The 115,343-nt window shown below is 28.6% G+C and carries 95 protein-coding genes, 3 tRNA genes and 1 other RNA gene (2 of these 99 cut by a window edge); 44 read left to right on the forward strand and 55 right to left on the reverse strand.

The features are described from left to right. Positions 1 to 1,508 carry the 3' portion of a propionyl-CoA synthetase gene (locus tag ACTTA6_RS04605; protein WP_440613894.1) on the forward strand. The gene continues 388 nt to the left of window position 1, outside the view, so only the last 1,508 of its 1,896 coding nucleotides appear in the window; the start codon falls outside the window, past its left edge; it ends in the stop codon at positions 1,506 to 1,508. After that, positions 1,508 to 1,843, forward strand: a complete 336-nt coding sequence (locus tag ACTTA6_RS04610; RefSeq protein ID WP_262589656.1) for a DMT family transporter — start codon at positions 1,508 to 1,510, stop codon at positions 1,841 to 1,843. The genes ACTTA6_RS04605 and ACTTA6_RS04610 overlap by 1 nt, the downstream gene beginning before the upstream one ends. On the opposite strand, the gene ACTTA6_RS04615 is transcribed toward ACTTA6_RS04610, so the two are convergent. Further along, the gene (locus ACTTA6_RS04615; RefSeq protein WP_440613893.1) at positions 1,836 to 3,143 is read right to left on the reverse strand and encodes a dihydroorotase; all 1,308 of its coding nucleotides are present in this window, start codon (positions 3,141 to 3,143) and stop codon (positions 1,836 to 1,838) included. The two genes, ACTTA6_RS04610 and ACTTA6_RS04615, sit on opposite strands and share 8 nt — an antisense overlap. A gap of 43 nt (positions 3,144 to 3,186) precedes the next feature. On the opposite strand from ACTTA6_RS04615, the gene ygfZ reads away from it, so the two are divergent. After that, complete coding sequence (ygfZ, locus tag ACTTA6_RS04620) at positions 3,187 to 4,074, forward strand: CAF17-like 4Fe-4S cluster assembly/insertion protein YgfZ (protein WP_440613892.1); 888 nt, start codon at positions 3,187 to 3,189, stop codon at positions 4,072 to 4,074. A gap of 9 nt (positions 4,075 to 4,083) precedes the next feature. Here the strand turns inward: ygfZ and ACTTA6_RS04625 are convergent. Beyond that, positions 4,084 to 4,169, reverse strand: a tRNA-Leu gene (locus ACTTA6_RS04625). 55 nt (positions 4,170 to 4,224) lie between these two features. Between ACTTA6_RS04625 and nadA the strand changes: the two genes are divergently transcribed. Together nadA and nadC are read left to right on the forward strand one after the other, a co-directional pair. After that, positions 4,225 to 5,214 (forward strand): quinolinate synthase NadA, encoded by a 990-nt coding sequence (gene nadA / locus ACTTA6_RS04630; protein ID WP_440613891.1) that lies wholly within the window; start codon positions 4,225 to 4,227, stop codon positions 5,212 to 5,214. A gap of 4 nt (positions 5,215 to 5,218) precedes the next feature. Continuing rightward, positions 5,219 to 6,052, forward strand: a complete 834-nt coding sequence (gene nadC, locus ACTTA6_RS04635; protein WP_440613890.1) for a carboxylating nicotinate-nucleotide diphosphorylase — start codon at positions 5,219 to 5,221, stop codon at positions 6,050 to 6,052. On the opposite strand, the gene ACTTA6_RS04640 is transcribed toward nadC, so the two are convergent. Further along, positions 6,049 to 6,420: a phosphoribosyl-ATP diphosphatase gene (locus ACTTA6_RS04640; RefSeq protein ID WP_440613889.1), complete on the reverse strand. Its 372-nt coding sequence runs from the start codon at positions 6,418 to 6,420 to the stop codon at positions 6,049 to 6,051. The two genes, nadC and ACTTA6_RS04640, sit on opposite strands and share 4 nt — an antisense overlap. A gap of 67 nt (positions 6,421 to 6,487) precedes the next feature. On the opposite strand from ACTTA6_RS04640, the gene fumC reads away from it, so the two are divergent. Continuing rightward, positions 6,488 to 7,876 (forward strand): class II fumarate hydratase, encoded by a 1,389-nt coding sequence (gene fumC / locus ACTTA6_RS04645; protein ID WP_440613888.1) that lies wholly within the window; start codon positions 6,488 to 6,490, stop codon positions 7,874 to 7,876. Here fumC and ACTTA6_RS04650 read toward each other — a convergent pair. Further along, on the reverse strand, positions 7,864 to 9,354 hold the full coding sequence (locus tag ACTTA6_RS04650) for a hypothetical protein (RefSeq protein ID WP_440613887.1): 1,491 nt from the start codon (positions 9,352 to 9,354) through the stop codon (positions 7,864 to 7,866). The genes fumC and ACTTA6_RS04650 overlap by 13 nt on opposite strands. 33 nt (positions 9,355 to 9,387) lie before the next feature. Here ACTTA6_RS04650 and ACTTA6_RS04655 point away from each other — a divergent pair, with 33 nt between their 5' ends. Then, on the forward strand, positions 9,388 to 11,424 hold the full coding sequence (locus ACTTA6_RS04655; RefSeq protein WP_440613886.1) for an ATP-dependent helicase: 2,037 nt from the start codon (positions 9,388 to 9,390) through the stop codon (positions 11,422 to 11,424). Next, positions 11,421 to 13,115: a M24 family metallopeptidase gene (locus ACTTA6_RS04660; protein ID WP_440613885.1), complete on the forward strand. Its 1,695-nt coding sequence runs from the start codon at positions 11,421 to 11,423 to the stop codon at positions 13,113 to 13,115. The genes ACTTA6_RS04655 and ACTTA6_RS04660 overlap by 4 nt, the downstream gene beginning before the upstream one ends. Here ACTTA6_RS04660 and ligA read toward each other — a convergent pair. From ligA to ACTTA6_RS04760, 20 genes are all read right to left on the reverse strand, one after another. Then, positions 13,098 to 15,125 carry an NAD-dependent DNA ligase LigA gene (gene ligA, locus ACTTA6_RS04665; RefSeq protein WP_440613884.1) on the reverse strand — a complete coding sequence of 676 codons (2,028 nt, stop codon included), beginning with the start codon at positions 15,123 to 15,125 and terminating at the stop codon, positions 13,098 to 13,100. The two genes, ACTTA6_RS04660 and ligA, sit on opposite strands and share 18 nt — an antisense overlap. After that, complete coding sequence (locus tag ACTTA6_RS04670; protein ID WP_440613883.1) at positions 15,118 to 15,957, reverse strand: outer membrane protein assembly factor BamD; 840 nt, start codon at positions 15,955 to 15,957, stop codon at positions 15,118 to 15,120. Before ACTTA6_RS04670 ends, ligA begins: the two co-directional genes overlap by 8 nt. A 46-nt stretch (positions 15,958 to 16,003) precedes the next feature. Beyond that, entirely contained in the window at positions 16,004 to 16,924 is a 921-nt protein-coding gene (gene lpxC, locus ACTTA6_RS04675) for a UDP-3-O-acyl-N-acetylglucosamine deacetylase (RefSeq protein WP_440613882.1), read from the reverse strand. Positions 16,925 to 16,989: 65 nt separating this feature from the next. Further along, complete coding sequence (locus ACTTA6_RS04680) at positions 16,990 to 17,694, reverse strand: hypothetical protein (RefSeq protein WP_440613881.1); 705 nt, start codon at positions 17,692 to 17,694, stop codon at positions 16,990 to 16,992. Further along, entirely contained in the window at positions 17,687 to 18,361 is a 675-nt protein-coding gene (locus tag ACTTA6_RS04685) for a cell division protein FtsQ/DivIB (RefSeq protein WP_440680386.1), read from the reverse strand. The genes ACTTA6_RS04680 and ACTTA6_RS04685 overlap by 8 nt, the downstream gene beginning before the upstream one ends. Then, on the reverse strand, positions 18,342 to 19,256 hold the full coding sequence (locus ACTTA6_RS04690; RefSeq protein WP_440613880.1) for a D-alanine--D-alanine ligase: 915 nt from the start codon (positions 19,254 to 19,256) through the stop codon (positions 18,342 to 18,344). The genes ACTTA6_RS04685 and ACTTA6_RS04690 overlap by 20 nt, the downstream gene beginning before the upstream one ends. A 1-nt stretch (position 19,257) precedes the next feature. Continuing rightward, positions 19,258 to 20,163, reverse strand: coding sequence for a UDP-N-acetylmuramate dehydrogenase (gene murB, locus ACTTA6_RS04695; protein ID WP_440613879.1), 906 nt, complete (start codon positions 20,161 to 20,163; stop codon positions 19,258 to 19,260). Then, positions 20,163 to 21,557 carry a UDP-N-acetylmuramate--L-alanine ligase gene (gene murC, locus ACTTA6_RS04700; protein ID WP_440613878.1) on the reverse strand — a complete coding sequence of 465 codons (1,395 nt, stop codon included), beginning with the start codon at positions 21,555 to 21,557 and terminating at the stop codon, positions 20,163 to 20,165. Before murC ends, murB begins: the two co-directional genes overlap by 1 nt. Beyond that, on the reverse strand, positions 21,547 to 22,614 hold the full coding sequence (locus ACTTA6_RS04705; RefSeq protein WP_440613877.1) for a UDP-N-acetylglucosamine--N-acetylmuramyl-(pentapeptide) pyrophosphoryl-undecaprenol N-acetylglucosamine transferase: 1,068 nt from the start codon (positions 22,612 to 22,614) through the stop codon (positions 21,547 to 21,549). The genes murC and ACTTA6_RS04705 overlap by 11 nt, the downstream gene beginning before the upstream one ends. Before the next feature lie 3 nt (positions 22,615 to 22,617). Further along, on the reverse strand, positions 22,618 to 23,736 hold the full coding sequence (locus tag ACTTA6_RS04710; protein ID WP_440613876.1) for an FtsW/RodA/SpoVE family cell cycle protein: 1,119 nt from the start codon (positions 23,734 to 23,736) through the stop codon (positions 22,618 to 22,620). Next, complete coding sequence (gene murD, locus ACTTA6_RS04715; protein ID WP_440613875.1) at positions 23,726 to 25,009, reverse strand: UDP-N-acetylmuramoyl-L-alanine--D-glutamate ligase; 1,284 nt, start codon at positions 25,007 to 25,009, stop codon at positions 23,726 to 23,728. The genes ACTTA6_RS04710 and murD overlap by 11 nt, the downstream gene beginning before the upstream one ends. Then, positions 25,009 to 26,094, reverse strand: coding sequence for a phospho-N-acetylmuramoyl-pentapeptide-transferase (gene mraY, locus ACTTA6_RS04720; RefSeq protein ID WP_440613874.1), 1,086 nt, complete (start codon positions 26,092 to 26,094; stop codon positions 25,009 to 25,011). Before mraY ends, murD begins: the two co-directional genes overlap by 1 nt. Beyond that, positions 26,095 to 28,938, reverse strand: coding sequence for a UDP-N-acetylmuramoyl-L-alanyl-D-glutamate--2,6-diaminopimelate ligase (locus ACTTA6_RS04725; protein ID WP_440613873.1), 2,844 nt, complete (start codon positions 28,936 to 28,938; stop codon positions 26,095 to 26,097). 2 nt (positions 28,939 to 28,940) lie between these two features. Then, positions 28,941 to 30,632 carry a peptidoglycan D,D-transpeptidase FtsI family protein gene (locus ACTTA6_RS04730; protein ID WP_440613872.1) on the reverse strand — a complete coding sequence of 564 codons (1,692 nt, stop codon included), beginning with the start codon at positions 30,630 to 30,632 and terminating at the stop codon, positions 28,941 to 28,943. After that, the gene (locus ACTTA6_RS04735) at positions 30,629 to 30,937 is read right to left on the reverse strand and encodes a cell division protein FtsL (RefSeq protein WP_440613871.1); all 309 of its coding nucleotides are present in this window, start codon (positions 30,935 to 30,937) and stop codon (positions 30,629 to 30,631) included. Before ACTTA6_RS04735 ends, ACTTA6_RS04730 begins: the two co-directional genes overlap by 4 nt. Beyond that, the gene (rsmH, locus tag ACTTA6_RS04740) at positions 30,934 to 31,944 is read right to left on the reverse strand and encodes a 16S rRNA (cytosine(1402)-N(4))-methyltransferase RsmH (RefSeq protein ID WP_440613870.1); all 1,011 of its coding nucleotides are present in this window, start codon (positions 31,942 to 31,944) and stop codon (positions 30,934 to 30,936) included. The genes ACTTA6_RS04735 and rsmH overlap by 4 nt, the downstream gene beginning before the upstream one ends. An 18-nt stretch (positions 31,945 to 31,962) precedes the next feature. Beyond that, positions 31,963 to 33,438, reverse strand: a complete 1,476-nt coding sequence (gene ftsZ / locus ACTTA6_RS04745; protein WP_440613869.1) for a cell division protein FtsZ — start codon at positions 33,436 to 33,438, stop codon at positions 31,963 to 31,965. A 1-nt stretch (position 33,439) separates the two neighbouring features. Then, on the reverse strand, positions 33,440 to 33,907 hold the full coding sequence (mraZ, locus tag ACTTA6_RS04750) for a division/cell wall cluster transcriptional repressor MraZ (RefSeq protein WP_440613868.1): 468 nt from the start codon (positions 33,905 to 33,907) through the stop codon (positions 33,440 to 33,442). 262 nt (positions 33,908 to 34,169) lie between these two features. Further along, positions 34,170 to 34,526, reverse strand: an RNA gene (rnpB, locus tag ACTTA6_RS04755) — RNase P RNA component class A. Between the two features lie 41 nt (positions 34,527 to 34,567). Beyond that, positions 34,568 to 35,299 carry an N-acetylmuramoyl-L-alanine amidase gene (locus ACTTA6_RS04760; protein ID WP_440613867.1) on the reverse strand — a complete coding sequence of 244 codons (732 nt, stop codon included), beginning with the start codon at positions 35,297 to 35,299 and terminating at the stop codon, positions 34,568 to 34,570. Between the two features lie 104 nt (positions 35,300 to 35,403). Between ACTTA6_RS04760 and ACTTA6_RS04765 the strand changes: the two genes are divergently transcribed. Genes ACTTA6_RS04765 through ACTTA6_RS04775 form a run of 3 tightly spaced genes read left to right on the forward strand, consistent with a single transcriptional unit; the run spans position 35,404 to position 37,288 of the window. Further along, the gene (locus ACTTA6_RS04765) at positions 35,404 to 36,210 is read left to right on the forward strand and encodes an MlaA family lipoprotein (RefSeq protein ID WP_440613866.1); all 807 of its coding nucleotides are present in this window, start codon (positions 35,404 to 35,406) and stop codon (positions 36,208 to 36,210) included. Positions 36,211 to 36,227: 17 nt separating this feature from the next. Next, positions 36,228 to 36,812, forward strand: a complete 585-nt coding sequence (locus ACTTA6_RS04770) for an MlaC/ttg2D family ABC transporter substrate-binding protein (RefSeq protein WP_440613865.1) — start codon at positions 36,228 to 36,230, stop codon at positions 36,810 to 36,812. A 5-nt stretch (positions 36,813 to 36,817) separates the two neighbouring features. Then, positions 36,818 to 37,288 (forward strand): hypothetical protein, encoded by a 471-nt coding sequence (locus ACTTA6_RS04775; protein WP_440613864.1) that lies wholly within the window; start codon positions 36,818 to 36,820, stop codon positions 37,286 to 37,288. 3 nt (positions 37,289 to 37,291) lie between these two features. Here the strand turns inward: ACTTA6_RS04775 and ACTTA6_RS04780 are convergent. The 7 genes from ACTTA6_RS04780 to ACTTA6_RS04810 form a co-directional block, all read right to left on the reverse strand. Then, positions 37,292 to 37,368, reverse strand: a tRNA-Ile gene (locus ACTTA6_RS04780). Positions 37,369 to 37,436: 68 nt separating this feature from the next. Continuing rightward, positions 37,437 to 38,042 (reverse strand): 2OG-Fe(II) oxygenase, encoded by a 606-nt coding sequence (locus ACTTA6_RS04785; protein ID WP_440613863.1) that lies wholly within the window; start codon positions 38,040 to 38,042, stop codon positions 37,437 to 37,439. After that, a complete protein-coding gene (locus ACTTA6_RS04790) occupies positions 38,039 to 38,587 on the reverse strand; it encodes a tetratricopeptide repeat protein (protein WP_440613862.1) in 549 nt (182 codons plus the stop codon). The genes ACTTA6_RS04785 and ACTTA6_RS04790 overlap by 4 nt, the downstream gene beginning before the upstream one ends. A gap of 70 nt (positions 38,588 to 38,657) precedes the next feature. After that, positions 38,658 to 38,732: transfer RNA gene (locus tag ACTTA6_RS04795), tRNA-Val, on the reverse strand. Between the two features lie 4 nt (positions 38,733 to 38,736). After that, positions 38,737 to 40,560, reverse strand: a complete 1,824-nt coding sequence (rpoD, locus tag ACTTA6_RS04800) for an RNA polymerase sigma factor RpoD (protein WP_440613861.1) — start codon at positions 40,558 to 40,560, stop codon at positions 38,737 to 38,739. A 65-nt stretch (positions 40,561 to 40,625) separates the two neighbouring features. Beyond that, entirely contained in the window at positions 40,626 to 42,401 is a 1,776-nt protein-coding gene (gene dnaG, locus ACTTA6_RS04805) for a DNA primase (RefSeq protein WP_440613860.1), read from the reverse strand. Beyond that, on the reverse strand, positions 42,401 to 42,862 hold the full coding sequence (locus ACTTA6_RS04810) for a GatB/YqeY domain-containing protein (RefSeq protein ID WP_440613859.1): 462 nt from the start codon (positions 42,860 to 42,862) through the stop codon (positions 42,401 to 42,403). Before ACTTA6_RS04810 ends, dnaG begins: the two co-directional genes overlap by 1 nt. A gap of 127 nt (positions 42,863 to 42,989) precedes the next feature. Between ACTTA6_RS04810 and carA the strand changes: the two genes are divergently transcribed. From carA to ACTTA6_RS04835, 5 genes are all read left to right on the forward strand, one after another. Beyond that, positions 42,990 to 44,186 carry a glutamine-hydrolyzing carbamoyl-phosphate synthase small subunit gene (carA, locus tag ACTTA6_RS04815; RefSeq protein ID WP_440613858.1) on the forward strand — a complete coding sequence of 399 codons (1,197 nt, stop codon included), beginning with the start codon at positions 42,990 to 42,992 and terminating at the stop codon, positions 44,184 to 44,186. Next, positions 44,164 to 47,382 carry a carbamoyl-phosphate synthase large subunit gene (gene carB, locus ACTTA6_RS04820; RefSeq protein WP_440613857.1) on the forward strand — a complete coding sequence of 1,073 codons (3,219 nt, stop codon included), beginning with the start codon at positions 44,164 to 44,166 and terminating at the stop codon, positions 47,380 to 47,382. The genes carA and carB overlap by 23 nt, the downstream gene beginning before the upstream one ends. Positions 47,383 to 47,469: 87 nt before the next feature. Next, positions 47,470 to 47,856 (forward strand): hypothetical protein, encoded by a 387-nt coding sequence (locus ACTTA6_RS04825; protein ID WP_440613856.1) that lies wholly within the window; start codon positions 47,470 to 47,472, stop codon positions 47,854 to 47,856. A 3-nt stretch (positions 47,857 to 47,859) separates the two neighbouring features. Then, positions 47,860 to 48,072 (forward strand): hypothetical protein, encoded by a 213-nt coding sequence (locus ACTTA6_RS04830; protein ID WP_440613855.1) that lies wholly within the window; start codon positions 47,860 to 47,862, stop codon positions 48,070 to 48,072. Positions 48,073 to 48,171: 99 nt separating this feature from the next. Then, positions 48,172 to 48,474, forward strand: a complete 303-nt coding sequence (locus ACTTA6_RS04835) for an STAS domain-containing protein (protein ID WP_440613854.1) — start codon at positions 48,172 to 48,174, stop codon at positions 48,472 to 48,474. Positions 48,475 to 48,507: 33 nt separating this feature from the next. Here the strand turns inward: ACTTA6_RS04835 and ACTTA6_RS04840 are convergent, their stop codons facing one another. Then, positions 48,508 to 49,155, reverse strand: a complete 648-nt coding sequence (locus tag ACTTA6_RS04840) for a type IV pilin protein (protein WP_440680387.1) — start codon at positions 49,153 to 49,155, stop codon at positions 48,508 to 48,510. 152 nt (positions 49,156 to 49,307) lie between these two features. Further along, positions 49,308 to 50,006: a glycosyltransferase gene (locus ACTTA6_RS04845; protein ID WP_440613852.1), complete on the reverse strand. Its 699-nt coding sequence runs from the start codon at positions 50,004 to 50,006 to the stop codon at positions 49,308 to 49,310. A 20-nt stretch (positions 50,007 to 50,026) separates the two neighbouring features. Here ACTTA6_RS04845 and ACTTA6_RS04850 point away from each other — a divergent pair, with 20 nt between their 5' ends. From ACTTA6_RS04850 to ACTTA6_RS04870, 5 genes are read left to right on the forward strand one after another with little or no spacing between them, the layout of a single operon-like run. After that, positions 50,027 to 50,632 carry a class I SAM-dependent methyltransferase gene (locus ACTTA6_RS04850; protein WP_440613851.1) on the forward strand — a complete coding sequence of 202 codons (606 nt, stop codon included), beginning with the start codon at positions 50,027 to 50,029 and terminating at the stop codon, positions 50,630 to 50,632. After that, positions 50,632 to 51,516: an AAA family ATPase gene (locus ACTTA6_RS04855; protein WP_440613850.1), complete on the forward strand. Its 885-nt coding sequence runs from the start codon at positions 50,632 to 50,634 to the stop codon at positions 51,514 to 51,516. The genes ACTTA6_RS04850 and ACTTA6_RS04855 overlap by 1 nt, the downstream gene beginning before the upstream one ends. Then, positions 51,506 to 52,417, forward strand: a complete 912-nt coding sequence (locus ACTTA6_RS04860) for a hypothetical protein (RefSeq protein WP_440613849.1) — start codon at positions 51,506 to 51,508, stop codon at positions 52,415 to 52,417. The genes ACTTA6_RS04855 and ACTTA6_RS04860 overlap by 11 nt, the downstream gene beginning before the upstream one ends. 31 nt (positions 52,418 to 52,448) lie before the next feature. Further along, on the forward strand, positions 52,449 to 54,344 hold the full coding sequence (locus ACTTA6_RS04865) for a transglutaminase family protein (protein ID WP_440680388.1): 1,896 nt from the start codon (positions 52,449 to 52,451) through the stop codon (positions 54,342 to 54,344). Beyond that, positions 54,325 to 56,181 (forward strand): hypothetical protein, encoded by a 1,857-nt coding sequence (locus ACTTA6_RS04870; RefSeq protein ID WP_440613847.1) that lies wholly within the window; start codon positions 54,325 to 54,327, stop codon positions 56,179 to 56,181. The genes ACTTA6_RS04865 and ACTTA6_RS04870 overlap by 20 nt, the downstream gene beginning before the upstream one ends. Positions 56,182 to 56,220: 39 nt before the next feature. Here ACTTA6_RS04870 and ACTTA6_RS04875 read toward each other — a convergent pair whose 3' ends face one another. Beyond that, entirely contained in the window at positions 56,221 to 56,808 is a 588-nt protein-coding gene (locus tag ACTTA6_RS04875) for a pilin (protein ID WP_440613846.1), read from the reverse strand. Between the two features lie 244 nt (positions 56,809 to 57,052). On the opposite strand from ACTTA6_RS04875, the gene ACTTA6_RS04880 reads away from it, so the two are divergent. Next, entirely contained in the window at positions 57,053 to 58,942 is a 1,890-nt protein-coding gene (locus ACTTA6_RS04880; protein WP_440613845.1) for a tetratricopeptide repeat protein, read from the forward strand. Continuing rightward, positions 58,935 to 59,642, forward strand: coding sequence for a glycosyltransferase (locus ACTTA6_RS04885; protein ID WP_440613844.1), 708 nt, complete (start codon positions 58,935 to 58,937; stop codon positions 59,640 to 59,642). The genes ACTTA6_RS04880 and ACTTA6_RS04885 overlap by 8 nt, the downstream gene beginning before the upstream one ends. On the opposite strand, the gene ACTTA6_RS04890 is transcribed toward ACTTA6_RS04885, so the two are convergent. Beyond that, positions 59,631 to 61,256 carry a hypothetical protein gene (locus tag ACTTA6_RS04890; RefSeq protein ID WP_440613843.1) on the reverse strand — a complete coding sequence of 542 codons (1,626 nt, stop codon included), beginning with the start codon at positions 61,254 to 61,256 and terminating at the stop codon, positions 59,631 to 59,633. The genes ACTTA6_RS04885 and ACTTA6_RS04890 overlap by 12 nt on opposite strands. Before the next feature lie 68 nt (positions 61,257 to 61,324). Here ACTTA6_RS04890 and ACTTA6_RS04895 point away from each other — a divergent pair, with 68 nt between their 5' ends. Next, positions 61,325 to 62,002, forward strand: a complete 678-nt coding sequence (locus ACTTA6_RS04895; protein WP_440613842.1) for a hypothetical protein — start codon at positions 61,325 to 61,327, stop codon at positions 62,000 to 62,002. A 9-nt stretch (positions 62,003 to 62,011) separates the two neighbouring features. Here the strand turns inward: ACTTA6_RS04895 and ACTTA6_RS04900 are convergent, their stop codons facing one another. Beyond that, positions 62,012 to 62,785, reverse strand: a complete 774-nt coding sequence (locus tag ACTTA6_RS04900) for a hypothetical protein (RefSeq protein ID WP_440613841.1) — start codon at positions 62,783 to 62,785, stop codon at positions 62,012 to 62,014. Between the two features lie 38 nt (positions 62,786 to 62,823). Here ACTTA6_RS04900 and ACTTA6_RS04905 point away from each other — a divergent pair, with 38 nt between their 5' ends. Genes ACTTA6_RS04905 through ACTTA6_RS04915 form a run of 3 tightly spaced genes read left to right on the forward strand, consistent with a single transcriptional unit; the run spans position 62,824 to position 65,823 of the window. Beyond that, on the forward strand, positions 62,824 to 63,336 hold the full coding sequence (locus tag ACTTA6_RS04905) for an STAS domain-containing protein (protein WP_440613840.1): 513 nt from the start codon (positions 62,824 to 62,826) through the stop codon (positions 63,334 to 63,336). Next, positions 63,337 to 64,092 carry a prepilin peptidase gene (locus tag ACTTA6_RS04910; protein WP_440613839.1) on the forward strand — a complete coding sequence of 252 codons (756 nt, stop codon included), beginning with the start codon at positions 63,337 to 63,339 and terminating at the stop codon, positions 64,090 to 64,092. 33 nt (positions 64,093 to 64,125) lie between these two features. Further along, positions 64,126 to 65,823, forward strand: a complete 1,698-nt coding sequence (locus tag ACTTA6_RS04915; RefSeq protein ID WP_440613838.1) for a tetratricopeptide repeat protein — start codon at positions 64,126 to 64,128, stop codon at positions 65,821 to 65,823. On the opposite strand, the gene ACTTA6_RS04920 is transcribed toward ACTTA6_RS04915, so the two are convergent. Both ACTTA6_RS04920 and ACTTA6_RS04925 read right to left on the reverse strand, forming a co-directional pair. Further along, entirely contained in the window at positions 65,820 to 66,884 is a 1,065-nt protein-coding gene (locus tag ACTTA6_RS04920) for a putative zinc-binding metallopeptidase (RefSeq protein ID WP_440613837.1), read from the reverse strand. The two genes, ACTTA6_RS04915 and ACTTA6_RS04920, sit on opposite strands and share 4 nt — an antisense overlap. After that, positions 66,884 to 67,516, reverse strand: a complete 633-nt coding sequence (locus tag ACTTA6_RS04925) for a hypothetical protein (protein ID WP_440613836.1) — start codon at positions 67,514 to 67,516, stop codon at positions 66,884 to 66,886. The genes ACTTA6_RS04920 and ACTTA6_RS04925 overlap by 1 nt, the downstream gene beginning before the upstream one ends. Before the next feature lie 51 nt (positions 67,517 to 67,567). Between ACTTA6_RS04925 and ACTTA6_RS04930 the strand changes: the two genes are divergently transcribed. Beyond that, positions 67,568 to 68,404, forward strand: a complete 837-nt coding sequence (locus ACTTA6_RS04930) for an AAA family ATPase (RefSeq protein ID WP_440613835.1) — start codon at positions 67,568 to 67,570, stop codon at positions 68,402 to 68,404. On the opposite strand, the gene ACTTA6_RS04935 is transcribed toward ACTTA6_RS04930, so the two are convergent. After that, positions 68,401 to 75,531, reverse strand: coding sequence for an autotransporter-associated beta strand repeat-containing protein (locus ACTTA6_RS04935; RefSeq protein WP_440613834.1), 7,131 nt, complete (start codon positions 75,529 to 75,531; stop codon positions 68,401 to 68,403). The genes ACTTA6_RS04930 and ACTTA6_RS04935 overlap by 4 nt on opposite strands. 113 nt (positions 75,532 to 75,644) lie before the next feature. On the opposite strand from ACTTA6_RS04935, the gene ACTTA6_RS04940 reads away from it, so the two are divergent. From ACTTA6_RS04940 to ACTTA6_RS04960, 5 genes are read left to right on the forward strand one after another with little or no spacing between them, the layout of a single operon-like run. Next, entirely contained in the window at positions 75,645 to 76,592 is a 948-nt protein-coding gene (locus ACTTA6_RS04940; protein ID WP_440613833.1) for a LysR family transcriptional regulator, read from the forward strand. A gap of 17 nt (positions 76,593 to 76,609) precedes the next feature. Continuing rightward, positions 76,610 to 77,161: an invasion associated locus B family protein gene (locus ACTTA6_RS04945; RefSeq protein WP_262589719.1), complete on the forward strand. Its 552-nt coding sequence runs from the start codon at positions 76,610 to 76,612 to the stop codon at positions 77,159 to 77,161. A gap of 54 nt (positions 77,162 to 77,215) precedes the next feature. Beyond that, a complete protein-coding gene (locus tag ACTTA6_RS04950; protein ID WP_440613832.1) occupies positions 77,216 to 79,162 on the forward strand; it encodes a CHASE2 domain-containing protein in 1,947 nt (648 codons plus the stop codon). Between the two features lie 8 nt (positions 79,163 to 79,170). Continuing rightward, positions 79,171 to 80,787 carry a hypothetical protein gene (locus tag ACTTA6_RS04955; RefSeq protein ID WP_440613831.1) on the forward strand — a complete coding sequence of 539 codons (1,617 nt, stop codon included), beginning with the start codon at positions 79,171 to 79,173 and terminating at the stop codon, positions 80,785 to 80,787. Then, a complete protein-coding gene (locus ACTTA6_RS04960) occupies positions 80,784 to 82,265 on the forward strand; it encodes a FecR domain-containing protein (RefSeq protein ID WP_440613830.1) in 1,482 nt (493 codons plus the stop codon). Before ACTTA6_RS04955 ends, ACTTA6_RS04960 begins: the two co-directional genes overlap by 4 nt. A gap of 2 nt (positions 82,266 to 82,267) precedes the next feature. On the opposite strand, the gene ACTTA6_RS04965 is transcribed toward ACTTA6_RS04960, so the two are convergent. Genes ACTTA6_RS04965 through ACTTA6_RS05005 form a run of 9 tightly spaced genes read right to left on the reverse strand, consistent with a single transcriptional unit; the run spans position 82,268 to position 100,684 of the window. Next, positions 82,268 to 87,952, reverse strand: coding sequence for a LamG-like jellyroll fold domain-containing protein (locus ACTTA6_RS04965; protein ID WP_440613829.1), 5,685 nt, complete (start codon positions 87,950 to 87,952; stop codon positions 82,268 to 82,270). After that, entirely contained in the window at positions 87,952 to 91,620 is a 3,669-nt protein-coding gene (locus ACTTA6_RS04970) for a PilW family protein (RefSeq protein WP_440613828.1), read from the reverse strand. The genes ACTTA6_RS04965 and ACTTA6_RS04970 overlap by 1 nt, the downstream gene beginning before the upstream one ends. Before the next feature lies 1 nt (position 91,621). Next, positions 91,622 to 92,437: a type IV pilus modification PilV family protein gene (locus tag ACTTA6_RS04975; RefSeq protein WP_440613827.1), complete on the reverse strand. Its 816-nt coding sequence runs from the start codon at positions 92,435 to 92,437 to the stop codon at positions 91,622 to 91,624. After that, positions 92,437 to 93,012, reverse strand: coding sequence for a pilus assembly FimT family protein (locus ACTTA6_RS04980; protein WP_440613826.1), 576 nt, complete (start codon positions 93,010 to 93,012; stop codon positions 92,437 to 92,439). Before ACTTA6_RS04980 ends, ACTTA6_RS04975 begins: the two co-directional genes overlap by 1 nt. A gap of 6 nt (positions 93,013 to 93,018) precedes the next feature. After that, positions 93,019 to 94,308, reverse strand: coding sequence for a type II secretion system F family protein (locus ACTTA6_RS04985; RefSeq protein ID WP_440613825.1), 1,290 nt, complete (start codon positions 94,306 to 94,308; stop codon positions 93,019 to 93,021). Between the two features lie 3 nt (positions 94,309 to 94,311). Continuing rightward, positions 94,312 to 96,054: a GspE/PulE family protein gene (locus ACTTA6_RS04990; RefSeq protein WP_440613824.1), complete on the reverse strand. Its 1,743-nt coding sequence runs from the start codon at positions 96,052 to 96,054 to the stop codon at positions 94,312 to 94,314. 27 nt (positions 96,055 to 96,081) lie between these two features. Next, complete coding sequence (locus ACTTA6_RS04995; RefSeq protein ID WP_440613823.1) at positions 96,082 to 97,698, reverse strand: secretin N-terminal domain-containing protein; 1,617 nt, start codon at positions 97,696 to 97,698, stop codon at positions 96,082 to 96,084. Then, positions 97,698 to 98,918, reverse strand: coding sequence for a LysM peptidoglycan-binding domain-containing protein (locus ACTTA6_RS05000; RefSeq protein WP_440613822.1), 1,221 nt, complete (start codon positions 98,916 to 98,918; stop codon positions 97,698 to 97,700). The genes ACTTA6_RS04995 and ACTTA6_RS05000 overlap by 1 nt, the downstream gene beginning before the upstream one ends. Then, positions 98,918 to 100,684, reverse strand: a complete 1,767-nt coding sequence (locus ACTTA6_RS05005; RefSeq protein ID WP_440613821.1) for a fimbrial assembly protein — start codon at positions 100,682 to 100,684, stop codon at positions 98,918 to 98,920. Before ACTTA6_RS05005 ends, ACTTA6_RS05000 begins: the two co-directional genes overlap by 1 nt. A gap of 137 nt (positions 100,685 to 100,821) precedes the next feature. On the opposite strand from ACTTA6_RS05005, the gene ACTTA6_RS05010 reads away from it, so the two are divergent. Next, positions 100,822 to 101,814, forward strand: coding sequence for a type IV pilus twitching motility protein PilT (locus tag ACTTA6_RS05010; RefSeq protein ID WP_075506362.1), 993 nt, complete (start codon positions 100,822 to 100,824; stop codon positions 101,812 to 101,814). A gap of 1 nt (position 101,815) precedes the next feature. Here the strand turns inward: ACTTA6_RS05010 and ACTTA6_RS05015 are convergent, their stop codons facing one another. Further along, positions 101,816 to 102,124 carry a hypothetical protein gene (locus ACTTA6_RS05015; RefSeq protein WP_440680389.1) on the reverse strand — a complete coding sequence of 103 codons (309 nt, stop codon included), beginning with the start codon at positions 102,122 to 102,124 and terminating at the stop codon, positions 101,816 to 101,818. On the opposite strand from ACTTA6_RS05015, the gene ACTTA6_RS05020 reads away from it, so the two are divergent. Further along, positions 102,093 to 102,458 (forward strand): hypothetical protein, encoded by a 366-nt coding sequence (locus ACTTA6_RS05020; RefSeq protein WP_440613819.1) that lies wholly within the window; start codon positions 102,093 to 102,095, stop codon positions 102,456 to 102,458. The genes ACTTA6_RS05015 and ACTTA6_RS05020 overlap by 32 nt on opposite strands. Here the strand turns inward: ACTTA6_RS05020 and ACTTA6_RS05025 are convergent, their stop codons facing one another. Then, positions 102,459 to 102,836 (reverse strand): ATP-binding protein, encoded by a 378-nt coding sequence (locus ACTTA6_RS05025; RefSeq protein ID WP_440680390.1) that lies wholly within the window; start codon positions 102,834 to 102,836, stop codon positions 102,459 to 102,461. Between the two features lie 80 nt (positions 102,837 to 102,916). Here ACTTA6_RS05025 and ACTTA6_RS05030 point away from each other — a divergent pair, with 80 nt between their 5' ends. Continuing rightward, positions 102,917 to 103,255, forward strand: coding sequence for a heavy-metal-associated domain-containing protein (locus ACTTA6_RS05030; protein ID WP_262589738.1), 339 nt, complete (start codon positions 102,917 to 102,919; stop codon positions 103,253 to 103,255). Here the strand turns inward: ACTTA6_RS05030 and ACTTA6_RS05035 are convergent. Together ACTTA6_RS05035 and ACTTA6_RS05040 are read right to left on the reverse strand one after the other, a co-directional pair. Then, complete coding sequence (locus ACTTA6_RS05035; protein WP_440613817.1) at positions 103,252 to 103,917, reverse strand: hypothetical protein; 666 nt, start codon at positions 103,915 to 103,917, stop codon at positions 103,252 to 103,254. The genes ACTTA6_RS05030 and ACTTA6_RS05035 overlap by 4 nt on opposite strands. Further along, positions 103,917 to 104,861 (reverse strand): mitochondrial fission ELM1 family protein, encoded by a 945-nt coding sequence (locus tag ACTTA6_RS05040; RefSeq protein WP_440613816.1) that lies wholly within the window; start codon positions 104,859 to 104,861, stop codon positions 103,917 to 103,919. The genes ACTTA6_RS05035 and ACTTA6_RS05040 overlap by 1 nt, the downstream gene beginning before the upstream one ends. A gap of 21 nt (positions 104,862 to 104,882) precedes the next feature. Here ACTTA6_RS05040 and trxB point away from each other — a divergent pair, with 21 nt between their 5' ends. The 3 genes from trxB to ACTTA6_RS05055 are packed head-to-tail and all read left to right on the forward strand — an operon-like array spanning position 104,883 to position 107,573. Next, positions 104,883 to 105,827 (forward strand): thioredoxin-disulfide reductase, encoded by a 945-nt coding sequence (gene trxB, locus ACTTA6_RS05045; RefSeq protein WP_075506369.1) that lies wholly within the window; start codon positions 104,883 to 104,885, stop codon positions 105,825 to 105,827. Positions 105,828 to 105,868: 41 nt separating this feature from the next. After that, a complete protein-coding gene (locus ACTTA6_RS05050; RefSeq protein WP_440613815.1) occupies positions 105,869 to 106,891 on the forward strand; it encodes an NAD-dependent epimerase/dehydratase family protein in 1,023 nt (340 codons plus the stop codon). 49 nt (positions 106,892 to 106,940) lie between these two features. Next, positions 106,941 to 107,573, forward strand: coding sequence for a hypothetical protein (locus ACTTA6_RS05055; RefSeq protein WP_440613814.1), 633 nt, complete (start codon positions 106,941 to 106,943; stop codon positions 107,571 to 107,573). Between the two features lie 2 nt (positions 107,574 to 107,575). Here ACTTA6_RS05055 and ACTTA6_RS05060 read toward each other — a convergent pair whose 3' ends face one another. Next, entirely contained in the window at positions 107,576 to 108,229 is a 654-nt protein-coding gene (locus tag ACTTA6_RS05060) for an NAD(P)H-binding protein (RefSeq protein ID WP_440613813.1), read from the reverse strand. 3 nt (positions 108,230 to 108,232) lie between these two features. Beyond that, positions 108,233 to 109,420, reverse strand: a complete 1,188-nt coding sequence (locus tag ACTTA6_RS05065) for a pyridoxal phosphate-dependent aminotransferase (protein WP_440613812.1) — start codon at positions 109,418 to 109,420, stop codon at positions 108,233 to 108,235. Positions 109,421 to 109,456: 36 nt separating this feature from the next. On the opposite strand from ACTTA6_RS05065, the gene uvrB reads away from it, so the two are divergent. The 5 genes from uvrB to pgsA are packed head-to-tail and all read left to right on the forward strand — an operon-like array spanning position 109,457 to position 115,196. Continuing rightward, positions 109,457 to 111,631, forward strand: coding sequence for an excinuclease ABC subunit UvrB (uvrB, locus tag ACTTA6_RS05070; protein WP_440613811.1), 2,175 nt, complete (start codon positions 109,457 to 109,459; stop codon positions 111,629 to 111,631). Continuing rightward, positions 111,613 to 112,365 carry an SDR family oxidoreductase gene (locus tag ACTTA6_RS05075; RefSeq protein WP_440613810.1) on the forward strand — a complete coding sequence of 251 codons (753 nt, stop codon included), beginning with the start codon at positions 111,613 to 111,615 and terminating at the stop codon, positions 112,363 to 112,365. Before uvrB ends, ACTTA6_RS05075 begins: the two co-directional genes overlap by 19 nt. Beyond that, positions 112,362 to 112,787, forward strand: a complete 426-nt coding sequence (locus ACTTA6_RS05080; RefSeq protein WP_440613809.1) for a dihydroneopterin aldolase — start codon at positions 112,362 to 112,364, stop codon at positions 112,785 to 112,787. Before ACTTA6_RS05075 ends, ACTTA6_RS05080 begins: the two co-directional genes overlap by 4 nt. Further along, positions 112,774 to 114,609 carry an excinuclease ABC subunit UvrC gene (uvrC, locus tag ACTTA6_RS05085; RefSeq protein ID WP_440613808.1) on the forward strand — a complete coding sequence of 612 codons (1,836 nt, stop codon included), beginning with the start codon at positions 112,774 to 112,776 and terminating at the stop codon, positions 114,607 to 114,609. The genes ACTTA6_RS05080 and uvrC overlap by 14 nt, the downstream gene beginning before the upstream one ends. Positions 114,610 to 114,611: 2 nt before the next feature. After that, the gene (gene pgsA, locus ACTTA6_RS05090) at positions 114,612 to 115,196 is read left to right on the forward strand and encodes a CDP-diacylglycerol--glycerol-3-phosphate 3-phosphatidyltransferase (RefSeq protein ID WP_440613807.1); all 585 of its coding nucleotides are present in this window, start codon (positions 114,612 to 114,614) and stop codon (positions 115,194 to 115,196) included. On the opposite strand, the gene ACTTA6_RS05095 is transcribed toward pgsA, so the two are convergent. Beyond that, positions 115,193 to 115,343, reverse strand: the end of a protein-coding gene (locus ACTTA6_RS05095) for a branched-chain amino acid aminotransferase (protein WP_075506379.1). Its footprint extends 731 nt past the window's final position; only the last 151 of its 882 coding nucleotides appear in the window; its start codon lies off the right edge, out of view; the stop codon is at positions 115,193 to 115,195. The genes pgsA and ACTTA6_RS05095 overlap by 4 nt on opposite strands.

Here is a 115,343-nt window from a genome sequence, read left to right on the forward strand (position 1 = left end):
GGTGTGCAAGAATTGGGGCCATACACTCTGTTGTTTTTGGTGGATTTGCCTCAAATGAACTTGCAAGCAGAATAGATGACAGTAAAGCAAAGTTATTAGTAACGGCTTCATGCGGTTTTGAGCCTGGAAGGACAGTTGAATACAAGCCTCTAGTAGAGGAGGCTATAAAAATAGCTAATCATAAAATTGAAAAGATGATTTTGTTCCAAAGACCAGGAAATGAAGTCAAATTAAATGCTTCAACAGAGATAAGTTGGGAAGAAGCAGTCTCAAATGCAAAAGATGCTGATTGTGTTGAGATGAATTCAAATGAGTTTGCTTACATTCTTTATACATCTGGAACAACAGGGACACCAAAAGGAATTGTAAGAGACACTGGTGGCCATATCGTTGCTCTTAAATGGACTATGAAGAATATCTACAATATTGATATTGATGATATTTGGTGGTCCGCAAGTGATATTGGTTGGATTGTTGGACACTCTTATATTGTTTATGCTCCATTGTTCAAAGGGTGCACTACAGTTTTATTTGAAGGAAAGCCTGTTGGAACTCCAGATGCAGGTGCTTTTTGGAAAATCATTTCTGATTATAAAGTAAAATCATTATTCACTGCACCAACTGCATTTAGAGCTATCAAGAAGGAAGATCCTGAAGGTAAATATTTCTCAAAATATGATTTATCTAGTTTTGAGAGCTTGTTCCTTGCTGGAGAAAGAGCTGACCCAGATACAATCAAGTGGGCTGAAAATTTATTGAAGGTTCCTGTCATTGATCACTGGTGGCAAACTGAGACAAGTTGGGCAATCAGCTCAAATTGCACTGGTATTGAAATGATGGAGACCAAATATGGCTCAGCTTGCAAGGCTGTTCCTGGATATGATGTTAAAATCATTAAACCAGATCAATCTTTAGCTAAACCAAATGAAATGGGAGATATAGTTGTAAAACTACCTTTGCCTCCTGGAACATTCCCTACCCTTTGGAATGCAAATCAAAGATATAAAGAAAACTATATGACTAATTATGAGGGTTATTATCAAACATATGATGCGGGACATATTGATGATGATGGTTATATTTGGATCATGTCTAGAACAGATGATATTATTAATGTTGCTGGTCACAGATTATCAACTGGTGCAATTGAAGAAGTATTGTCTGAAAATCAGTCAGTTGCAGAATGTGCTGTTCTTGGAATTGCAGACAAATTAAAAGGTCAATTACCAATTGGTTTAGTAGTTTTAAAATCTGGTGTTGAAAAAGATAATGAAACTATCTCAAAAGAATGTGTGCAAATGGTAAGAGATAAAATTGGCCCTGTTGCTGCATTTAAGACTGTTATTGTTATAAAAAGATTACCAAAAACTAGATCAGGAAAAATTTTAAGAGGAACAATAAGAAAAATTGCAGATGGTGTTGAATATAAAATTCCACCAACAATAGATGATCCAGCAATTTTAGATGAAATTAAAGAAAACTTAGTTCAAAATGGAATTATAAAATAATGCTTAAAACTTATTTGATCTTAATTGCTGCAACTATATTTGAAGTTTCAGGAACAATGCTATTACCTGTTACAAAAGGTTTTACTAAACCAGTTCCAACAGGTGCTTTAATATTTTTTTATGTTTGTGCATTTTTTTGTCTCTCAATAGTGGTTACTAAACTTCCGTTAGCTGTAGTTTATGCAACATGGTGTGGTTTGGGAATATTTACAATTGCTATACTTGGATATATTTTTTACGGACAGTCTTTAAGCTGGCAGGTTGTTTTGGGTATGTTCTTAATCGTATTGGGATTAACTCTTGTAAATATTTATTCCTCTAAAACAATCAACTAAAAACTAAAGGGGTGCCTTCTGGGTCTCCTAAAATTTTCCCATCTTGCATTTTAATTTTTCCTGCAATGATAGTATGGGTAGGTGTTCCTTTAAATTTAAATCCATTAAATGGAGACCATTTACATTTACTTTCAATATTTTCATTTTTAATTTCAATTGTTTTATTCATATCGACAATTGTAAAGTCAGCATCATATCCTTCTTTGATAAACCCTTTATTTTTTATACCAAAAATTTTAATTGGATTTTCACAAACAAAGTTAACCAACTGATTTAAACTAAGCTTTCCATCATTGATATGATTTAACATTACTGGCATTAAAGTTTGAACACCTGGCATCCCTGAAGGAGTATTAGGGTAAACTTTATCTTTATTTTCTTTTAAATGAGGTGCGTGATCTGATCCAATAGTATCATTGAAATTATTTCTAACACCATACCACAGTCTATCATAATGAGATTTGTCTCTTAATGGCGGGTTCATCTGAGCATATGTTCCAAGTTTGTCATAACAATCTGGAGCATAAAGAGTTAAATGCTGTGGAGTTATCTCAAAAGTAATGTTTCCTTTATGCTGAGAAAGAAAATCAATTTCTTCTTTGGTTGTTATATGAAGAACGTGAGCTTTTTTCTTATGTTTTTCTGCAATTCTTACAATTCTTCTTGTAGATGCTATAGCACACTCAGCACTTCTCCATACTGGATGTGTGTGAACATCTCCTTCTTTAATTAGTTTTTTATTAATTTTTAATATCGCTTCATCTTCAGAATGAACTGCAACAACTTTTGAAGCGTTTTGAAAAACTTTGTCTATATCATCTTCTTCAGCAACTAATAAATTTCCCGTGGAAGATCCAGCAAAAAGTTTAATTCCACAACATCCCTCTAACTCCTTTAAGCTTGCTAAATCATCTGCATTATCAGCAGTAGCACCAAAGTAAAAAGCGTAATTGCAATACATTCTATTTTTAGCGAGATCTAGTTTTCTTTGAAACTCTTTCATGTTTGAAGTTGGAGGATTAGTATTAGGCATTTCAAATACACTAGTAATCCCTCCAGCTATTGCCGCCCTACTTCCTGAATGAAGATCCTCAGTATCAGTTGATCCAGGTTCTCTAAAATGTGTTTGGGTATCTATACAGCCAGGTAGAACCGTTTGACCTTTAGCATTAATTGTTTCTTTTGCTTGATCTGAAATTTGACCAATCTTTTGAATTTTCCCATCTTTTATTGCAACATCAACGTTTTTTAATTCACCATCGATGTAACATTCTCCATTTTTGATTAAAAGATCTAACATTCTGAGAAATTGTTATTATATTACAATCTATAATTAATCAATTATGAATATTAAAAATGTTTATATTTTAGAAGACAGATCAATTCTTTACATAAGTGGAGAAGATGCAAAAAGTTTTTTACAAAATCTTATCAGTAACGACGTAGATAAAGTAAATGAACATAATAGTTGTTTTACATCTTTATTAACTCCACAAGGGAAATTTTTATACGAATTTATAATTGTAAAACATAAATCAGGTTATCTTTTAGATTGTGAAAAGTATCAAGCAGATGGATTGTTTAAGCAGTTATCTCTATATAAGCTAAGATCTAAAGTTGAAATACTTAACCTAAGTAATGAATTCGTTGTGGCAGCTTTTTCTCATGAAAAATTTTTGAAATTTGATGATGCAAAAGATCAATCAGGATTTACTATTAAATATAGAGAAGATCCTATTTTTTTAGATCCAAGAAATAAACAATTAGGAGCAAGATTAATCATTAATTTAGAAAAACTTTACTTATCTTTAAAAAAGCTAGATCTTCATGATGCAAATATAAATGAATACTATTATCATAGCCATAGTCTTGGAATAGTTCCAAAAGATTTAAACAAATTACAAGACAAATTATTTGGTATTGAATGTAATTTTGAAGAACTAAATGGAATTGATTTTAAAAAAGGCTGTTATGTTGGCCAAGAAAACACAGCTAGAATTAAATTAAAAAATAAACTTTCAAAAAGATTAATGCCTATAAAGATAATTTATGGAAAATTAAATGAAGGAGAAATTATTTTTAATAATGAAAATGAAATCGGTAAAGTACTAATAAATAATGATTACCCTTTCGCTTTAATCAAATTTTTAGATGAAAACTTTGATGAAAAACTTGAATTTAAAACTAAAGAAGCTTCAATAAGCATAAAAAAACCTAATTGGATTAGTTAAATAGAAATTTGGTGCGGTCGGAGAGACTCGAACTCTCATGGACTAGGTCCACACGGCCCTCAACCGTGCCTGTCTACCAATTTCAGCACGACCGCAATATGTCCCATAATAAATGAATGACAATTATGTTTCAAATTGGTAAAAAACTTCATGGAATTTACACAGGAAGTACGTAAAGCAACAGATCCTATTTACCAAAAAATTTCAAAGGTAATGCCTGAGATTGAATGGTCAGTGCATGCACCATACATACATAAAATCAATAAATTAAAAAAAGAAAAGAATGCAGTAATTTTAGCTCACAACTATCAAACACCAGAGATTTATCATGGTGTTGCTGATTTCTCTGCAGACTCACTTGCACTAGCTATAGAGGCCTCAAAAACTTCAGCAGATATAATTTTAATGGCAGGAGTTCATTTTATGGCTGAAACTGCAAAATTAATGAGCCCTAATAAAAAAGTAATTTTACCTGATATGGATGCGGGCTGTTCTTTATCATCTTCAATCACTGGTAAAGATGTGAGATTACTAAAAGAGAAGTACCCAGGTGTTCCAGTAGTATCATATGTAAATACCTCGGCTGAAGTAAAAGCTGAAACAGATGTTTGTTGTACATCAGCAAACGCAGTTAAAATTGTTAAATCACTTGGAGTAAAAAAGGTAATATTTTTACCTGACGATTATTTAGCTAAATATGTTGCTTCTCAAACAGATGTTGAAATTATTTCTTGGAAAGGAATTTGTATAGTACACGACCAGTTTAATAAAAAAGAAATTGAAGATATTAGAAAAAATAATCCTGGAATAAAAATTATTGCTCATCCAGAGTGTCCACCAGATGTAATCGAGGCAAGTGATTTTGCAGGATCGACTTCTGGAATGATTAAATATGTAAAAGATAATCAACCAAAAAAAGTAATGATGGTTACTGAATGTTCAATGAGCGATAACATTCAAGTTGAAAATCCAAACGTAGATTTTGTTAAACCATGCAATATGTGTCCACATATGAAAAAGATCACTTTACCTAAAATTTTAGATTGTTTGGAAAACGAAACTGGCGAAATTATAATGGATAAAGAAACAATTGAAAAAGCAAGAATTTCTGTAGAGAGAATGGCAGCTATTGGCAGATAATTAAGTGTCAAAAATAAAATTAAGCAATGAATTTATTAAAAGTACTGTTAAGTTAGCTCTAAACGAAGATCTTTATCCTTCAGGTGATATCACTTCAGCACTAATTAATAACGATAAAATTGTTACCGTTAAATTAATATCAAATCAAAATGCAATTGTTGCTGGATTATTATTTGTTAAACAAACTTTTTCCTTAATTGATAATAAAATAAAATTTATTGTTAAAAAAAAAGATGGCTCAAAGATTAAAAAAGGTTCTTTAGTTGCTTTGATAAAAGGTAAGGCAAAAAATATTTTGATTGCTGAAAGAGTTGCTCTAAATTTTTTGTCACATATTTCTGGTATAGCAACAAAGACGAATGAATTTGTAAGATTAGCTGGAAAAAAAACTAAAATTTGTTGCACTAGAAAAACAATTCCAAATCTTAGAGTAATTCAAAAGTATGCTGTGAAATTAGGAGGGGGTACGAACCATAGATTTAATTTAAGTGATGAATATCTAATAAAAGACAATCATATCGCAAGTTCAGATTTAAAAAATTTAGTTATAAAAGCAATTAAAAATAAAAGAGGAAAAAAAATTACAGTAGAGGTTGATACAATTGATCAACTTAGATCAATTTTAGGGTTAAAATTTAATACTGTTCTACTAGATAATATGAATTTAAAAAATTTAAAAATTGCAGTTAAAATTGCTAAAAAATATTACGAAACAGAAGCCTCTGGAAATGTTGATTTGAAAACTGTCAAAGCAATTGCCTCAACAGGAGTAAATAGAATTTCTATAGGAAGCATTACTCATAGTGCTAGTGCTGTTGACTTTAAGTTAGAAATTTAACTTACAAACTTAGATAGATCAGGTTTAAAATAGTTAGGACCTTTCATAACTTTCCCAGCTTCATTATAAATAGGTTTTCCATTTTCATCTAATTTGCTCATATTTGAGTTTTGAACTTCCTCAAAACATTTATCTAAATCAATTCCAAAGGCATGACCTGCTCCATAAGTAACATATAGAATATCAGTCAAAGCATCAGCAACTTCTAGTAAATCTTTATTATTCATAGCTTCAGTAAGCTCATCTAACTCCTCTTTGATTAGATCTAATCTTAATTTATTTATCTTATCAGTGCTAAAAGATGGCTTAGTTTTAACATCTTGACCAAAGGTTTTCATAAAAGTTCCAACTTTACTAAAATTCGACATATTGCTCCTGTATGTTTTTAAAAATTTATTGTATTAATATAATTATTTGTACTTAAAAAATTAATCAATGAAATTAAGAAAAGAATTTGACAGTATTGGAAGTATAAGTGTACCCAATGACAAATACTGGGGTGCCTCAACGCAGAGATCAAATAAATTTTTTAACATTGGTAAAATTTTAGTAAATATCTCAATAATAAAATCTATTGCTATTATTAAAAGATCAGCAGCTATAGTTCATGCTAAAGATAAATTAATTAGTGGTAAGATTTCAAAAGCAATTATTAAAGCTTCAGACGAAGTTATTAATGGAAAATTAGATGAAAATTTTCCTTTAAAAGTTTGGCAAACAGGCTCTGGAACTCAAACAAACATGAATGTAAACGAGGTAATTGCCAATAGAGCTATAGAAATTTTAGGGGGAAAGAAAGGAACTAAAAAACCTGTACATCCAAATGATCATGTAAACAAATCTCAATCTACTAATGATGTTTTTCCAACTGCAATGCACATTTCTGTAGCGACACAAACTTTTTCTAAAATGTTGCCAAGTTTGAAAATCTTAGAAAAAGAATTAAAGAAAAAATCTATAGAATTTAAAAAAATAGTTAAAATTGGTAGAACTCATCTTCAAGATGCAACTCCCTTGTCTCTTGGTCAAGAGTTTTCTGGATATCATGCTCAATTAAAAAAATGTATTGAAAGAATCGAATACGCATTAAAAGAAATTCTATTTTTAGCTCAAGGGGGAACAGCTGTTGGAACAGGAATAAACTCAAAAAAAAATTTTGATAAAAAAATTGTTAAAGAAATTTCAAAATTTACTAAAATAAAATTTAAACCTGCACCAAATAAATTTGCTGAACTTGCAGCACACGATGCAATAGTAAATTTTTCAGGAACATTGAACACATGTGCTGTTGCATTAATGAAAATTTCAAATGATATCAGATTTTTAGGATCTGGACCTCGAGCTGGATACGGAGAACTAATATTACCTGAAAATGAACCTGGCTCATCAATAATGCCTGGAAAAGTAAATCCAACTCAGTGTGAAGCAGTTACGATGGTATGTGCAAACGTAATTGGAAATCACAATGGAATTACAATGGCGGGATCACATGGTCATTTTCAATTGAATGTATTTAAACCATTAATTGCCCATAACATTTTACAATCTATTGACTTATTAGCTGACAGTACAAAAAATTTTGCTCTTTATTGTGTTAAAGGAATTAAAGCTAACAAAAAGAGAATAAAGGAGCATTTAGATAATTCTTTAATGTTAGTAACAGCTTTAGCTCCGCATATTGGCTATGATAATGCTGCAAAAATTGCGAAGACAGCTTTGAAGAACAATACAACACTTAAATATGAAACATTAAAAACAGGATTAATTAGTGAAAAAGACTATGAGCGAATTGTTGATCCTAAGAAAATGATTTATCCTACATAGTTTTTTATTACTTCATTCAATAAATTTTTTAAATAAATTTTATTTTGTAGATTATTTTCTTTTAGTAAAATTTCTTCAAAAGTATAATTAGATTTTTCAAGTGTTTTTCCATCAACCTTGATATTGTTAACTTTTATATTTTTTTCATCAAACAAATAAGTGAAATTAACATTGACTTTACTAATTTTTTTTCTCAATTTTTTTGGAGTAAGCAAGAACTTATAAAGTTCATTTATATTATTTATATTAATTTCAACGTTTGAATCTAAAATTAATTTTCCTTCTTTAACAAATATTAAGCTATCTAAAAACTCAAAATCAATATTGTTTTTCCATGTCATTTTAGATTGATCAATATCCACTAAACCTTCTTGAATTTTTGATTTTATTAAAATATTTTTAAAATCATCAAATTGTTTAATGCTGTTTCCAGAAATGATTAAATAAAAATCAATATTTTTATTGTTTAAAATTTCAGTCTTTAAAAGCTCTTTAATTATTGCATTTGATGAAAACAAAGGGGAGAAATTTAGTTTATTCGTATTGCCTGTTATGTTTGAGTAAAAGGGTTTAAAATTAAATTTACCTGTGTAAGAAAACTCTGGATTTTGTAATTTATCAAAAAATTTAAACTCAAACAAATTATCATTTAATTTATACTCAAATAAACTTTTTGTGTTTATTAAATTTATTTCAGAAAAACCTAAATAATTTGTATCATCATATGAAGTTTGATTGTTTATTTCGAGTCTTAAAGTTTCTATATTTATTTTAGAATGTATTGTTTTTTCAATTTTATCATCAAAAACTTTGATTGAATAAGGTAAATTAAATATCTCATTATTTGCATCAAGTATATTTTTAGTTTCCCTAGGATCAAAAAAAAATTTTGCATTTTTGATATTATTAATAAATAAAACTTCATTTTCTAAACTTCTATAAAAAACATTACTTTTTAATATTTCAAATTTGAAATCATTAAAATTACCATCTAGTAGATTATAAAAAAAATTATAATTTTCTTTATTTAAATTAAAATTTGCTTCTTCCAAGATGACGTGATTTAATTTGATGTTTTTTAAAGAAAACAAGTTTTCCAAAGAGACATAAACTTTAAATTTTTTTATTTCTGTAATTTCATCATCTTTAAAATTTATTGAGGAATTATATGAAGTAAAATGAGGTCTTGGTAAAAATTTATAATCTAATTCTTCTTGAAAATTAAACTCTAGGTTTAATTTGTTTTTTAAATTTTTTTTAATTTCTGAAGCTACTTCTTCTTTATTGTGAATATTTGGGAATGAAAGATATGATAAAAATAAAATAATTAGTGCGACAATAGATAAAAATATTTTGTTATTAATTAATAAACTTTTAAAATTATAAACATTTAACTTGTTTAAATTTTTCTCTAATAGATTATTAATAAATTTACTGAATTTTTTAAAAAAACTAGCAATAAATTTAAGATTATTCATTTTGGATGATAATCTTATAAAACATTATTTTGAATGATAAATAGAGAATATTTAAATAATTTGAATGAAGCACAAAAAGAGGCTGTAATGCATCTTGACGGTCCTCTTTTAATAGTAGCTGGTGCTGGTTCGGGAAAAACTAAAGTTCTAACATCAAGAATAGCAAATATAATTAAGGAAAAAAAAGCTTTTCCAAATCAAATTCTAGCGGTCACATTTACAAATAAAGCAGCTAAAGAAATGCAAAATAGAGTTAGTAAAATTTTAGGATCTGCTGATATTGGTCTGTCTTGGTTGGGAACTTTTCACTCAATATGTGCTAAATTATTAAGAAAACATGCTTCTGCCGCACAACTAAACTCAAATTTCACTATTATAGACACTGATGATCAGATTAGATTGATAAAAAATATATGCAAAGCAGAAAATATTGATATCAAACAATTATCTCCAAAATTTATACTTGCAATAATTGATAGATGGAAGAATAAAGGTTTTTATCCTGGAGAAGTAGTCATAAACAAAAAAGATATTTATGAGAAAACTGTCCTTCCATTATACAAAATATATCAACAAAAATTAACTGATTTAAATTCCTGTGATTTTGGTGATTTGATTTTACATACAGTAAAAATTTTAGAATTTAACCCTGATATTAGAGAAATATATTCTAAAAATTTCAAATATATTTTAGTTGATGAGTACCAAGATACAAATTTTATTCAAAGTAGATGGCTTAATCTTTTATCTGAAAAAAATAAAAATATTTGCTGTGTTGGTGATGATGATCAATCAATATATAGCTGGAGAGGTGCAGAGATCAAAAACTTTTTAGAATTTGATCAAGTTTATGAGAATACAAAAGTAATAAGATTAGAACAAAATTATAGATCTTCACAGAATATTTTATCAGTTGCTTCAAACCTAATTTCTAATAATCAAAATAGAGTTGGAAAAACATTAATTACAACAATGGAAGAAGGTGATTTGGTTCAATTAAACTGTTTTAAAAATGGTAAAGATGAAGCAGTTGGAGTTTCAGACGAAATTGAAAAAAAAATAAAAAAAAAATTTTCTTACAACAACATTGCAATTTTAGTTAGAGCCATTTTTCAAACACGTGAATTTGAAGAGCGATTTTTGAAAATTGGTATGCCCTACAGAATATTAGGTGGTACAAAATTTTATGAAAGAGCTGAGATTAAAGATTGTGTTGCATACTTAAGATTAATTCATCAAGAGAAAGATGACTTAGCTTTTGAGAGAATTGTTAACAATCCAAAAAGATCGATAGGTGATAGTACTTTAAAAAATATTCACGAGTTTGCTAAGGAAAATAATTTAAATTTAGAAAGAGCATCAATCAAAATGCTTGAGCAAAATTTAATTAAACCAAAAGCTAAAATTGGACTTAGCTTGTTTATTAATTCTCTAAACAAATGGAGAGATGATTTAATGATAAAGAAATCAAATCATATTAAGTTATTACAGATTGTTTTAGATGAGTCTGGTTATTCAGCAATGCTAAAAAATAAAAAAGATTTAGATAATGAAAATAGACTAGAAAATATCAAAGAGTTGTTAAGTGCTATGAAAGAATTTGATAATCTAGAAAGTTTTTTAGAACACGTATCTTTAGCAACCTCGGTAGATCAAGAATGGGATGGTGAAAAAATTAATATGATGACCATGCATGCAGCAAAAGGTTTAGAATTTGATGTTGTATTTTTACCTGGATGGGAAGAAGGATTGTTTCCACATCAAAAATCTATTGAAGAAAAAGGTCAAAATGGCCTAGAAGAAGAAAGACGTTTAGCGTATGTAGGAATTACAAGAGCAAAGAAGAAAGCTATAATTTCTTTCTCAATGAATAGATTTTACCAAGGGGATTGGATAGACAGTATGGCTTCGCGATTTATTGATGAATTACCAGAAAAACATTTAGAAAAAAATTCTTTTTTTGAAGAGGAAATTAACAATGATGATGATTTTGAGTTTAATCAGGATTTTGAAATTGATGAAGGGACAAGAAGTCCTGGGTGGATAAGATATCAAAAGAGAATTAAATGAGTAATCACATAAAAAAATTAAGAAGTAAATTTAAAAAATATGGAATTGATGGTTACATAATTCCAAAAAATGACGATTTTTTCACTGAATATTCAAAATTAAACCGATTAGAGGTTATTTCAAATTTTAGTGGGTCTGCTGGTTTAGCCATAATTCTTAAAAATAAAAATTATTTGTTTACAGATGGTAGATATACAATTCAAAGTAAAATTGAGAGTGGTAAAAATTTTAAAATTTATGGATTTGAAAAATTAATAAATTGTAATTTATTTAAAAATCTTACACTTGGTATAGATCCAAAGTTATTTACCAATACTCAAGTTAAAAATTATTTTTTAAAACATAACAAAATCAAATCTATTGAAAAAAATCTAATTGATGAAATTAAAAAACAGAAAAAACATACCTCTAAACCATTTTTTTCTTTAGATAAAAATATTGTAGGTGAAAGTATTTGTTCAAAATTAAATAAGATAGCTAAATATTTAAAAAAAAATAATTCCGATTATATTTTTATTAGTGCTCCAGAAAATGTAGCTTGGACTTTAAATATAAGAGGTAGAGATGGTCCTAACAGTCCAGTGCCCAATTCGAGATTAATAGTAAGTAAATCAAAAAAAATACTACTTATAAGTAATTTTAAAAAATGTAAGCAATTATTAAAACATAAAATTATTAATAAAGATGAATTATCAGATACAAACTCTCTACCAAGTAAAATACAACATCTTAAGGGAAAAAACTTTATTATTGATGATAAATCTTGTTCAATATTTTATGAAAATTTAATTAAGTCTAAATTTAAGATCATAAAAAGAGAAGATCCAGTTTATCTTTTAAAGGCAATCAAAAATAAATCTGAAATTAAAAATATGATTAATGCTCATATCTTAGATGGAATAGCATTAACTAAATTTTTATTTTGGATAAAAAAAATTAATAAAAAAAAAATTACAGAAGTAGAAGCAGCTAAAAAACTTGAAAATTTTAGAAAATTAAATAAAAATTTTCTCTATCCTAGTTTTGATACAATAGCAGGATCTGGCAAAAATGGTGCCATTGTCCATTATCGTGCAAAGAAGCAAAATTGCCGTGTTATAAATAAGAGGGATATTTTCCTTTGTGATTCTGGAGGCCAATACAAATATGGAACAACTGATGTAACAAGAACAATTTGTTTTTCAAAACAAAAACAAAACATCAAAAATATTTTTACCAAAGTTTTAAAAGGTCATATTGCTGTAGCTACGACCAATATTAATAAAGATAACACAGGAAAAAAAATCGACAAAAGAGCCAGAAAATTTCTTAATAGAAGTAACTTAGATTATGCGCATGGTACAGGACACGGTGTTGGTTTCTTTCTTAATGTTCATGAAGGGCCTCAATCGATTACAAAAATAAATACAGTAAAAATAAGAGAAGGTATGATTTTAAGTAATGAACCTGGGTATTATAAAACCAATGAATATGGAATTAGGATTGAAAATTTAGTTTATGTAAAAAAAACAAATAAAAATTTATCATTTTATAATTTAACACTGGCACCTATTGAGAAAGATTTAATAAATTTTGATCTACTAACAAATAATGAAAAAAACTATCTATTTAAATATCATTTAGAAGTTTATTCAAAGATATCTAAATATTTAAATCCAAATGAGAGAAAGTGGTTAGCTAGTTTTATTTAGCATTTTTAAAAATTCAACTTGGTCAATAACTTTTATTTTTAATTCTTTAGCATAATCCACTTTCTTCTTAGTTGGTTTTTCACCAATAATTAAGAAATTTAGTTTTTTAGATACACTGCTAATTGTTTTTCCTGAATTTTCCTCAATAAGAGATTTAACCTCAGCTCTACTAATTCCATCTAATTTCCCAGTAACTAAAAAAGTCATATTTTTTAATAAACCTTCGGTGGAAATTAAATTAGCATCTTTAATTAACAGAACTTTTTCTAATTCATTCAAAACTTTTTTGTTAGCTTCATTTGAAAAAAAACCCTTGATTGAATTAACTTGTGTTTCACCTATTCCATCAATATTTAGCAAATCTTCATAATTAGTTTTTTTGGATAAATTTTTAAACTCTGAAAATGAAACAAAATTTTTAGATAACAATTTTGCATTTTCTAAACCTATATGTCGTATTCCCAGAGAATATATAAATCTTTCTAAAGAAATAATTTTTTTTTGATCGATTGAATATTTTAAATTTTGAACAGAAAGTTTTCCCCAACCATCTAAATTTTCAATTTTTGTAAAATCTAAATTAAAAATATCTTGAGGATATTTTATGAATTTTAATTTCCAAAAATTTTCAACTATTTTTTTACCAAAACCATCTATATTAAAGGCTTCTTTTGAAACAAAGTGTTTTAATTTTTCAATTGATATTTTATCACAATAATAACCCTCACTAGAACATCTCCTGACAGCATCAATTTTTTTGGTTACCGTATTATATTCTTTTATTGTTTCAGATCCACATGATGGGCAATTTTTTGGAAAAATGAATTTTTGTGAATTTTGTGATCTTTTTTTTTTATCTACTGAAAGTATATGCGGTATTACATCGCCAGCTCTCTCAATAACTGCCTCATCACCTATCCTAATATCTTTTCGGATAATTTCATCTTCATTGTGTAAGGTTGCGTTTGAAACTACAACACCCCCTATATTAATTGGTTTAATTTTAGCAACTGGAGTTAATGCACCAGTTCTACCTATTTGAATTTCTATATCTAAAATTTTAGAAACTGCTTTGTTAGATGAAAATTTATGTGCAATAGCCCATCTAGGTGCATTTGCAACATTACCTAGTCTTTTTTGCATTGCAAAATCGTTAATTTTGTAAACTATTCCATCTATGTCTAAATCTATATTAGCTCTTTTTTTTTGAATTTCTTGATAATTTGTCATTAAATTTTTAACACCTGAAATTAACTTATTCATTGGATTTGTTTGAAATCCCCATTTATTTAATTTTTTAATAAAATCAGATTGATTATTAACGGTTAGTCCTTTTTCATAACCAAAAGTATAAGCAATAAATTTTAAGGGTATTTTTTTTGTCTCCTCTGGATTTTTTTGTCTAAGAGAACCAGATGCTGCATTTCTAGGATTGGCAAATTTTTCATTTAAACTTTTAAAATCACTATTTTGAATAAATACTTCACCCCTGATATCAATTTCCTCTGGAAAATCTTTGTGAACAACTTCTTTTGGTATATCTTTTAATGTCTTAAGGTTTTCAGTTATATCCTCGCCTTCTTTTCCATCTCCTCTTGAAAGACCTTTATAAAATTTACCATTCTTAAAAGTTAATGAAGCAGATATTCCATCAATTTTTGGCTCAGCACTATAAAAAATTTCAAAATCATTTTTTAATGACAAATAATTTTTAATTTTTTTTTCAAAATTAATTAAATCTTCTTCTGAAAAAGCGTTTCCTAAAGATAACATTGGCACTTTATGTGGTGCTTTTTTAAAATTTTTTGAAGGTTTAAAGCCTACTATTTTTGAAGGAGATAAATCTGATGTTAAAAAACTGTATTTCTTCTCTAATGATAAAATTTCATTTTTCAAAGTATCGAACTCTTGATCTGAAACTAATGGTTTATTTTTATCATAATAAAATTTATTGTATTTTTTTAATACACTTAGTTTTTTATTATATTCTTGGATTATTTCTTTATTCATTCAACTCTAATAAAGATTTAAATTTTTTAATAATTATACTTTTTTCTTTTTTTTCAGATTTATTTTTTTTATATCTTTTATTAAATACTGCATAAGAATTTTCATACCATTCAGAGGATTTATAGTTATACCCCAAAACTTTTGCATACTTTTTAGACTCGTCTGCAAGACCTATTGTATAATAAACTTCTACAAGCCTATGTAGAGCCTCTTCTACATATATAGTTGTATCATATTCATCTATTACAGTTCTAAAACGATTAATAGCTGGTATCCACTTTTTTTTATTAAAATAGTATCTTCCTAGATATATTTCTTTAGATGCTAGAATATCATTGATAAAGTCAACTTTAAATTCAGAGTCTAAAGCATAATCAGAGTTAGGAAATTTCTTTATAACGTAACTGAAAAATTCTTTTGACTTAACGATTGACTGTAAATCTTTCTTTTCATCTACGATTTGTTCGTAATAACAAATTCCTAACATGTAATACACATAATCAATATGTTTGTATTTTGGATATATTTTTAAAAATCTTTCCAATTCCCCTATCGCATCACCATAATAATCCTGAATATAATACGCATAAGATGCCATAAGAGCTGATTTTGGAGCCCATTCAGATTGAGGAAATAGGATCTCTGCTTCATTAAATTTTTTTGCAGCATACAAAACATCTCCTTTATTTAATGAATCTCTTCCTTCTCTATAAGCTTCCAGAACTTGAAGTTCTAAATTTTTCTCTGTTATTACTGACTCTTTAATATCTTCTTTGGAACAAGATAAAATCAGTAATAGGAAAATGATTGATAAATATCTATTAATTTTCATTATTAAATTATACTTCAATTAAATTAATTTGAAATTTATAAAAATCTTAAGCGATTTGTTTTAGGATATTTCTATTGATTAATGAATGTGGCAAGTTTTTTTCTTTAATTTCTATTATTGAAAAATTTTCTTTTTTTAGAAATACTTTTCTTAATAACTGGTTAGTAAGGTAGTGACCACCTTGTGAACATGTAATGCTTGCAACCATTCTATATCCAGATGTATATAAATCTCCAATACAATCCAAAATTTTATGGTTCACAAATTCTTTTTTATTTCTAAGTCCCTCAGGATTTAAAATTACTTTATCTTTTACTACCACAGCATTTTCAAGACTTCCGCCTTTAGCTAAGCCATTTTTTTTTATTATTTCAATATCTTCAAATAGACAAAAAGTTCTTGAATTGTAAACGTCAGTTAAATCATCCTCATATACTTTAAATTTATTTCTTTGAATTCCAATAAGAGGGTTTTTGTATCTAAGTTCAAAATCAATATCCAAACTCAAAGTTGATGGTTTGATATTTATAAATCGATCACCTTCCGAATAACTTATTTCTTTATTTATCTTAATTATTTTTATTGGAGATTGTGAAATTTCAATACCAGCTGAAATAATTTTTTCTATAAATATTTTTGCAGATCCATCTAATATAGGAACTTCCTCATTATCAATTTCGATTAAGGCATTATCTATCCCTAAACCAAATAATGCACACATTAAATGTTCAATAGTTGACACTTTAACACCAAATTCATTTTCAATTGTAGTGTTTAAAGATGTATTAGTAACATTCATAAAATTTGGATAAACTAAGTTGTTACTTTTTAAATCTATTCTTTTAAAAACTATACCATGGTTAGGTGGCGCAGGTTTAATGCTAACTTTCACATCTATACCACTGTGAAGAGATATTCCACTAAATGAAGTATTATCTTTAATAGTTTTTTGAGTTAAATAAGACACAGGATGATTTCTAATTTGAATGTTGAATTATTTAAAAACAACTATTGTTACAAGAAAAAACAAAATTAACTAAAAAATTGAAAAAATTTTTCGAAAAAGCCTTTCTTTTGAGAGGTTTTTGAAATTATACGAACTTCATTGATATTTGAACCACTTAACAATTTGTACGCTTTGTGTGAAATATCTAATTTTTCATCTTTATAAAAATCTTTTACATATGCTTTGTCTAAATAATTATTAACCTGAATTTGGTATCTTTTTAAAATGTTTTCAATCTCTAAAATAATTGTATTTGAAATAGAAATTAATTTAATTTCTAAAAATATTTCATCACAATTAATTTTATCTTTGAGAGATGAATAGCCAACACCATCTAGTATGTATTTATTTATTAACATATGCATTAGTTTGTATTGACTATAATTTTCTTGAAATAAATCTTTTGCATCTGAAAGTGTGTTTTCTAAAAATAAATTTGTAATATTTCCAGAATAATTTTTTGTTTTCAAACTTAAATCAAAGTTAAGGATTGAATTGTTTTCAATTATAACATTTATATTATTTACGAAGTTTCTTGCTACTTTTTCGATCTTAAAAATATTTTTTTCTAAAAACTCACTTAAAAGATTTAAATCTATTTTTTCTAAGTCAGTTTCATAATCAAATTCTCTCTTATATAAATTTTTAAAATTTTTTATATCTAACAAGTGTATTTCAAATTTTTTATGAGAAATAATTAAATAAGTTTCAAAGTCTATTACATCATTCATTTAAAATTATTATTTGATTTTTTATTCTAGCATCCAATATTTTTTTATTCTCTAATTCAATATTTTCTAAAAAAAATGATATTTTATCTAAAATTTCTTTATCAATTTTTTCAGGTAATTTAATTAATAAATTGTTAGTAAATTTTAAATCCCATCTATTAGATTTAAAGTAAAATAGAGATTCTATTTGTGAATAAACAATATTTGATTGATCAATAATTTTCTTTAATTCGAGTACCTCATTTAACTCTGGACTCCCAAATATGTACGGTAGTTGTATATTTGAAATATAATTGTTTGATAGTTTACCATTATTACCAACTAAAAAAAACTTTCCATTTTTATTGATCCGAGCAATAAAATTTGTCTTCTTTATATTAATATCAATTGAATGAGGATATTTTTTTATAACGTTATAATCTTCAACTAATGAATTGGACTCGATTATACTTTGAATTTTTTTTTTATTAATAAAAAAAATATTTTTTAAATCTAAATTATTTAAATTATAAAGTATTATTTTTCGATCACTTTCATCTAAACCAAAAATATTTATATTTTTAATTTTTTCAAATTTTAGATTGTTTATTGAATTATTATTTATAGAGCCCACTAAAACCAACAAAAAAAAGTAAATTAAGATTTTTTTACTTTTTCTTTGAGGCATCTTTCAAAATCCATTCAATTAATTTCAAAAAGCTTATTCCTTCATAAGAAGCTATTTCGGGTACGAGAGATAATTTTGTCATACCAGGTTGTGTGTTAATTTCTAATAGATAAAATCTACCCTTAAAATATTTAAAATCTGAACGTGTTACACCAGAACAACCAATAATCTGGTGTGCTTTAAAAGCAATATTCAATACTTGATTTAATTTTTTATTTGGTAAATCAACAGGTATTATATGTTTAGTTTTTGCATTTGTATTGTACTTTGCTTGATAATCATAAAAAGCTCTTTTGGGTTTTAATTCAATTGCTCCAAGTTTTTTATTACCCATAATTGCTACCTGAATTTCTCTTCCTCCAATAAATTCCTCAATCATAATTTTTTTGTAATCTTTTAATGATTTAATTTTTTGCGTTAGATTAGATTTGTTGCATATAAAAACATTAACACTTGAACCTTCATTTAAAGGTTTTATGACAACAGGAAATTTTAATTTTGACTGAATTTTTTTTATTAAGGTAGATGATTTATAACCATAATTATAAACAAAAAATTTTGGTGTATTAATTTTATTTTTTATAAAAATTTTTTTTGAAATTTCTTTATCCATAGCTAAAGATGAAGCAACAACACCAGAATGGGTATATGGAATTTTAAATTTCTCTAAAATACTTTGGATATATCCATCCTCTCCAAATTGACCATGCAATGCATTAAAAATTATATCAGGTTTAAATTTTTTGATATTTAAAGATAAAGATCTATCTGGTTCAGAAATCTGAATTTTATAACCATTTTTTTTCAGCTCTTTGGCAACCTGTTTACCTGTATCAAGACTTATTAATCTCTCCTTTGATATTCCACCTGAAAGTATTAGTATTTTTTTTTTCAATTTATTCTAAAATTTTAATTTCAGTTTCTAACTTTACACCTGTTTTCTCAAAAACATTTTTTGACACATATTCAATCAAACTCCTCATATCTTTAAATTTAGCATTACCTTTATTTACAAAAAAATTACAGTGTTTTTCTGAAATATATGCATCACCAAAAGAAATATCTAATGGAACAGACTCTTTTATTAGTTCCCAAACCTTTTTTTTAGATTGATCTAAAGGGTTTTTAAAAGTACTTCCGCTGGTTTTAATTCTTGTTGGTTGTGCTTTTTCTTTTTTTTCTTTTAAAAAATTCATTTCATTTTGGATTAATTCTTTTTCTTTCTTAAACCCTTTAAAGGAGGCGCTTAAAAAAATAAGGTCATCAGATAAACCGCTATCTCTGTATTTAAAATCTATATCTTTTGCAGGTATAGTTACTACCTGGCCAGATTTAGTAACTGCTTGAATCGAAATTAGAATATCTTTAAATTCTCTATTAAAACAGCCAGCATTCATTTTAATTCCACCACCAACTGTACCTGGTATACAAGACAAAAATTCAAAACCACCTAAACTATTTTCTAATGCAAATTCTGATAATGCTTTGTCACTAACAATACTTCCTGCAATAATTATATCATCTGACAGAACTGATAAATTATTAAAATTATTTGCAAGCTTGATTACTACACCGTCATATTTATCGTCAGTTATTAATGTGTTGGATCCTCCACCTAAGACAAAAATATTTTCTTTATTTTCTATAATTTTTAAAAATTTGATTAAATCTTTTAAATTATCTGCTTTAAAATAAATTTTAGTTTTACCACCAATATTAAACCAATTTTTTTTTTTTAAATCATAGTCTAGCTTAAGGTTTTGACCAAACTCTTCTGTTAGTTCTTTCAAATTAGTTTTCATTATAAATATTTAGGTAATTCTCTCATCCAGCTTGAAATTGAACCAGCACCCATACCAATGACAATTTTTTTTCCATAAATATTACTTTTTACATATTTTGCTAATTGCAATTGATCCTCGATCATCAATAATTCAACACTAGAATTTTTAATAATTTGTTTTGCGAAACTAAGATAACTAAATCCAAGTTTCATTTTTTCACCAGCATTATAAATCGGAAATAAAATTACTTTATCAGCATCTCTAAAAGCGTAAGTAAACTCTTTTTTTAAATCTTTTACTCTTGATATTCTATGGGGTTGAAAAATACATATCTTCTCATAACCTTTATAAACTTTCATTACCCCATTAAGTACTTCTCTTATCTCGGTTGGGTGATGTGCATAGTCATCAAAAAAATCAACATTATTAAAAGAAAAAATCTTATTAAATCTTCTTTGAACACCTTTAAAATTTTTAAGTCCTTTTTTTATATCAAATATTGATATTCCAACAGTCAACGATACCGCAAGAGCCGCAACTGCATTTTTAATATTATGATTTCCAAGTAGAGGGATTGTGATATTTTTTAAATATCGATTTTTTTTATTTGGTAATTTTATTAATAAATCAAATTTTGAAAATTCTTTAAATTGATTTATATTTTTTATAGAAAAGTTTGATTTAGGGTCTTCACCGTATGTATAGAAATTTTTCTTTTTAATATTTTTTATTAGATTTTTGTTATTCTTATCATCTAAACAGATAAATGATTTTCCAAAAGATGGAACCTTCTCAACAAAATCAATAAAATATTTATTTAATTTTTTCATCGAATTATAAAAATCCATGTGCTCTCTATCAATGTTAGTGATAATTGAGTAAGTTGGAGGAATAAATATAAAGCTACCATCAGACTCGTCAGCTTCTAATATAGACCAATCACTTTTACCTAATTTTGCTGTATTATTTATCGAATTTATAATTCCTCCATTAATAATAGTTGGGTCTATTTTTGTATTCTGAAAAATTGATGCAATTAAAGAAGTAGTTGTTGTTTTACCGTGAGATCCAACGACAACAATATTTTTAGAAAGAGACACAATGTTTGCTAGCATTTCTCCTCTTTTGTATATTGGTAGACCTTTTGATTTTGCCTCAATTAATTCTGGGTTATTTTTTTTAATTGCAGAAGATACAACCAGAATTGTAGCCTTATTTATATTCTGTTTTTTATGTCCAACATAAACTTTGATTTTTTCTTTTCTAATTCTATTAATATTTTTATTATTTGAAATATCACTTCCTTGAACTTTAAAACCCTTTCTTTTCATTATCATTGAAAGGCCACTCATCCCTATCCCACCTATACCAACAAAATGAATGACCTCTGATTTAGCTAATTCAATTTTCATTTAAAATTTCCAATAAATTTTGATTAACATTATTCCAAGTATTTTGATAATTTAATTTTTTTAAATTTTCTTTTTTTGCAACATAATCCTCATCTTTCTTTGATATTTTCAACAATAATTCTTCAAATTTATTTTTATCAAATTTTTTTTGATCAATTATCCAACAACAATTTTTATCATAATAATATTTAGCATTTTCATATTGATGATTATCCTTGGAACTAGGAAGTGGCACAGCTATAAAAGGAATATTCATTAATGACATTTCAGCTAAGCTTGAAGCACCTGACCTTGATATACATAAATCAGACTGTTTCATGAGTTCATTTAAATTTTGATCAAAACTAAAAACATTGCTTTCTATATTATTAATTTTATAAAAATTTTTTAAATAGTTTATATTTTTTTGACTAGTTTGATGGATTACATTAATTAAGCAAGATTTTGAGACACTCAAAATTGATTCATTGACAAGTGTATCAAAAATTTTAGCTCCTTGACTACCTCCAATAATCATAATGGTAAACAAATTTACATCTTTTTTATATAAATTTGATTCATAATATTTTTTTCTTATAAAAGGTTTTGAAATTTTTTTCTGTTTTTCAAATTTTTTTGGATAATTTTTTAAGTTTTTTGAATAACAAATTAATTTTTTAGAAAAATTTAAAAAAAATTTATTCGCTCTTCCTAAAACCATATTTGGTTCAATTAAAAAAATTTTAATATTTAGAATTTTTGCTGCTAAACATAAAGGTAAGGACATGTACCCACCCGTTGAAATTAAGTAAGAAATTTTTTCTTTTTTTAATATTTTTAGAGAATAAATTATTAATATTAAGACTTTAAATAATTTAAAAGGAAAAAGTATTAAACGATTAAACTGAGGTGTATCTATTAAAATAGATCTATAATCATTTTTTTCTAAATATTTTAATCCTCTAGAATCTGTTGAGATTATTGTGTCATATTTTTCTTTTAAATGGTCATGAATTGTAATTGCAGGAATAACATGTCCTCCAGAACCTCCAGTGGAAATTAATACTTTTTCTCTCACTTATTATATTTTTCTTTTTGTTAAGTTTAAAATTATACCTGTCAATATTGAGGTACTTACAATTGAAGAGCCTCCATAACTCAAAAAAGGTAATGTCATTCCAGTTGTTGGAAATAATCTTATATTAACTCCAATATGAATTGTTGCCTGCATAAGAATTAAACTTACTGATCCAATTAGAATAAGTTTATTTTGCTCCTCAGTTTCAAAACTGATTTTTTTAAAAACCATATAAATTAGGACTAAAAACAAAATTAAGATTAAAATTATGGCAATCACACCAAACTCTTCGGAAATTACTGAAATAATATAATCAGTATGCGCTTCTGGTACTCTATTTTTGAGCGTTCCTTCTCCTATACCTTTTCCAAAAAAACCTCCACTTGTTATTGACTCTATTGCTTTATCTGATTGAAAATTATGAGTACCTGTTTCTTTATCAAAAAATGAAAAAATTCTAGCTTTAATATAATTAAATTTTGGTATGTAAATAATCATATAAGACAACAAAATTAATCCAATAGAAGAGATTGTGAGCAAAAAATATAAATTAATACCTGAGCAAAATATCAAAACAGCCCATGAAAAAACTATTAATAATGTTTGGCCAATGTCTGGCTGAATTATCAGTAGCAAAGAAACTAAAGTCATTAAAATTGTTGATACTAAATATTTGAATAAAATATTGGTTTCACTTTTACATAAAATAATTGAAAGAATTACAATCAAGAAAGGTTTCACTATTTCTATGGGTTGAAATCTTGGTAAAAAAAATAAATCGATCCATCTTCTTGATCCTTTAACTTCTATGCCAATTATAGGTACTAAAAACAAAGAGAGCAATGAAACAAAAAAGAGAATTATTGAAAATTTATAAAATTTATCTTGATTTAAAGATGAAAAAATAAAAATAAGAATTACTCCAATAATTACATAAATTAAATGTTTAAAAAAAAAGAAATAATTGTTGGTATCTAATTTGTCTGAAGCTATGAGTGATGTTGATACCAAAGAAAAAAAAAGTCCAATAGTGAATAGAATGCTAACTAAAAACAATATAGGTTTGTCAATATTTTTCCACCACTGGTAATAAAATTTATGAATTATGCTATTATTTTGCATATATTAATTTTTTAACTAGTTTATTGAAGTAATTGCCTCTATCTTCAAAATTTTTAAAATTATCAAATGATGCACCGGCAGGACTAAAAAAAATTATATTTTTTTTAATTTCTTGATCTTTTATCTCTAAGAAAATTGCACGTAAGGTGTCATTTAAAGTTTTATATTTTTTAACCTTTAATTTATTTCTTAAAACTTTGTGAAACTTATTTCGATATGAACCAAAAATAAACGCTTTTATATTTTTGCATTTTATTTTAGATAATTTGAACTTATCATTTTTTTTTGGTATTCCTCCCAAAATCCAATAAACATCATTCAAATTATTTAATATATTTTCTGAAGAAGCGAAGCTTGTTGATTTGGAGTCGTTTATTATTGTTAAATTTTTTTTATCAAAAACAATTTGTTGTCTATAATTAAGACCTTTAAAATTATTAATCGTTTGGATTAATCTGTTTTTAGATAGTTTCAATTTAGGTGCAATTTCAAAAATAAATGAGAGATTTTCTCTATTACCGTCGGAAGCAAAGTATTTATTGCTAATCTTATCAATTATGTTTTTCAAATTTGAGATATCAACTTTATAAATTTTTGACTTAAATTTATTTTTTTTAATTTTTTTTGAAATTAATGAATCATTTTTTTTAACGTATGCAAAATTACCCTTAACTTGAGATTCTATTAATTTAAATTTTGCATTAACGTAATTTTTAAGGTTCTTATGTCTTTCAATGTGATCTGCTGAAATATTTAGAATTAAGCTATATTTTGATCTAAAAATCTTTGAATAATCTAGCTGATATGACGAGGCTTCAATCACAAAAATCGTTTTTTTTGTTATTTTTTTCTCTGCAAGCGCTGGGTTTCCTATGTTACCAATCAATCGAGCATCTTTTTTTTGATCAACTAAAGCATCATGTAGTATTTTTGCTGTAGTTGATTTCCCATTAGTACCTGTGATTGTTATGCTCAAATTATCATAAAAAGAGTACAAAACATCAAGATCTGTATAAATTTTTTGTAAATTTTTTTTCAAGAACGTCGATAATTTACATTTTGAAATATCTATTCCTGGACTAATAATAATTACATCAAAACTTATTTTTGAAATTTTACTTAAACTAACTAATTTTTTATTTATTTTTGGATTGTCATCGAAAAGATAAACATCTGCTTTTTTTTTTAAAAATTTATATGAAGATATTCCACTTTTGCCTAATCCATATATTAATATTTTTTTTCTTAAAAAAATATTTTTTTTATTTTTCATTATCTTAATTTTAACGTAGCAAGTCCTATCATTGCTAAAATTATTGAGATAATCCAAAATCTAATAACTACAGTAGATTCAGGCCAACCTTTTTTCTCGAAATGATGGTGTATGGGTGCCATTCTAAAAATTCTTTTTCCTGTAAGTTTAAATGAAATTACCTGAACCATTACGGAGACTGCTTCTAAAACGAAAAGACCTCCCGTAATCGCTAAAACAATCTCATGTTTTGTTATAATACCTACTGTTCCTAAAGAACCACCTAAAGATAAAGAGCCTGTGTCTCCCATAAAAATTTTAGCTGGAGGAGCATTAAACCATAAAAATCCTAAGCAAGCTCCAATAATTGCTCCACAAAAAATTGCAACTTCACCTGTTCCTTCAATGTAAGGAATTTGTAAATAATTTGAAAAAACAATATTTCCAGTTACATAGCTTATAAATGCAAAACAAGCTGCCACCAATATTACTGGTACCGTTGCTAAACCATCTAGACCATCTGTAAGATTTACAGCATTAGAAGAACCTATTATTACAAATACAGCAAAAGGTATAAAAAACCATCCAAGATTAATTATTAAATTTTTAAAAAAAGGAAAATATAAATTATTTAAATCTTGATAATCATTCAAATAGACAAACAAACCCACTCCTATTAGCGCTAATATAATTTGTACAGTTATTTTAAACTTTGATGAAATACCAGAAGAATTACTTTGCTTAATTTTTTTATAATCATCGAATGCACCAAGTAATCCAAATGAAATAGCAATGTATAAACAAAATAAAATATTATTATTTGATAAATCTGCCCATAAAATAACTGAAATTATTAGGCCAAGTAAAATAATAATTCCACCCATTGTTGGAGTTCCAATTTTTTTAACTATGTGATCTTCAGGTCCATCATCTCTAATTGGATTGAAAATCTTTTGATTTGAAAAAAATTTTATAAAAGGTCCACCAACAAATAGAACTATCATTAATGATGTAAAAAAAGATAAACCAGTTCTGAAAGTTAAATATTTAAAGACGTTTAAAAAGCCAAAATTATCAACAAAATTTAATAGAAACTGATATAGCATTTAATTTAAACCTTTTATTTCATTAACTATCTTATTGAAACCTGTCGCAAGTGAGGCTTTAATCATTAAATAATCATTGTTTTTAATATCATTTCTAATCAATTCATCGATCTGAGAATTGTTACTTAATATTTTACCTTTTTTACTATTAGAAATTTTTTTATATATCAAAGAAGCCATTTTTCCTTTTACAAAAACCTTATCAATTTTAGTTTGATTTATTAGTGGAGCAATAGATTCATGAAGTTTTTTGGAATAACTACCAAGCTCCAACATATCTCCAAGTAGCAAATATTTTTTAGACTTGTTTGACTTTATTTTATCAAAATTTTTAATAGCTGAACTTAATGATAGTGGGTTTGAGTTATAACTTTGATCAATTAAATTTATTTTTTTATTATTTATTTTTATTGTTGAATGGTCCCCTCTTCCATCAGGAATTTTGAAATTTAAAAAAATATTTTTATTTAAATTAAATATATTTAAATTCACACTAATAACAGCTAATGCAGATAGAATATTATAAATATTGTTTTGATAGTCATCAGAGATTATAAAATGTTTAATTTTATTCATAAATCTAATTTTAATTTTAAAATTTTTTCCAAACGATTTAACATCTATTAACTTAATAGATGCTCTTTTACTTTTGATGCCAAATGAAATTAATTTAAGTTTTTTCTTTTTAGAAATTTGTCTATGAAGTTTAAAAAATTTATCATCTGCATTTAAGATAATAGAACCATTTGATTTAATATTATTTATAATCTCTGATTTTGCTAAGGCAATCTCTTTTATATTTTTGAAATTTTTTACATGTGCATAATTTATATTTGTAATAACTCCAACATTAGGCTCAATTATTTTTGTTAGATAATCAATCTCACCTTTTTTGTCCATTCCTACTTCTAAAACTCCATATTGATCATTTTCTTTAATATTAAGAAGACTTAAAGGAACTCCAAATTTATTGTTATAAGACTTTGGTGATATACTTGTAATTGAAATTTTTCCCAACACACTTCCTAATAATTCTTTGAGTGTAGTCTTCCCACAACTACCTGTGATAGCTATAATGTTAGTGCTTATATTTTTTCTATATACTTTTGAAACATTCGTTAAAAATTTTAAGGTGTTTTTAACTTTTATCTGTCTTTTAATATCAAGATTATTTTGAATTTTATTTACAATTGCTAATGATGCTTTCATCTTAAATGATTGTGAAATAAAATTATTTCCATCATTTACTTTTCCTTTGATGGCAAAAAATACATCATTTTTACTTACTTCATTAGAATTAATCCTAGCATTATTTATAGAAATAGACTTTGATAATTTTTGAGTTTTGGAAAGTTCTTTAATTATATTTATCTTTAATTGATCAGACAAATTTTCGTTTTTCAATTTGATTTCAGTTAGAATTTTTTTTCTATCAGAAAATTTAATTTCCTTTTTACCAATTTCCTGTGTGCTTTCGTGCCCTTTTCCTGCAACTACTAAAACGTCTCCACTTTTCAAATTTTTAATAGCTTCTGATATTGCTTTTCCTCTATTAGAAATTTCTTTAATTTTCTTGCCATTGATGCCCTTTTTAATATCTTTTCTTATTTTTATTGGGTTTTCGTAACGAGGGTTATCATCAGTTAGGTAGATATTATCTGCATAGATACTTGCTATTTTACCCATTTTCATTCTTTTGTTTTGGTCTCTATTCCCCCCACAACCAAATAAAAGGTTTAACTTTTTATCAGGAAATTGCTCCTTAATATTTAAAAGACAAACTTTTAAAGCATCAGGCGTATGTGCATAATCAAGAATAACAATTGAATTATTTTTAATTTTTCCAATTTTTTCCAATCTACCTTCAACTGGTTTTAATTTTGGTAAGGCTTTTAAAATATTTTCAAAATTTAAATTACTTTTTTGTGCTGCCATTGCAGCCATCAAAATATTCTTGATTTGAATTTTACCTATTAAATTTAAATTAATTTCCTTAATTAAATTTTTATGTTTAAATTTGATTAGTTGATTTTCATTATCATATCTATGAGATAATATTTCAAAATTACTTTGTTTTTCATTTATTGCTGATAATTTTAATTTTTTCTTTAAAGAGATTTTCTTGATTGTTTTATACTGAGGTATATTTTTATCTGTAATTATATTTCCTTTTTTTTCAATTAAATTCTCAAATAAATAAAGTTTTGCTTTTAAATAATTTTTTAAATTTTTGTGATAATCAAGATGATCTTGTGATAAATTTGTAAAAATTCCAGTTTTAAAGTTTAATCCATCTAATCTAAATTGTTTTAATCCATGACTGGAAGCTTCCATGATAACGTTTTCAACTTTTTCTTTTTTTAATTTTTGTAAGATCTGGCCTAATCTAATAGGATCAATTGTTGTATTAAGTAAATTTAAATTAATATTTTTTGATTTAACTCCTAATGTTCCAATTGAAGCTACTTTTTTTTTATTTAATTTCATTATTTGAAGATAAAATTCAGCAACTGAAGATTTTCCATTAGTTCCTGTAACAGCTACTAAATTTTTTGGTATTTTGTTGTAAATTTTAAATGAGACTTCTGCTAATAATTTTCTTATATTTTTTGTTCTTATAAACAAAATTCCATTACGAAAATCTTTTATTTTTTGTTCTGTAACAATTATTTTAGAACCTTTTTCTATAGCTTCGGAAATGAATTTATTTCCATCAATATCACTTCCTTTGATTGCGAAAAAAATATTATTTTTTTTTATAGATCTCGTATCAAAAGAAATACCTGAAAAAAATAATTTTTTATAATTTTTGTGGATACCATCAAAATAATTTCCAAGTAACATCACTATTTAACCTGTATATATTTTGTGGCTAAAATAGGCCCAATTTTATCAATTACTTTTCCTGCTACCTCTACTGATGTCCACCCAGCTGTATTATAAAGTGTTCCCTTCCATCCACCTTTTCTATGTCTATACTTATAATAATAATCTTTTGATTTTTTAGGTGTATCTAACATCACAACAAATACAAATTGAGGATTTGATGTTGGAAATACCGAACTAAAAGTATTTATTTTTGCCTCTGAATATTTTCCTCCTTCTGGTTGGTCAGCTGTGCCTGTTTTGCCTCCAATTTCATAATTTTGAACATCTGCAAATCTAGCAGTACCCTCCTCTGTATTAACAATTTTTCTTAAAGCATTAACAACTTGTTCTGAAATTCCTTTATTAATTATTCTTTTGTTGTTATTTTTTTTGTTATCTTTCTTAAAAACCAATGTTGGTTTTACATCATAGCCACCATTGGCCAAAATAGCATATCCTTTTGCTAGTTGAAGAATGGTTGTTGCTACTCCATGACCAAAAGAAGCTGTTGCTAATCTACATTTTCCAAAATCATAGTCAATTTGGGGTGCAACCTCTTCAATGTCAAAATCAATTTGTCTTAATACTCCAATATCCTCTAAAAAAGATTTAAATTTTTCTGGACCAACTTTTTGAGCAATTCGTACTGAGCCTATGTTTCCAGATCTAACTAAAATTTGCTCAGCAGTTAAATCTGAAGGTATTTCATTATCATATTCTCCAATTCTGTATCGGTCACACTTAATTGATTTTGGTAAATCTAAAAATTCAGTATCTGGTTCAATTAATTTTTCATTTAAAGCGCTTGCAAAAGTAAAAACTTTAAAAACTGAACCAAGTTCGTATGTTCCTTTTGTTACTCTATTGATATAATTTACATCTGATATATTTTTTCTCTCATTTGGATTAAAATCAGGTAATGAAACTAAAGAGAGTATATTACCATTATTAACATCCATTAAAATTGCTGCACTTCCTTTGCTTTTAAAAATTTCCTGATATTTTAATAATTCTTTTCTAATTAAAAATTGAATGTCTTTATCAACAGTTAATTTAATTGAGTCTCTAGATGATCTAAGATTTTCATTTAACGATTTTTCCAAACCTGAAATACCATTATTGTCATTATCTATTTGTCCTAAAATATGACTAAAAAGATTTTTCTGTGGATACATTCTAAGCACTTTTTCTTCAGGGATAAGAGATTTATCTCCCAACTTCATAATTTGCTCATATTTTTCCTCTGAAATTTTTTTTTCTAAATAAAAAAACTTTTTGTTTTCTATTTTTTTTTCAATTTCATTAAAATCTTTGTCTGGGAAAATAATTTTTAGACTTAACAGTAATTTTTCTTTACTAATTATGTCTGAAGTTTTGAGACCAACATCAATAGACTTAACTGTTTTTGCTAAATAATTTCCATTAATATCTAAAATATCTGCTCTGTAAAGATCACTACTAAAAGCAAGTGTGTTGCTTGTATTTTCAATTTTTGCCTCTCGAGATCCTAAATGAATTAAATGTATTGTGTATATTGAATAAATAACAAAAAACACAAAAAAAATAAAAGCAACTCGATTAAATTGAATATTTAATCCAGTATTGCTTTTTTTATAATCAAAATCATTTTTGTGATCTTCAATTGTTAATCTTTCATTAAAATTACTCATTTTTCCTTAGTTATTTTATAATCCTCTAATTTATTTACATTTTCTGAAATATTATAAATTTTAATATCTTCTATTTTTTTTTGAACTAATTGATCTTCAAAATATAAAGATTGATATTCTAATAATTTTTCAGCAGAACTTAAATAATCATATTCCAACTGAATATTTTCTAAATCTGATTTTAAAAGTCTTACACTTTCTTTATAAGCAAATATTTTATCTTCAATTTTTTTTGTAGTATTTTTGATAATTGCTGTAGTTAAAACTAAAATTATAATTGTTAATGCTAGTAATAATTTTTTCAAAGTTTATCTCCAAACTTTTCAATTTCTAAAAAATTTTTAAATTTTTCCTCTATATCTGTTTCAAAATTAAAGAAATCACTTTTCTTAATTGCATATCTTAGTTTTGCAGATCTCGAAGGTGGGTTTTCTTTTATCTCAAGATCAGATGGAACAATTGGTTTTTTTTGACTTAAATTAAAAAGAGTTTCTTTTTGTTTAGTTTGAGGTGTGTATCTTGAAATACTTTTATTTTGAGAAAGGCTTTTTAAAAAATATTTTACAATTTTATCTTCTAAAGAATGAAACGTAACAACTGCTAAAACACCTCCCTTTTTTAGTACTTTTGTAGCATTTATTAGTCCATAAATTAATTCACTAATTTCTTTATTTACAAAAATTCTGAGAGCTTGAAAAACTTTAGTTGAATTATGTACTTTAAAATTTTTTCTTATTTTTGATTTATCAACAATTTTAATTAAACCCTGTGTATCAATTTTCTTATTTAATCTTTCTTTTACAATATTTTTAGAAATATATTTTGCATCTTTTTCATCTCCAAAGTATTTAAAAATTTTCTCTAACTCTTTTGCATCAAGTTTATTTATAGCATCGGCAGCTGAATAGTTATTTAAACCCAATTGCATATTTAAATCTGTTGTTGAGTTGAATGACAATCCTTTTTTAGGATCTTTCATTTGTGTTAATGAATATCCTAGATCAAAAATAACACCTTTGATATTTTCGTTTTTAATTTTTAAATTCGTTAATTGACTAAATTTTAAATTTTTGAAAATAAATCTATCCTCAAAATTTTCTAAAATTGAGTTTGCAACTTTTTGACTTTCAATATCCCTATCAAGTCCTATTACGTTTGTATTTTCAAACTCTAATATTTTTTTTGAATATCCACCTTGACCAAATGTACAGTCTATAAATGTGCCACCATGTTGAGGGGTAATAACGCTAATAATTTCTTCTAGCAGTACTGGATAATGTTTTTGTACATCCGGTACTATGGTGGCTTCCATTTATTTCTTTGAAGACCATTAATTTTTTTGTCTTCTTAGGAAAGCAGGAATTTCAAGATCGTCTTCATCTTCTTGATCCTCAGAATTCAACAAATCTGAAGGTGAAGAGTTTTCACTTTCTGAGCTAAATAAATCTGGTGAATCTGAACTTACACCAAATTCCTTGAGATCATTTAATGGTTCTTCTTGAACATTTTCATCATAATTTTTTTCTTCAAATGTTTCTACTGCTTCTTGAGTAAACGATTTTTCCATTTCATTTACAGTGCTGTCTTCGACAATGTTTTCTGTTACTACACTATTTTCTTTAGCAAAATTTTCATTCATCATGTTATTTTCAACACTTACTTGCTCTTGTTCTTGAACCATTTCATTTTCAACCTTAAGAGCGTTAGCACCGTGAGTGATTGGACTTGATGAATTTGAAAAATTAAACGCTGGAGAGCCCATATTTGAGAAATCAGAGTAACCAGGATTACGATTTTGTATTCTGTGCACCATATTTACCACTGATTTAGACTCTGGTTGTTGACCATCTAATGAGGTTGCAACAATTGAAACTCTCATTTTTCCGTCTAAGTCAGCATCTGTTATTGCTCCTATAATTAACTCTGCCTCTGGATCAACTTCTGCTCTTACTTTGTTAACTGCTTCATCAACTTCAAAAAGTTTAAGATCTTTACCACCAGTGATATTTACTAGTAATCCTTTAGCGCCCTTTAAAGTATAATCATCAATTAATGGATTGCTTATTGCCATCTCTGCCGCTTTAAGTGCTCTACCTTCACCTTCAGCTTCTCCTGTTCCCATCATTGCTTTGCCCATTGAAGCCATTACTGTTTCAACATCTGCAAAATCTAAATTGATTAATCCAGGTCTTACCATTAAATCTGTAATACTCTGAACCCCATGCATCAAAACATTATTTGAAAGATTAAAAGACTCTTCAAAAGTTGTTTGCTCATTTGCAATTTTAAATAAGTTTTGGTTTGGAATAACAATTATTGTATCAACATGTTTTCTTAATTCTTCCAGTCCTTGTTGTGCTCTTCTCATTCTAGAGGGGCCTTCATATAAAAATGGAAGAGTCACAACACCTACCGTTAATATATTTAATTCTTTAGCAGCTCTAGCGATGACATGAGCAGCACCAGTACCCGTTCCACCACCCATACCTGCTGCAATAAAAACCATATTTGCACCTTGAAGTGTATTTACAATTTCATTTAAAGATTCATCAGCAGCCGCTTGTCCTATATCTAATTTTGCACCAGCACCTAAACCCTTTGTTAAATTTAAACCAATTTGAATTCTTGTTTTTGCTTTACTTAACTTTAAATCTTGAGCATCAGTATTAACTGCAATAAATTCTACACCCTGAAGTTTATTATCAATCATTTCATTTATTGCATTTCCTCCAGCTCCACCTACTCCTAAAACTAAAAGTCGTGGCTGTAGTTCTTTTATCTCTGGTGCTTTAAAGTTAATTGTCATCTTATTTCCCCTCGTTGTTGTTTAAATGTTTTTCCCATTTAAGACTTGCTCGATTTAAATTTGCTTTTTTTCTTGCTGATGTCTTAAATTTTTCAAATGCTGTTGGTTCCCATATTTGAAAGGTTTGACCTTGACCAACAAACAACATGCTATTTTTTATTTTTGCATGTTTTAGTAATTTTGATGAAAGAGAAATTCTACCTTCACTATCAAACTGTAAATTAGTACTTTCTGCCAATATTGATGTTGCAAAATAATCTCTTTTTTCCTCAAAAGGATTTAAAGAGTCTATTGCAGAGGAAATTTTTTCAATTCTGTCTTGGGAGCATGCTTCTATCGAAGAATTATTAAAAGATGGATAACAAATAACACCATTATAACCTAAATTAGACAAATAAGATCTGAAGCTAGCAGGCACAGACACTCTCCCTTTTTTGTCCAATCTGTTCTCGTAAGTAGATAAAAACATGTTTTTTTAATTTTATAAATTCCATAAATGGGAATATATGGGAATATATGGGTATTTAAAAAGATAGTCAAATGTTGTTTCTCTAGTTAATTAAATTCATTTTATGAGGAAAATTTTAAATAATGATTTAAAATTACTGATTTCTTTCATTTGTTTGGTTTCTGAGATAATGAAGATGCTTATTTAAGCTCTATTTAAATTAATGCTTCTAGCTATGAAAATAATTTTATAGATATTTTATTTTTTCATTTTTAAACTGTGAAGTGCCAGATAAACTATAAGCCGGGTTCTGTCATTTAAACTTATCATTTGTCTAGGCTTAAGATCACTCTTAAGCTCAAGCAACTAACCCTGATGACTAGCCAAGGACGGCTTTTAGTTTTGCAACAATGTCATCTCTACTTAGTCTTGCTCCCAGTGGGGTTTTCCAGCGTTCATTGTTACCAATAGAACCGGTGTGCTCTTACCACACCTTTTCACCCTTGCCATGTTATGGCGGTTTATTTTCTGTGGCACTGTCCCTAGGGTCTCCCCCGCCAGGTATTACCTGGCACTGTGTCCTTGTAGAGCCCGGACTTTCCTCTTTAAAATAAATTAAAGCGATAAGTCATTTATCTGGCAGAGTTAACTTATTATCAAACTTAAAAATTACAAGACAATTTAATTAAGCTTTTTTATTAAGTTTTCACTTATTAACAAACATTCTTTATCAATTTTCCCGTCTATCAATTCTTGTCTAAATCTCCTTTGAAACGCAACAGTAATATTTTTGATGAATTTATTTTTATTTATTTTTGAGTTCTTAGGATATCCAATTTTATAAAGATTATTTATAAATTTTATTTTTAATATGTTGCTTAATTTTAATTTTCTATAAACTTTAATTTCATTTGATTTTAACTCATGCCAGATACCTATCTTTTTTTTTGACAAAAATTCCCACGGAAATTTTTCACCTGGATCTTTTTTTCTATCTGGTGCAATATCCGAATGACCTAATATTGATTTTGGATTAATTTTATATTTTTTAATAATAAATTTAGTCAATTTAATTACAGAATAAATTTGTTTTTTTGAAAATTTTTTATACTTAAACTCATGACCAGGATTATTTATTTCAATTCCAATAGAATTTTTATTTAAAGATTTAAACTTTTTCCAACTAGAAACTCCTGCATGCCAAGCAGTATATGAGTCAGGAACCATTCTTAAAATTTCACCATTATTTTTTATAAAGTAATGACAACTTACTTTGGACTTAATATCTAATAATTTATCAATAGCTTTTTTCTCATTTTTCATTCCTGTATAATGAAAAATAATGAAATTAATTTTATCTAAACTCCTTTTTTTTGAATCAAAATTAGGTGAATAATTTGAATTAATTTTCATGCTCAATTTGGGGTCTATTTTCAACAATTAATAAACACTTTATCGACATTTTTCTAATTTAAAAATTTCTTTATTATAAGAATTTATATAATATAAGGTGTGCTATGCTTAAAAAATTATTAATAATCTCAGTTCTAATTTTCCTACAAGGATTTAATGCCTATGCTGGATCAGATGGAGAAAACACTTTAAACAAAAATAAAACTGAGCAAATAAAAAAAACTAGAGACTGCTTCGAAAAGTTAAATAGAGCAACTTTTTCATTTAACCAAGGTCTTGATAAAACATTGCTAAAACCTATAGCAAAAGGATATAGAAAATTACCAGAGGGAGTACAAACAGGTACAAGTAACGCTGTAAGAAACTTATCTAACTTAATAACAATACCAAATAATGTTTTACAAGGTGATGTTAAAACTGCATTTGTTAATACTGGAAGATTATTAGTCAATAGCACTGTTGGAATTTTAGGATTTGTTGATGTTGCTAATAAAATAGGATTTCCAAAATATGAAAGAGAAGATTACGGTCAGACGTTAGGTAAATGGGGATTTGGACCAGGTTGTTACCTTGTCCTTCCAGTACTAGGTCCATCTACCGTTAGGGATACTGCAGGATCTTTTGCTAATGTACTAGGTGGAGACCCTTGGTATAATGCCTCTACACATGGTAACAATGAATTTTTGAGTGAGAGAATTTATTTGGCATCTAAAGGTATAAGTGGTATCGAATTTAGAGCAAATAACATAGAGTCACTTGAAAACCTTGAAAAAAATTCAATAGATTTTTATGCTTCTATAAGAAGTTTATATTTACAAGACAGAGAAAATAAAATTAAAAATCTTCAAAGAGGAAACTTAGAAATAATTTTTGAAGATGATAATGGCTGGGAAGAAATCGAAAATAAATAGTTAATTATCTCATTAAAATGAAAAAAATACTTATATTATTGGTCTTGTTTAATCTTAATTTAACAAACAGTTTCTCGATTGAAGCTGATGTTTTTGTTCAATCCACTGTAAATAGAGCTGCTGAAACTCTAAGTAGTGGTTTAACAAAAGAAGAAAGAATGGATGAATTGAAATCAATAGCTTTAGATACAGTTGATATAAGAGGTATAGGTTTCTATTCACTTGGAGCACATAGGAAAAGTGCATCTGATGAACAAAAAAATGAATATGAAAAAGTTTTTACTGAATACTTTTTGCAAAGTTTCTCAAGTAGATTGGCAGAATATTCAAATCCAATTATAAACGTTGATACAAAAAAAAAAATAAATGAAAACTACACTATAGTCTCAAGTACTCTTGTGGCGACTGATAAGAGACCGGCTGTAAAAATAGATTGGAGAATCTATACAAAAAATAAGGAACAACCACTTATTAGAGATCTTATTATTGAAGGATTAAGTTTAGCAAGAACTCAGAAAGAGGAATTTAATTCAATTATCCTTAGTGCTGATGGTGATATCAATGCATTGATTTCAAAATTAAGGGATTTTTCAAACAGCTAATAATTTTGAAGATTTCAACTAAATCAATACTTTTAATTTCAGCTTTAACTTCTTCATTTTTTTTAATCTATTCATCATATAAAGGGATAATTTTATACTTTATTAACGAAGCATTGGAGGATACTTTTGTAGGTGGAAGTACATCTGATATTTCAATTTACCTGTGGTTTACAATTTCTGGGATTTTAATACTCTTAACTCTCATGTTTCTATTTTTTTTAAAAATTAAAGATTTAAAAAGTCAAAAGATAATTGTTACGGGTTTAACAGTTTTTTGGATTGCAATTTCAATATTTTTAATACTTATAAATATATCAAATTTTTGGATTTCGTTGGTTACTTTAGCTGTTGGTGTTCTTTCATTTTTAGCTATGAAAAATATCAAAAAAGAAATAATTGCTGAATTAAATAAAAAAGGGTTAACAGATAAAGAAATATACCTCTTACAGAAACTAGCAGGTATATCAAAAGATTAGGTATGGTGGGCCCGCCAGGACTCGAACCTGGGACCAATACATTATGAGTGTACTGCTCTAACCAACTGAGCTACAGGCCCAAAAATGAAACTTGTTATACTATATTTTAGCACTTATCAATCTAAGATAAATTAATTTTCAAAAATATTTATATAAATGGGAAACACATCCATCCAGTAATTATATATTTTTTATCTTTTATCAATTTTTCTCCTAAATGAGCATGAGTCCATTCTGCTGGCCAAATTAAAGTTTTTCCTTTTTCTGGTTTAATTTTTATATTGTAATGCGAAAAATAAGTAGCTCCATTAGCCTCCTCTTCAACATTGTTTAGATAAGTCATCCAGGCAAAAATTCTATGCATGTTTGATGTTGTACTTCTTTCTGTATGTATTTTTGAAAAATGATCACCTGGTAAATATCTTTGTAGATTAAAGCTAGGTATATCAACAGATTGAAATTTTTCAGCTACAAAAGGCCACTGTTTTTTATAATCATTATAACATTCAAATAATAATTCAAAATACTCCCTAAAAATGAAATTTTTTTTATTTTCTAAATCAATTGGATCAATTGTAATATCAGTAGTTTTTTTATTATTATGATTTAATTTACCTCCACCTACTAGTCCTGGTCTATGAAGATCTGAATTCTTCTCGAAATATTCCACAAGACGATCAAACAGTTTTTCTTTGTCAGAACTCCAACAGCCAATGAAGTTTATTTTATTTGAATTATTTTCTAATCTTTTCATTTTATTATTTCAAAACTAGTTTGATTAAATCTTATTAAACCTTGCGATTTTCTTATATGTTTTAATCCATCTCTATGAAATCCTAAATTTATTAACATTCTACCTATAAGACCATTTGCAATTTTATTATTTGGATTTAATTTTAATACTTTTTGATATTTTTCTTTTGCTTCAGAAAATTTATTCATTAATTCATAATTTCTTCCTAACTCAATTAAACTTTCTAAATTACAAGGCTCTAATTCTAATGCTTTTTCAAAAAAAAGTTGAGCTTCTGAAAATTTTTTTTTTAAATTTAATACAACTGCCAAGTTATGAAATGAATTAAAAAAGTTTTCATTAAGTTCTAATGATTTTCTTAAGTTTATTTCTGCTAAGTCAAGTTTATTAAATTTTATATACAAAGTTCCAAGCAAGAAATAGGCTCTATAATCAAAATTGCCTTCTTTAATTGCATTATTCAGTAAACTTTCAGCCTCAACAAAAGACGAATTTTTGATTGAAAAATTTGCTTTTTGAATTATTTCATCAGTGATTTTGTCCATAATTTTAATATTTAACAAGTATAATTAAACGACTTAAAAGTATTTTAAAATAGTATTTTATATTATTATATGGTGGGCCGTGTTGGTTACGCTCCAACTACCCCTGCAATGTCAATGCAGTACTCTACTATTGAGCTAACGGCCCTAATTTAGCTTTCTAAGAAACTTTTTAATTGTTTAGATCTGCTTGGATGTTTTAATTTTCTAAGAGCTTTGGCCTCTATCTGCCTAATTCTTTCCCTAGTTACAGAAAACTGTAAACCTACTTCCTCTAAAGTGTGATCAGTGTTCATTCCTACACCAAATCTCATTCTTAAAACTCTTTCTTCTCTAGGAGTTAATGTAGATAAAATTTTTGTAGTTGCTTCTCCGAGGTTAGATTTTATAGCTTGCTCTAATGGGGCTAAAGCTTTTGTATCTTCAATAAAATCTCCTAAACTACTATCTTCTTCATCACCAACAGGTTTTTCAAGTGAAACTGGTTCTTTTGAAATTTTTAAAACTTTTCTAACTTTATCTAGAGGCATTCTTAATTTTTGAGCCAGTTCTTCAGGTGTTGCCTCTCTACCAAATTCACTTAAGATTAATCTTTGAGTTCTCACTATTTTATTAATTGTCTCTATCATGTGAACAGGAATACGTATTGTTCTCGCCTGGTCTGCAATTGATCTTGTAATTGCTTGTCTAATCCACCAAGTTGCATATGTAGAAAACTTATATCCTCTTCTATACTCAAACTTATCAACTGCTTTCATCAAACCAATATTGCCCTCTTGAATTAAATCTAAAAATTGCAATCCTCTATTTGTGTATTTTTTAGCTATTGAAATTACTAATCTTAGATTAGCTTCAACCATTTCCTTTTTGGCTATTCTTGATTCTTTTTCACCTTTTTGAATTCTACTTACTAATTTTTTAAAATCAGTAACTGAAATTCCAAGTTTGTGACTTATCTCAATAAGTCTTTCTCTGATGTTTTTAAATTCTTCTTTATTTTTTGCAAAGAATTGTTTCCACACAATATTTGTATCCAAAAACTTTTTAAGATTTGGGTTTATTTCATTACCAACATAAAATTTTATGAATTCATTTCGTGGAATTTTTTGATCCATCGCAAGTCTTAAAAGATTGCCCTCTAAAGAAACTATTTTTTTATTCTCAAGATAGTGCTTTTGAACAAGTTCTTCTAAAACAGAAGGAGAAAGTTGAAGTGATTTGATATTTTCTAAAATGTCATTTACAATTTTTTCATATCCTTTTTCTTTTGCTGAAGTAAAGCTTTTTAAATTTAGAACGCAATCTAATTTTTCTTTTTGATATTTAATGAGTTTGGAATATTCTTTGGTTAATACATTTACTGTTTTTAAAACTTTAGGTTTAATTTCTGTCTCCATTGCTGCAAGAGTAGGATTGAAATCATCATCTTCGTCTGAAGAGCCTTCCTCTTTGTCTGTCTCACCAGCGTTCTTTTGTTTAGCACTTGGTCCAGTTGTTTCATCTTCCATATAGTTAGTATCAATATCTATAATTTCTCTAACTAAGATTTCATCATTTTGAAGTTTTTCATTCCACTCAAAAAATTGTTGTGCTGTTATAGGGCTTTGTGATAGAGCAATTAACATTACATCTTTTCCAGCCTCTATTCTTTTTGCAATTGCAATTTCTCCTTCTCTTGAAAGTAACTCAACACCTCCCATTTCACGCAAATACATTCTGATAGGATCATCACTTTTTTCAATTGTCTTTCCTTCTTCCTTATTTGAATTTTCTTTTTTTCTAAGAACTTTAAAATCTGATTTTTTTTCAACTAATGAAATATTTTCATCTAAGATATGGATAAAAGCTTGAGCAAGATTTTCATCTGATAAATTTCTTTTACCTAATGATTTGCTAAGTTCTTCATATGTTATAAAACCTCTATGGGTTCCACGACCCATTAATCTAGCAAACGATTTTGTAATAATTCTTTCCACAGCGATAAAATTGAAAGTCTTATATAATGTCAAATCTGTAAAAATCCATTACAAATTTGTCCAGATTAATTGAGATTCTGCTTTTTTTTGAGCTCTTTTAGCTCATTAAATGTGCTCTCGCTCATATCCACTGAGAACTTCGATTCTAATTCTTGAATTCTAAACTCAAGATCATAATTCATTAAATCTCGTGAAATATCTTCAAGCAATTCAATAATTTTCTGTTCATCTTCAGTATTATTTTTTAAAATATATTTTATTGGCGCAAATTTATTTATTTTTTCAATTATCTGACTATCTAAATTTAAGTCTTGTACAGCTATTTGATTTTCAGATTTTAAAATTTCAATTATTTGATTAAAGATTTTTTTATTAACTTCAGTAAAAAATTTAATATTTTCAATTAAATGAATATTTGATTGCATTAAATTTAAATTATTAATTATCAAATAAATTAAAGAAAACTCTTTAAGTTCAACTCCAGATAAAGATTGGCTTTCATTGTAATACTTCTTGGTAGCATCTAAAGATTTAGTTGGTTTTTTATAATTTTTTTTATTTTTTTGATTTGAATGAGGCGTTAATTCTGCAATTTTCTCTAAAAAATATTCTAATACATATTTTTTAATATAATCATCCTTGATAGTGTTTGCTACCTCTCTTAATCTTTTTTCAAAAATAGCCATGGAAGAAGGGTTATTTTCAGTTTGTTTTTTATAGTGACTAAAAATAAATTGATGAATTGATAACTTAGATTGTTTTGTAAATTCTATGAAATTAGCTTTACCATTTTTATTAACATAACTGTCAGGGTCTTCCTTGTTTGGTAAAAATAAGAATGAAATTTGTTTTTCTGGTTTTAATTCTCTAATTGAATTTTCCGCAGCTCTTAATGCTGCTTTATAACCACTTTCATCACCATCAAAGCATATAATTATATCATCAAAAAATTGATTAAGAATTTGAATTTGTTTATCAGTTAATGAGGTACCAAGATTTGCAACAGCATTATCAATTCTATTTTTACTTAACCCAACAACATCCATATAACCTTCGACCAAATAAATATGATCTACTTTGTTTGATAATTTTCTAGCTAAATCTAGGTTATATAAGTTTGATCCTTTTTTAAAAAATAAAGTTTCAGGTGAGTTAATATATTTTGCAAGATAATCTAGATTTTCTATTATTCTTCCACCTAAACCAATTGGTTGACCAGTTATATTGTTAATTGGAAAAATTAATCTTCCTCTAAATCTTTCTACACAAGTATTCTTTTTTTCATCTAAATAAAATAATCCAGTTTCAATTAAAGTTTGTTGATTATATTTATTTTTTAGTTGTTCATAAATATTTGGATTTTTTTCAACATATCCCATTTTAAATTTTTTTACATCTTCTTTAGTTAATGATCGATTTTTTAAATACTCTCTAGCATTTGAATGTTGTTCGTTTTTAATTAATTCCTTATGGTAAAAATCAACATACTCACTATAAATTGATTTATATTCATTCCATTTTCTTTCTCTTTCTTCATCTTTTTTTGAAAACAAATATGGTTGCATACCTGCTAATTGAGCTAAATACTTAACAGCTTCTCCAAACTTTAAATTCTGAGTTTTCATCACAAAATCAAAAATATTCCCATGTTCTGAGGTAGCAAAACAATGATAAAATTCTTTTTCATCATTAACAGTAAATGAAGGTGTTTTTTCATTTTTAAATGGAGATAAACCCACAAATTCTTTACCTCTTTTTTTTAATAAAACTGTTTTTGAAACAACCATTGATACTTTCAACTGTGTCTTAATTTCATCTAAGTACTCTTTGGGGTATTTCATTAACTATTCAATAATCCCTTAATTATTGATCCAGCTTTAGAGAAATCAATTTCATCAGAATGAGATTTCTTTAGCTCACCCATTATTTTGCCCATATCTTTAACGGAGCTAGCACCTAACCTAGCTATTAATTCAGCACATAATTTTTTGGTATCTTCTTCGCTCATCTGTTTGGGTAAAAAACTTGTTAAAATATCATACTCATTCTGTTCAACTTCTAATAAATCCACTCTGTTATTTTTTTTATAAATTTCAATAGATTCGGCTCTTTGTTTAACCATTTTTTTAATTAGTTTTTTTATATCTTCATCATCTGTGTCTTTTTTGTTGGGGCCAGAACGGTTCGAAATATCGAGATCCTTAATAGAAGATAAAATTAACCTGTAGGTTGATATTTTATTTTTATCTTTCGATTTTAGAGCATTTTTATATTCGTTTTCGATAGTGTGCTTTAATGACATAATTTTTTTAATCTACTTAAAAGAAAAAATTCTTCAAAAGAAAAATTGTTTTTTTACAATTTTATAATACATCTCTGTTGCGATAATAAAGCAATTATTGTATTAACCTTTAACTCATGAGTTGTAATTGATCAAAAATTCAAAAAAAATTAACTCAAAAAATATTTATCAAATTAATACTGGCGTTTTAGTTCTTGAAAATAAGAGGGTATTTAAAGGAATTGGTATTGGCTACGAAGGAGAGGCAACTGGAGAAGTGTGCTTTAATACCTCTTTAACAGGTTACCAAGAAATAATCTCGGATCCATCATATGCAGGTCAAATTATTAATTTTACCTTTCCACATATTGGAAACGTTGGAACTAATAAAGAAGATATAGAGTCTGATAAGATATGGACCAAAGGAGTGATTTTTAATTCAGAAATAACTGATCCATCAAATTACAGAGCTTTCTTACATCTAGATTCATGGCTAAAGAAAAATAAAATTGTTGGTCTCACCGGTCTAGATACTAGAAGTTTAACTAATTTTATTCGAGATAAAGGAGCACCAAAAGGAACGATTGCTTTCTCAAGAAAACAAAAATTCAATTTAAGCAAACTAACAAATACCACTCTAAAATGGAGTGGATTAAAAAACCTTGATCTTGCTAAAGAAGTATCAACTCCAAAAAATTATATTTGGAAAGGTTTTAAGACTTGGAAAAAGAAAGATGGATTTATCAAAAATAAAAAAAATGAATTTCACGTTGTTGCAATTGATTACGGTATAAAAAAAAATATTTTAAGATATTTTTCTGATTTTAATTGCAAAGTGACAGTTGTGTCATGTGACACCTCTGCAGAAAATATAATTAAACTTAAGCCTAATGGAATATTTCTATCAAATGGACCTGGTGATCCTGCTGCAACTGGAAAATATGCAATAAATATAATCAAAGAACTTATTAAAAGAAATTTACCAATATTTGGAATTTGTTTAGGACATCAGATTTTAGCTTTGACCCTAGGCGGTAAAACAAAAAAAATGAAACTAGGTCATAGAGGAGCTAACCATCCTGTAAAAAATTTAGTTCATGGCAATGTTGAAATAACAAGTCAAAATCATGGTTTTGAAGTGGTTGAAGAAACTTTACCAAAAAATATTGAGGTAACTCATCAATCTCTTTTTGATAATAGTGTTGAAGGAATTAAATTAAAAAACAAACCTATATTTTCAGTGCAGTATCACCCCGAGTCTAATCCAGGACCTCAAGACAGCGTTTATTTATTTAAAGAATTTATTAACAATATGAAAAAAAATGCCAAAAAGAAAAGATCTTAAAAAAATATTAGTAGTAGGTGCTGGTCCAATTATTATTGGCCAAGCATGTGAGTTTGATTATTCAGGAACTCAAGCTTGTAAAGCTTTAAAAGATGAAGGTTATAAAGTTGTTTTAATTAATTCTAACCCTGCAACAATCATGACCGATCCTGATGTTGCAGATAAAACTTACATAGAACCCATCACATTAGAGGTTCTAGAAAAAATTCTTATAAAAGAAAAACCAGATGCAATTCTTCCAACAATGGGAGGCCAAACTGCTCTTAACCTTGCAATGGAGGCAGAGAAAAAAGGGATATTAAAAAAATACAAAATAGAACTTATTGGGGCAAATTCTAAAGCAATTTCTAATGCTGAAGATCGAAAGAAATTTAGAAAAAATATGATTGATATTGGTTTAGATTTACCAAAATCTGAGATAGTTAATAATATCAATCAAGCTTCTAAAGTTCTAAATAAAATTGGTTTGCCTGCAATTATTAGACCTGCATTTACCCTAGGTGGTCTAGGTGGTGGAATAGCAAAGAATAAAAAAGAATATCTTAAAATAATAAAAAATGGTTTACACGAGTCCCCTGTAAGCCAAGTTCTTGTAGAAGAATGTCTAGAAGGTTGGAAAGAATTTGAGATGGAAGTTGTGAGGGATAAAAAAGACAACTGTATCATTATTTGCTCGATAGAAAATATTGATCCAATGGGAATTCATACAGGAGATTCTGTTACTGTTGCTCCAGCCTTAACTCTTACTGATAAAGAATATCAAGTTATGAGAAACGCCTCTATTGCATGTTTAAGAAAAATTGGAGTTGAGACAGGCGGGTCTAATGTTCAATTTGCTATCAATCCAAAAGATGGACGAATGGTTGTTATTGAAATGAACCCTAGAGTATCTAGATCATCAGCACTTGCATCTAAAGCAACTGGGTTTCCAATTGCAAAAGTAGCAGCTAAGCTCGCAGTTGGTTATACTTTAGACGAACTTAAAAATGAGATTACAAAAGTAACACCTGCTTCTTTTGAACCAAGTATTGACTATGTAGTAACTAAAATACCTAGGTTTACTTTTGAAAAATTTTCTACCTCACCAGCGACTTTAGGTACTTCAATGAAATCTGTTGGAGAGGCAATGGCAATTGGAAGAAATTTCAAAGAATCTGTTCAAAAAGCATTGGTCTCCTTAGAAACTGGTTTGTCTGGTTTAGACCAAATATTTAATCTTAATAAAAAACAAATAGAAAAAAAACTGAAAGATCATATTCCAAATAAAATGCTTCTTGTTGCCGAAGCTTTAAGAAAAAAAATTAGCTTAAAAAGAATATATAGTTTATCTAAAATTGATCCTTGGTTCTTAGGACAAATTAAAGAAATTGTTGATAACGAGTTAGCCATTAAAAAAAGAGGTCTTCCAAAAAATTATAATGAATTTAATAGAATAAAATCTATAGGTTTTTCAGACAAAAAGTTAGCTGAACTTACAAATTCCTCAGAAGATAAAGTAAGAAGAAAACGAACAGCTCTAAAAGTGCTGCCAGTATACAAAAAAGTTGATACGTGTGCTGCTGAATTTAAATCATTTACGCCTTACATGTACTCAACTTATCAAAGAAATTTTTCAATAAGTTCTGAGTGCGAAGCAGATCCATCAAATAAAAAAAAAATAATAATTTTAGGTGGTGGACCAAACAGAATAGGCCAAGGAATTGAATTTGATTATTGCTGTTGTCAGGCAAGTTTTTCATTAAAAGATGCAGGTTTTGAAACCATCATGGTTAATTGCAACCCTGAAACTGTATCTACTGATTATGATACGAGTGATCGGTTATATTTTGAACCTTTGAAAGAAGAGTATGTATTTAACATAATTAAAAAGGAGCAAGAAAAAGGAAATCTAATTGGAGTTATTGCTCAGTTTGGAGGACAGACTCCAATTAAGCTTGCTAAATTTTTAAATGATAACAAACTTCCAATTTTAGGGACACAATATAACTCAATAGATTTAGCAGAAGATAGAGATCAATTTAGAAATTTATTAATTAAATTAAATTTAAAACAAGCAGATAGTGGAATTGCAAAAACATTCAAAGAGGCAATTAAGATATCTGAAAAAATTGGTTTACCGCTAGTGGTTAGACCTTCATATGTTTTAGGTGGAAGAGCAATGGAAATTGTCCATGAAAAAAGTCAGTTAAAAAACTTTGTTGAAGAAGCGTTTAAAGCTGCAGAAGAAAATCCAATTCTAATTGATAAATTTCTAGATCACGCAATGGAAGTTGATGTAGACGCTATTTCTGATGGTAAAGATGTTTATGTGGCAGGTATCATGCAACACATTGAAGAGGCAGGAATTCATTCTGGAGACTCAGCTTGCAGTTTACCACCAGTATCTATTAAACCATATCTTATAAAAGAAATTGAAAACCAAACAAAGAAACTGGCTCTAGCTTTAAAAGTAAAAGGTTTTATGAATATTCAATATGCAATTAAGAAAGATGAAATTTATATTATTGAAGTAAATCCTCGTGCTAGTCGAACTGTACCTTTTGTATCAAAAGCAAAAGGAATTCCCCTTGCAAAGATTGCATCAAGAATAATGGCTGGTGAAAAGCTTTCTAAATTTGATCTTAAAGATAAATCAAAAGGAATGTATGCAGTAAAAGAAGCTGTATTTCCTTTTAATAAGTTTCCAAATAGCGATTTACTGTTAGGCCCTGAGATGAAGTCCACAGGTGAAGTAATGGGATTTGATAAAGATTTTGGAATGGCTTTTGCCAAAAGTCAAATTGCTGCAGCCAATTCACTTCCAAAAGAAGGTCTAGCATTTATATCTTTAAAAGACTCTCATAAAGATGAAGGTATTGATTTAGCAAGACAGCTAATAAAGCTTAATTTCAAATTATGTGCAACAAAAGGTACTGCTGAATATATTCAAAAACATGGGATGAAATGCAAAATTATTAACAAAGTGAGCAGTGGTAGTCCTCACATTGTAGATGTTTTAGACTCAAATAAAATTGCACTTGTAATTAATACTGGTGGTGGAAACAGTGAGCACAGATTAAATGATGCTATTGCACTTCGTAGAGCAACTCTTAAAAATAAAGTTCCATATTGCACAAACATGTCTACTGCTCTAGCATGTTTGGAAGCAATTAAATCTTTGAAAACTAAGAAGCTAGAAGTTCAAGCTATTCAATAAATATCTATAGAAAAATTATATATTAAGCATAGATAATAATATAAATTTTATTTTAAAAAAAACCCAATTTGGGTAAAAGGTCATCTTATGCATTTACAAAATTACAAAATAATCGAAGATTTAATCGCTTCAATATATACAAAAGATATATCAGACTTTGGTGACAGATCTTATTACCCTCAAATATTAAAATTAGTAAGCAGAATTAATTTAAAAAATTTCACAAATGAAAATCTAATTTGTGAAAATGAGGTTTTTTGCTCTACTTCAAATGGAGCAAGTATTAATTTAATTTCAAGAAGTCTTGGTCTTCCAAGAGAAACTGTTAGAAGAAAAGTTTCAGAATTAATCAAGTTAAATTGGTTAATTAGAGACAATTCAAAAATTTATGTTTCTCAAGAGTGGAGAAAAAAAAATTTAGAAAATAATGAAATAATTCTCAAAGAATTAATTGAGCTTTCTGCGAAAATTTAAATTATGAACAATATTCAACATATAATTTTAAAAAATAAAAAAATAAATGATGTGGTGGTACCTAAGGCTTATTTAGAAAAAAATGAATATAACGCTAAATTAAGCTATGAAGAAATGATGGATAAGATTAACGGGCAAGAGAAGAAAAGGAAAAAACTAATCTATTTTGTGTCTACCGTTTCTGCAATTGCATTAATTGCTGCAAGCTACTCTTAGCCTTAATTATTTAGATAAAATTAAATATTTATTGTCAGCAACAAGATTTAAGTTTAATGATTTTGTTGACTACGTATTTACTCTGATTATATTCAAACCATGAGTTATCCAGAAAAAACTGAAAATGATGTGCTGATAATAACAGTCAGTGGTGAAATAGATCTAGAAAATTCAGGAAACTTAAGACAACAAGTACACGGAGCTTTAGATGACAATAAAGCTGTATCAGTAGATATGAGTGCAGTAAATTATATTGATAGTTCAGGAATTGCAGTACTGATTGAAAGCAAACAAAGAGCTGGTGAAGGAAGTAAAGAATTTAAAATTATAAAACCTAGTGAAGCTGTAACTTCGGTTTTAAAACTTGCAAAACTAACAAGTTTTTTTGACATCGAGAATTAATATTAAATATTTTTAAATTTAAACTTTGTTCTATTAATCGTAATCTGCGTCAGTATCAATAGCATCTGCACCTGTATGCCATGCACCATGATCTGATAAATTCCAACCACAATCTGCTTGACCATCTGCAGCACTACTTCCAAAATATTTACCACCAATTGATTTATGAGAATAATCTCCTGTATCTCTATGAATGATCACTCTAAATCTAGCTTTTGCCATTGGACAACCACCACCTGAGCCATATCCTCCTGTAGATTTATAACAGAACATTTGGATTTGACCTCGTTTATGATTGCCCCAAGCTTCATTATCAATTGTAATACTTGTTTTATTAGGTTTCCATGGATTCTTAAATTTAGAATTATCTGTTCCACCACCTAAGAAATAATTTTTCATTGAAATTAAGAATTGTTTACAAGTGGTGTCAGAATTAACCATGTCACCTGTTAAATTACCACCATCATCATATTCAGGAGTTGCACTTCCAAGGTCATTTTGAATAATAATAGTTTCTGTGTCCATATATTTTGTAATTGTTGTATAGTTTTGCTCTAATACTTTTAATCTAGTTGAATCTACATAACTTTGATAGCCAACAATACCTACACCTGCTAATACACCAATAATTGCAACTACAACTAAAAGTTCGACTAGAGAAAAACCTTCTTGTATTTTCATTTTAAAACTAATTTGTTTCATATATTTTATTTTATTATTGTATTTACGAGACTAATGATTCAACCAATTTCTTTGTTTTTTAAAGTTAAACCGAATTGTAGATCATATATATATATAGATAAATATTCTGAATTTAAAGATACATTTATTTTTTATTTATTTAATAAACATCTTAATATTGAAATAAAATAGTATAAACCATTAATTAAAAATTTTGAAAAACTTAGCGCTGATTTGCTGTTTTGTTCAGTATTTTTTTCTTGAATAAATGAAACTTCTTTTAATATTTTATTATTTTTTTTCATTTCAAAAATAAAGTCAATTATGAAATTCGCATAGAAAGTATTTTTTGGAAAAACATCAGTTAAAATACTTCTCTTAAATATAATTATACAGCCTGTATAATCTTTGATTTCTGAATAAAGCATCAACTGACATATTTTATTAAGAAACAAACTTGTTAATCTTCTATAATTACTTCTTTTATCTAAGCCATTTTCAACATATCTTGAAAAAATTACACAATCGTCCTCTTTTTTCATATTTTCAAATGTTTTAATAAAATGGTTAATGCTGTAGCACATATCAAGATCAAATCTTAAAATATAATCTCCATTACAGAGTTTAATGCCATCAATAAAAGCGCTAGCAAAACCTCTGATATTTTTTCTAACTATAAATTTTATTTTTGAATGATGATATTTTTCTAAAACATCAATTGTTCCATCAGTTGAATTATCATCAATCACTATTATTTCTTTAACAACAGAAAAACCAACTAATGCATCAAGAGTAAATTTAATATTTTCTACTTCGTTGTAAGTACATAATACTATTGATAGATTTCTCATATAGATATATTTAATTTAAAATGTTAAAAAACATAAGAGCTTTGTATCACATAATATTGAATTATCATTTTTTTTCTGTTCAAATAGTTGCTAATGAAATTTATTTTAATTTTAAATACGATAAAAATCTAAATAGATTTAAATATCTAAAAAGTAACTTTTTATCAGATTCTATTCCATGCCCATTTACTTTTTTAAAAAAAATAAAATCATTCATTGAAAAAAAAAACGTTTATTTAATTTGTGATCTTGGATCAGGTTATGGGAAAGTTCTATACTTTTTTGGTAAAATAAATCATCACAAAATTGATGGTATTGAATTAGAAAAAGATATCTATCAAACATCTAAATCTTTAGAAAATGAAAGAATAAATGTTTTAAATCAAAATATTTTAGACTTTGATTTAAATTCAAAAAACTACGATTTATTTATTCTTAATGATCCTCTAAAAAAAACAGGTGATTTGGAAAAAATGGTTAAAAAACTAAAATTAATTAATAGAAATTGTTATTTTGTTTTCATTAATCTAACACCAGACAAAATAAAAATAGTAAATTCAAATCTTGAAGTAATTGATAGTTATATTATATCGAAAAGCAAAAATATCTATTTCACAAAATCATAATGATTAAAGAATTAACAGACACTATTTCAACCAATATAATTGGAAATGAATTCAAGATTAAAATTTCTATAGCTACAATTTTAAGTGGAGGACATATATTAATTGAGGATCTTCCAGGAACAGGAAAAACTACTTTTGCAAAATCTTTAACAAATGCAATGAATTTAAAATTTAAAAGAATTCAATTTACATCTGATTTATTACCAAGTGATATAATTGGATACACATTTTTAAAAAATAACGAATTTGTTGTTAACAAAGGTCCAATATTTACAAATATAGTTCTTGCAGACGAGTTAAATCGTGCAAGTCCAAAAACACAAAGTGCTTTTCTAGAATCTATGGAGGAAAAAACAGTAACAATTGATAAGGACACCTTTAATCTTCCAATTCCTTTTTCGGTTATTGCAACACAAAATCCATCAGATTTGTCTGGTACTTCTTTATTACCAGAATCACAATTAGATCGTTTTACTATTTCATTTTCTTTAGAGGAACTAAGTAAAGATCAAAGAATAGAATTACTAAAAAACGAGACAACCAATAATTCAATTAAATCAAATTTTTCATATGATCAAACTATCAAAGATATTAGCCAGATAAATATCAATGATAGTGTAATTGAATATTTAGATAACGTCTCTCAATTCATGAAGAATAATTTTAATAATATTCATATTTCTCCAAGATGCTTAAAACAAACAATCAGTCTTTCAAAATCATTAAGTTACTTAAACTCAAATAAGTATGTAACATATCAAGAAATTAAGGATGTGCTTCCTTATATACTTCGTCATCGATTGAATATTGTTGAAAAAAACGAATTTATTGAATTTATGAAAAATGAAGTTCTAAAGAAAGTTCCTCTACCTGATGAAAAATAGTTTTTGGAAAAAGTTTTTTTTAAAAAAATCTCTAAAATATCTTAACACTATTAGTAGAAAAAATTTATATATCTTTCCAAATTTAAGAGGGTTTCAAATTGCAGCTTTAATATTTTTTTGTTTTTCGGTAGCTATTTTTTATCAAAATAATTTTGCACTGCTCTTATCAATTATTTTATTTTTTATTTATTTCATCTCAATTCTAATCTCTTTTCAAAACTTACTTAATTTAGATTTATCTATTAATGATAAACTTCACCCAGCTAATAAAATTGTAAATTTAAGATACCTAATTAGTGACAAACATAAAAGAGAAAGACTTAATATTAATTTTGATTTAGGAAAAGATAGTGTCAAAGCAGATATCAAAAATAAAATTAATATAAATTTAAAGCATAAATTTAATAAAAGAGGTAATGTTAAAGCCCCAACTTTGGATATTCACTCTCAATTCCCTTTTGGTATTATAAAAACTTTCACAAATGTTTCTTTTAGCGAATATCTAACTATTTACCCAGAACCAATTAAACCCTCAAATGAAATTTTTGAACAACTATATCAGCTGAATACTGATGAAGGTTTTGACTATGAATTTGATAAAATTGAAGAAAATAAAGAAAATACTAATTTATCTAAAATTTCATGGAAACACTCATCAATTAAAAAAAAGCTTTACGAAAAAAAATTCAAGTTTTCTAATAATTTACAGCATGTAACTATAGACCTACAAAAATTGAATAATGATAGCTTTGAAAAAAAACTTTCTTATGCCAGCTATTTGATTGAATATTTTTATAATTTAAAAAAACCATTTTTATTAAAAAATAAAGATTTTATTTCTACGATCGCTTGCTCTTTAGAACATAGAAACAAACTCTTAACTTACCTTGCAAATGTTTAGACTAAATTTATTAAATTATAATTTTAATTCTTTGATTATATTAACATCAAGCTATTTACTTTTAATTGATGAAGTTGACCTAATAACAAATCTTTTTTTTATTATCTTATATGTTTTTGCTATTCTTCAAAAAAGCTTAAACTATAAATATAAAAAGGTATTCAGTTCTATTTTAGCTATATCAACGGTTTGCATCTTATTTATTCTAAATGATCAAACATTATCTAAAGAATATTTTATAAATTTGATTTTGGGTTTAGCCTTTCTAAAATATTCTGAAATTGAAAATAAAGAAAATCATTATTTTTTTGGATTTACTTGTGTATTTTTAGCTGTAAGCTCACTTGTCTATGGTCAAGACTTAATAAGCTCACTGCTCTCTCTTGGGATAATTATATTATCAATCATTCATCTTTATTCACTAAATCAAACTAAGATATTAAAACTAAATTTAAATAATCTTGTTAAATATTTTATATTTGCAATTAGTATTATTCCCATCATTGCAATTGTGTACTTTATTTTTCCAAGGGCAGAATTGAATATAAAACTATTTGAAACTAAGAAAAATCAGTTAGGTATACCTGATGAAATCAGTCTAGGTTCATTTCACAATATATCAGGTAGTGAAGAAAATGTTTTTATATTTAAGATTAATAATCAAGATAATAATCAAAAGTACTACTTTAGGGTTAAGGTATTTGATAAGTTAAATAACAATAAAGATTGGTTAAATTCAGAATATAAAATATTACTCTCACAATTTAAGAATAGTTTTAAAGTCTCTAATCATATCAGAAACGAAAGTGTTTATGGTTCATTAATAATGTTTCCACACGAAAGAAACTGGCTACCTAAATTAGAAAACTATAATTTTAATAATTCAAATTTAGATTTAAATTTAATTAATAATACACTCACTTCTAAAGAAATTGTAAGTAATAAAAAATCATACAAATTAGTCTATGATAAAAAAGATGTAACATTTCAAAATAATATTTTGAAGTATTATACACTGTTGCCTAAAAATATTTCTCCTAAATTGATTCAATGGGCAAACATAAACTATGAAGAGTCAAAAGATGCTAATGAGTATTTAGATAAAATTTTGAATGAATTTAAAACTAACAATTTTTATTATAGTTTAACCCCTGGCACTCAAGGCAATGATTATGCAAACTTTTTTTTCAACACTAAAAATGGATACTGTGAATATTATGCTGGAACTTTTGCAATACTTGCAAGACTAGCAGGCATACCATCTAGAATAGTCACTGGTTATTATGGTGGATCTTATAATGAAATTGGGGATTTCTATACATTCAAACAACAAGATGCTCACTCTTGGGTGGAAATATTTATAAATGATGATTGGGTGTTGTATGATCCGACATTATCTGTTCCTAGTAATAATATTTTAAATTCAAACAACAACAATTTTGATAGTTTCAATACATCAACAACAAACGATTTTGAAACTGGACAAATGAATATTAATAAAATTGGAATTTATTTTGAATACATAAACTATATATGGACTAATAGTTTTATTAGATATGACGAAAAATCGAGATCAAATTTTATCAAAGAAAAATTAACAAAAGCGAATAACTATAAATATTTCCTAACTCTTATTTTTTTTTCAATTTTTATTATTTACGCTTTCAAAGTTCTTACTTTCATTAATTCAAAAAAAATTTTGTTTACATTATTTTTTAAAAAACTCAGAAAAGAAAATAAAAACATTTCAGAATTTATGACACATCAAGAAATATTTAGTTCATTAAACATAATTGATCAGCATAAATATAAAATTTTATTTGATTTTTATGAAAGGCTTAAGTTTAGTAAAGATTTCAAAGTTTCAATAAAGAATTTTTATGAGATAAATATAAAAATATTAAAATATGCTTATTTTAAAAAATAAAACAAAACTAATATTATTTTTATCAGGAGTTTTAATCTTTTTAATTCATCAGATTATTTTCCTATCCTATTTAGATTTTGAAAAACATCATTTTGATTTTCAATCTGCATTATCAAGGTTAATATTTGGTAAAATCTGGTTTTTTAAAAATGGATTGGATGTTCCTTGGTTTACTCCTCATGTTTGCTGTGGATTGCCCTTGTATTCAAACCCAGAATCAGAATTTTATTCACCAGTGCAATTTTTATTTTTGTTTTTAAAACCACTAACTACATTCAAAGTAATATTCTTTTTATATTCATTAATTGGTTTTTGTGGTTTTTTCTTAGTTTTAAGAAATATTTTTAAACTATCTAATAATGCGTCTTTAATTGGATCAACAATATTTTTATTTAACCATTGTTTTGCTTTTCATTATTTGTCTGGTCATATTGCATGGGGTTTATATTATATAGTTCCATTTTTTTTCTTCTTATGTGCTTTATCTTTAAATAATCAAAATAAAATATCTTCATTATTTTTAATCTCATGTGCCGGGTTAATCTTTGCAACTATCATGCACAGCGGTGGAACAAGAATTGTTATTGAAATTTTAATTTTTGTTTTTTTTCTAACAGTATTACACCTAATCAATTTCAAAAATTTTAAAATTATATTCCATGTATCTGTAGCTGTTTTAATTGGCCTAATGATTTCATCCTCAAAAATTTATGCTGGATGGTCATTTGTTGGTGAATTAGAACGAGATGTATCAGTTCTATACTTTAAGAGCATTCGACATTTTATTTCTGTTTTTTTTGATTTTTTTTTCTTATCACCTAAAGAAGCTATTGGAAATGATGTTGCTAAATTTGATGTTCTTTTATCAATTGAAGAATTGTCATTTAACTTATCGATTGTTCCTTTGATAATCCTAGTTATTTACTTAAGAAGTGTTCCAGAAATTACAAAGGATAAATTTAAATTATTGTTTAGTTCTGTATTATTAATTGCAGTTTTTGTACTAATTTTATTAAATTTCTCTAATACATTTCTTGGTTCTTTAGTTGGAAAAATTCCTTTTATGACCACAGACTGGTTGTCACTTAGAAAGCTTACTCCATTTATTCTGTTATTTTCAATCCTTACAGCAATGATGTTTGATAAGATTTCTTTTAAAAAATACAATTTGATAACATTTTTATTTATATCAATTATTATTATTCAAAATATTTCATTTGATAGGAATAAATTAAATAAAATTTTTAGATATTCAGAATTGGATATACTGCTTAATTATAATGTTACAAAAGATAACGTTGATGATTTTAAAATCGAAAAAGTTCTTTCAATTGTTAATGATGAAACTAGTTATTCTCGTCCATATGAGCATCATTACTTTTTAAATAATCGGTCTATTCAATACTGTTATTTTCCTATTTTGGGCTATGATTTAAAATTACTGAAACCTATAGTTTCAAAAATAAAATTTAATGAATACAAAATATACGATGGTACTGAAGAAAATAACACCACGACATTAAATACTGAAAAAAAACTTAAGTTAAGATTTTATCAAGGCGATCCTTTACTTGTAATAAATGAAAATTTAAATTTTATTAATCCCTCATGTTATTTAAATCCAGAAGGAAATAATTGTGAAAAAAACTTCTTATTTAAAGTTGATCAAAAAGACGAACTAATAAAGTTTTTAAATTATGAACCTTTTGAATTTAAACATTTAAAACTTCAAATATTTTTTAATTATTTAAGTATATTTACGTTAATTTTTATTTTTACTATCTTCTTTTTTTGGACAATTTACAGAATAAAAAAAAACCCCTCTAATAAATATTAGAGGGGTTTTTTTAAATTTTAATTTTAACTTATTTTAAAATTATTTAAGTTGAAATTCTTTAGCTTTATATTCTCCTTCACTTCCTGCTGCACCATCTGCAGTGTAATATTCCACGTAAAAATATCCTGAAGTTCCAGCAGATGAGAACAATCCGCCTGAAGGAATTACCGCACCATTTTGCGTATAATCTTCAGCTGTAAAATGGGCTATGTTAATCTGACCCTTTTTCACATCAGCAGCAGCAGAATTGTAAACAATTTGATTTCCACCTGCAGCATCATACGGGTTTTTAAATGCATTCCCATATCCATCAGTGCCAAAGTAACAAGTTAGTCCCTTAATAAAGTCTCCTAGATTATCACTGTAAACAGTGTATGCCTGAAGAGAGGAACAGTCAGATCCAGCGCTTATTGCTCCGGATACTGTTTGGATATTGTTGTTAAGCAGAGTTAGCTCTGTTTCAACAAATCTTTTTACTGAGTTAAAGTTAGCTACCGCAACTCTACTTTTTGCAGAGTCAGTGTAACTTTGATAACCCACAATTCCAACACCTGCTAAAACTCCAATAATTGCAACAACAACTAGAAGCTCTACAAGTGAGAAACCTTTTTGTAGTGTTTTTTTCATAATTATGTTTTTCCTATATTCTAGAATTATATATATATATGAGGTTCTTCTACCAATATTCTTTACTATGTAAACTATAAAAAATAGCTTACTTAAATAGCTATTTAAATTTTTTATACACCCAATTTGGGGGTATTATACAAGAAATATTGAGGAAAACTAAGTGGCAGAATCAAAAATTGTTAAATTAATAATTAAATTTATTCCGGTTTAAATTATTTAAAACTTAATTATTAAGAAAAATATGAAGCTAACAAACTCTCAAAATAAAATATTTGAGTATTGTATTTATCTAATTGCATTTGGACTTTTTATATTTTTTTTTAAACACACATTAGATTACGGGAGAACCTATGATGATGATGCTTTACTAGATCAATTCACAAGATCCCCTGGAGATGCAAAACTTATATCTAGTTTTTTATATGCAAAATTTCATTTTTATCCTGTGTATTTTTTAACACATGAATTAGATAATTTTTTAACCTTTTTATTTAACTTTAGTGGGATTGAAATATTAAATACAAAAATAGCTAAATTTACAAATATTTTTTTGCACGTAACAAATAGTTTTTTAGTTTATTTGTTTATAAAGAAAATTTTAAGAATTGAGAGTAATTTAAGAGATAATATTTTAATTTTTCTAAGTTCTTTAATATTTTTATTTCACCCTATTACTTCACAAATTATTTTTAATATAACTACCCGTAATGAAAGTTTAGCATTATTCTTTGGACTTTTAACTTTTATTTATTGTCTAAACAATGCCTATGATAAAAAATTTATTAATTATTTATTTATAGCATTATTATTTTTTCTGTCATTGTGTTCAAAACTAATGACCATCTATTTAGCTGGTTTAATTCCACTAACAATCTTTTTGCTCAATTTTCATCAAATAAATTTAAAAGAAAATTTTAAAAAAAATTTTGATATTTTTATTCTACTATGTGTAACATTTTTTGTTTACTATTATTTAAGAAGTGTTTTCACTGAGAAAAATGATATTTTTTTCTACGACAGTTTTAATGATTTATTATTTTATTTTTTTACTTCATCAAAATTTTATTTAATTGGATTATTTTATCCTTTTGAACATATTTATGTTTATGCAACAAACTATGACTTAAATTTATCCTTTATTTTATTTACTCTCTTTATAATTTATTCAATTTTTGCGACATATTTATTTTTTAATAAGAAAGATCCAATTCTATTAATTAGTGTTTTTTGGATCATTGCAAGTTTAACATTGCCTGTTATTTTTGGAATGGTTGATAAAGGTTTTCCGCTAATTTCAAATTTAGCTGAGAGATATCAATATTCATCAGTTGTTGCAATTTCAATAATATTTTTTTGGATTTTAAAAAATTTATCTAATCATCTTTACAAAAAAACATTAGCTCTGAGTTTTTACTGTTTAATACTATTTTCTTGTATTTTTATTTTGTATGACAGAAGCAAAGTTTATATTGATAACTATACTTTTATGACTGAAACAGATGAGAAAAGTCCTAAAAATGTTCATAGATATTCATTTTCGGTTCCAATGAGAAATGCTGTAAAAAATAATGACTGGACGGCTTATAAATTTAATCTTTATCAGTTTTATCAATTAAATACTAAATTTGACGAAGTTATATTAGAATTTTTAAGATATTTCATTCACGAAGAAAACGAGGTGGGCATTAAATTTTTTGAAGACGAATTTGAAAAACAATTTAAAGATAAACCTTATGGAATTTTTAAATTAGCAAGATTTTATGTTTTTAATGAAGAATATCAAAAAGCTGAAAATGAAATAAAAAAAATTTTTAAACAATATGATAAAATTAAGAAGCAATTAGAAGCTTCAGGGAAAAAAGTTACATTTTTAGATCCACCAATTGATGACTTATATTTTGAACTTGGAAAAATTAATTTTTATCAAAAAAACTATGACAAAGCCTTAGAAAATTTTAAAACAGCAAATGTAATTAACCCCCTGCACGCAACAGCACTTTACAATGCAGCTATAACGCTTAAAAAACTTGGACTAAATAAAGAGGCTACACAATTATATAAGGATGCTATTGAAATAAATCCTTTTTTAAGAGAAACAGCTAATAATTTAATTGCTAATACAAATGAATAATGAATTAAGCATAATTGCTCCTGCACTTAATGAAGAAAAAAATATTGAACCTTTAACTTTAAAAATCATTGAGCATACAAAAAAAACTAAATTTGAAATTATTTTCGTTAATGATAATTCAACTGATCAAAGTAAAAAAATACTCTTAAATTTAGCTAAAAAATACAAATTTTTTAATCCAATCTTAAGAAGAAAAAAAAGAGATCTTACCCAATCTTGTTTTGATGGAATTGAAAAAGCTAAATTTAAAAATATTCTTATTTTAGACGCTGATTTACAACATGATCCAAAATATATTCCTCAGATGCTTAAGGAATTTAACAAAGGACAGGATATTGTTATAGGAGCTCGAAAACTAACATCGGGAAAAAATAAAGGTTTATCTGAGACAAGAAGATTTGCTTCAATATTTTTAATATTTTTTTTTAAAATTTTTAATATTCAAACAAAAGATCCAATGAGTGGTTTTTTTCTATTTAAAAAGGATATTTATCTAAAAAACAAGAAAAGATTTTTTGGTAAGGGATTTAAAATCCTAGCTGATATATTAATTAACTCAAAAACAAAATTAAAAACTAAAGATGTTCCAATAAATTTTAACAGACGTTATGAGAGTGAAAGTAAAATGAATACTAAAATTTTGCTGATATTAATTAATTTTTATATAATTAGTTTGATAAAAAAATTTCTAACCTATTAATTTTTTTGCAATTTCATCAATCATAAACTCATTATGTTTTATCCATTCTCTTGATTTTTTTGAAATTGAATTTTTAACATATTTTTTTGCATCAACTAAATTTGAAAACTTTTTAATTGGTTTTTTAAATTCTTTATTCAAATCTGTTGAGCCAATTTTATCTAAAATACTTTTTATTTCATACTCAGATAATTGTTCTTTTAACAAGTTGAATTGTTTATCCATTTCTTTTTGAATTTTTGGGAAAAACTCTTTTTTTATTTCCTCTGAAATTAATTCGGGATTAAAAGATTTTTGGTCTGGTACTGTATTTCTGGCTTCCATGTTTTTTTGCAATATAGAGTGACTATGTTGCAACTCAGATGAATGATACATCTGCAACATTCTCATATTTTGCATATCCATAATTTTTGACATTTGATCAAATTTATCTTGAAGCTTTTCAGACTCGCTTTTATTTTTTTGTTTTTCTTCAATTTTATTAAACAACTCCGGCTCTATATTTTGAACTTTTTGATTTAACTCTTCAATTTTTTGAGTGGCTTCGTTTCTATAATTTGAGATGTTGTCTAAAGTCTCATCAATTTTATTATTTAGACTATTTAATGAATTTTCGATTTTTAAATTGTAATCTTTTAAATCATTTATTTTATCTTCAAATCGTTTTTCTAAATTTACATTTTCATTTAATTTTTGAGGATCATTCAATTGTCTAATGCTATCATCTATTTTAGTTGAAATAGAATTGATATTATTTTGGATGTCATCAAATTGATTATTTAAATTACCAATTTGATCCTCTAAATTTGCAAAATTTTTGTTTGCTTCATCCTCATATTTTTCAAACTCTTGGTGGTAACTTTCGTTAATGTTATTAAGTTTATTTTCAATGCTTTCTTCTGATCTGGTAAGTGCCTCAGTTAGTTTTGTATCAAGTTCATCATTAAATTTTTCAGAGAATAGGTTTTTCTGATTTAATAACTCATCTAATTTTTCTGTAAGTTCAGAACTACCTAGATCTAAATCGTTTATTTTGGCATTTAACATCTCCAACTGTTCGTTAGAGAATATTTGAGAACTTTTTACTTCTTCTTTAATTACCTCACCATTTGCAGATTTTTCATAATCAGCTTCTTGAGCATTCACAACAGTTTCTGCAACTTCATCAGTTAGATTAATGATATCATCTACTTCTTCAATTAAATCTATTATTTTTTGATTATTAATGTCAGCAACTTCATCTTTGAGTTCAATAATATTTTCATCAACATTTCCAAAATTAGACAAATCATTATTAGCTTCATCTACTTCGCTTAAATTTTGATCAACAATTTCATTATTAAGAAAAATAATTTTTTCACTATTATTACTTCTTGGAGTTGATTTTGGTTTTGCGGTTGTATCTTGAGACGATGAAACTACAACGGTTTTATCTGTTCCTGTTGATGACATCTTTGCTTCCATGCCATCCTTAAGATCAATTACTTGATCGTTGAAAATTTCCTTGAGTTTTTGCACATAAAGCTGTCTTGATAGTTTAAGTTTTTTATCTTTTAGTAACTCAAGCCTAATTTCATCAAGAGTTTTTTTGATGTAAATTGGAGTTTTTTTCATATAATAAATTTATACGTACGAATCATTTACAGTTTATCAAATCTATAAATGATAGTAAAAAATTTATAATGTTTGGATTAGGAAAAAATAAATCAAAAACAGTCGAAGACGAATCTATTAAAGATAAATCAAAATTTGTTGTCGTAGGTTTTACCGTAATGATTTTTGCTTTATTGGCATTTTTAATAGGTGAAATTTACACTTCACTTCAACTTTCTAAGCAAAGCAAACTTTTAGCTAATACGGGGAGTATTCAAGAGGAGTCTGACAAAATCATTATTGAAATGGCTAAAGTTGGTAAGGATGTGAATAAAAGTGAATACGAATATATTAAAGAAATAATGATGTTTATGTCTCCAACCGAATTTCAAAATTTCAAAAATTCTATTTCAGGAATTGCAAGCGAATTTAATGTGCAAATTAATAGTTTAAATGAAAGTCAAGCTGACCCATTAGGCGAAAAATATTCAATTAATTACATTGAGTATCAGTTCTTAAGCACTTTTCAAAACTTAACTTATTTAAAAAACAAAATTGCAGAGAGTGAATTTAAAATAAATATTATCGAGGAAAAAATTTCTAGAGAAAATGCTAACTCTGATAAAGTACTAGCTAGTGGAAAAATCGGAGTTTATGTTTTTCCTGGTAAAGAAAAATTATTAAAAGATAAGTCAAAAATAATTGAAATATTTAAGGCTGAAGAAGAAAAATTAGCTGAAAAGGAAAAGCAAGAAACTGAAAATTAAAGTATCTATCTAACTTAGAGCCAAAGGTCCTTTAATATAATCATACATAGGAATTAAAAATTCTAGATAGCTCTCCATAAATGGAAATGCCATTCCTACCTGGTCTCTAAATGGGACAATTAGAATAGAAAAAACTATCAACAATAATAAAAGAAGATAAGTAAGCAATCTAGCTCTTCTTCCTTTGTTTAGCTTTTGTTCAGTTTGTTCTTGTTGTTGCTGTTTTTTTTCTAAAGATCTTTTTGCTTCTTTAATTCTATCCTTTCTAAATAATTTTTGAAAAAAATTAAGATTTTTATCTCTATCAACTTTGTATTCATCTAAATTTTTATCCATTTCCTCTTTTGATGGAAGATCATTTTCATCTTCATCTGTAAATATTTTAAAATTTGAAACGCTTTCTGGGTTTTCTTTTTTTATTTCGTCAAGATTTTCATTTCCAACTTCCTCTTCTAAAAAATTTTCTTCTGGAGTGGATAATAAATCTTCTGCGTCTTCTGGGCTGGTTGTTTGATTTACATTTTCAGTTTCGTGTACTTCAGGTTGACTTGCTGTAGCGAAATCATTAATTTCTTTATTTTCTCCAATATCATTCTCATTTTCTATTAAAGAATTTTGTTCTTCATTAGCCGTGTTATCTTGAGCGATTGGATTGTTACCTTGATCTGGATGATAAAACCATACCTCAGAACATGAGCCACATCTAACTTTTGAGCCCTGTTGTGGCATAACTCCGTCAGCTAACTTAAATTTTTTTTTTCCGCAAATACAGTCGATAATCATATGTTGTAATTTAAAACTAATAATATAAAAAAATACATATGTCTATCGAACAAAAAATTAATGGAAATGTAGGAAAATTGTTTGTTACTGGTGAAGTTGATTTAGATAGTTCACCCGAATTAAGAGATAATATAAAAGATTTAATTGATAATGTTAAGACAATTGAAGTTCAGCTGTCAAAGGTGAATTACATAGACTCTTCAGGTATAGCTGCATTAGTTGAAGGTATGCAACTTTCAAAAAGTAAATCAAAAGAATTTTTTCTAACTGATGTGAGCAATGAGGTCATGAAAGTAATTAAATTAGCTCACTTAGATAAAATATTTAAAATTAAAAATGTAACTGGTACAAATGCAGCTGAAGTAAGTTCAGAGCCAGAAACAGTTCAAGAACCTGAGCCTCAAGCAAGTGAGAACGTGGATCTTGCTCCAAACGAAGAACCTCAGCAACAATCTGAGAATGTAGAAACAGAAAACAAAGAAACTGAGGAAACAAACCCTAGCATCAAAAGAGATGATGACGATGGAGATAAAATAAAATTTAAAAGGTAAGTGCTTACCCTTTCTCTGTTTATTATTGGATCAATCTTTGGTAGTTTTTATAATGTCTGTATATATAGACTTCCTAATGATTTAGATATTGTCACAAAACGATCATTTTGCACAACTTGTAAATATAAAATACCTTTTTATCTCAATGTTCCAATCATCTCATACATAGCTAATCTTGGTGAATGCAAGAATTGCAAAAGTAAAATAAGTGTAAGTTATCTTATAGTAGAGATTTTAACAGCATGCTTATTTGTCTACGCTTATAGTTTACACGGAATTAGTTTTAAAACTTTAGCTTATATTATTTTTTATTCAGGATTGTTAATAATTTTTTTTACTGATTTAAAATATTATTTAATTTTAGATAAAATCACAATTCCACTTTCTGTTCTTGGGTTAGTTTTTACCTTTTTCAAGTTTAATCCTTTTGATGTGAGTATATTAGGCTCTATCATCGGTGGGATAATTGGTTATTTAATTATTTATATTATTAGATTTTTATTCTTTAAAATTAGAAAAGTTGAAGGCATGGGGTTAGGAGATGCAAAATTATTTTTAATGGTTGGTATTTGGCTTGGAATAAAATCAATTTATTTAATTTTAGCAAGCTCAGCAATTACTGGTGCTATTGTTGGTCTAATGATTATTTATATTTACAAAAAAGATAAAGATTTTCAAATTCCATACGGGTGTTTTATTGTCATAGCTTCAGCACTATATCCATATCTAGGATCAGTCTTTTATAATTGGATTTAAAGATATATTGTTAGATAACTGATTCGTTTAAAAATGAATAAATCTCTTGTTGCTCAAAACATAAAAAAAAATTATCAATTATTAGACAATAGACAATATGGTCTTGCTGAACAGAATGCATGTAATTTATTAAAGCATGATCCTAACAATCATGAAATTTATAATTTAATAGGAGATATTCATTATAAACAAAACAATTTTGATAAATCTATTTGGTATTATCTATCTTCACTAGATAGAAACTTTGATCGTAAAGCTCTTAATAGATTAGGTACAAATATTTTTTTATTAAACAATAACTCTGCTGCCGAAAAAGTTTTGACAAATCTTTTAGCTCACGACCCTACTTATGTCGATGGTTACTTAAGTTTAGGTCTAGTATATGAACAAAGTAAAAAGTTAGAAAAAGCAATAGAATGTTATAAGGCTGTAATCAAAATAGATCCTAAAGAAATAAAGGCATATTTAAGTCTTGCAACTTTATACAAACAAGATCAAAAATATGATGAAGCGATAAAAGTTTATCAACAAGGACTTATAAATAATCCAAGTAATCATTTCATTTTAAGTAACCTTGGGAACTTATTCTATCTTCAGCATAAATACGAAGATGCAATAATCTGTCATCAAAGAGCGATTAAGGCTAAACCAGATTCACATGTAGTACATTTTAATTTTGCAAATACTTTACTAAATGCTGGAAAGTACTCTGAGGCAATTGAAATGTATAGAAAAACAATTGAACTTAATCCTAATTTTAACAAATCAAAAATTAATTTAGGAACTACTCTTTTATCAATGTCAAATTTTGAAGAAGGTTTTAAAGAATATCATCATAGAATATATGAAGATAAAAATTTTAAATCAGTACTTCATAAAAAAAATTTAATTTGGAATGGTCAAAATATTGAGAATAAAAAAATTCTTATTATCGCAGAAAATGGATTAGGTAATACTTTACAATTTTCGAGATATCTTGAAACATTAAGCCAACTAAATTGTAAAATTATATTCCAGTGCCAAGAAGAACTGCATCATTTTTTTGAGGATATGGTTTTTATAGAAGAAATTATTTCTAATGAAAGTGAATATGATGATTATGATTATTGGATACCCTTACAAAATTTAATCTATTTACTTACACCAGATCTTAATAGCAATTGTCCTTTTCCATCACCTCTAAAAATAAATGATAATAAACTTCTGGAATGGGAAACTCTTATCGAAGTAAATGATAATGTGAAAATTGGTTTAAATTGGCAAGGTAGCAGTTTAAATCCTAGAGTTGCTAATAACTCAGTTTCTTTAAATGGTTTTAAGAGCATTGTTAAGAATCCATTAGCTACATTCATAAATTTACAAAAAGGCAACGCTGTTTCAGAAATTGAAAAATTTCAGTTGGAAGAACACATTGTAAATTATGATTTACTGATGGATACAGGATCAAAAAAATTTGTAGATACAGCTGCAATTATAAAATATTTAGATCTAGTTATTACAACTGACACCTCAATTGCTCATTTGGCTGGAACACTTGGTACTCAAACTTGGTTATTACTTCCAAAAGTTTCTGATTGGCGATGGTTAAATTCTAAAGATGAAACTATTTGGTATGACAATTTTAGAATTTATCGCCAAAAAATACAGGGAGACTGGTCGGATGTATTTTCAAGGGTGGAAAAAGATTGCCAAGAGCTAATTAAAAATATCAGTGATTTAAGAAAATCTTAATTTAATTTTTTCCAAAACTTTTTATCTATTTCTTTAGAAATTCCTTTAAGCCTTGAAATCATTAGTTTTGATTTCTTTAATAATATTTCATCCTTAGCAATGGCTTTTTTAAATTCTTTATGTTGAGCTACCATAAAAGCAAATAATTCTGCTTTATCTTCTGCAGAATTATTTCTAGCATAACCTGAAATAAAACCTTCAACAGATGTATCTATTCCAATACCCCCTGTTATTAAATCATTAGAATAATCCACTTTGTTTATTTTTTCCCAAGCTTCATCTAATTGCATTAAAGACAATTTAGAATCGATTATGTGATAAAATTCGTGATGGAACAAAATTCTAATATAATCTTTTTTTGCTTTTGAATTTTTAATTTTATTAACCGCTGACAAGTTCAAATAAAAAACTCCAGGTGATTGATCGACATGTCCTGGTGCCAATCCACCTGGCTCAAATCCTAATGATTTGTCAGTAATTTTTTCACAAATCATGACATATTTTAGTCCTGAATTTTGTAAGAAAGATACTGGATAGACATTTATTTCTTTTACAAGATTATTAATAACATCTTTATAATTCGACTTTGTTTGACCACAAAAAAAATCATTTTTGTTTTTAAAGTTTTCAGTACTAATTAAGATATCTATCCCCTTTGAAGAAAATTTTTTTTTTGATCTAATATGTTCACCCAAAACTTTTAAACTTGATTTTGAATTAATATATTTTGCATATCTATTATATTTAAGATTTTTCTTAAGTGTTCTAAATCGCACAAGACATTCAATTTCACCATCACTTTTACAATTTTTTAAAGCTTTTTGATCTAATTCATATTGAGATAAAGTCCCCCAGCTAGTGTACAATCTCCCAGAAACAGCTTCAACTATGCTTCCCTTAAATTTTTTATTTGTTTTTCTATTCTCTTTTATCGTGGATATATATTTTTTTACAAATTCTGTTCTTTCCTTGTAAGCTTGTCTTACCTCAGGAGTAATATTACCAGCGTATAATTGATTATGAATAAAGACACTTAGTATGAGAATAGCAAAAATTCTCATTAAACATTTTTGAAAAATTTAATACTAAAACTAGATGATATATCTCTAAATTGTTCATCATAACAAGAAGCAAAGATTTCAATACTATTTTTTTGAGGAGCATCAGTTAATACGAAATTTAATGAATTATCTATAGGTTCTTTCTCGATTAAATCATAACTATTAAAATAATCTTTCCATAGCGAAATTTTCTCTTTGCACTTATTTAGGTCACCTTGTCTTTTATTATTAAATGCAATTATTGAATAAACTTGATTTTGAGAATTTGTGTAAAAGTAATAGTTGTTAAAATGATTTGATAATTTATTTGGCTTTACTTTAAAACATTTTCCCTCTGCGAGATTGTTTTCACACTCACCAATTATATTTAATTGATCCCTATTAAGTTCAGCTAAAAAAAACTGATTGAATATTTTCTCTAGTCTATTTTTAGGAAGTACAACTTCTGTATTTTTTGGTTTCAATAATTCAGTAATATTTGAAACATCCAAACCCTCTTTTTCAATGGGTTTTTCATCAAACATTTCCTCTGGCTTTTTTTGTTCTTCTCCAGGTAAATCTCCAGGCTCGCCAGAATACAAAAAAGAAGATGAAAAAAATAAAATTAAAATTGTTTGAATTATTAGTTTCATTTAAATAAAAACATCTTAAATTAATTTTTAACTATAATTCAATAGAAATCAATGAGTGAAGATCTCGAAAAAAACCTGAATGAAATAAAAAGATTACCTGGACTAAAAAAAGTAAAGGAAGAAGTTGAAAACTTATTGGCTTTTCTTCAAAATTCTAAGGATAGAAAAGAACAAGGTTTAGGTGATGCAATGCCACTTACTTACCATTTAATTTTTTCTGGTAATCCAGGAACAGGAAAAACTACAGTGGCTAGAATTTTGGCAAATATTTATAGAGATTTAGGCATTATTGCTGGAGGGAAACTGATAGAAGTAACCAGAAGTGATTTAGTTGTAGCAGAGAAAGGTAAAACAGCAGAAAGAGCAGCAGAAAAGTTTAATCAAGCAATAGACAATGTATTATTTATTGATGAAGCATATACTTTATCAAATAAGAAAGATCCAAATGACAACGGTCAAGAAGCAATTGATGAATTACTGAAGTTTATGGAGGATTACAGGGATAGATTGATAGTTATTGTGGCGGGTTATGAAACTAATATGAAAGAATTTATTTCTTCAAATGCCGGTCTAGCTTCTAGGTTTAAAAGAAATATAGTTTTCGAAAATTATAATGACTTAGAATTATACCAGATCTTCTTTAAACTTTGTCGAGACAACAAATATATGATTGCAAATGATGCAAGTGCTTCAATTAAAAATTCATGCAATAAAATTATAGAAATAACTGGTGACCGGTATTCTAATGCAAGAGATTTAAGAAGATTTTTTGAAAACTGTATTCAAATTCAATCCGTAAGATTGAATAAGAAAGAAAATAAAACAAAATTAGATCTAATGATGATTAAAAAAGAAGATATTGAAAATACCATCAGCAATTTTTCTTAATTTATAATTCTTGAATTATATCTATAAGTAATAAATCTTCTAATAACTTCATAAAACAGAATAATTAATGCTATGAAAGTTACTATTGGAATGTAACTTAAAATTTTAAGATATCTTGAATATAAAATCTCGATAGCAGATCTTTCGTCCATTTGAATATCGTGCAACCTATTTGCAATTAAATGTATTTTAGGATCTTTTAATTGAGAACATTTATCTAATATTTGATATAATTGTAATTTATCATAGTAATTTATTAGATCCTTTAAATTTTTCTCGACTGCATAACAATTTGCAAACAAATTATTATAAACATCATCTAAAGTTAGATCTCTTTTAGATGAATTTTTCATTTCATTGTTTAAACTGATATAAATTTCCTCAACTTCCTCTTTTGTTGGATTTTCTTTTAAAACTATTTCAATTTTTTTCTCAAAATTTTTAATTTTTTCTTTAACGTCTTTTTTAATATCATTGTTTAAATTTTGATCTGGAAAAGTTGCTATTATAGTTTCATCCTTTCCTATTTCATTATCGCTAGATATAACTTCATTACTCTGTTCTAAATCTTTATCAGATTTTATAGGAGGATCTTTCTTTAAAACTACTTTAGTTTGTTCTTCATTATCATTTTGATCTTTATCAGATTTTACTGGGACATCTTTTTTTGCAATCACGCTTGGTATTCTACCTTTTGCAAATTCACCAAAGAATTTTCTAAATGTTATTGAAAAAATATTAGAGCTAATGTCTTCTTTTGTATTTTCTAACAAAAATGCATTGGCCATTAGGCTTGTGTTATTCTCTTTATTAAGAAAATTATACCCTACCCCTAAAGAGTAGTAGTCTTCTTTGTCTCTTGGTAAATCGTGGTTAAAAGTAGAGCCAGATGCAAATCTTGCTTTATTTTCTGTCCCTTCAACAAAATAGTCTCTAGATACAAATGCTGCTAATTCCAATTGGCTTAATTTATTATCTTTCTCTGAAAAGTTTTTTGATACTGAAATTCCAACCTCAGGTTTGATGATAAAAAGATCTTCATTATCAACTGACAATGCCAAATCACCACCTGTTTCTTTTGTGTCTCCCTTAAATATATAGCTATAATTTATTTTAGCAGATGGAGATATTTTATAACCATTAAAATCATACTTTGCTATATGCTGAGCTTCTAAATTTAAACCAACATCATAAAAGTCAGATTTATACTTATCATCTACTGAAGTTCCAAATACAGATACATTTCTATTGCTGTTAGTCTTAGATACAAAAGCGCTACCTAATAAATTAAATGCATAATCTTCATCATCTATTTGCTTAAACATTGATGCATGCATTGAATAAATTTCTGCATCACCATAACTATCATTGTAAGTTGTGTCTGTTTTTGAAATTCCTATTGAGTAACCATCAAAATTTATATCGTCTTTTTTAAATTGTTCTCCAAATAATATTCCTGTCGTATCAGAATTATATCCCGTGTAGCCTTCACCAATGTTGTCTCTTTTAGTATTTGTTCCAAAAGTTCTCAAAAATGAAGCACTATCATCTGACTCGAATCTTTCAAAAAATGATTTATTTTTATTATTTTTTATAAAACCTAAAACAGATACATCACTATAATCATAGTATTCACTGTATCTTTTTTTATCTCCATATAAACCTTGATCTTGTAATGATGCTAAAGTGAGCTCATTAGCTGTTGAAGTAAAATTTGTTACAAAGGTTGTATTTGAAAGAGACGTAGTATTAGCAACAGCTCTATTAAAATAATTATGATTAGTATTTGATTGAATAGATGATGTTGCAATAACAGTACCTTTTAATTTATCTAATTCTGTATTTACTGAAGAAACTGTTGCGCTATCCAAAACATCTTTCACGTCTTTTAATGTTCCGCTAGTTGCATTGTCAAAAACTTTTGCAATGTCTTTTGATGATGAAACTGTTGTTGTGCAGTTTATGTTGCATGTGCTAGCTGCTTCAGTAATTTGTAAAGAAACAGTTTTTGCAGATGTATCATAGACAATATCCCATGTAGCATCATTAAGATTACTCTCGTTGTTCATTGTCTCTGTTGAAAAAGTTCCATTAAATGTTCCACCGCCAGAAGCATCTACAATTGTATGTGTTATGTCTGAGTAAGTGGTATCTTCAGGGTATAAAGAAATAGTTCCAGCAAGTTCAGTATTTCCATTAATTACTATCTTGTCTGCTGTTGTTGAATTAAATTCTATGTTTGTAGTATCGTCTGCGGATAGCGTTAGGTTGTCATTTATAGTAAGAGTGCCTATACTATTTCCTGGAGCTAAAGTACCAGCTGTTGATGAAAATGTAACATTACCATCTATAATACCACTACCACTTAGTGTACCTCCTTTAACAATAATATTTCCTTCAGTAATTTTATTTGAGCCGTCACTACTTCCTCCTGCAAATAATGTTCCTCCAGCAATATTAATCGTTCCATCAAATGTATTAGCACCTGTAAGGGTTAATTCTCCAGAACCCGATTTATTAATGGTACCTGATCCTGAAATAACTCCAGATAATGTCTGGTTATTTGAAGAGTTAATACCTAAATCTCCAGCATTCGAAATATCACCTGCATAAGATCCTCCGCCCAATTGACTTGTAACCAATAATGTACCTGCTGAAATAGTGGTATCTCCACTATAAGAATTTGTACCTGATAAGGTTAAAATACCATTTCCTACTTTAGTTATAGATCCAGAACCTGAAATAGTACCGCTTAATTCTTGGTCATTTGCATCACCGGTAGTCAAAGTTACAGCATTTGCAATTTCTATTGTTCCTGCTCCATCTACAGAAGCAATAGTATCACTTACATCAACATCATAAGTTGCACCTGAAGCAACGATTACTGCTGTACTATCTGATAAAGTCCCTGAAACAGTTAAAGTTCCTGAATTAATATTTGTATTACCTGTATAAGTATTTGTTCCACTTAAAGTATAAGCGCTTGATCCAGCTTTAGTAAAACCACCTGAACCGCTTATCACACCTGATAAAGTTTTATCATTGCTATCTCCAGCCGTAAGTGTTTGAGAGCTCGCGATTTCAATGTTTCCAGCACCACTTACAGATGCAATAGTGTCACTCGCATCTACGTCATAAACCGCACCAGAAGCAACGGAAACAGCGGTACTATCTGATAAAGTTCCTGAGACAGTTAAAGTTCCAGCATTTATAGTTGTTGAGCCAGAAAATGTGTTATTGCCACTTAAAGTTTGAGTTCCTGAGCCAGCTTTAGTCAATCCACCAGAGCCTGATATTACACCAGATAAAGTTTTATTATTTCCATCACCAAAAGTTAATGTTTGAGAACTTGCTATTTCAATATTTCCAGCACCAGTAATTGAAGCTACTGTGTCGCTTGCATCAACATCATAAACTGCACCTGATGCAACAGAAACAGCAGTAGTATTTGACAGTGATCCTGTAACAGTTAGAGTTCCAGCACTAACTGTCGTAGCGCCTGTGTAAGTATTTGTGCCACTTAAAGTTTGAGTTCCTGATCCCGCTTTTGTTAAACCTCCAGAACCTGATATTACACCTGACAAAGTTTTATCATTACCATCTCCAGCAGTTAATGTTTGAGAACTTGCTATTTCGATATTTCCAGCTCCTTCTATTGAAGCCACAGTATCACTTGCATCTACATCATAAGTGGCACCACTTGAAACCGTTACTGCTGTGTTATTGTCAAGAGTTCCTGTTACAGTTAAAGTTCCAGCACTGATGGTAGTAGTACCATCGTAACCATTTGAGCCTGTTAAAGTTAAGGTTCCATTTCCAGATTTAATTAAATTATAAGTGTTAGACCCATCATCAATTGCTGCCATTGATACAGCACTATCAATGCTAGCAGTGGTATTTCCAGTTAGAGTATTAGTTCCTGAAAAAGTAATTGTATTGCTATCTCCACTATTTCCTAAAGTTATTGAACCCTGTAAATTTAAATTTTCATCAATTGTAAAATCACCTGCATCTGATGTATAAAATTTACCTCCAGTCATTGTAATATCACCTGTACCAAAAGCATCATTATTTCCATACTGAATAGCACCGGCAGTAACTGTAGTTCCTCCAGAATAAGTACTGCTGTTCTCTGCAAAAAAAGTACCAGTTGCTGACATTGTCAAAGTTCCAGAATTCAACACTAAACCACCTGATGGTCTAATTGTTCCATCACCACCTGTAATAGTTAAATCATAATTGTTGGCTCCTGCTGTTAAACGACCACCAAATGTTAAATTTCCGTCATCAATATTTATTGTAGTATCAGAACCAAGAGTAGTAGCACTCCCTGATAATGTTATTGTTCCAGAAGTATTTGCAGCTTGTAAAGCACCACCATTACTTACACCATTTCCATTTAATGTTAAGCTCTCATTAGTAATCGTAATTGCATCAGTTATTTTTAAACTTGCACCATCTGCAACAACTGTTCCTCCACTTGATGACCCTAAAGAATACTGATCAGATATTTCTAGAATACCTGCATTTACTGTAATTGTTCCATCATTTTGATTAGCTCCACCCAAGACTAAAGTACCACTTCCAGATTTAGTTAAATTACCAGAATCTGTAATGATACCATCAAAGGTCATTGTATTGGATGATGTTACTTCAATTGTACCATTACCAGTTAACGTAATTCCTTTATTAGCACCTAAAGTAAAATCATTTGTAGCACTTAAAGTTCCACCGTTAAAAATTATGTTGTCTCCATCTGCGCTGCCTGGTGTTGCTCCTAAATTAGCTGAACTTGAAACACTAATTGTTCCATTTGTAATAGTTGTTGAACCAGAATAAGTATTTGTACCTGAAAGAGTTAAAGTTCCACTACCTGATTTATTTAAAGCACCTGTTCCTGAAATCACACCTGCTAAAGTTTGGTTAGATGATGAGTTTATTGTAAAAGTTCCTGAATTTGCAATTGCACCATCATAATTTCCACTTTCTAACTGACCTTGAACGTCTAATGTTCCAGCTGAAATTGTAATATCTCCAGTATTAGTATTTGTTGCACTTAAGGTTAAAGTTCCATCACCTGATTTAGTTAAAGCACCTGAGCCAGTGATTACACCCTGAATATTTGATGTAGTTGATGATGCTGTATTTATTGTTCCAGCACCTGTCATGGTAACCCCTCTATTAGAGTCAAAGGTAACTCCTGAGGTTATTATTAGACCTCCACCATTAAAAATTATATTATCAGCATCAGCAGAACCAGGTGCAGACCCAAGATTATTATCTGCTGAAACGCTTAAGTTTCCAGCGTTAATGGTAGTATTACCGCTATAAGAGTTTGTTCCGCTTAAAGTTAATGTTCCTGTTCCTGACTTAACAACAGAACTTGTTCCTGTGCTATCTGTAATTACACCAGCATAAGTAGTATTAGTATCTTGGTCTATTGTTAGAGTTGTATTTTGTAGATCTATTGAACCTGTAGAAGTACCTGTAAGTGAAGCTATAGTGTCACTTGAGCTCATATTTAGAGTTCCCTGAACATCTAAATTTACTGTATCTGCAAATCCTCCTTCTCCACTAGTAAAATCTGCTGTTGTATATCTGTCAATATCTAAAGTTCCAGTTCCTGTAACTAGATCTAAAAACTGATATTCTCTTGCGTTAGTTCCTTCGGCAAGCAATGTGAAGGTGTTGCTACCTAAATTAATTGCAGTAGTAGCAGAACCATTTGAATTACCAAATATAAACTTATTACTCGCATCTGAATTTAAATTAGGTTTATGCAATACATTTGAGTCTGCAGTTAAAGTTACTGTTCCAGTTAAAGTAGTATTTCTATCATAACTAGATGTTAATGTTGCTGCTGTACCACTGTTAAAATTATTATTCCCAGAACCTGCTAAACTTATGTCCATGCTATAGGTTCTTCCCGAACCTGTCCCTGGATAAAAATTTAAAGAGCCTCCACTTTGAACAGTAATTGAATTTCCTGAAGCAAAAGTATCATTATTTACAGACGCATTAGCTCCATTTGCAACTATAACATCAAAGGAATATGCATCTGAAGTTCCACTGACAAACATCATTTGACCAGCACTTACTGTTACATCTCCTGATAAATCATGAGTATTAGCAGCACCTAAAGCTAAAATACCTGAACCAGTTTTTGTTAAATTATAATTACCCGTTATATCACCATAATAATTTACCCTAGCACCTGAATTAGTTACTTCAATCGTTGCATTATTATTTGCTAAAGTAATACCTCTATTAGCATGTAGAGTAATTGTACCTGTGTTAGAAAATTTTAAAGTTGCATCAACAATTCTAATATTATCAGAAACTAAACTACCAGGTTCACTTCCTAAACCTCTATCAGTTGCAACCTCTAATATTCCTCCATTTAAAACTGTTTGGGATTGAGTGTTTGTTCCAGTTAACTTTAAAGTACCACTTCCAGATTTAACTACATTACCATTACTAACTACTCCAGATATAGTTGAAGTAACTCCACTTGAAGTATCAAATGTTATATTCTGACCTCCAAGATTTACAGCTCCAGATAAAGTATTATTACTATTTGATGTAACAGTATGTTTGCCTCCAGAAATTGAAACATCGCCTGACAAAGTTAAGGCACCATTATTTGTTGCATTACCAATAGTTGTTGATGATGTTATGTTTATATCATTACTAATCGAACGAGATGATGTGTTTGAGGATGATATTCCTCCACCCTCTAAACTAATTGTGTTGTTTGCGCTTCCAAACGATCCATTGTTTCCAATTCCAACCAAACCACCTTCTATGGTGAAAGTATTAGAAATAACATTACCAAAATTTGAACTATTTGCGTTTAGAATTAAAGTTCCATTCCCTTGTTTTGTCAAATCATAGCCGTTACTAAGTATTTCTCCGTTAAGAGTATAAACAGCATTATTTGTAATATTGTAAGTTGTGCTTGCTTTTATATCGCCATCTAAATCAAGATTATTATTTTCTACAGTGTCGGTATTTTCATTTATAGTGTTAGCTAAACTTTTGCCGTTAAATGAAAAAATAAATATCAAAAATAAACAGCAAATAAACTTTTTCAAAAAAAGAAATTTTTCATTTAATTCTAACAACATTTAATTTTTGACTTGCACTAATCCAATAAAGTTATTTTGATGCAACTTATGGTATATAATATTAGTTATATATACAATTTGATTAAATATAAAAAAATTCTATAAATGCGATTATGAGTAATCAAGAGTTCTTAAACCCTAAGTTTTTAAAGTATTTTATAACAGTAGCAGATACGGGGAGTATTTTATCTGCAAGTTCGAGTTTAAATGTTGCTCAACCTTCAATTACAAGATCTGTACAAATTATTGAAAATAGTTTGGGAAAAAAATTATTTATCAGAACTAAAAAAGGAGTCACTCTAACTAAAGAAGGTGAAATTTTTTACATGAATGCAAAATCAATTTTAGCGTTCAATGATAAAGTTATAGAAAATATAAAATCTATAGAATTTGATGATAAAAGTATAAATAATGATCAAATTACTTTTGGTATTCCAAGTACCCTTACCTATTCCCATAAACAAAATATACTTTGGTTGATTAAAAAAAATAATCCTAAAGTAAGAATAAAAGTTATTGAGAGTGATAGTTTTGAAATGATTAATCTAGTTGAAAAAAATAAAATTGATTTTGCGATAAGTTGTATCAAATTTTCAAATGATAATATTGATAAAATCAATTTATATGAAGATCCGTTTTGTGTTGCCTTTTATAAGGGGCACCAATTTCAAGATATTAAAGAAGTAAGTATAGATATGGTTCGAAAAGAAAAAAATTATATCTTTAGAAATACTTGCGAATTTTTTTACTATGATTATTTAAAGAATAAAGGTTCCTTCCCAGACTTTAAAAAAATCCAAAAAAATATTAAAAAAAGAAAGCAAGAAAATAATGATAGAGATATTGTTTTTACTGATAGTGACACAACAGCAGCCTCTTGTATTAAAAGTGGTTTAGGGGTCGCAATAATTCCTGAAAGTGTAGCAATTGATCATAAACTTTTATTCACTAGAATAAATAAACCTCAAATGAATAGAGATATTTTATTTATTCAAAATAAAAATAATAAAAAAAATATTAATACAACCAATGAAGCTTTAAAGAATGCTTTATGGTTATAACGACTGGAGATTAAAATATGAGATTATTACTAACTTTTATATTTATATTCGTATTTAATTTAAATTTTACTCATGCAGAACAAAGTGAAGAAAAAGTACCAACTGTTACTACAAAACAGTTTAGAGATTGGACTTTGCGATGTGTTACTGAAAACAAGAAACAAAAATGTGAAATTGTACAATTTTTACAAGTTAAAAATTTAAATCTACAATTTACAGTAGTGTATTCTGAATTTTTAAATAATAAAAATGAGTTAAAGGAATTAATTAATATAATCACACCACTAGGTGTTAATGTTCAAAGACCTGCATCAATAAATTTTCATAAAGGGACTGCAGTTAATTTACCTTTCATAAAATGTGAAGTTGTTGGATGTATAATATCAATTTCAAATGATACTACCGATCCTGCGATAGAGAGTCTTTTTAAACAAATTAAAGAAGCAATGAAAAAATCAATCTACTTTGAAATTTTAGTTGATGGATTTAGAGAAAAGCCATTTTTAATTAAATCTTCATTACAAGGTTTTGAAGATGCACTTACTGAATTTGAAAAACAAAAAAATTAAAAATTTGTGAAAAATTTAAAAAAATACCTTGGGCTTATTTTTCTAGCGCTGTTAGTGCTAATTAAAATCCAGGACAGTAATTTTGTTAAACGAATAGAGAATATCTCATATGATATTTACCAGTCTATTTTTGAGGAAAATAGCGATTTTAATGATGTTTTAATCGTTGATATTGACGAGAAAAGTATAGGTGAAGTAGGCCAATTTCCCTGGAGAAGAGACGTATTTGCCAACCTTGTTGACAAATTAGAGAATTTGGAAGCATCAGTAATTTCTTTCGATATTTTTTTTAGTGAAGAAGACAAACAAAATCCTAGCAAAATATTAGGAGAACTTAATATTTCTAATGAAGGAGTATTAGACTCTGACCAATCCCTAATTACTGCAATTCAAAATTCAAATGTAATACTGCCAGTTTTAGGAGACATTTCTGTTTTTGATAAAATGAATAATTCTAAACCAAAAACAAACTTTATATCAAGAGGAGGTGATGCAGAAAACTACTTATATAATTTTAAAAATAAAATCACTTCACTTGAAGTTATAAATAATGCAGCAAAAGGTATAGGTAACATTTCATATCTTGATAATCAGGATGGTGTCTTGCGGTCATTACCAATTTTACTTAAAATCGATGGAGATATCTGGCCATCACTAAGTTTAGAAACATTAAGATTGTTACATAAAAATAAAAGTATTTTAATTCAATCATCAGAAAGTGGAATAAAAACAATTAGAACCAAGAACTATAGTTTGAATACAGATCCAAATGCAATAGTTCATATCAACTATAAAAAATTTGGTAAAGATAAATACATTTCAGCTGTCGATATTTTAAATGACAAAATTAGTAAAAATATAATTAAAGATAAAATAATTTTAATTGGAAGCTCAGCACAAGGTTTATTTGATTTTGTTAAAATACCTAGTGGAAAAGTTATCCCTGGAGTTGAAACACATGCTCATGCAATTGAAAATATTATAAATAACGACTTTATAATAAAAAACTTAAAAACAGATATTATTGAAATAATTATATTATTAATTTCTTTAATCTTAGTATTAATAATTCCAAAAAAAGTTAATCCAAAACTAAGTATAGTTTTTTTTGTAGGCTTATGTGTATTTCTAATAACTTCTAGCTTATTCTTTTACCAATTTAATTATTTTATAGATATATTTTACACTACTTTAGGCTCTGCATTTCTATTTTTAGTTACACTGTATTTTAGATATCTCCAGGAAAATGAAATAGCTATTGAAAATGAAAAAAAACAAATAGTTTTAAAAAAAGAAAGAGAAATTGCTGGTGAAGTACAAAAAAAATTATTTCCAAAAGAATTTGAACAAAAAAATATTCTTTACGCAAAGAATGTTCCTGCGCGAGATGTTTCTGGTGATTACTACGATTACATAAAAATATCTGAAGATGAATTTTATTTCACATTAGCAGATGTTTCTGGCAAGGGAGTTAAGGCTGGAATACTAATGGCAAATGCTGCAGCTGTTTTTAGATCGATGGCAAAACTTAATAAAGAAGTATCTACAATTGCAAGATACATTAATAATCAAGTTGCGGACTCATCTTATCAAGGAATGTTTATAACTGCAGTTGTAGGAAAATATAATATTAAAGAAAAAAAAATAGAATACATCAATCTTGGGCATGAACCAATTATGGTTTATGACGAAAATTTTAATTTTGAATATTATAAATCTACACTACCTCCGCTTGGAATTATGGCTATGGATAATGACGATTTTTTTCAGACAAACGAAATAAGCTTAGTAAATAAAAATTTAGTTATCTATACAGATGGTGTTACAGAGGGATACTTAGAGAATAATCAAGAATTAGAGGCAAAAGGTGTAGAAAAGGAAATTAGTGATAATAAATTTAAGTCGCCTGTAGCAATTATTGAGCATTTAAGCGATATTTTAACTAAAAGAAAAGAGCCTTTAAGAGACGACATTACCTGTCTGATCATCTCTGGATTTTAAGAATTGTTATGAGAATACTAATCTTTCTTTTTTTTATATTTATTTCAATCACTAAGGCTCATGCAAATTTAGTTTTAAGTGAAGTTTTAAATAAACCGGAAGATCTTGAACAAGCATTTTTATTTGTTGATCAAGAAAAAGATAACAAAGTTAATGAAGCAATTTATGCGCTCGAAGTTTTAAAGAAAGTTTACCCAGAAAATTCAGAGATCAAAATAAAACTATTTTATCTTTATGAAAAAACTCAAAACGAGACAGAGTTAAAAAAAATATTAAATGAGTTAAAGGAATTTGAAAACATTCCAAGTTATATTGTAAGTAAAATAAATGAATTAATTGTTTCAGAAAATAAATCTGAGAAAGAAAATTTACAAATATCAAATGATAGTTCCAAAGGAATAAAATATTCTGAAATTCTTAACAATCCAACTGATCTTGAATTAAATTTGAGATTTGCAAAGGAGCAAGAAAGTTTAGGAAATTATAAAACTGTTATTGCAACTTTAGAAAGACTATCAGATCTATACTCAGAAAATTTAGATTTAAAATTATATTTATTGTCAATATCGTTAAAAATAGATTCTAAAGAAAGAACAAAAGCAATTATTGATGAAATAAAACAGAGTGAAAAATTAACAGCTGATATCAGAGAGCAACTTAACTCACTAACCCAAACTTTAGAAAATCAGAAGAAACCTAGAGATGAAAATGACTGGATTAGATATGTAGACTTTGGTATTAATCTTGCAGAAGAAAACAATGTTAATACTGTTTCAAATTCTAAAACATTGTATATCAGTGATAGTTTAAGTAATTACGCTGCTGATACTATTTACGAAGATTCTTATAGTGACATCTTTATAAGAACAGGAGCTTTTAAAAAACTATCTGATACTTCAAATTTAAGTTTAAGTTTAGGTAAAAATGTAACAAGACAGAATAGAGATAAGAATAAAGAAAATGATCTAGATTCTTTGTTTGTTAATTACAATAAACAATTCAATAAAAATTATACGTCCGCTTTCTTTTCAATGAATAACAATAATTTTGTTAATGATGCTGAAAATGTAATTTATAATGTTACTGTTGAAAACAGATATCTAACTAAACCAAATCAAAATCTGTTAGTATCTTCAAATATGGGTATTACAGATTATAGAACAGATACTACCTTTAGTTCTGCGGATAATAAAAATAATACTTATTATGGACTTGCAATGGGTTATGAATATTTTTTGAGCAATACCAATAATATAAAATTTAAATTAGGTATAAATCAGTATAACGCTAAGCTAGACTCTTATGGATATGAAAATAACTTTTATACTATTTCAAATTCGGGAAAAATTGGATTTCTAAATTATACAATATCTCATTCAAATAACTCAAATAAATATGATAAATCTGACACTTTCGTAAAAAGCGATACGGTCAGAGATGATGAGATTGTAACAAATAGTGTTACACTTTCCGGAAATTTAGAAGATCTAATAAAGAATAAGTATATAAAGAATGTTTTTTACAATCTTTCTTATTCTGATATAGAGTCGAGCTCAAATATCCTTAACTACGACTATGATAAGGAAATAATTAAATTTGGATTAACAAAAAGGATGATGTTTTGAAGAAAATATTGGCTCTAATTTTAACCCTATTTTTTATCAGTCATTCAGTTGCTGATGAGAAAATTGTAGGTGCAATTACATTATCGATTGGAAAAATTACCAATCAAAAAGGAGAAATTTTAAAAGCTGGAGATAAAATTTTCTTTGGAGATGAAATTATTTCTGATGGAAAATCTAAATCTCAAATAATCTTTTTAGACGAGACCGTTCTTACAATCGGAGAAAAAACATCAATAACAATAGATGAATTTGTTTTTGACCCAAGTACATTGGACGGCAGTTTTTTAGCTACACTTAATGAAGGAAGTGTAAAAGTTTTAAGTGGATTAATTAATCAAAAGAACCCTGAAAAATTAGAAGTTAAAACTGCAGCGGGAACAATAGGTTCAAGAGGTACAGAGTTTCAAACAATTATAGATGAGGAAGATAACGCCCAAGTATTACTAATTGGTCCTGGGGAAGACAACACTTTAGGATTAAGGCCAGGTGCTGTAGAAGTTGCAAATGAACTTGGAAGTGTATTATTAGATACACCTTTTTCATTCACTCAATTATCTTTAAACCAAATTCCAACTCCTCCAGTTGAAATTACACAGGAGCAATTGCAACAATTCCAAAATTTTTTAGATGTTAAAGCAAATCTTGATGTTCAAGAAGTAGAAAGTGCAATTAAAGAAGGTTTGTTTGATGATCAGCAAATAAGTGGAAATGAAATAATAGGTGAAATAGTAACCACTGCTTTGAATTTAAGTGATGGAGGATTAACTTTTGATCAAATAGCTGAAGTGCTAGGTGTTGATGTTGTAGATATTATTGGTGAAGAAGGTCAAGCTGAATTTGAAAACGAGTCTGCAGAAAATCAAATTGCGATGGCAAATGCTGAAGGTGGAGACGGTCTTGCATATATTTTACGTTATGGTGGTGCCAATTTAGGAGAAACAAATTATGGAGATTTCCAAGGTATAACTTCAGGGACTTACACTTATACAGGTAACAACATTAACATGGCAGCAACTAAAGGAACTGGTTCTGGAACGTTTAGTGGTGTAACTACAGTTAACTTTGCATCTCAAACAATTAATAATACTTATTCAGGAACATTGTCTTTAGATGGAAATGCTAATGTAGATTTTAGCTATTCTTTTACAACTGATTATTCTAGTGGATCTGCATCTACATCAATGTGGGGAACTAATAACGGAATTTTTAGTATAAATAATTCAAACGGTACAACTGCTACAACCACTAAATCAGGTGAAGCAGGTTTTGATCCATCAGACTTTACTTCAGCTGCTGGAAGTTATTATGCTGATGCTGCAACAGATTTCTTTAATGTTCAAATGAATGGATCTCCAAATCCATCAACTGGCTCAGTTGCAACAATTGCTCTAAATGTTTCTGATTATAATGATGCTGCAACTGATACAGAAAATACTATAGATGGCCAAAGAACTGGTATTATGCCATCAAGAGATTAAAATTATCTATTATTCCAAGATATAGGTGTAACAGTAACAGCGTTTCTGCTTCCTATAGCTTTTACAATTCCAATTTCTTGATTCAATGAAGTATCTCCATACACTAGCTTAATTTTAATTTTTCTATTTCCTGGAGTAAAATCGCTAGTATCAGTACTTTGATAGTAAACTTTTTGAAGCTCGTCTCGCCATTGTTGAATGGTTGCAACTTCACCAGAAGGTGACGTAATTTTTAATGGTGAATTACTAGAAGCTACAAAATCAGCTGTTTTAGACCACCCTGTAGATAATGCTAAATCACCAGTGGTATCAACTTTAACAGAGTCCTCATCGCTTATAAAAATACTATTATCACTTCCATCATTGTAAAAAGAAATTTCAGCTCTTTCAGGACCTAATAGTACATTAATGTCATTATCATCTTCTTCAATATCTGCACCAGTAAAATCTCCTACACTTCCTCCATATCTAATGATGAACCCTTCAACATCGGAGCTAGCCATACCACCTCTAGTCATAATTCCAGTTGTAGATGCAGAACTAGTTTGTTGGAAAACAAGATAATCATTTGTATTAGCAGCTGGATGAGAGCTAATCCAGTTTGCAGCAGTAAAAGGTCCTACTCTAACACTAGCCTGACTAGACCTCGTAGAAGTTACACCACAACTTGCTTCATTTTCTAAATTATCTCTAATGTCGTCTGCGTCATCCAAATCAATATCTAATCTTAATCTCCAAAACTCTTTGTCCTTCCAAGGTCCAGATGTATATCTCCAAAATCCAGATCTAAAAATTCCACCCTGACATTCATCTGTTCCATTGACCCAAACTTGTTTATCATCAGTTACACCAAGCTCTTCAATTGCATCTAGATCTGCGGATGTTGTAACATTAGCTAAATAACCTTGAATTCCACAAAGGTTTTGATAACTCGCTTGAAAATTTGCTTGATTGTAACTTAACTCAGTATCTTTTAACTGATAATAATGTTCAGCGTTACTTGGCTTTTGAATATCTCCTAACAATACCTCTATTTCTCTTGTTCCATCAGCAGATGCATTGTGTTCAAAATACATAGATTTAATTAAATCAACATAATTTTTACAAGTTGCATCTCCAGACAAAGTAACCTCGCTAGTTTCATTTCCTGTAGCAGTTAAATTAACTGCATTAAGTTCCTCTGAGCCTACTACAAGTTTGTCGCCAGTTTCAGCTCCTGATTTTATTTTCACAATGGCTTTTGTTACTCTCCTATCAAAAAGTTTAATTACTCTTTTTGTAGCTATTCTAATATTAGGATCTTCATCATTTTCCATACCCCCGTATTCTAAAACTAACCCTCTTATTGAATAATTAAAGTTATTTGAATAACTTGCGCTCCAATTGTGTAAATCATTCCATGTAAGCTCATCATCGTCATCGAAATGAGTTCCTAATAAATGAATACCATGTTCTGTTTGTGCAACATTATTAGGTTCTCCAGTTCCATTCCAATTTCTAAATGGCATACCATCAACAAACACTTCACCAATTTGTTGACCTTGAGGATCATTAGAACCAGCTGTAACACCTCTTTCCCAGGTTCCATTATTTGCAGAAGGTGTTCCAGATGCTGTTCGTGTTGGAGCAAAAGCCAAACCTCTTCCATTCCATAACATACCTTCAGGTCCGGTCATCCATCTCCATACAGGACATTCTGTGCTCGTTACCGTATCATCAATGTTTGTAAACGAATCTGTAAAATATCTTTTTGTATTATTGCCTGTAATTGCTGCATTTGAAGACAAAGCTATTTTAGGATCTTTATAAAACAATGTTAAACCAGACTGAGATTGGGGGTTTGCGTTTGATGCAGTTAGTGATGAAGATCCTTTTCTGTAATATTCATTCTGATACCCTTCCAGTAACCACATTTGAGCTGAACTTGCTGTATAATTAGACCAAGAAGTAGAATTTATATTATTTCTAGTATCTAAATCGACAAGTCTGAAAGTTGTATTGGAAACGACCCTAACTCTATAAAATCCAGTTGCTAGTTGTGTCATACCATCAACATTCATCTGATTTGCAGTGCTAATATCTGCAATCTTAATGATATCATCACTGGTAAGCCCATGTGCCGAACTTGTTGTAATTAATGCCGGATTAGCTTTTGATATTGATGTAATTGTTCTCGCTGTTGTTGTTTGATATTTTTCAACTATATTTCTAACATATCTCGTACTAGCACCATAAGTTTGGCCATTTCTATAAAATGGTATATTTTCAAAATCTCGTAAAGCTTGAAAATCAGCTGTTGCTTGAGCTCTATTAGATCTTTGTCGGAAACCACCACATTTATTTAAATTAGCTACAGTATTTGCGTTATCCGACATTGCTAATCCACCCATCCATCCATTACCAATTGCTTTAGTTGTAATGATATCATTTTCAGACTCGCTTGTTATAGTTGCAAGGTATCCACTTTTTCCAAAATAATCTAATTGTCTAGATAAAGAGAACGCTTCATTCATTCTTCTATTTTTATTATTGTATAGGTTTTGACTTGAATTAGCAGTTCCATCTGGTCTAGCAGGAAACTCATAAAATTCGTAGAAGTGATTGTATCCATCTCTATGCTCTTCAACATGAAGAGGACCTAAAGAAAATAAAATTGTTCTTTCTCCAAGTGAGGCTGTAGTAGTTTCAGCATCTTCACCTTCTGTGCCGTCTGAACCATCTGTTCCTTCATAAGCATAAGGGTTTGCTCCTTCTTCTGCATCTACTTCTTTTGAATTGTAATATTTTATAGACTCAAATGCTTGTGTCCAAACATCTACATCTGCACAAGGCGCATCAGACTCATCACCTTCATACATAGTCCAATTATGTGGATTATAAATTGTAGGAGTTTGAGTTAAATCTAAAGAAGAACCACCAGTTATCGTACCACCTGAAGTATTTTTCCAAACTCTATTATTAAACCAAACAAAATCATCAGCTGAATAAGTTGATGTTGAACTCCAATCATTTGGTTTACCAGAATGAACCATAGTAAGGACTCCTGTGTAGGCATTCCAACCTGGATAATCATCAGTCGTGTCATGATCTACAGAAGATGAAGATGTGTCACCTGTTATTGCTGAAGGATAATCTTCAGCACCAGTATCAAGTTTTAAATAATCTTCTATAACATCTGGGTTGGTATCTGCATCAAGATCTAATAAATCTCCATCACTGTTTCCATCTACTGGAGCTACATATGTGTCTGCCTCTATAGTGGCTCTTGCGACACAAAAATTATAGCCACTAATATCTATTTCATCTGCATCGTCAGTGTCACCATCTTGGTTAATATCATGCTCTAAGCTAAAATGATCAAAACCTCCATATTCAACAACATAACCAGTAATACAATCTAGTCCTCCAGAACTACAATTTGGAATTCTTCTTAAATCATTCCAACCCCCGTTAGTTCTACCGCTTCTATTTATTTCCATATCAGCATATGGCTCTGCTGAATTATTGGGTTCACCACTTTGCCAGTTTGTATAGGAAACACTCATTCCCATTAAAGGTCCTGACTCTGATTGCATATTGGCTGCATTCGAGGTTGGATTTCTCCAATCTGAGTTTGATAGCCAGATATAGTGTTGATCACTAGATTGATCTAATCTTGTTCCATAGTAATTTTCTCTGGTTTCTCCAGCAGCAACATGAAAAGGGGTAACTCCAGTACAGCCAGACTGCGTACTGCTATTGCACATTACAGCATCTTTAATAAATTCATTTTCTTCAGCACTTTCTATAGAAACTAAATATCCTCGCATACCTCCACAAGTAGATTGCTCAGCTCTTCTTTTTGCTTCCCACCAGTCAATCGAGTCACCATTGTAACCAAGATCAGAAGTTACATTTGGTGCAGTTGAAAAATATTTATAATAATGGCCATAACTATTATCACCTGAATTTGATGTAAATTGTACACCGTCACAATCACTACCCAAAACCTCAGACCAATCATCTTCAATAAAATCGTCACCAGCTGATTTTCCATCATCTTTTTCTAGGAAATACAACTTATCCTCAAATTCTGCACAGTCTCCTTCGGAGTATGATGAGGCGGCACTGAAATCTGTAAATGAATTAGAGTTACTACATTGCTCCATAGACCTTTTAAAAACATAAAAGTTTGTATTGGTATTATCTTTGGTTTGAATTTTAATATCTCCAGTTACTCCTTCTTGAGCAATATAGTTATTCAAAGGTGTTATTAATGGAGTACCTTCTTGACCAGTTAGATCGTTTAAGTCTTCCTCTGTGAGTGTAATTTTACCATCTCCTACATCTCCTTTTTGAACTGGGGCTGAAACAATTAATTCAAGAGGAACGATTTGTTCTTGAGGTCCTTTTCCACATGATAAAATTTTGTAGTAAACAACATCTTCTCCAGGTGGAACATTGATCGACGGTGCATCGTCTGTTGTTGAAGTAACTGGATATTTAACAATTTCTGTTTTCCATAAAGTTCCTTTATTTCCAATACCATAAATCGTTGCATCATTTTTTCTATCAGCTGCTCTTGAGGTATTAAAATCTTTAGCAGTATTACCTGATCCTTCATTAAACTTATAATATGAAACTAATCCTGGTTCAGAACCTGTTAATCTTCTTCTATTATTGTTTGCAATGTCAGTGCCTGATCTTGATACATTCCATATTCTCATTTCAGCAATATTACCAAGCCAAGGAACACTTTGAATTATTGGATCTCCAGTCAAATAACTACTAGGATTAAAGCCAGCCAAACCTTCTCCGATTGCTAACGGCCAAAAATCTCCTTCAGGTAATGTCTCAGGAGGATTAGTATAACCAGATTTAGCTCTAGCTCCTATATCTGCATTATATGTTCCGCTTAAAGTTCCATTTTGGTAAATTCTTACATTACCGGTATCAGTACTCCCCGGTGTACCTCCATCCCATACCCATGCAATGTGAACCCACTCATCCTTAACAGGAGATCCAATATCTCCTTGGTCATCCAAAACAACTTCTCCAAGTCTTGGAGACCACTCATCATTTTTAACTTTAAATACTAAATCCCAAGTTCTACCCCATTCAAAAGCATGCATGTCATAAGTAGATCCTGGCTGTTTATTTTGTATCCACATTTCAATTGTAAATTGATCGTTTGGAAAATCTTTAAAGTTTTCAACAAGCGCAAAAGATCTGTCTGTGTAAGTAGTATCTTTTTCAGTATTGTTTTTTGAACCCTCTGCTGAGAAATAAATAGATCGAACTACATCTGCATGCCTTTGAACAAAAACCTCATAAGACATGTCTTCAAATTTTGGATCATCTGTTCCAAGATTTGCATTTATTCTTTTTGCATAATAAATATCTTCACTAGAATTGGTAAAACCATGCCTATTAAGGCATTTATTATCTGAGTCAGCAACATTAAGGGTATTTTGAATATCAACTAGAGTAAAACTATTTGAATTTAGCTGATCAGTGATCCATTTCTGACCTTCTTGTAATCCCGTTTCCGCAGCAAGATTTACTTGTTGCATAATTGAATTTCTTGAAACACTTTTTAAATCATTGTCATAATAAAAAAACATAGCTCCCGTCATAATTGACAATGCTGAGACGACAGCAATCACAAATACAAGGACAAAACCTTTTTCGTTTTTTCGTTTTTTCATTATGAATCGCTCCAAAGTTGCTGTCTATCAATGTAACTATGAGTTTCCTTACATCTATTTGACAACATTCCAATAACAACATCCTCTCCATCAACTGTTACTGTTTTTTCAGCTATTTTTACAGATGGTTGTACTGACCTTTCGGGATATTCAAATGTAATTACAGCCTCATCCAAGCTAGTAGTTAGTGGGACTGTCTGTCTCCTAAATACTTTCTCTCCTTCTTTTCCTTGAATATAACCCTCAATGGTCATTGCTGCTTTTGTTTTATAAACAGTGATATTTTCCATTGCTGTTTCTGAGCAATCAACTCTATCTACATATACTTTTTCTGTAGTAGTTAATTGATTTCCTCTTAAATCTGTAGCAACAATTCTTATCGAGAAATATTTTTTATTTGAAGGTAAATTAGACCATCTAATGTCACTATCATCATTTAAAACTAAATAAAATTTATCATCTTTTTGGTCAATTCTAAATCTAGTTCCGTGATCTACATCTTTATCAGCATCATCATTTGGAACTTCACCAAGATTAAATCTTACAAAATCATGTGTATCAGGTTCTTGAGTACTAGTAGCATAAATCTCACCTACTATTAGATCTTTGTTATCATCCTCAGCAATATCAAAGTTATTATTATCTGTGATGGCTGTACCATCTGCTTCCTTAAACGAAACTCCTGTTGGTGTAGTGTTTCCAATATTAAAACCAATATAAACTTTTTTTATGTCTGAAATTCTACTATTAGAGGTATCTTCTGATTGAACTGCATAATAAAAAGAATCTTCTTTTGGAGTACCATCATTAAAACCATCTGCATAAGCTTGATATCTGAAAGAACCATCGGCAAAAACATAAATAGTATTTCCTGCGGTAGTTGTTACTGTTGCCCTGGCACCACTATAAGAATCTTTATCTTGAGTATCATACATTTCTCCTATATTTGGAAGTTCTGTATTATTAGCCCAAACTGCTGAGGTTGCTCTCCACTCGCCACTCAATCTGCAATTCATAGATCTACTAGAACCATCTATACTTTGAGTTTTAATTGAACCTGTTTCATTTGTTCCTCTACCACCGATTTGTGCACAGTTAGCTGATGAATTTGACTGCACCAAAACTTCTATGTGTTCTCCAAAGGGATCATAAGATTTACTTAGCAAACCATATATTCTGTTTACTGTAAAATAGTCTTCGTCCATGTAATAATATAAGTTTTGTGCTTTAGGCATTGGTTTATTGCCATCAGTTTTGTCAGGAATAAACCTTGGTAGTCTTGCAATTTGAATATTAGAATACCTATTGTCAGGTTGTGAAAAAGAAACTATTGCAACTGAACCTTTTTGAAATCTTTTAAACCCTTCTGTTTTTAATTCTTCGGTATCATCATCTCCGCTTGGTAGAGTAATAGCAGTTGGTGTTGTATCTTCATTATAAGGCCAAGCAGATAGTGTGTGATCAAATAAGTCTCCATCGCTATCAAATCTATAATCAAATGCTGTGAACCTTTGACTGTTACTATTAGCAACATGTGGTTTGTTATCTATATTGGCTCTAAATTTATTTGGGTGGTATGTAAGCGTGACAGTATTTTTAACACCAGTATTTTTTCCGTGTCCACATCCCCATTTATGAGTTGCACCAGGATTATAACTAATTCTTGAAAATGAACTCCCTCTATTATTACAGTTCCTAGAACCAGTATTTGTTGGTCTAGTGCTATCAGTTCTCATAAAAAGTCTATTGTATCCATTCTCATTGAAATCAGACATTTTTGATGAATTGGGAGTAGACCATCCAGTTAACCTATTCATATCAGCATGTGATAGATAGGATCCTTCATTATAACCACAATTTCTAGTGTGATCGAACTCATAACCTTTGAAATGATGTAGATGGATAGCAGATCTATTACCTTGTGCCCCCCACCAAGACCATAAATACATATCATAAACAAGATCTGCTGGCTCACCCCACCATTCATTTTTTTCAGAAGCAGATAAACCGTCCCATTCTGTTTTATCACTACTTCTTAATGAGTTTCTTAATTTAGACGCACTAAATCCAGATGTGCCATTTAAACTTTCATAATCAATTCCAGCACAAGCTCTAATTCTACCATCTGGCCAAGTTTTTTGAACTACGCTAGGTCTTTGATATCCAGCTGCAAATCCTAACATGTCGTCATCCATCCATGCACTCATATCATGGTTACAATCTGGATAACCGCCGGAACAAATCATTCCTTTTAAAACAAAAGAGTCATATTCCTCAGTAGAAGCTAAAAAAGAAGGAGATGCTAAATTTTGCTGTATATAAAATGATCTTCCATCATCTGTTAAATCGTAATTAGGACCTCCATTATAACTTGATGTTCCTTTTCTCTCATAATTTGCATCTCCATAAGTAAAACCTTTTGCTTCCCAAGTATGCAAATTTACATCAGAAAATTGAGGTGCATCATACTTCATTACTCTCACCTTATAATCTTTGTACGCCTCATTTTGATCTTCCCAAGGTTGACTGTCACAACTTGTGTCTAAATCTGCTTTTAATCTAATCGTAAAATCTTGATAACCGTCAGAGTTAAAAGTGTAATTCGTATCTAAGTTATCTAAAGTACCCTCAAGGGTTAATGATCCATCCCATTCACCATCATCAGCAGAGTTATTATTATTTAAATCATCATATCCAGATGTTACGGTGAGACCTGGGGGTAAATTGGCAGCAACAGTAGTTGTGACCAACTTTAACCTCATTTCATCATGGCTAACACTTGGTATACCAGTGATTGCAGGTGGTTTTTCTGAATTAAAAACTATAGCATCATGTGTCCTAGTAAGACTTGTCCCTCCAACTGTTTCACCTTGATGGAGTATGATAATATCATCAGAGGTTGTAAAGTTTGCAAGCTGAATATCTCTTGTAAGATTATTTGCACACTGAACTTTTAAACTACCGGTAAAAGGTATAACAGCTGTCCTATTTTCATGAAGATCTTCTTCATCATAGACATAATAAGTTTTTCCACCAAAGTTTAAATTTCTCATGTAAGCAGAAGCTGTATATTTTTCTGTTACTTTTTCATCTTTAGAGACAAGAGTGATTTCAAAATCAATATGCTTACTTCTAATTCTAATTCCAATTTCATCAAAAAACTGGGCAACAGGCATCCAGTCTGCATCGACTGTTGTATTGACAGTATCATCTTCGTCACAATTTGTTGTGTTCCAAACTTTTTTCTTTAATACAGTTTTATCAGTAATAGGAGAGTATGGAGCTTTTAACTCGTACTTAATTAATTTTCTTTGAATATTTCCACTATTATCCTCGGTATCAAAACAAAATGATACAATTTCTCCAAACTCAGTATCATCTGCAACTTCTGTACCATCTGTATTTAAAACCTTTACCGGCACTTGAACTTCACCATCGGTACTATCAGGATGTTTATAACCAGCCATCTTGCTATCGTGTTGTAATACATGTAGTGCAAATCTAGCCTCCTGTTTCATATTATTGTGATTGATTTGTCTGACAAATGTACCCTGAAAATTATTATAAATTGTGTAAGTTGCTCCCATTACGATTGTTGAAACAACCACAGCAACTAAAGCTTCGGTAAGAGATAATCCTTTTTGAGTAATAAATTTTTTTAAATTCATTTTAAGTTCCAGCTAAAAATAATCTTCTAAATTTTTCTTCAATTTTGTCTTGTTTAATAATTATTGTAACTTGTTTCTTTTTGACGGTTTCATAAATATCAACTCCATCTTCTTGATCTGTAACTCCATCATTATCTTTATCAACAGGGACATCTTTTTCGATGTCTTCAATTTCTAATAATCTCTTATCTCCAGTTCTTGCAGGACCGAGATGCTTCTTCAATAAAGTTCCCCAATTATCTAGGTCAGCCAAAACTTTTTGATTTGTTATTGTCGCTTTATATGTGGTGTCTTCAAACTTTGTCATGTCTAGATCATCATAAGGATCCAAACTACCTTCAGAATTAGATATAAATGTAATTGGAGCATTTTCTGTAGCATCAGATGCCATATTTTTATTTGGTGTATCATCAGGAACATCTGATCTTTCCAAAGATAAAGTAGTATTGTTATCATCATCGAAAGCAGTTGAGTCTGTAATTTCGTATTTACCACCCACTCCCTCGATTATTATTTGATCTCCATCACCTGGTAATTGAGCAAGACCCTTTACTTTTAAAGAAGCGCCTGCTGTTGTATCTTCAAATACTCTTGGATTTCCATATTGCGCAGCTACAGGATTGTAAACAGCAGCAAGTTCTTCAAACATTAATTCTACTGCATAAGCAGCTTTGTCAAACTTCCTTAAATTTGCAAAATCTCTTTCTTGATAAGATTGTAATGTCATAAATACAGTTACAGCTATGCCCAAAACACCAGCTGCTGTCATTCCCTCAACCAAAGATACGCCCCTCTGAAGTTTGTGTTTTAAATTCATTACATTCTATTCCCATTATTAAAAAAACCTGTCTCGTAAGTGTGTAAATAATCTTTTTTTCCTCCAGCATTTTCAGAGGCTTGTATTTCTCCTCTAGCATTTTCAGGCGAAGATCCATCAGGTAAAAAACAAAAAAAGTTATTAGAGGCAGAAACTTTTGTACAGCTACCTGTCGTAGATGTACATCTACTGATTGTCATATGCTCAAGTTCTTTTGTTAAATCTGTTAGCTTAGTTCCTTTATCATTTGTGCCATCAAAATCAGAACATTTGGTGGCTGTAGATTTATGATATTCTACATTGTATCTATTCAATCCTTGTGCCTGCCAAACTTCTAAATCTGCAGTATTGTTAGAAGTATCATTTACAATTCTGATTGTATAAGCGTTTCCATCTTCCAGGGAAAGCTGTCTAACATAATTTATTTGCCCTCGAATTGTTGCAAGATCGCTCTCGAAATTATCTTGATCACCAAAATTATCAATTGCTGGAAAACCAACTGCACCAATAATGGATATGATGGCTATAGTAGTCATCAACTCCAAAATACTGAAACCTTTTTCTTTGATTTTCATTAAGGTCTATCCTACAGCTTGACCAATACTGAAGATTGGCATGTACAAAGCTATCATAAGAACCCCGATAATCGCACCAATTATCACAATCATTAATGGTTCTATAATTGAGGATAAGGCCGCAACAACACCATCAAATTCTTCTTCATAGTAAGTTGCAATTGACTGAAACATTTCTTCCATATTTCCTGTTCTCTCACCAACAGCTGTTAACTGTGCAAGAGCTGGAGGGAATATATGTTCTTCTTTTTGTAGTAACGCAGACAATGTTTGACCAGTTACTATCTGCCTCCCAATTCTCTCTAACGCATAAATAAAAACTAGATTTGTAGTAACAGATTTGGAAATCTTTATTGTGTCTATGATACTTACTCCAGCTCTAGTTAGATTGGCCATAATCATACACATCCTAGACACTGTTGCCTTAACAATTAAATCTCCAAACAATGGAAATTTTAAAAATCTCTTATGCATTACATGTCTAAATCCCTCTATATTTTTGTACATGAAGTTATAAGAAACTCTAATAATTACTATAATTCCAACGATTTTCATTATATTGGTTGGATTAGCAATAAATCTACTCGCATTAACAATAACTAAAGTTGCTGCTGGGAGTTGAACACCCATTGAGCCATACATCTTCTCGAAAACAGGAACGACTTTCCATAACATGAAAATTGTAATTACTGTTGCAACCGTCAAAAGCATTATTGGATAAAATAATGCACTTTTAATACCTTGTTTAATTTTTGCATTTTTCTCTAATAACTCTACAAGTTTAATTAAAAATTCATCTAATTTACCACTAGCCTCACCTGCAGAAATCATATTCAAATAAATATTGTCAAAAATTTTTGGGTGCTTGGCAAAAGCATCCGTTAAATTCATTCCACCATTTAAATCTTTTATTATGGCATGAGCAGTCATTTTCATCTTCATATGTACAGTTTGATCTCTGATCATCATGATAGACTCTAAAATAGGCAAACCCGCCTTGATCATAGTTGATACTTTTTTTGTAAACTGCAATAATTCCTTCGGTGGAACTTTGGCCCAAGGTCCAAAATTTAAATAAATATTTCCTTTTGCAATAATAATAGGGGCGTTACTTATAGGAACATCATCCAAAGATGGTGGACCTTTCTTTTCGGATTTACCGTTACCTTTTTTGATTGAGGTAACAATAATTTTCTTTTTCCTAAGTTCTACTGCAGCACTTTTTGGATCAGATGCAGAAATTACACCATTAATTTTTTTTCCAGCTTGAACACCAGCATATTGAAATGTTGCCATAAACTAAACTACTAAAATTCTAGAATATTCTTCAACAGATAATATACCTTTTTTAATAAAATTTCTGCCAATAACTTGCATAGTTTTGAAACCATCCTTAATTGCAACTTCAAGCATTTCATCTCCTCTAGCATCTCTCAATATCGCAGCTTCCAAGTTAGGAGTTTTTTTTAACACCTCATAAATTCCTTGTCTTCCTTTGTATCCAGTGTTGTTACATTCTGCACAACCTGCACCCATTTTGGGGGTAAAAGTATTTAACTCTTCCTCTTTAAAACCATATTGCAATAAAGTTTCTTTAGTCCCTTTTTCGTCGTCAACTGTACAAGAAGAACAATTCTTTCTTGCTAACCTTTGAGCAACAATTAAACTTAAGGCTGATGCAACCATGAAACTTGGAACGCCCATATTTACTAATCTGACAACCGTAGAAACTGCATCGTTTGTGTGAAGTGTACTTAATAACAAGTGTCCAGTTAAAGCTGCTTTAATTGCAATATCCACTGTAGATTTATCTCTTATCTCTCCAACTAGAATTACCTCTGGGTCTTGTCTTAAAAAAGATTTTAATATCGCTTCAAATGTTAAACCAATTTCATTGTTGGCTTGAATTTGTCCAACACCTTTTAAATAAAATTCAACTGGGTCTTCAGCTGTCATTATATTTGTTCCAGGATTATTTATTTTTTTGATACAGCCATAGAGAGTTGTACTTTTACCACTTCCTGTTGGTCCAGTTACCAAAACCATTCCTTGAGGAGCAGTTATAGCTGTAACTAAGTTATCATAATCCTCTTTATCTAGACCGATTTGCTCTAAACCAAGATCTGGTCCAGCAGCAAGTAAACGCATAACAACTCTTTCACCTTCTTTAGCTGGAATAACTGAAAATCTAACATCAATATCAACATCATCTTCATTTTTTGGTTGTGGATTTTTAAATTGAAGTTTTCCATCTTGAGGCAACCTTTTTTCTGAAATATCACAACCTGACATAATTTTTAGCCTTGTTACTATTGCATTGTAATTCTCCATCAAAAATTGTTTGAACTGTAATTGTTCTTGGAGGACGCCATCTTTTCTAAATCTTATTCTTGCCTCACCTCTTCTAAAAATTTCAATATGAATATCACTAGTGCCACTAAAAAATGATTCATTTAAAAGTTTATCGACAAATTCCACAACAGCATTCTCACCTTGAGTAATTTTTACATTTGGAACCTTCACGTTTAAATTTGGTTTTGAGACTGATGATTTTTGTGCTTGATTATTTTGAGAGTCTTGTGTCGCTTCAATTACAGATTTAAATTTTAAAGCTTGATCTAAATTAGAAGGTTTTGCAACATACAACTCTACATTACATCCAGTCATGCTTTTAATTTTACCTGCCAATGTAGATTTAGTTGGATCAAACAAAGCAATTTTTAAAATTCTTCCATTTAGTTCAAATGGAAGCATTTCGTTTTCCATTATAAAATCTTTTGGAAGTTTTTTTACAGCTTCTTTTTTAATATTTTGCTCAGTTAGAATAGTTTTACGTAAAGCATAATTTCTTGAAACTGCAGAAACAATATCATCTTCACTTACTAATTTATCATCAATTAAATACTCTAAAACTCCAAGAGGAACCTTGCCATTACTATCGTATTTTTTTTTAGCCTCATTAAAGTTAGCTTCAGATAATTTTCCACTAGTTTTTAAAAGGTTTGAAATCTTAATACTTATTTCAGGATTTATTGAAGGCATGTTTAAAGTTATAATAAAAATTATAACTTATACAACATTTGCACTTAGGAATATTAACAGTTGAGTTTTATCGTCTTTATCAGTTGTTTGTCTAAAAAATGCTCCTAGTAATGGAATTTTTGAGAAGAACGGCACATAAGTTTCGCTGTTTTCTCTAGTATTTTTATAAACACCTCCAAGCACAGCTACATCACCTGCATTAATTTGTACTATAGATGTAAGTGATTCCTCGTTCGTTACAACGTCATCACCTGAGCTTTCACCTGGTGCATCATTTGCAAGTGATAATTCAATTTTTACTCTACTTTCTCCAACAATTTCCGGTTTCACCGTGATGCTTAAATTTTGTGGAATTTCTACTGTAGATCCTGCAGCATCACCTGAAGCTGGAATTACTTTTACTAAAGTTGTACCTTGAGTAAGAGTTGCTTCTTCACCGTCCATTGCAAATAGTTTTGGATTTGAAACTGTTTCTGTATTAGAGTCTTTCACTGATGCAGTGATTACAGCTTTGATCTTTGTCATTCCTATATTTCCAAGCAAAAATGCTCCTCCTGCCAAACTGACTGCATCTGATAAATCTGCATTAGATATAGCTTCAGGACTCGTATCAGCCACAGGAGTTATTGAAGTTGTATTTCCTGGGTTGGTATCAATCCCTGAAAAAGTTATTCTATCACTTCCATTTGCAGTTGCCGCAGCATTTAATGCATCTATGTTCGCACTAAAGTTTTTATTAAAGCCATCAGTTGCATTAACAATATAAGCCTCGATCATTACTTGTTTTTTTTCCAAGTCAATTTTGTTTAAAATATTTTCTGCCTGATTTAATTGTGCATATGTGCCTGTAATTATAATTTGATTATTTTTTTCATCATCTACCATAGTAAAACCTTCGGTTTCACCCATAACTTCCCCAAGAGATTCTACTAAATCTGTTGAACTTTGATAAAAGACTTTAAATATCTCTGTAACCAAAGGTTCAGAACCATCTCCATCGTTTGAAACTGAACCGCCAATATCTAAGGAAGCTAAATTATTATTTTCCTCTATAGTATTATCTATTTTAGCTTTTTCTAATTCAGCAAAAAATTCTTTTGTATGAACTCTTAGCAAACCAGAATCTTCATCAACAGTCATAATTAAACTGTTAATATCTAATATAGCATAAACAGCAGAGCCCCATTTTATATTTTCAAAGTCTATAGTTATTTCGCCACTAACTTCATTACCTATGATAATATTTCTCTGAACTAATCCAGCGAATAATTTTAAAGCTGATCTTATATTCATATTATTAAGCTTTAAACTTACTTCAGTATCCTCTAACTTTTTAATCTTTAAATTTCTATCAATTAGTTTAAGTGATTTTTTTTCTAGCGCCTTACCCTCTGTTAAAGAGATTCTTCTTACTAACTTTTCCTCTTTTTTATTTTTATTTAAAATATCATTTGAATCTTGATTAAATTGTTCTGCAGTTTGTCTAAAATTTTCAGCACTTGCTTTTACATTGAAAGACTCAATTTCTTGAACAGCTCCTTTATCCTTTTGATCATAAGCCATTTTAGGTCTATTTGAACTACTACAACTTACTAGCAATGTAGACAGTGTTAATACCAGGAATAATTTAATAAATTTTGTCATTAATTGAATAAATCCTCAACATTTGTTACTGTTTCATTTTCATTATCATTGTTATTGTTTTCATTATTCTCTGTTTGATTTTCAATATTTGTATCATCATTGTTTACATCATCATTGGTTAAATCTTCATTATTTGATTGTGGTAATGATGCAATTGCCATTCCTACTATTGGAGTATTAATTAAAAACTCATATTCAATATTGTCCTCTAAAACAATCATTTTGTTTTTTTCAATTGAGACTATCACACCATCTCTATTTCCTATTCTATCACCCTCTCTAACCATAAATTGACTGTTACTTATCTCAATTATTGCAAGATTTTTTCTATTTATTTTAAAATCGTTAATACTCTTCTTGTCTAAGTTTTCATAAGTAATATTCTCATTCGCATAAATTGGAATTTTTACTAATTGATTTTCATTTAAAATAACTGTGTTTTTTTCAAAAGCATTAAATTCGATTAATTCACTTATTTCTCTTTCATATCTTCCAGCAATATCAGCTATTGTTTCGTTCTCATTTGTTACATGAATAAAGAAAGGCAGTAATAATTTATCACCAATCAAAATAATATTTTCATCATCTAGATCATTGTAAGAAGCAAGCTGTGTTGCATTTAAATTATATCTTTCAGCAATAGTGTTTAAGTTTTGACCCTCTTTTACGATATGAAATCTATTTGGTATAACTATCTTGTCACCAGTTACTAATTTTCTTGATCCAGGATAAATTGCATTTGCAATTTCTATTTCTCTTAACGAAAAACCGTATCTAAAAGCGATTTTCTCAATTGTATCTTCTTTCGAAATTGTGTGAGTAGTAGGTGTTTTTGCTCTGTCGATTTTTTTTACTTTAGCTCTTTGAAATTTATGATCAGATTCTTTGCTTAGTGCAACACCTTTTAATAAATAATCCCTTAGAGAATATGCGATGATTGGGTCAATATTTAAAACTGTAACAAGTTCAGTGCTCTCAGGTTCGGCCTCAACAACCTCAATCACCTCTTCAGTGTTATTAAATAATTCCTCTGCCAATTTCTCTTCATTAGCTTCTTCTTGAATTAATAAATCTGTCTCAGATTCATCTGTATCTTCAATTTTAATCTCAACTACTTCTGGCTCTCTTACAATACCAATTTCATTAGTAAATGGATCACTACTAAAAGAATTACTACAATAGAATAGAAAGATAGTTGTAAATATAAATCTTAGTAACATTATCCTTTACCTGCCTCTAATAGATCTAAAACTATAGTTTCATCATCAAATACCTCGGTTGACAGAGGTTTTAATGATAATCTTGAGTTAAATTTTTTTGTTATTTTTTCTTTTGGTAAATCTTCTTCTTTTACATCAGGTTGTCCAGCGACTGTGTAAAGTGCTATTCGATCTTGTTTGGAAAATTCAACTAATGCCTCAATTTTACTATCATTAACAACTTCATTTTCTGAAAAACTATTCATCATATTTACCACGGCTTGATCGTTCATAGCTACACCAGAAAATAAAATATTATGTTTTTCTTGTATTCCAAAACTAGTCAATCTGATATTTTTTGGAACTATTTGATTTAAACTTGCATAAAGATTTGCAGTCGTTTTTAAATTTGATCCAAAGGCTGCTGCAATTCTTTTATCTTCATTTATACTATCAATTTTTGCATTATATCCTTGCAAAAGATTATTTTTACTTTCGAGATCTTCTTCTAAAATTTTAGTAGCAGCTAATTTAGATGAATTATTCATTAATTTTAAAATTTTAAATGGAAGAACGTGTCCAATAATACCTAAAACAAAAATCATAGAAATCATTAAACAAAAATTGCCTAAAGATTTTGATCTTCTGTTAGTTTTTACCTGATCAAAATTAGATAAAAGATTTACAGAAATTATTTCGTTAGTTTCAAGATTAAAAGAATTTAATTTTCTTGAAGCTATACCAATTGCTTCTGATGCAAGAGATTTATTGCTAAGTGAATCTATATATTTTTTTGCACTATCAGAAATCTCAGCAGAGTCCTCTGGATTATAAAGCTTAACAACAACATCTCCCAATTGTCGCTCAATTCCTTTTGAAACATTTTTAATTTTTGACTTATCTGAAATTACTGTAATAATATTTATAGGATCAAATTCATACTTTGTTTCATACTCAACTAAATACTGTTTAATTTGAGAACCAAGTCTTTCAAAAATTTCATCCCAAAATTCTGTTTCAACACTCTCAACTTCCTCAACTGTATCAAGCAATACTTGATCTGCTTCAATAATATTTAATTCTGAATACTGAAAACCTTTATTGGAACAAATAGTAATACTTTTCTCATCTTTTGAATAATTGAAAATAACATTTGGAGTTTCAAAACCTTCTTTCCCAAGAAGTATTCCTTGAGAGTTAACATGAGCAAACGGTGCTAGATCAATTACAACAGGATTGTAACCTGCAAGCCTAAAAATATTCGAATAAGTTTCCACAAACTTTATCTCCATAGCAACTAAAACTACGTCCATTACACCAAGCTCTTCATTTGTACTCATAACTGAATAACTTGTTTCAAATTCATCTAAATTTTCAGGTGTTTCATCAAATTGATCCCAAAATCCACCTAAAGCAGTTGCTTCCCTTAAACTTTCTTCATCCATAATTGGAATTTGTAAATTATAAATTTGTGCTTTGGATGTATCTAAAGAAACGGCAATGTCTTTTGTTTTAGTCTTAATAGAGTCTAATGCATTTTTTACTTGATCACTTAAATATGTTGTTGCGGATAAAAAATCTTGGTCTTCTCCAATTCCTGCTATTTGTTGATTAGAGAAATTATCAATTTTACAAACACCTTTTTTGTATGAAATTTCTGCGGCTTGAATAAATTTATCTCTAAAAACGACACCTATTACTTTTTCTTTTTTTGAGTGATTTTTTCCTATTAATTTAATGATAGGAGCAAAAGCTTTTGCAATAGGAGGTCCAATTTTATCAATCATAATTTTTTATAAAAACCGAATAAAATCACAATAATAAATACCGAATCGGTACACAAGCATTAGTTGTGTTACTTTATATATGTATCAATATTAAAAAAAACTTGAAAAGCTATAACTTTTAGAGCATCAAAACATTTATGAGTCTTCATGATAAATTAAAATCATATCCAAAAGAATATGATTTGTCGGATATCCACATCAGATCGAATCAACCATTTGCAATCAGAGAAAATGGTGAGATTAAAGTTTTTAGCGAAGATATTGTTTCAAGACAAGATATAGAAACTTTTTGGAAACAATCTTTAGATAAAGCGCAATATGATTATTTAATTAGCAATGGTGATTTAGATTTTGCTGTTGTTGTTGATGGGCAGAGATTTAGAGCAAACGGTTATTATTCTTCATATGGACCAAGTATGGTTCTTAGAAAAATTATAAGTGAAATTCCTAATATTGAAAAACTAGGTTTGCCACCTGCAGCACATGAAGCAATCACTCATAAAACAGGATTAGTTCTTGTTACAGGACAAACTGGTTCTGGTAAATCTACATCACTTGCCGCAATGATAGATCAAATTAATTCTCATAGAGCAGAAAATATAATTACAATTGAAGATCCTATTGAGTTTGTTCATCCTGCTAAAAAAAGTATTATTTCTCAAAGGGAGGTTGGAAAAGATACTGGTAGTTTTGCAAAAGCGTTGAAATCTGCATTAAGACAAGATCCTGATGTAATTTTAGTTGGTGAGATGAGAGATCTTGAAACTATTTCATTAGCATTAACTGCTGCAGAAACTGGTCACTTAGTTTTTGGAACCCTACATGCTAGTAGTGCTTCTTCAACAATTACAAGAATTTTAGATGTATTTCCTCCAGCTCAAAAAGAACAAGCACAAACTATGTTAGCTGGATCAATCAGATTAGTAATGTCTCAACAATTATTAAAAAAGAAAGGTGGAGGAAGAATTGGCTGTCATGAAGTAATGACAGGCACACCTGCGATAAGAAATTTAATTAGAGAAGGTAAAACAGAGCAAATTCAATCTACTCTCCAAACATCTGCTAAAGACGGAATGTTTACAATGGAAAAATGTCTTGAAGGTTTAAAGCTAAAAAAATTAGTTGAATAAATTAATTTGAACTTTCAGTAAATCTTTGTTGCGGAACTACTGCAGAAAAAGTTCCAGTACCAGTACAATTACTTTCAGTTTGCTCACCAAGGCCTCTATTTACACTTGAGGGGTTTGGATTGTTTGCTCCTTCACATTTTAAATTAAAATCAACATTGCCCTTTAGTTCTACTTCAACCTCTAAAAACTTTACATTGTTAGCTGTGGATTTTGTTATGATATTATTATAAAGATAGTTAGCTGCCAAAAATGCAAAAAAAGCTAAAAAAAATATTTTAATGTTGTTTAAATTTTTTTTAAAAATAACCATTGTTCTTATTGTTATAGCTTTTATTCCTAAAAATTCTAATGCAAATATTTATCAATTAAGTTGTAAAAATAAAAAAAATACAACTGTTTGGGTTTATTCAAATAAAAGAAAACAAATCATTCTAACAAAAATTAATAGTTCAAAGACAAAAGTAAATTTCAAGATGGATAGACAAACCCCATCATCTTTTACATCAAACGGTTCAATTGGAGGATTGCAGACTAATGTAACTTATAATCAAAATTCAAATGAATTAGCAATGCTGCAAAAATCTTTAAGAGGTTCCAACCAATTTTACATGTGCTCAAAGCCTAAACTTATTAAAGAAGAGTAGTTAAAAAATTAAAGTTAAAGTTGTACCTGGACCCACTTGATTATGTTTGTACTCACAAAATTTCGAGGTTTTTTTTATAAAGTATACTCCCAAACCTCCAGGTCTGACTTTATCTAAATCTCTTGGTTTAATCGTATCTAATGGTACTTGTTCACCATAGTCAGTAATTATTACTTTAAGCTCACTATCATTTATAATTTCTAAATTTAAATCAATTTTTTGATCTTTTTTCATTTTATACGAGTAACGAATTACATTTTGCAAAGCCTCATCAATTGCTAAAGTTACGCTTGCTAAATCGATATTTGGTAAATTTGACTTACAAAACTTCTCTATTTTCGATCTTGTATCTTTTAGCTCTGAGGGATTTGAAAGCATTTCTATATTCATAAATAAATTTCAATAGTATTACCCAATATGGGTATGTTAAATTAAAAAAAATAGTTTATAAAAGAATTATGAAAAAAATCTTACTAGTTTTATTTACATCATTAATATTTTTTCAAAACATAGTCAAAGCAGAAGTTGCTATGATTGGAGTTGTAGATGGAATGGTATGTATGGCATGCCAAGCAAAAGTTGAAAAAGAACTTAAAGCTGCAACAGGAGAAGGCAATGTTGAAGTGTCATGGCCAGAGGGAGTTGCGTTTATAAACTTTGAAAATACTCCAAATTTTTCTGAAGAGGACTTTAAAAAAGTAATTGAGAACGCAGGTTTTGCAGTTGGAAAAGTTGCTACCTTAAATGAAAAAATTATTGATCCAAAATCTGGATTAATTTCATTAAATAAATTTTAATTATTTACTTTCCAATCAGTTTCGAAAGTCACATAGTTTACTTGTAAACATCGTCTTTCTTTAAGAATACTCTTTTTTTCCATGCCATGCCAAGTATTTGGTCCGCTGGTAAAAAGATAACCATAGTTATTTCTGTAAGGCAATGTTTTAACTTTCTCTAATTTTTCATTATAAAAATCAGTACCTAAATCTTCAGACTCATTAGTTTTATTTACAAAAATTAATCCTGACATTAATTTTTCTTTAATATCACAGTGTGGTTTGAGCCAAAAACCCTCTCTATCACAAATCACCTCTAGTCTTACATATGAGTTCGATAAATCTTTATTGATCATTTTGGATATTGTCTCAAAAGTTTCTTTTGACTGAAGTTCATTTATAAATTTAACAAGATTTGGAAATTGCGAACTATTCTCTTTTGTTACAAAACATCTAAATTTTATTGCTTTACCACCAGAGGAAATACCCTCTCTAAATTCTGCTGCTCCTCCATCAATTGCACGGGTTCCATCATAATTCAAATTATGCTCACTTAAATTTGGAATATCTGCTTTAATAATCTCTTCAATTGCACCGTCAGATAGAGCATTGCTATACTCCCAATGATCAAATGGTGTTTCATATTTTTTTGAATTATTTTTTATAGAATTTAAAAATGACATTAAGATTGAATTTTTTCTTTAATAACTTTTGCTACTCTATTAGTTTCATCTAGTTTTTCATAGTTCCAATTTTCAATTTCCTCACCTAAGTTTCTAGTGATATTTAGTTCTCTAAATAAATTTCTAAATCTTTGGAATCTTTTGTCATTCTTTTTTGGTAAAATATTAGCAACATAGATTGGTTTGCCTGTCAAAGCAGCTTCAGAGATCATGGAGCTAGAGTCACATGTAACTACTATATTTTCAGATAAAGCTAAAGCAGATAAATATGCCTTTTTATCTACATTCATAATTACTGTGTGATTTTCTCCAAAAAACTCTTTTGCATAATGAATTGTATTTATTGGGGTTCTCATTGATGGGATTACAACTAATTGAAAATCATGTTTCTTCATTAATTTATAAAACATTGAGAAAATATGTTTCATATTTTTAGTTGAATAATCATAATATTTTGTTGGTCCACCCATAATTAAGCACCAAATTTTTCTCTCATCTTGTTTGATAAAAGATTTTAAATAATCTTTATTTTCTTCAATTTCTTTCTCCGAAAGATAATGAATAGCTCCCTTTGTGCTAATAACATTATCGCCATTAATTCCATCATGTTCTGGAGCAACAATAAAATCAAAATTATTAAAATCTATTTTTGGATCTTGAATATGAATATTAAAGATTTTTTTTTTAGAAATACGTTTTAAGTGAATAGATGGAATTACACTCTTTCTTCCACATGAGATTATTAAATCAAAATCATTATCTTCAATCTTTTTATAAACATTTTGAGAAATTGGAGTAAATTTTGGTGGAACAAGTTTCCAAATACTCTTTAGTTCAACCTTGTGGTGAGTAAAATCAATATCAAGTGCTTTAGCAAGTCCCTCGACTTGACTAATCATTCCGTGCATCCCTTGAGTTAATAATAAACCTTTTAATTTAGACATTAATCACTATATAGCTTCCATATGAGTCAAAATCCAACTAAACACACAAAAGTGTTAATAATTGGATCTGGTCCTGCCGGATACACAGCAGCTGTTTATGCTGCACGAGCAATGTTAAATCCTATCCTTGTTCATGGTGCTCAACCAGGCGGACAATTAACAACCACAACTGATGTGGAAAATTTTCCAGGCTTTGCAGAAGTAATTCAAGGACCATGGCTAATGGATCAAATGAGAGATCAAGCAAAAGCTGTTGGAACAGAAATGATAGAAGACCATATCGGATCAGTGAATTTAAAATCTACACCGTTTGAGGCTGTTGGTGATAGTGGTCAAAAATATACAGCAGATAGCATAATTATTTCAACTGGTGCACAAGCAAGATGGTTAAACATTAAATCAGAACAAGAATTTAGAGGATTTGGAGTTTCAGCATGTGCTACATGTGATGGTTTCTTTTTTAAAGATAAAGAAGTTGCTGTAGTTGGAGGTGGTAATGCTGCAGTAGAAGAGGCAATGTTTCTTACAAAATTTGCATCAAAAGTAAAATTAATTCATAGACGAGATAGTTTAAGAGCTGAAAAAATGCTGCAAAAAAAATTGATGGAAAATAAAAAAATTGAAATAGTTTGGGACTCTGTTGTTGAGGATGTCTTAGGTGATAGTGAACCCAAAAATGTTAAAGGTATAAAAATTAAAAATTTGAAAACTGAAAAAACAGAGGAAGTAAAATTAGATGGATTGTTTATTGCTATTGGTCATGATCCTGCAACTCAACTTTTCAAAGATCAATTAGAAATGGATAAAGAAGGTTATTTAATTACAAAACCAGATTCTACAGAAACAAATATTCCTGGAGTTTATGCTGCGGGTGATGTTAAAGATAAAACTTTTCGACAAGCAGTTACAGCAGCAGGAATGGGTTGTATGGCTGCATTAGAAGCAGAAAAATTCTTATCTCATTAATTTGAGATTACAATTACTAACTAATTAAAGGTAAAGGTGTTATGGCTGATAAAGTATTATTAACTGGAATAAGTGGATGGATTGCTAAACATACTGCAATAGAATTATTAAATTCAGGCTACGAAGTTTTAGGTACTGTTAGAAGTGATGATGTAATTTCTCAGACAAAAGAAACGATTAGTAAATATGCTTCTATAGACAAATTATCTTTTACAAAACTTGATCTTTTAAATGATGAAGGTTGGGAAGAAGCTGCAAAAGGATGCAAATATATAATTCATATGGCTTCCCCCTTTCCGATGAAAGTCTCAAAAAATAGAGAAAATTTAATACCAGTTGCAAAAGATGGAACTCTAAGAGTTTTAAACGCTGGTATCAAAGCAAATGTAGAGCAATTTGTAGTTACATCTTCAATAGCAGCAATGTTTAGAAAGCCAAATAGATCAAATCCTTATTCATTTAGTGAAAATGATTGGACTGATGAAAATTGGGTTGAAGGAGTTAATGATTACTTTCTATCTAAAACAGTTGCTGAAAAGGCGGCCTGGGAATTAATGGAAAGTAAAGGTATTAAAAATAAACTTACTTGTATAAATCCTGGTGGAGTATTTGGAGATGCTTTGGATACTAAAGGTGGGACCTCAATTGAATATGTAAAACAATTTTTAAAAGGTAAATTTCCAGCAACACCTAAATGGGGAATATTAATATCTGATGTTAAAGATGTTGCAAAATCTCATGTAGCTTGTTTAGGAAATTCAAAAGTTGGTGGCAGAAGGTTAATTATTGGAAAAGAAGTTAAAACATTACTTGAGACATCAAAAATCTTAGCAGAAGCGTTGCCAGAGTATGCAAAAAAACTACCTAAAAAAACTTTACCAAATTTTATGGTGAAGTTTATTAGTATGCTAGACTCAAGTGCAAAAACCATGATCCCTGATCTTGAATTAGATATGAAACCGGAGACAAAATACGCTGAAGATTTAATTGGTTTTGAATTTAAACCAGCAAGTGGGGCTTTAATAGATGCTGGAAAATCAGTAGTAAGATTAGGCTTAGTATAAAAATTTTGTATAACGTCATCTTTAAATTTCAGGTATAAAACTTATTCAAATGAACAGAAGAAAATTTATAAAAACTGTAAGTCAAATTATGATTGCTTGGGGATTAAGCCCAAATCTCGCATTTGCCTCCGAATCTAATAAAATATTATCAGGAAAATTTTTCATAGATGGTAAGGAAGCAGAATTAAATTTTCAAGATTTAAATAATTCTACAATTGAAACTAAGGATGAAAAATCAATAATTAAATTTAAAGATGATTTTTATTTGATAAGACCTGAAACAAAAATTCAATTTGTCTCAAAAAACTTATTAAAGGTTATTAAAGGTTCTGTTCATGCGGTCTTTGGAAAAAGACAAGAGGAGTTAAACGTTGAAATTCCTCACGGCACAATTGGAATAAGAGGAACCTCTATTTTCATTGATATTGAGCCTAAACAAAACAGAAGTTATTTTTGTAATTGTTATGGAGAAACAGTTCTGTATGACAAAAAAGGAAATTTATTAGAAACAGTGGTTTCATACGGACACGAATCTGGAGCACTTACAGAAGATGGGAAATTTAAAAGGTATGGAATTAATTATTTAAAAAATATTTATGCTTTAAGACACCCAAAAATATTTGACGAAGAAATGGAAAAAGTTGGGTGTATCGTAGAAAACAGTCATTGTACCTTAAAATAAATTTATTTTATTAAATCTGAAATTTGATCTGACTCAAAGATTTTTTGATCAATATTATCATTTGCAAGTTTAATCATTGCTTTTGCAATTGTTTCTGAATGAATTGATCTCATTTTCTTTAATGGTCCAACAAATAAAGGGTTGAGAAGCTTAAAAATTATTATTCCTATTTTCTCACCCAATCTAAATTCTTTTCTGTTCCCCAATATAAATGAAGGTCTCATAATTCCTATTTTGGAAAAACCTAAACTTAAGATCTCTTCCTCTACAAGTCCCTTATATTTTAAATAATCTCCTGAACTTTTAGAATTGGCATATCCTGAAGATACAAAAAAATAAGAATTAATATTATTAGATTTTGCAATTTGGGCCACTTGTTTTGGTATATCTAATTCAATTCTTTGATATTCATTTTTGTCAGGAGAATTTTTTTTTGTTGTCCCAATACAAAAATAACATTCATCTCCCACAATCTGTTCTTTATGCTTTTCTAGATTATTAAAATCAGTTTTAATTACTTCAATTTTTGAATTGTCTATTTGAATTGGAGAACGAACAAATATTTTAATTTTAGAATAATTATCATTCTGAATTAGTTGATTTAAAACATGACCTCCAACTAATCCAGTTGAGCCAAATAGTAATGCTGTTTTCACTTCTTAAGAAAGGCTTTCGCAAAAGGATTTTATTCTATCCATTGCTTTCCTCAAATTTTGCATTGAAGTAGCATAAGAAATTCTAAAGTATCCATCTAAGCCAAATGCAGAGCCTTGTACTACTGCAACATTCGATTGTTCAAGTAGTTTTTGAACAAACTCAGTATCAGTTTTCAATTTAGTTTTTTTATTCAACAATCCCTTACAACTTGGAAATACATAAAAAGCTCCGTTAGGGGTTAAACAATTTATACCTTTAATGCTGTTTAAACTTTTAACAACAAAATCTCTTCTTTCTTTGAATGCTTTAGATCTTTTTTTTATAAAACCTTGATTACCATTTAAAGCTTCAACTGCAGCAGCTTGACTGATTGATGATGGGTTTGATGTAGATTGAGATTGAATTTTACCAATTGCTTTAATTATATCTTTTGGCCCAGCGGCATACCCTATTCTCCAACCTGTCATTGCATACGATTTACTAACCCCATTCATAGTCAAAGTTCTATCTTTTAATTTAGAATTTTGGGCAATCGTATAAAAATTAAAATTATCATATGCTATATGTTCATAAATATCGTCACTCAAAATATGAACTTTTTTATTTCTAATTAAAACTTTTGCTAAATCTTCTATTTCTTTTTTTGAGTAGCCTGCTCCAGTTGGATTAGATGGTGAATTTAAAATCACCCATTTAGTTTTTTTGGTAATAGCTTTTTTTAATTTACTTGCAGTAAGTTTAAATCCTTCTTCTTCTGTACACTTAACTATTTTTGGTTTTCCACCAGCTAATAAAACCATATCAGGATAAGAAACCCAAAAAGGTGCAGGAATAATTACTTCATCACCTTTATTTAAAGTTGCCATGAAAGCATTATAAAGAACTTGTTTTCCACCAGTTCCAACAGTGATTTGATCTGTAGTGTAATTAATTTTGTTTTCTCTTTTAAACTTATCTACGATTGCTTTTTTTAAAGCAGGTGTTCCATCTACTGCTGTATATTTTGTGTCTCCACTTTTAATAGCTTTAATTGCAGCATTTTTAATATTATCTGGTGTATCGAAATCTGGTTCTCCAGCCCCAAGTCCAATTACATCTTTTCCTGCAGCTCTAAGTTCTCTTGCTTTTTGAGTAACTGCAATAGTTGGTGATGGTTTAATTCGTTTTAAACTGTCTGATATTATGCTCATTGAAATATAAATAAATTCTAATACGCTGTTTAATATATGGAAAATACTTATCAAGATTTAATTACAGATATTCAGAGTAAAAATCCTAAAATTGGTGGAAAACTCGAAGGTGGAAAAAAATTCAAAATTAAATCTGATTTCAAACCTGCAGGTGATCAACCAGAAGCTATTAAGAAATTAGTAAATGGTGCAAATAAAGATCAATTTAATCAAGTATTACTTGGAGTTACAGGATCTGGAAAAACTTTTACAATGGCAAAAGTAATCGAGGCTACTAATAGACCAGCGTTGATACTTGCTCCAAACAAAACACTTGCAGCACAACTCTATGGAGAAATGAAAACATTTTTTCCAGATAATGCAGTTGAGTACTTTGTCTCTTATTATGACTATTATACACCGGAGGCTTATGTTCCAAGATCTGACACTTATATAGAAAAAGAGGCATCGATTAATGAACAAATTGATCGAATGAGACACTCTGCAACCAGATCTCTTTTGGAAAGAGATGATGTTTTAATTGTAGCAAGTGTTTCATGTATTTATGGATTAGGTTCTGTTGAGGCGTACAGTAAAATGACGCTAACTCTTCAAAAAAATTATGATTACAACAGAGAAGAAATTATTAAATCTTTAGTAGCTCTACAATATAAAAGAAATGATCAAAATTTTTATAGAGGAACATTTAGAGCAAGAGGAGAATATTTAGAAATATTTCCCTCTCATCTAGAAGATAGAGCTTGGAGGCTTTGTCTATTTGGAGATAAATTAGAACAGATAGAAGAGTTTGATCCTTTAACTGGGGATAAAGTTAGAGAACTAAGTTTAGTAAAAGTCTATGCGAATAGTCATTACATAACTCCTAAGCCTACAATCGAACAGGCAGTTATTAATATTAAAAAAGAATTAGAAATAACTTTAAAAAAACATAGAGCAGAAAATAAATTATTAGAGGCTCAAAGATTAGAAGAAAGAACTAAGTTTGATTTAGAAATGATTGAAGCAACTGGTTCTTGTGCTGGAATTGAAAACTATTCAAGATTTTTATCTGGAAGAAAACCAGGAGAACCTCCTCCTACTCTATTTGAATATTTTCCAGATAACACATTGATATTTGTTGATGAATGTCATGTAACTGTTCCACAACTTAATGGAATGTACAAAGGAGACAGATCAAGAAAAAGTACTCTTGCAGAATATGGTTTTAGACTGCCATCATGCATGGATAATAGACCGTTAAAGTTTGAAGAGTGGGATTTAATGAGAACTCAAACTGTATTTGTATCTGCAACACCAGGACCGTGGGAACTAGAACAAACAAAAGGGAAATTTATTGATCAAGTTATCAGACCAACTGGACTAATTGATCCTGTAGTTGAAATTAGACCTGCCAAAAATCAGGTAGATGATTTGATGCACGAATGCAAAAGAGTGATTGAAAACAATCATCGTGTTTTAGTAACAACTCTTACTAAGAAAATGGCAGAAGACTTAACAGAATATCTGCATGAAAATGGGATTAAAGTTAGATACCTTCACTCAGACATAGATACTTTAGAGAGAATTGAAATAATGAGAGATTTAAGAATGGGTGTATTCGATGTTTTAGTTGGTATCAACTTATTAAGGGAAGGACTTGATATTCCTGAATGTGCACTAGTTGGAATTTTAGATGCAGACAAAGAAGGTTTTTTAAGATCGGAAACATCACTCATTCAAACAATAGGAAGAGCTGCAAGAAATGTGGATGGAAAAGTTATTTTGTATGCTGATAAAGAAACGAAAAGTATAAAAAAAGCAGTTGCTGAAACTGATAGAAGAAGAAATATTCAAATAGCTTACAATAAAAAACATAAAATTAGCGCTACATCAGTTAAAAAAGAAATAAGTGACATTTTAGAAAGTGTTTATGAAAAGGATTATGTAAAAATAAGTGAAGGCTCTAATGTTGGTGGAAACTTAAAAAAACACCTTAAAGCACTAGATAAAAAGATGAAAGAAGCTGCATCTAATCTTGAATTTGAAGAAGCTGCTAAAATTAGAGATGAAATAAGAAAATTAGAAAGCAGTGAATTAGAAATTACATTAAATCCAAAAATAAGGCAGTATGATGTAAAAAATAAACTTTATCCAAAAGGTCGATCAACAATGGGGATGCCTGGAACAAAAGTTACAAAAAAAAGAGATAAAAAATGGAAGCACGGAAAATAATTGTTACAGGTGGAGCAACAAGAATTGGTGCTGCAATTGCAAAAAAATTATCTGGTCCCAATAAAGAAATTCTCATTCATTTTAATAAATCAAAATTGAAAGCTGAGAAGTTAAAAAAAGAACTATCAAATAATGGTACTAAAGTTTACTTGGTTAAAGGCGATTTGAGTAAAGAAAATGATGTAAATAAAATTGTAAAATATGCAAAATCAAAACTTAAATATTTTGATTGTCTAATTAATAACGCTTCTTTGTTCGAAAATGATAAATTGGAGAACTTTACAACAGATAGTTGGGGGCAACATTTAAGAACAAATTTAAGAACACCCGCATTGTTATCAAAAGAATTTGCAAAAAATGTCAAAGGTACAAATAACAATATAATTAATATTATTGATCAAAGAGTTTTCAAACTAACTCCGTATTTTTTTTCGTATACAATTAGTAAAACTGGACTTTATACTTTGACTAAAACTAGTGCTATGAGTTTAGCTCCAAAAATTAGAGTAAACGGTATTGCACCTGGGCCGACTATTAAAAATCAAAGACAATCTGAAAAACATTTTAGAAAACAATACCTAGCAACTCCGTTGAAAAGACAGGTGGATGTAGAACAAATATGTAATGCTGTTGACTTTTTTATAAAAAATATATCTATTACAGGTCAAGTTTTGGCAATAGATAGTGGGCAAAATTTAAACTGGCAAACACCAGATATAATGGGTAAAGAATGAAAAGAAGTAATTTTAAGATTGTAAAAATAGATAAAAATAAAAGTCTTTTTAATTACGAAAAGAAAATTCTAATTAATGAACTAATTTTAAATTTAAAACTTGGCTATTATGACTTTGAAAAGAAAAAGCCTCAAAAAGTTAAATTTAGCCTAGAAATTGATTACGAGGATAAAAAGCCATCAAGTGATAAGGATATAAAATCGATTGTTAATTATGGAACAATTGTAAAATTAATTACAAAACTCGTTAAAAAAAAACATTACAACTTTCTTGAAACATTAGCTGAAGCCGTATTTGATGAATTATTCAAAGATCAAAGGATTGCTAAAATAATGTTGAAAATTGAGAAATTAGAAATTCTTAAGCAATGTTCATCAGTTGGTATTCAAATTACCAAAAAAAGAAGTCATGATAAGCTCTGAAATAGGAAAAGAGGTAATTAAAAAAGAGCTCTCGCTAGTCCCTAAACTTCCTGGTGTCTACAGGATGCTAAATGAAAAAAATGAAATCCTTTATGTGGGAAAAGCAAAAAATCTTCCTAATAGACTTAAAAGTTATGTATCTGAAAAAAATCATATAATTAGAACAGAGAGAATGTTATCTCAAACTAGAAAATTAGAGATAACAACTACTTCAAATGAAAGTGAAGCTCTACTCTTAGAAGCAAACCTAATTAAAAAATTTAAACCAAAATTCAATATTTTATTAAGAGATGATAAGTCATTTCCATTCATCTTTATTGGTAACAAAGATAAATGGCCACAAATTAAAAGACATAGAGGAAAAAAGACAAAAGAAGGATTTTATTTTGGACCTTTTGCATCAGCAGGTTCAGCCAACTGGACTATAAAGATGATCCAAAAAATTTTTCATCTAAGAGTTTGTGATGATACTGTTTTTAAAAATAGAGAAAGACCTTGTATCCTTTATCAAATAAAAAGATGTTCTGGACCATGTGTTGGTTATGTTGAAAAAAGTGATTATCAACAAACAGTTGATGATGCCATTGAATTTGTATCAGGTAAATCAAGGAAAATTCAAAAAAATCTTTCAAGTCAAATGGAAAAAGCAAGTGAGGAATTAGATTTTGAAAAAGCAGTAATTTTAAGAGATAGAATTAAAGCTTTAAATATTATTCAATCTTCTCAAAGAATTAATGAAGCAAACTTAGTAGAGGCAGATGTTATAGCTGGATACAAAGAATCTGGAAAAACTTGTATTCAAGTATTTTTTTATCGTTCAAAACAAAATTGGGGTAACCAAGCTTTTTTCCCAAAACATGACCCAGATGAAAAATTAGGAGATATTTTAAATTCATTTGTTTCTCAATTTTATGAAAATAAAAGTGTACCTTCTGCAATAATACTATCTGAAGAAATAAAAGAAAAAGTTTTAATTGAAAAAACTTTAACTCAAAAAGAAGGAAAACAAATTAACATTAGTGTTGCTAAAAAAGGCTCAAAATTAAAAGTAGTTAATCAAGCAATAAAAAATGCAAAAGATAGTTTGAATAGAAAACTTTATGAAAGTCAAAATAATCGAGAACTTTTCGATGAAGTTGCAAAGAAATTCAATCTTGAGACAAATATAAATTTAATTGAGGTTTATGACAACAGCCATATCCAAGGAACAAACAGTGTTGGAGCTTTAATTGCATATGGTGATGAAGGATTTATTAAAAAGAGATATCGAAAGTTCAATATCAAGCACAAAAAAAATGAGCAAGATGATTATGGTATGATGAGAGAAGTATTAAACAGAAGGTTTAAACGTGCTGTTCAGGAAAAAGATAATTATCTCACTTTTCCTGATTTAGTATTAGTTGATGGAGGAAAAGGACAATATTCAGTAGCTAGAGAAAGTTTGAATGAATTGGGACTTCACGACATTCCAATTATTGCAATAGCAAAAGGTAAATTTCGTAATAGAGGAAATGAAACATTTTTTCACAATGGCAAAGAATATAAATTCTCAAAAAATGACCCCACTCTATTCTTTCTTCAAAGAATAAGAGATGAATCGCATAGATTTGCAATCAGTGCCCATAGAGCAAAGAGAAAAAAAGGAATTAGCAAATCTTTACTAGACCAAATTGAAGGTATTGGAGCAATTAGAAAAAGAGCGCTACTAAACCATTTTGGGTCAGCGAGATCTGTTGAGTCTGCTAGTTTAGATGAAATTAAATCTGTAGAAGGTGTTGAGGAAAAAGTAGCAAAAAAGATATATAACTTCTTTCACGAATAATTATGTTAAAAAAAATTCCAAATATTCTGACAATAGGGAGAATAATAATTGTACCCTTCTTCGTTTTAGCATTTTATCTACCTGGCTTTTATGGTGATTTAACTGCTTTAATTTTATTTATAATTGCTTCATTTACAGATTTTTTAGATGGCATGTTAGCTAGAATGTTAGGTCAAGAATCTAAATTAGGAGAACTATTAGATCCAATTGCAGATAAAATTATAGTCGCTACAGCTCTAATTTTACTGGTGATGGATGGAACAATCAGAAATTATGAGGTTATTGCAGCTATAATAATTTTAACTAGAGAAATTTTAATTTCTGGATTACGAGAATTTTTAGCAAAAGGTCAGATTAAACTTCCAGTTTCAAATCTTGCTAAACTCAAAACAGTGTTACAAATGGTTGCTATTGGTCTTCTGCTTTCAGGAGATACTGGAAACAAAATAATCAACTTTGAAAATTACAATGCTCAAACTATTGGGATTATTCTTTTATGGTTATCAGCTGCGCTTACTTTATTTACAGGTTATGATTATTTACGAAAGGGTATTGATCACGCAATATCAGAAGATAATAAAGATTAAGCTGCTTTTTTCTTTCTCACCAGCGCTTGATAGCTTTCATTAAGATCGATGATGGTATCACAAACTTTGAATTGATTTTCTGCAATACAAGATACAGGTGTAACTTCAGCAGCAGTTCCTGTTAAAAAGCATCCTACAAAGTTAGGA

The organism is Candidatus Pelagibacter sp. HIMB1636 (assembly GCF_052047675.1).
GTDB lineage: Bacteria > Pseudomonadota > Alphaproteobacteria > Pelagibacterales > Pelagibacteraceae > Pelagibacter.

Excerpts from the sequence above, each read along its gene's own strand:
- ACTTA6_RS04610 (WP_262589656.1), top strand. The coding sequence starts at position 1,508 with ATGCTTAAAACTTATTTGATCTTAATTGCTGCAACTATATTTGAAGTT.
- ACTTA6_RS04615 (WP_440613893.1), bottom strand. The coding sequence starts at position 3,143 with ATGTTAGATCTTTTAATCAAAAATGGAGAATGTTACATCGATGGTGAA.
- ygfZ (WP_440613892.1), top strand. The coding sequence starts at position 3,187 with ATGAATATTAAAAATGTTTATATTTTAGAAGACAGATCAATTCTTTAC.
- nadA (WP_440613891.1), top strand. The coding sequence starts at position 4,225 with ATGGAATTTACACAGGAAGTACGTAAAGCAACAGATCCTATTTACCAA.
- ACTTA6_RS04640 (WP_440613889.1), bottom strand. The coding sequence starts at position 6,420 with ATGTCGAATTTTAGTAAAGTTGGAACTTTTATGAAAACCTTTGGTCAA.
- fumC (WP_440613888.1), top strand. The coding sequence starts at position 6,488 with ATGAAATTAAGAAAAGAATTTGACAGTATTGGAAGTATAAGTGTACCC.
- ACTTA6_RS04650 (WP_440613887.1), bottom strand. The coding sequence starts at position 9,354 with ATGAATAATCTTAAATTTATTGCTAGTTTTTTTAAAAAATTCAGTAAA.
- ACTTA6_RS04655 (WP_440613886.1), top strand. The coding sequence starts at position 9,388 with ATGATAAATAGAGAATATTTAAATAATTTGAATGAAGCACAAAAAGAG.
- ACTTA6_RS04660 (WP_440613885.1), top strand. The coding sequence starts at position 11,421 with ATGAGTAATCACATAAAAAAATTAAGAAGTAAATTTAAAAAATATGGA.
- ligA (WP_440613884.1), bottom strand. The coding sequence starts at position 15,125 with ATGAATAAAGAAATAATCCAAGAATATAATAAAAAACTAAGTGTATTA.
- ACTTA6_RS04670 (WP_440613883.1), bottom strand. The coding sequence starts at position 15,957 with ATGAAAATTAATAGATATTTATCAATCATTTTCCTATTACTGATTTTA.
- ACTTA6_RS04680 (WP_440613881.1), bottom strand. The coding sequence starts at position 17,694 with ATGAATGATGTAATAGACTTTGAAACTTATTTAATTATTTCTCATAAA.
- ACTTA6_RS04685 (WP_440680386.1), bottom strand. The coding sequence starts at position 18,361 with ATGCCTCAAAGAAAAAGTAAAAAAATCTTAATTTACTTTTTTTTGTTG.
- murB (WP_440613879.1), bottom strand. The coding sequence starts at position 20,163 with ATGAAAACTAATTTGAAAGAACTAACAGAAGAGTTTGGTCAAAACCTT.
- murC (WP_440613878.1), bottom strand. The coding sequence starts at position 21,557 with ATGAAAATTGAATTAGCTAAATCAGAGGTCATTCATTTTGTTGGTATA.
- ACTTA6_RS04710 (WP_440613876.1), bottom strand. The coding sequence starts at position 23,736 with ATGCAAAATAATAGCATAATTCATAAATTTTATTACCAGTGGTGGAAA.
- murD (WP_440613875.1), bottom strand. The coding sequence starts at position 25,009 with ATGAAAAATAAAAAAAATATTTTTTTAAGAAAAAAAATATTAATATAT.
- mraY (WP_440613874.1), bottom strand. The coding sequence starts at position 26,094 with ATGCTATATCAGTTTCTATTAAATTTTGTTGATAATTTTGGCTTTTTA.
- ACTTA6_RS04725 (WP_440613873.1), bottom strand. The coding sequence starts at position 28,938 with ATGTTACTTGGAAATTATTTTGATGGTATCCACAAAAATTATAAAAAA.
- ACTTA6_RS04730 (WP_440613872.1), bottom strand. The coding sequence starts at position 30,632 with ATGAGTAATTTTAATGAAAGATTAACAATTGAAGATCACAAAAATGAT.
- rsmH (WP_440613870.1), bottom strand. The coding sequence starts at position 31,944 with ATGGAAGCCACCATAGTACCGGATGTACAAAAACATTATCCAGTACTG.
- ftsZ (WP_440613869.1), bottom strand. The coding sequence starts at position 33,438 with ATGACAATTAACTTTAAAGCACCAGAGATAAAAGAACTACAGCCACGA.
- mraZ (WP_440613868.1), bottom strand. The coding sequence starts at position 33,907 with ATGTTTTTATCTACTTACGAGAACAGATTGGACAAAAAAGGGAGAGTG.
- ACTTA6_RS04760 (WP_440613867.1), bottom strand. The coding sequence starts at position 35,299 with ATGAAAATTAATTCAAATTATTCACCTAATTTTGATTCAAAAAAAAGG.
- ACTTA6_RS04765 (WP_440613866.1), top strand. The coding sequence starts at position 35,404 with ATGCTTAAAAAATTATTAATAATCTCAGTTCTAATTTTCCTACAAGGA.
- ACTTA6_RS04770 (WP_440613865.1), top strand. The coding sequence starts at position 36,228 with ATGAAAAAAATACTTATATTATTGGTCTTGTTTAATCTTAATTTAACA.
- ACTTA6_RS04785 (WP_440613863.1), bottom strand. The coding sequence starts at position 38,042 with ATGAAAAGATTAGAAAATAATTCAAATAAAATAAACTTCATTGGCTGT.
- ACTTA6_RS04790 (WP_440613862.1), bottom strand. The coding sequence starts at position 38,587 with ATGGACAAAATCACTGATGAAATAATTCAAAAAGCAAATTTTTCAATC.
- dnaG (WP_440613860.1), bottom strand. The coding sequence starts at position 42,401 with ATGAAATACCCCAAAGAGTACTTAGATGAAATTAAGACACAGTTGAAA.
- ACTTA6_RS04810 (WP_440613859.1), bottom strand. The coding sequence starts at position 42,862 with ATGTCATTAAAGCACACTATCGAAAACGAATATAAAAATGCTCTAAAA.
- carB (WP_440613857.1), top strand. The coding sequence starts at position 44,164 with ATGCCAAAAAGAAAAGATCTTAAAAAAATATTAGTAGTAGGTGCTGGT.
- ACTTA6_RS04825 (WP_440613856.1), top strand. The coding sequence starts at position 47,470 with ATGCATTTACAAAATTACAAAATAATCGAAGATTTAATCGCTTCAATA.
- ACTTA6_RS04830 (WP_440613855.1), top strand. The coding sequence starts at position 47,860 with ATGAACAATATTCAACATATAATTTTAAAAAATAAAAAAATAAATGAT.
- ACTTA6_RS04835 (WP_440613854.1), top strand. The coding sequence starts at position 48,172 with ATGAGTTATCCAGAAAAAACTGAAAATGATGTGCTGATAATAACAGTC.
- ACTTA6_RS04840 (WP_440680387.1), bottom strand. The coding sequence starts at position 49,155 with ATGAAAATACAAGAAGGTTTTTCTCTAGTCGAACTTTTAGTTGTAGTT.
- ACTTA6_RS04845 (WP_440613852.1), bottom strand. The coding sequence starts at position 50,006 with ATGAGAAATCTATCAATAGTATTATGTACTTACAACGAAGTAGAAAAT.
- ACTTA6_RS04850 (WP_440613851.1), top strand. The coding sequence starts at position 50,027 with ATGTTAAAAAACATAAGAGCTTTGTATCACATAATATTGAATTATCAT.
- ACTTA6_RS04855 (WP_440613850.1), top strand. The coding sequence starts at position 50,632 with ATGATTAAAGAATTAACAGACACTATTTCAACCAATATAATTGGAAAT.
- ACTTA6_RS04860 (WP_440613849.1), top strand. The coding sequence starts at position 51,506 with ATGAAAAATAGTTTTTGGAAAAAGTTTTTTTTAAAAAAATCTCTAAAA.
- ACTTA6_RS04870 (WP_440613847.1), top strand. The coding sequence starts at position 54,325 with ATGCTTATTTTAAAAAATAAAACAAAACTAATATTATTTTTATCAGGA.
- ACTTA6_RS04875 (WP_440613846.1), bottom strand. The coding sequence starts at position 56,808 with ATGAAAAAAACACTACAAAAAGGTTTCTCACTTGTAGAGCTTCTAGTT.
- ACTTA6_RS04880 (WP_440613845.1), top strand. The coding sequence starts at position 57,053 with ATGAAGCTAACAAACTCTCAAAATAAAATATTTGAGTATTGTATTTAT.
- ACTTA6_RS04885 (WP_440613844.1), top strand. The coding sequence starts at position 58,935 with ATGAATAATGAATTAAGCATAATTGCTCCTGCACTTAATGAAGAAAAA.
- ACTTA6_RS04890 (WP_440613843.1), bottom strand. The coding sequence starts at position 61,256 with ATGAAAAAAACTCCAATTTACATCAAAAAAACTCTTGATGAAATTAGG.
- ACTTA6_RS04895 (WP_440613842.1), top strand. The coding sequence starts at position 61,325 with ATGTTTGGATTAGGAAAAAATAAATCAAAAACAGTCGAAGACGAATCT.
- ACTTA6_RS04900 (WP_440613841.1), bottom strand. The coding sequence starts at position 62,785 with ATGATTATCGACTGTATTTGCGGAAAAAAAAAATTTAAGTTAGCTGAC.
- ACTTA6_RS04905 (WP_440613840.1), top strand. The coding sequence starts at position 62,824 with ATGTCTATCGAACAAAAAATTAATGGAAATGTAGGAAAATTGTTTGTT.
- ACTTA6_RS04915 (WP_440613838.1), top strand. The coding sequence starts at position 64,126 with ATGAATAAATCTCTTGTTGCTCAAAACATAAAAAAAAATTATCAATTA.
- ACTTA6_RS04920 (WP_440613837.1), bottom strand. The coding sequence starts at position 66,884 with ATGAGAATTTTTGCTATTCTCATACTAAGTGTCTTTATTCATAATCAA.
- ACTTA6_RS04925 (WP_440613836.1), bottom strand. The coding sequence starts at position 67,516 with ATGAAACTAATAATTCAAACAATTTTAATTTTATTTTTTTCATCTTCT.
- ACTTA6_RS04930 (WP_440613835.1), top strand. The coding sequence starts at position 67,568 with ATGAGTGAAGATCTCGAAAAAAACCTGAATGAAATAAAAAGATTACCT.
- ACTTA6_RS04935 (WP_440613834.1), bottom strand. The coding sequence starts at position 75,531 with ATGTTGTTAGAATTAAATGAAAAATTTCTTTTTTTGAAAAAGTTTATT.
- ACTTA6_RS04940 (WP_440613833.1), top strand. The coding sequence starts at position 75,645 with ATGAGTAATCAAGAGTTCTTAAACCCTAAGTTTTTAAAGTATTTTATA.
- ACTTA6_RS04945 (WP_262589719.1), top strand. The coding sequence starts at position 76,610 with ATGAGATTATTACTAACTTTTATATTTATATTCGTATTTAATTTAAAT.
- ACTTA6_RS04955 (WP_440613831.1), top strand. The coding sequence starts at position 79,171 with ATGAGAATACTAATCTTTCTTTTTTTTATATTTATTTCAATCACTAAG.
- ACTTA6_RS04965 (WP_440613829.1), bottom strand. The coding sequence starts at position 87,952 with ATGAAAAAACGAAAAAACGAAAAAGGTTTTGTCCTTGTATTTGTGATT.
- ACTTA6_RS04970 (WP_440613828.1), bottom strand. The coding sequence starts at position 91,620 with ATGAATTTAAAAAAATTTATTACTCAAAAAGGATTATCTCTTACCGAA.
- ACTTA6_RS04975 (WP_440613827.1), bottom strand. The coding sequence starts at position 92,437 with ATGAATTTAAAACACAAACTTCAGAGGGGCGTATCTTTGGTTGAGGGA.
- ACTTA6_RS04980 (WP_440613826.1), bottom strand. The coding sequence starts at position 93,012 with ATGAAAATCAAAGAAAAAGGTTTCAGTATTTTGGAGTTGATGACTACT.
- ACTTA6_RS04985 (WP_440613825.1), bottom strand. The coding sequence starts at position 94,308 with ATGGCAACATTTCAATATGCTGGTGTTCAAGCTGGAAAAAAAATTAAT.
- ACTTA6_RS04990 (WP_440613824.1), bottom strand. The coding sequence starts at position 96,054 with ATGCCTTCAATAAATCCTGAAATAAGTATTAAGATTTCAAACCTTTTA.
- ACTTA6_RS04995 (WP_440613823.1), bottom strand. The coding sequence starts at position 97,698 with ATGACAAAATTTATTAAATTATTCCTGGTATTAACACTGTCTACATTG.
- ACTTA6_RS05000 (WP_440613822.1), bottom strand. The coding sequence starts at position 98,918 with ATGTTACTAAGATTTATATTTACAACTATCTTTCTATTCTATTGTAGT.
- ACTTA6_RS05005 (WP_440613821.1), bottom strand. The coding sequence starts at position 100,684 with ATGATTGATAAAATTGGACCTCCTATTGCAAAAGCTTTTGCTCCTATC.
- ACTTA6_RS05010 (WP_075506362.1), top strand. The coding sequence starts at position 100,822 with ATGAGTCTTCATGATAAATTAAAATCATATCCAAAAGAATATGATTTG.
- ACTTA6_RS05020 (WP_440613819.1), top strand. The coding sequence starts at position 102,093 with ATGTTGTTTAAATTTTTTTTAAAAATAACCATTGTTCTTATTGTTATA.
- ACTTA6_RS05015 (WP_440680389.1), bottom strand. The coding sequence starts at position 102,124 with ATGGTTATTTTTAAAAAAAATTTAAACAACATTAAAATATTTTTTTTA.
- ACTTA6_RS05025 (WP_440680390.1), bottom strand. The coding sequence starts at position 102,836 with ATGCTTTCAAATCCCTCAGAGCTAAAAGATACAAGATCGAAAATAGAG.
- ACTTA6_RS05030 (WP_262589738.1), top strand. The coding sequence starts at position 102,917 with ATGAAAAAAATCTTACTAGTTTTATTTACATCATTAATATTTTTTCAA.
- ACTTA6_RS05035 (WP_440613817.1), bottom strand. The coding sequence starts at position 103,917 with ATGTCATTTTTAAATTCTATAAAAAATAATTCAAAAAAATATGAAACA.
- ACTTA6_RS05040 (WP_440613816.1), bottom strand. The coding sequence starts at position 104,861 with ATGTCTAAATTAAAAGGTTTATTATTAACTCAAGGGATGCACGGAATG.
- trxB (WP_075506369.1), top strand. The coding sequence starts at position 104,883 with ATGAGTCAAAATCCAACTAAACACACAAAAGTGTTAATAATTGGATCT.
- ACTTA6_RS05050 (WP_440613815.1), top strand. The coding sequence starts at position 105,869 with ATGGCTGATAAAGTATTATTAACTGGAATAAGTGGATGGATTGCTAAA.
- ACTTA6_RS05055 (WP_440613814.1), top strand. The coding sequence starts at position 106,941 with ATGAACAGAAGAAAATTTATAAAAACTGTAAGTCAAATTATGATTGCT.
- ACTTA6_RS05065 (WP_440613812.1), bottom strand. The coding sequence starts at position 109,420 with ATGAGCATAATATCAGACAGTTTAAAACGAATTAAACCATCACCAACT.
- uvrB (WP_440613811.1), top strand. The coding sequence starts at position 109,457 with ATGGAAAATACTTATCAAGATTTAATTACAGATATTCAGAGTAAAAAT.
- ACTTA6_RS05075 (WP_440613810.1), top strand. The coding sequence starts at position 111,613 with ATGGAAGCACGGAAAATAATTGTTACAGGTGGAGCAACAAGAATTGGT.
- ACTTA6_RS05080 (WP_440613809.1), top strand. The coding sequence starts at position 112,362 with ATGAAAAGAAGTAATTTTAAGATTGTAAAAATAGATAAAAATAAAAGT.
- uvrC (WP_440613808.1), top strand. The coding sequence starts at position 112,774 with ATGATAAGCTCTGAAATAGGAAAAGAGGTAATTAAAAAAGAGCTCTCG.
- pgsA (WP_440613807.1), top strand. The coding sequence starts at position 114,612 with ATGTTAAAAAAAATTCCAAATATTCTGACAATAGGGAGAATAATAATT.